The sequence below is a fragment of the Gordonia sp. NPDC127522 genome (genome assembly GCF_042672305.1).
In the GTDB taxonomy this organism is placed as follows: Bacteria; Actinomycetota; Actinomycetes; order Mycobacteriales; family Mycobacteriaceae; genus Gordonia; species Gordonia hongkongensis.
Window position 1 is genome coordinate 1 of record NZ_JBHXVK010000020.1, and the last position, 83,357, is coordinate 83,357.

At 67.8% G+C, this 83,357-nt stretch carries 86 protein-coding genes, 1 tRNA gene and 1 other RNA gene; 50 read left to right on the forward strand and 38 right to left on the reverse strand.

The window, feature by feature from the left end:
* Nucleotides 1-138 precede the first annotated feature (138 nt).
* Nucleotides 139-1,995 (reverse strand): flavin-containing monooxygenase, encoded by a 1,857-nt coding sequence (locus tag ACFVHY_RS21410; RefSeq protein WP_390275330.1) that lies wholly within the window; start codon nucleotides 1,993-1,995, stop codon nucleotides 139-141.
* A 155-nt stretch (nucleotides 1,996-2,150) separates the two neighbouring features.
* On the opposite strand from ACFVHY_RS21410, the gene ACFVHY_RS21415 reads away from it, so the two are divergent.
* Nucleotides 2,151-3,407 (forward strand): GAF domain-containing protein, encoded by a 1,257-nt coding sequence (locus ACFVHY_RS21415; protein WP_390275331.1) that lies wholly within the window; start codon nucleotides 2,151-2,153, stop codon nucleotides 3,405-3,407.
* Nucleotides 3,408-3,418: 11 nt separating this feature from the next.
* Here ACFVHY_RS21415 and ACFVHY_RS21420 read toward each other — a convergent pair whose 3' ends face one another.
* On the reverse strand, nucleotides 3,419-4,105 hold the full coding sequence (locus ACFVHY_RS21420; protein WP_390275332.1) for a response regulator: 687 nt from the start codon (nucleotides 4,103-4,105) through the stop codon (nucleotides 3,419-3,421).
* Nucleotides 4,102-5,274, reverse strand: coding sequence for a sensor histidine kinase (locus ACFVHY_RS21425; RefSeq protein WP_390275333.1), 1,173 nt, complete (start codon nucleotides 5,272-5,274; stop codon nucleotides 4,102-4,104). Before ACFVHY_RS21425 ends, ACFVHY_RS21420 begins: the two co-directional genes overlap by 4 nt.
* A 159-nt stretch (nucleotides 5,275-5,433) precedes the next feature.
* Here ACFVHY_RS21425 and ACFVHY_RS21430 point away from each other — a divergent pair, with 159 nt between their 5' ends.
* From ACFVHY_RS21430 to crcB, 6 genes are all read left to right on the forward strand, one after another.
* Nucleotides 5,434-6,075, forward strand: coding sequence for a universal stress protein (locus tag ACFVHY_RS21430; protein WP_226513761.1), 642 nt, complete (start codon nucleotides 5,434-5,436; stop codon nucleotides 6,073-6,075).
* Nucleotides 6,076-6,101: 26 nt separating this feature from the next.
* Nucleotides 6,102-6,701: an MSMEG_1061 family FMN-dependent PPOX-type flavoprotein gene (locus tag ACFVHY_RS21435; protein WP_211539436.1), complete on the forward strand. Its 600-nt coding sequence runs from the start codon at nucleotides 6,102-6,104 to the stop codon at nucleotides 6,699-6,701.
* A 119-nt stretch (nucleotides 6,702-6,820) separates the two neighbouring features.
* Entirely contained in the window at nucleotides 6,821-8,701 is a 1,881-nt protein-coding gene (locus ACFVHY_RS21440) for a propionyl-CoA synthetase (protein WP_390275335.1), read from the forward strand.
* A gap of 4 nt (nucleotides 8,702-8,705) precedes the next feature.
* Nucleotides 8,706-9,188 carry a DUF6790 family protein gene (locus tag ACFVHY_RS21445; RefSeq protein ID WP_390275336.1) on the forward strand — a complete coding sequence of 161 codons (483 nt, stop codon included), beginning with the start codon at nucleotides 8,706-8,708 and terminating at the stop codon, nucleotides 9,186-9,188.
* A 14-nt stretch (nucleotides 9,189-9,202) separates the two neighbouring features.
* Complete coding sequence (locus ACFVHY_RS21450; RefSeq protein ID WP_390275337.1) at nucleotides 9,203-9,667, forward strand: fluoride efflux transporter FluC; 465 nt, start codon at nucleotides 9,203-9,205, stop codon at nucleotides 9,665-9,667.
* Nucleotides 9,664-10,032 carry a fluoride efflux transporter CrcB gene (gene crcB, locus ACFVHY_RS21455; RefSeq protein ID WP_175404384.1) on the forward strand — a complete coding sequence of 123 codons (369 nt, stop codon included), beginning with the start codon at nucleotides 9,664-9,666 and terminating at the stop codon, nucleotides 10,030-10,032. The genes ACFVHY_RS21450 and crcB overlap by 4 nt, the downstream gene beginning before the upstream one ends.
* A 75-nt stretch (nucleotides 10,033-10,107) precedes the next feature.
* Here crcB and ACFVHY_RS21460 read toward each other — a convergent pair whose 3' ends face one another.
* On the reverse strand, nucleotides 10,108-11,331 hold the full coding sequence (locus ACFVHY_RS21460; protein WP_068971866.1) for an acyl-CoA dehydrogenase family protein: 1,224 nt from the start codon (nucleotides 11,329-11,331) through the stop codon (nucleotides 10,108-10,110).
* Nucleotides 11,332-11,364: 33 nt separating this feature from the next.
* Nucleotides 11,365-12,735, reverse strand: a complete 1,371-nt coding sequence (locus ACFVHY_RS21465; protein WP_390275338.1) for an acyl-CoA dehydrogenase family protein — start codon at nucleotides 12,733-12,735, stop codon at nucleotides 11,365-11,367.
* Nucleotides 12,736-12,914: 179 nt separating this feature from the next.
* Between ACFVHY_RS21465 and ACFVHY_RS21470 the strand changes: the two genes are divergently transcribed.
* The gene (locus tag ACFVHY_RS21470) at nucleotides 12,915-13,373 is read left to right on the forward strand and encodes a DUF2752 domain-containing protein (protein WP_390275339.1); all 459 of its coding nucleotides are present in this window, start codon (nucleotides 12,915-12,917) and stop codon (nucleotides 13,371-13,373) included.
* A 17-nt stretch (nucleotides 13,374-13,390) separates the two neighbouring features.
* Nucleotides 13,391-14,050, forward strand: a complete 660-nt coding sequence (locus ACFVHY_RS21475) for an MBL fold metallo-hydrolase (protein ID WP_390275340.1) — start codon at nucleotides 13,391-13,393, stop codon at nucleotides 14,048-14,050.
* Nucleotides 14,051-14,201: 151 nt separating this feature from the next.
* On the opposite strand, the gene hisN is transcribed toward ACFVHY_RS21475, so the two are convergent.
* On the reverse strand, nucleotides 14,202-15,014 hold the full coding sequence (gene hisN / locus ACFVHY_RS21480; protein ID WP_390275341.1) for a histidinol-phosphatase: 813 nt from the start codon (nucleotides 15,012-15,014) through the stop codon (nucleotides 14,202-14,204).
* Between the two features lie 19 nt (nucleotides 15,015-15,033).
* Here hisN and ACFVHY_RS21485 point away from each other — a divergent pair, with 19 nt between their 5' ends.
* The 7 genes from ACFVHY_RS21485 to smpB all read left to right on the forward strand — a co-directional run bounded on the left by ACFVHY_RS21485 (nucleotide 15,034) and on the right by smpB (nucleotide 20,493).
* Nucleotides 15,034-15,426: a hypothetical protein gene (locus tag ACFVHY_RS21485; RefSeq protein WP_159371254.1), complete on the forward strand. Its 393-nt coding sequence runs from the start codon at nucleotides 15,034-15,036 to the stop codon at nucleotides 15,424-15,426.
* 46 nt (nucleotides 15,427-15,472) lie between these two features.
* Nucleotides 15,473-16,588 carry a peptide chain release factor 2 gene (prfB, locus tag ACFVHY_RS21490; RefSeq protein ID WP_068971868.1) on the forward strand — a complete coding sequence of 372 codons (1,116 nt, stop codon included), beginning with the start codon at nucleotides 15,473-15,475 and terminating at the stop codon, nucleotides 16,586-16,588.
* Nucleotides 16,585-17,541: a mechanosensitive ion channel family protein gene (locus ACFVHY_RS21495; protein ID WP_259937368.1), complete on the forward strand. Its 957-nt coding sequence runs from the start codon at nucleotides 16,585-16,587 to the stop codon at nucleotides 17,539-17,541. Before prfB ends, ACFVHY_RS21495 begins: the two co-directional genes overlap by 4 nt.
* Complete coding sequence (locus tag ACFVHY_RS21500; protein WP_390275342.1) at nucleotides 17,541-18,185, forward strand: hypothetical protein; 645 nt, start codon at nucleotides 17,541-17,543, stop codon at nucleotides 18,183-18,185. The genes ACFVHY_RS21495 and ACFVHY_RS21500 overlap by 1 nt, the downstream gene beginning before the upstream one ends.
* A 91-nt stretch (nucleotides 18,186-18,276) precedes the next feature.
* Complete coding sequence (gene ftsE, locus ACFVHY_RS21505; RefSeq protein WP_058253667.1) at nucleotides 18,277-18,963, forward strand: cell division ATP-binding protein FtsE; 687 nt, start codon at nucleotides 18,277-18,279, stop codon at nucleotides 18,961-18,963.
* Between the two features lie 54 nt (nucleotides 18,964-19,017).
* Nucleotides 19,018-19,926: a permease-like cell division protein FtsX gene (gene ftsX, locus ACFVHY_RS21510; protein WP_390275343.1), complete on the forward strand. Its 909-nt coding sequence runs from the start codon at nucleotides 19,018-19,020 to the stop codon at nucleotides 19,924-19,926.
* A gap of 90 nt (nucleotides 19,927-20,016) precedes the next feature.
* Nucleotides 20,017-20,493: an SsrA-binding protein SmpB gene (gene smpB, locus ACFVHY_RS21515; protein ID WP_058253665.1), complete on the forward strand. Its 477-nt coding sequence runs from the start codon at nucleotides 20,017-20,019 to the stop codon at nucleotides 20,491-20,493.
* A 1-nt stretch (nucleotide 20,494) separates the two neighbouring features.
* Here the strand turns inward: smpB and ACFVHY_RS21520 are convergent, their stop codons facing one another.
* On the reverse strand, nucleotides 20,495-21,022 hold the full coding sequence (locus ACFVHY_RS21520; RefSeq protein ID WP_390275345.1) for a hypothetical protein: 528 nt from the start codon (nucleotides 21,020-21,022) through the stop codon (nucleotides 20,495-20,497).
* 208 nt (nucleotides 21,023-21,230) lie between these two features.
* Between ACFVHY_RS21520 and ssrA the strand changes: the two genes are divergently transcribed.
* Nucleotides 21,231-21,604: a transfer-messenger RNA gene (gene ssrA, locus ACFVHY_RS21525) on the forward strand.
* Between the two features lie 55 nt (nucleotides 21,605-21,659).
* On the opposite strand, the gene ACFVHY_RS21530 is transcribed toward ssrA, so the two are convergent.
* The 7 genes from ACFVHY_RS21530 to ACFVHY_RS21560 all read right to left on the reverse strand — a co-directional run bounded on the left by ACFVHY_RS21530 (nucleotide 21,660) and on the right by ACFVHY_RS21560 (nucleotide 28,189).
* Nucleotides 21,660-22,538 (reverse strand): metal ABC transporter permease, encoded by an 879-nt coding sequence (locus ACFVHY_RS21530; RefSeq protein ID WP_390275347.1) that lies wholly within the window; start codon nucleotides 22,536-22,538, stop codon nucleotides 21,660-21,662.
* The gene (locus tag ACFVHY_RS21535; protein ID WP_390275348.1) at nucleotides 22,535-23,338 is read right to left on the reverse strand and encodes a metal ABC transporter ATP-binding protein; all 804 of its coding nucleotides are present in this window, start codon (nucleotides 23,336-23,338) and stop codon (nucleotides 22,535-22,537) included. The genes ACFVHY_RS21530 and ACFVHY_RS21535 overlap by 4 nt, the downstream gene beginning before the upstream one ends.
* Nucleotides 23,335-24,258, reverse strand: coding sequence for a metal ABC transporter substrate-binding protein (locus ACFVHY_RS21540; protein ID WP_390275350.1), 924 nt, complete (start codon nucleotides 24,256-24,258; stop codon nucleotides 23,335-23,337). Before ACFVHY_RS21540 ends, ACFVHY_RS21535 begins: the two co-directional genes overlap by 4 nt.
* 64 nt (nucleotides 24,259-24,322) lie before the next feature.
* On the reverse strand, nucleotides 24,323-24,964 hold the full coding sequence (locus tag ACFVHY_RS21545) for a class I SAM-dependent DNA methyltransferase (RefSeq protein ID WP_390275351.1): 642 nt from the start codon (nucleotides 24,962-24,964) through the stop codon (nucleotides 24,323-24,325).
* Nucleotides 24,961-26,097: an ABC transporter permease gene (locus ACFVHY_RS21550; RefSeq protein WP_390275353.1), complete on the reverse strand. Its 1,137-nt coding sequence runs from the start codon at nucleotides 26,095-26,097 to the stop codon at nucleotides 24,961-24,963. The genes ACFVHY_RS21545 and ACFVHY_RS21550 overlap by 4 nt, the downstream gene beginning before the upstream one ends.
* On the reverse strand, nucleotides 26,094-26,933 hold the full coding sequence (locus ACFVHY_RS21555) for an ABC transporter ATP-binding protein (protein WP_390275355.1): 840 nt from the start codon (nucleotides 26,931-26,933) through the stop codon (nucleotides 26,094-26,096). Before ACFVHY_RS21555 ends, ACFVHY_RS21550 begins: the two co-directional genes overlap by 4 nt.
* A 20-nt stretch (nucleotides 26,934-26,953) precedes the next feature.
* Entirely contained in the window at nucleotides 26,954-28,189 is a 1,236-nt protein-coding gene (locus tag ACFVHY_RS21560) for a CaiB/BaiF CoA transferase family protein (protein ID WP_390275356.1), read from the reverse strand.
* 188 nt (nucleotides 28,190-28,377) lie between these two features.
* Between ACFVHY_RS21560 and ACFVHY_RS21565 the strand changes: the two genes are divergently transcribed.
* Nucleotides 28,378-30,159 (forward strand): long-chain-acyl-CoA synthetase, encoded by a 1,782-nt coding sequence (locus ACFVHY_RS21565; RefSeq protein ID WP_288811784.1) that lies wholly within the window; start codon nucleotides 28,378-28,380, stop codon nucleotides 30,157-30,159.
* A 2-nt stretch (nucleotides 30,160-30,161) separates the two neighbouring features.
* On the opposite strand, the gene ACFVHY_RS21570 is transcribed toward ACFVHY_RS21565, so the two are convergent.
* Nucleotides 30,162-30,920: a serine aminopeptidase domain-containing protein gene (locus ACFVHY_RS21570; protein ID WP_091344483.1), complete on the reverse strand. Its 759-nt coding sequence runs from the start codon at nucleotides 30,918-30,920 to the stop codon at nucleotides 30,162-30,164.
* On the opposite strand from ACFVHY_RS21570, the gene pgm reads away from it, so the two are divergent.
* From pgm to ACFVHY_RS21590, 4 genes are all read left to right on the forward strand, one after another.
* The gene (gene pgm, locus ACFVHY_RS21575) at nucleotides 30,919-32,562 is read left to right on the forward strand and encodes a phosphoglucomutase (alpha-D-glucose-1,6-bisphosphate-dependent) (protein ID WP_390275358.1); all 1,644 of its coding nucleotides are present in this window, start codon (nucleotides 30,919-30,921) and stop codon (nucleotides 32,560-32,562) included. The genes ACFVHY_RS21570 and pgm overlap by 2 nt on opposite strands.
* A gap of 92 nt (nucleotides 32,563-32,654) precedes the next feature.
* On the forward strand, nucleotides 32,655-33,407 hold the full coding sequence (locus tag ACFVHY_RS21580) for a DsbA family protein (RefSeq protein WP_065631552.1): 753 nt from the start codon (nucleotides 32,655-32,657) through the stop codon (nucleotides 33,405-33,407).
* Between the two features lie 113 nt (nucleotides 33,408-33,520).
* Nucleotides 33,521-33,593 (forward strand) — tRNA-Ala (locus ACFVHY_RS21585).
* Nucleotides 33,594-33,783: 190 nt separating this feature from the next.
* Nucleotides 33,784-34,902: a class II histone deacetylase gene (locus tag ACFVHY_RS21590; RefSeq protein ID WP_390275360.1), complete on the forward strand. Its 1,119-nt coding sequence runs from the start codon at nucleotides 33,784-33,786 to the stop codon at nucleotides 34,900-34,902.
* Here the strand turns inward: ACFVHY_RS21590 and ACFVHY_RS21595 are convergent.
* From ACFVHY_RS21595 to ACFVHY_RS21615, 5 genes are all read right to left on the reverse strand, one after another.
* Entirely contained in the window at nucleotides 34,895-35,926 is a 1,032-nt protein-coding gene (locus ACFVHY_RS21595) for a LuxR C-terminal-related transcriptional regulator (protein ID WP_390275362.1), read from the reverse strand. The genes ACFVHY_RS21590 and ACFVHY_RS21595 overlap by 8 nt on opposite strands.
* Before the next feature lie 121 nt (nucleotides 35,927-36,047).
* Nucleotides 36,048-36,347 (reverse strand): YciI family protein, encoded by a 300-nt coding sequence (locus ACFVHY_RS21600; RefSeq protein WP_390275363.1) that lies wholly within the window; start codon nucleotides 36,345-36,347, stop codon nucleotides 36,048-36,050.
* 17 nt (nucleotides 36,348-36,364) lie between these two features.
* A complete protein-coding gene (locus ACFVHY_RS21605) occupies nucleotides 36,365-36,898 on the reverse strand; it encodes an SRPBCC domain-containing protein (protein WP_390275365.1) in 534 nt (177 codons plus the stop codon).
* On the reverse strand, nucleotides 36,888-37,241 hold the full coding sequence (locus ACFVHY_RS21610; RefSeq protein WP_390275367.1) for an ArsR/SmtB family transcription factor: 354 nt from the start codon (nucleotides 37,239-37,241) through the stop codon (nucleotides 36,888-36,890). The genes ACFVHY_RS21605 and ACFVHY_RS21610 overlap by 11 nt, the downstream gene beginning before the upstream one ends.
* The gene (locus tag ACFVHY_RS21615) at nucleotides 37,238-37,594 is read right to left on the reverse strand and encodes a VOC family protein (protein WP_390275369.1); all 357 of its coding nucleotides are present in this window, start codon (nucleotides 37,592-37,594) and stop codon (nucleotides 37,238-37,240) included. Before ACFVHY_RS21615 ends, ACFVHY_RS21610 begins: the two co-directional genes overlap by 4 nt.
* Nucleotides 37,595-37,738: 144 nt before the next feature.
* Here ACFVHY_RS21615 and ACFVHY_RS21620 point away from each other — a divergent pair, with 144 nt between their 5' ends.
* Both ACFVHY_RS21620 and ACFVHY_RS21625 read left to right on the forward strand, forming a co-directional pair.
* Entirely contained in the window at nucleotides 37,739-39,457 is a 1,719-nt protein-coding gene (locus ACFVHY_RS21620) for a CocE/NonD family hydrolase (RefSeq protein ID WP_390275371.1), read from the forward strand.
* A 22-nt stretch (nucleotides 39,458-39,479) separates the two neighbouring features.
* Nucleotides 39,480-40,172 carry an alpha/beta fold hydrolase gene (locus tag ACFVHY_RS21625; RefSeq protein WP_390275372.1) on the forward strand — a complete coding sequence of 231 codons (693 nt, stop codon included), beginning with the start codon at nucleotides 39,480-39,482 and terminating at the stop codon, nucleotides 40,170-40,172.
* Between the two features lie 27 nt (nucleotides 40,173-40,199).
* Here the strand turns inward: ACFVHY_RS21625 and ACFVHY_RS21630 are convergent, their stop codons facing one another.
* From ACFVHY_RS21630 to ACFVHY_RS21645, 4 genes are all read right to left on the reverse strand, one after another.
* A complete protein-coding gene (locus ACFVHY_RS21630) occupies nucleotides 40,200-41,153 on the reverse strand; it encodes a hypothetical protein (protein WP_390275373.1) in 954 nt (317 codons plus the stop codon).
* Nucleotides 41,154-41,263: 110 nt separating this feature from the next.
* Nucleotides 41,264-41,641 carry a VOC family protein gene (locus ACFVHY_RS21635; RefSeq protein ID WP_078113702.1) on the reverse strand — a complete coding sequence of 126 codons (378 nt, stop codon included), beginning with the start codon at nucleotides 41,639-41,641 and terminating at the stop codon, nucleotides 41,264-41,266.
* 272 nt (nucleotides 41,642-41,913) lie between these two features.
* Nucleotides 41,914-42,348 carry a DUF1801 domain-containing protein gene (locus ACFVHY_RS21640; protein ID WP_390275374.1) on the reverse strand — a complete coding sequence of 145 codons (435 nt, stop codon included), beginning with the start codon at nucleotides 42,346-42,348 and terminating at the stop codon, nucleotides 41,914-41,916.
* A 111-nt stretch (nucleotides 42,349-42,459) separates the two neighbouring features.
* Nucleotides 42,460-43,659: an NAD(P)/FAD-dependent oxidoreductase gene (locus ACFVHY_RS21645; RefSeq protein WP_390275376.1), complete on the reverse strand. Its 1,200-nt coding sequence runs from the start codon at nucleotides 43,657-43,659 to the stop codon at nucleotides 42,460-42,462.
* Between the two features lie 115 nt (nucleotides 43,660-43,774).
* On the opposite strand from ACFVHY_RS21645, the gene ACFVHY_RS21650 reads away from it, so the two are divergent.
* The gene (locus ACFVHY_RS21650) at nucleotides 43,775-45,436 is read left to right on the forward strand and encodes an ABC-F family ATP-binding cassette domain-containing protein (protein ID WP_390275377.1); all 1,662 of its coding nucleotides are present in this window, start codon (nucleotides 43,775-43,777) and stop codon (nucleotides 45,434-45,436) included.
* Between the two features lie 6 nt (nucleotides 45,437-45,442).
* Here ACFVHY_RS21650 and ACFVHY_RS21655 read toward each other — a convergent pair whose 3' ends face one another.
* Complete coding sequence (locus ACFVHY_RS21655) at nucleotides 45,443-46,813, reverse strand: LLM class flavin-dependent oxidoreductase (protein ID WP_159371228.1); 1,371 nt, start codon at nucleotides 46,811-46,813, stop codon at nucleotides 45,443-45,445.
* A 174-nt stretch (nucleotides 46,814-46,987) separates the two neighbouring features.
* Between ACFVHY_RS21655 and ACFVHY_RS21660 the strand changes: the two genes are divergently transcribed.
* Both ACFVHY_RS21660 and ACFVHY_RS21665 read left to right on the forward strand, forming a co-directional pair.
* Nucleotides 46,988-47,359 (forward strand): helix-turn-helix transcriptional regulator, encoded by a 372-nt coding sequence (locus ACFVHY_RS21660; protein ID WP_058252459.1) that lies wholly within the window; start codon nucleotides 46,988-46,990, stop codon nucleotides 47,357-47,359.
* Nucleotides 47,360-47,362: 3 nt separating this feature from the next.
* Nucleotides 47,363-47,848 (forward strand): SRPBCC domain-containing protein, encoded by a 486-nt coding sequence (locus tag ACFVHY_RS21665; RefSeq protein WP_058252460.1) that lies wholly within the window; start codon nucleotides 47,363-47,365, stop codon nucleotides 47,846-47,848.
* 3 nt (nucleotides 47,849-47,851) lie between these two features.
* Here ACFVHY_RS21665 and ygiD read toward each other — a convergent pair whose 3' ends face one another.
* A complete protein-coding gene (gene ygiD / locus ACFVHY_RS21670) occupies nucleotides 47,852-48,727 on the reverse strand; it encodes a 4,5-DOPA dioxygenase extradiol (protein WP_390275379.1) in 876 nt (291 codons plus the stop codon).
* Between the two features lie 96 nt (nucleotides 48,728-48,823).
* Between ygiD and ACFVHY_RS21675 the strand changes: the two genes are divergently transcribed.
* From ACFVHY_RS21675 to ACFVHY_RS21700, 6 genes are all read left to right on the forward strand, one after another.
* A complete protein-coding gene (locus ACFVHY_RS21675) occupies nucleotides 48,824-50,059 on the forward strand; it encodes a serine hydrolase domain-containing protein (RefSeq protein ID WP_390275380.1) in 1,236 nt (411 codons plus the stop codon).
* A 68-nt stretch (nucleotides 50,060-50,127) separates the two neighbouring features.
* The gene (locus ACFVHY_RS21680; protein WP_390275381.1) at nucleotides 50,128-50,727 is read left to right on the forward strand and encodes a DUF1707 domain-containing protein; all 600 of its coding nucleotides are present in this window, start codon (nucleotides 50,128-50,130) and stop codon (nucleotides 50,725-50,727) included.
* Between the two features lie 127 nt (nucleotides 50,728-50,854).
* Nucleotides 50,855-51,700 carry an ABC transporter permease gene (locus tag ACFVHY_RS21685; RefSeq protein WP_390275383.1) on the forward strand — a complete coding sequence of 282 codons (846 nt, stop codon included), beginning with the start codon at nucleotides 50,855-50,857 and terminating at the stop codon, nucleotides 51,698-51,700.
* Nucleotides 51,701-51,740: 40 nt separating this feature from the next.
* The gene (locus ACFVHY_RS21690) at nucleotides 51,741-52,529 is read left to right on the forward strand and encodes an ABC transporter ATP-binding protein (RefSeq protein WP_390275384.1); all 789 of its coding nucleotides are present in this window, start codon (nucleotides 51,741-51,743) and stop codon (nucleotides 52,527-52,529) included.
* A 32-nt stretch (nucleotides 52,530-52,561) separates the two neighbouring features.
* Nucleotides 52,562-53,635 (forward strand): ABC transporter substrate-binding protein, encoded by a 1,074-nt coding sequence (locus ACFVHY_RS21695; protein WP_390275385.1) that lies wholly within the window; start codon nucleotides 52,562-52,564, stop codon nucleotides 53,633-53,635.
* 24 nt (nucleotides 53,636-53,659) lie between these two features.
* A complete protein-coding gene (locus ACFVHY_RS21700) occupies nucleotides 53,660-54,754 on the forward strand; it encodes an LLM class flavin-dependent oxidoreductase (RefSeq protein WP_390275386.1) in 1,095 nt (364 codons plus the stop codon).
* A gap of 37 nt (nucleotides 54,755-54,791) precedes the next feature.
* On the opposite strand, the gene ACFVHY_RS21705 is transcribed toward ACFVHY_RS21700, so the two are convergent.
* The 3 genes from ACFVHY_RS21705 to ACFVHY_RS21715 form a co-directional block, all read right to left on the reverse strand.
* The gene (locus ACFVHY_RS21705) at nucleotides 54,792-55,838 is read right to left on the reverse strand and encodes a PHP domain-containing protein (RefSeq protein WP_390275387.1); all 1,047 of its coding nucleotides are present in this window, start codon (nucleotides 55,836-55,838) and stop codon (nucleotides 54,792-54,794) included.
* A gap of 91 nt (nucleotides 55,839-55,929) precedes the next feature.
* On the reverse strand, nucleotides 55,930-56,274 hold the full coding sequence (locus ACFVHY_RS21710; RefSeq protein ID WP_058252466.1) for an Lsr2 family protein: 345 nt from the start codon (nucleotides 56,272-56,274) through the stop codon (nucleotides 55,930-55,932).
* A gap of 265 nt (nucleotides 56,275-56,539) precedes the next feature.
* Nucleotides 56,540-57,361, reverse strand: a complete 822-nt coding sequence (locus tag ACFVHY_RS21715) for a hypothetical protein (protein ID WP_390275388.1) — start codon at nucleotides 57,359-57,361, stop codon at nucleotides 56,540-56,542.
* 1 nt (nucleotide 57,362) lies between these two features.
* Here ACFVHY_RS21715 and ACFVHY_RS21720 point away from each other — a divergent pair, with 1 nt between their 5' ends.
* From ACFVHY_RS21720 to ACFVHY_RS21745, 6 genes are all read left to right on the forward strand, one after another.
* The gene (locus tag ACFVHY_RS21720; RefSeq protein WP_390275389.1) at nucleotides 57,363-58,220 is read left to right on the forward strand and encodes a rhodanese-related sulfurtransferase; all 858 of its coding nucleotides are present in this window, start codon (nucleotides 57,363-57,365) and stop codon (nucleotides 58,218-58,220) included.
* A complete protein-coding gene (locus ACFVHY_RS21725) occupies nucleotides 58,220-59,278 on the forward strand; it encodes a CobW family GTP-binding protein (protein ID WP_390275390.1) in 1,059 nt (352 codons plus the stop codon). The genes ACFVHY_RS21720 and ACFVHY_RS21725 overlap by 1 nt, the downstream gene beginning before the upstream one ends.
* A gap of 197 nt (nucleotides 59,279-59,475) precedes the next feature.
* Nucleotides 59,476-60,498: an N-acetylmuramoyl-L-alanine amidase gene (locus ACFVHY_RS21730; protein WP_390275422.1), complete on the forward strand. Its 1,023-nt coding sequence runs from the start codon at nucleotides 59,476-59,478 to the stop codon at nucleotides 60,496-60,498.
* A gap of 83 nt (nucleotides 60,499-60,581) precedes the next feature.
* Nucleotides 60,582-61,505: an SDR family oxidoreductase gene (locus tag ACFVHY_RS21735; RefSeq protein WP_068971852.1), complete on the forward strand. Its 924-nt coding sequence runs from the start codon at nucleotides 60,582-60,584 to the stop codon at nucleotides 61,503-61,505.
* Nucleotides 61,502-62,299 (forward strand): fructosamine kinase family protein, encoded by a 798-nt coding sequence (locus tag ACFVHY_RS21740; protein ID WP_390275393.1) that lies wholly within the window; start codon nucleotides 61,502-61,504, stop codon nucleotides 62,297-62,299. The genes ACFVHY_RS21735 and ACFVHY_RS21740 overlap by 4 nt, the downstream gene beginning before the upstream one ends.
* Before the next feature lie 20 nt (nucleotides 62,300-62,319).
* The gene (locus tag ACFVHY_RS21745; protein WP_390275394.1) at nucleotides 62,320-62,904 is read left to right on the forward strand and encodes a nucleosidase; all 585 of its coding nucleotides are present in this window, start codon (nucleotides 62,320-62,322) and stop codon (nucleotides 62,902-62,904) included.
* A gap of 3 nt (nucleotides 62,905-62,907) precedes the next feature.
* Here ACFVHY_RS21745 and ACFVHY_RS21750 read toward each other — a convergent pair whose 3' ends face one another.
* The 4 genes from ACFVHY_RS21750 to ACFVHY_RS21765 form a co-directional block, all read right to left on the reverse strand.
* Nucleotides 62,908-63,813: a DUF6542 domain-containing protein gene (locus ACFVHY_RS21750; protein WP_390275396.1), complete on the reverse strand. Its 906-nt coding sequence runs from the start codon at nucleotides 63,811-63,813 to the stop codon at nucleotides 62,908-62,910.
* 4 nt (nucleotides 63,814-63,817) lie between these two features.
* Nucleotides 63,818-65,071: a DNA recombination protein RmuC gene (locus tag ACFVHY_RS21755; RefSeq protein WP_390275398.1), complete on the reverse strand. Its 1,254-nt coding sequence runs from the start codon at nucleotides 65,069-65,071 to the stop codon at nucleotides 63,818-63,820.
* A gap of 57 nt (nucleotides 65,072-65,128) precedes the next feature.
* Nucleotides 65,129-65,755, reverse strand: a complete 627-nt coding sequence (locus ACFVHY_RS21760) for a methylated-DNA--[protein]-cysteine S-methyltransferase (protein ID WP_390275400.1) — start codon at nucleotides 65,753-65,755, stop codon at nucleotides 65,129-65,131.
* An 84-nt stretch (nucleotides 65,756-65,839) separates the two neighbouring features.
* Nucleotides 65,840-67,393, reverse strand: coding sequence for a DNA-3-methyladenine glycosylase 2 family protein (locus tag ACFVHY_RS21765; RefSeq protein WP_390275402.1), 1,554 nt, complete (start codon nucleotides 67,391-67,393; stop codon nucleotides 65,840-65,842).
* 118 nt (nucleotides 67,394-67,511) lie between these two features.
* On the opposite strand from ACFVHY_RS21765, the gene ACFVHY_RS21770 reads away from it, so the two are divergent.
* The 5 genes from ACFVHY_RS21770 to ACFVHY_RS21790 all read left to right on the forward strand — a co-directional run bounded on the left by ACFVHY_RS21770 (nucleotide 67,512) and on the right by ACFVHY_RS21790 (nucleotide 71,447).
* Entirely contained in the window at nucleotides 67,512-67,850 is a 339-nt protein-coding gene (locus tag ACFVHY_RS21770) for a hypothetical protein (protein WP_338855506.1), read from the forward strand.
* 84 nt (nucleotides 67,851-67,934) lie between these two features.
* Nucleotides 67,935-69,233 carry an AI-2E family transporter gene (locus ACFVHY_RS21775; RefSeq protein ID WP_390275404.1) on the forward strand — a complete coding sequence of 433 codons (1,299 nt, stop codon included), beginning with the start codon at nucleotides 67,935-67,937 and terminating at the stop codon, nucleotides 69,231-69,233.
* A 57-nt stretch (nucleotides 69,234-69,290) separates the two neighbouring features.
* Nucleotides 69,291-70,370: a redox-regulated ATPase YchF gene (gene ychF / locus ACFVHY_RS21780; protein ID WP_065631064.1), complete on the forward strand. Its 1,080-nt coding sequence runs from the start codon at nucleotides 69,291-69,293 to the stop codon at nucleotides 70,368-70,370.
* A 7-nt stretch (nucleotides 70,371-70,377) separates the two neighbouring features.
* A complete protein-coding gene (locus ACFVHY_RS21785) occupies nucleotides 70,378-70,869 on the forward strand; it encodes a peptide-methionine (S)-S-oxide reductase (protein ID WP_390275406.1) in 492 nt (163 codons plus the stop codon).
* A 140-nt stretch (nucleotides 70,870-71,009) separates the two neighbouring features.
* Nucleotides 71,010-71,447, forward strand: a complete 438-nt coding sequence (locus ACFVHY_RS21790; RefSeq protein WP_078113685.1) for a VOC family protein — start codon at nucleotides 71,010-71,012, stop codon at nucleotides 71,445-71,447.
* 16 nt (nucleotides 71,448-71,463) lie between these two features.
* Here ACFVHY_RS21790 and ACFVHY_RS21795 read toward each other — a convergent pair whose 3' ends face one another.
* Complete coding sequence (locus ACFVHY_RS21795) at nucleotides 71,464-72,822, reverse strand: S1C family serine protease (protein WP_390275408.1); 1,359 nt, start codon at nucleotides 72,820-72,822, stop codon at nucleotides 71,464-71,466.
* Nucleotides 72,823-72,956: 134 nt separating this feature from the next.
* On the opposite strand from ACFVHY_RS21795, the gene ACFVHY_RS21800 reads away from it, so the two are divergent.
* The 4 genes from ACFVHY_RS21800 to ACFVHY_RS21815 all read left to right on the forward strand — a co-directional run bounded on the left by ACFVHY_RS21800 (nucleotide 72,957) and on the right by ACFVHY_RS21815 (nucleotide 76,576).
* Entirely contained in the window at nucleotides 72,957-73,598 is a 642-nt protein-coding gene (locus ACFVHY_RS21800; RefSeq protein ID WP_390275410.1) for a GNAT family N-acetyltransferase, read from the forward strand.
* Between the two features lie 23 nt (nucleotides 73,599-73,621).
* Nucleotides 73,622-74,170 carry a putative immunity protein gene (locus tag ACFVHY_RS21805; protein WP_390275412.1) on the forward strand — a complete coding sequence of 183 codons (549 nt, stop codon included), beginning with the start codon at nucleotides 73,622-73,624 and terminating at the stop codon, nucleotides 74,168-74,170.
* Nucleotides 74,171-74,550: 380 nt separating this feature from the next.
* Nucleotides 74,551-75,537 carry an arabinofuranosidase gene (locus tag ACFVHY_RS21810; protein ID WP_390275414.1) on the forward strand — a complete coding sequence of 329 codons (987 nt, stop codon included), beginning with the start codon at nucleotides 74,551-74,553 and terminating at the stop codon, nucleotides 75,535-75,537.
* A gap of 157 nt (nucleotides 75,538-75,694) precedes the next feature.
* Entirely contained in the window at nucleotides 75,695-76,576 is an 882-nt protein-coding gene (locus ACFVHY_RS21815; RefSeq protein ID WP_390275415.1) for a sulfurtransferase, read from the forward strand.
* A 516-nt stretch (nucleotides 76,577-77,092) separates the two neighbouring features.
* Here the strand turns inward: ACFVHY_RS21815 and ACFVHY_RS21820 are convergent.
* From ACFVHY_RS21820 to ACFVHY_RS21830, 3 genes are all read right to left on the reverse strand, one after another.
* On the reverse strand, nucleotides 77,093-78,178 hold the full coding sequence (locus tag ACFVHY_RS21820; protein WP_390275423.1) for an IS110 family transposase: 1,086 nt from the start codon (nucleotides 78,176-78,178) through the stop codon (nucleotides 77,093-77,095).
* Nucleotides 78,179-78,534: 356 nt separating this feature from the next.
* Complete coding sequence (locus ACFVHY_RS21825; RefSeq protein WP_390275417.1) at nucleotides 78,535-79,506, reverse strand: isopenicillin N synthase family dioxygenase; 972 nt, start codon at nucleotides 79,504-79,506, stop codon at nucleotides 78,535-78,537.
* Nucleotides 79,503-80,003 (reverse strand): nucleoside deaminase, encoded by a 501-nt coding sequence (locus tag ACFVHY_RS21830; RefSeq protein ID WP_065631058.1) that lies wholly within the window; start codon nucleotides 80,001-80,003, stop codon nucleotides 79,503-79,505. Before ACFVHY_RS21830 ends, ACFVHY_RS21825 begins: the two co-directional genes overlap by 4 nt.
* An 88-nt stretch (nucleotides 80,004-80,091) precedes the next feature.
* Here ACFVHY_RS21830 and ACFVHY_RS21835 point away from each other — a divergent pair, with 88 nt between their 5' ends.
* Nucleotides 80,092-81,684: a PucR family transcriptional regulator gene (locus tag ACFVHY_RS21835; protein WP_390275418.1), complete on the forward strand. Its 1,593-nt coding sequence runs from the start codon at nucleotides 80,092-80,094 to the stop codon at nucleotides 81,682-81,684.
* On the opposite strand, the gene cynS is transcribed toward ACFVHY_RS21835, so the two are convergent.
* Nucleotides 81,672-82,124 (reverse strand): cyanase, encoded by a 453-nt coding sequence (gene cynS, locus ACFVHY_RS21840; protein WP_390275419.1) that lies wholly within the window; start codon nucleotides 82,122-82,124, stop codon nucleotides 81,672-81,674. The genes ACFVHY_RS21835 and cynS overlap by 13 nt on opposite strands.
* A 253-nt stretch (nucleotides 82,125-82,377) precedes the next feature.
* Here cynS and ACFVHY_RS21845 point away from each other — a divergent pair, with 253 nt between their 5' ends.
* Nucleotides 82,378-83,247 (forward strand): formate/nitrite transporter family protein, encoded by an 870-nt coding sequence (locus ACFVHY_RS21845; RefSeq protein ID WP_390275421.1) that lies wholly within the window; start codon nucleotides 82,378-82,380, stop codon nucleotides 83,245-83,247.
* Nucleotides 83,248-83,357: the final 110 nt, after the last annotated feature.

Sequence of the window (83,357 nt, forward strand, 5' to 3'; positions counted from 1 at the left end):
CATTCCGAACCCGGAAGCTAAGCCCTCCAGCGCCAATGGTACTGCACCCTAATCAGTGTGGGAGAGTAGGACACCGCCGAACACAATTTCAGAAATGCCCCGCAACCTTCGTGGTTGCGGGGCATTTCTTTTTGGCGATCAGCTCAGGTGGTGGACGTCTGCCAAGCCGTATACGGGCGTGGGGATTCCTTCATATCGCGCCTTGAGCTGTAGGGCGAGATAGAGCGAATAGTGTCGCGACTGGTGCAGATTTCCGCCGTGGAACCACAGGCCCGGTTGCTGGGTGGGCTTCCACATGTTCCGCTGTTCGCCCTCCCAGGGGCCCGGGTCCTTGGTCGTCTCGGAGCCGAGTCCCCACACCTTTCCGACACGGTCGGCGACCTCCTGCCCCATGAGGTCGGCGGCCCAGCCGTTCATCGATCCGTACCCCGTTGCGTAGACGACCACGTCGGCGTCGATCTCCGTCCCGTCGGCGAGCACCACCGAAGTCTCGGTGAGGTGGTCCAGTTGACCGTGGACCAGCTTGATCGTTCCGTCGGCGATGAGTTCGCTGGCGCCCACGTCGATGTAGTAGCCGGACCCGCGGCGTAGGTACTTCATGAAGAGTCCGGAGTCGTCGTCGCCGAAGTCGAGCTCGAAGCCGGCCGCCTCGAGGCGTTCGTAGAAGTCCTTGTCCTGCTCGCGGATCTGGTCGTACACGGGTACCTGGAACTGGTGCATGATCCGGTAGGGCAATGAGGCGAAGGTGAGATCGGCCTTCTTGGTCGTCATCCCGGAGGCGACCGCCTCCTCGCTGTAGAGGGAACCGAGGGCGATCGACCGCAGCGAGTCGGATTTCACGATGTGGGTCGAGGAGCGCTGCACCATCGTTGCGTCGACGCCGTTGTCGACCAGCGCCTTGCAGATGTCATGCGCGGAGTTGTTGGAGCCGATGACGACGACCTTCTTGCCGAGGTAGCCGTCCGGTCCGGGGTGTGCGCTCGAGTGGTGTTGCTCCCCGGCGAACACCTCCTGCCCGGGGACGGAAGGGACGGCAGGTTTGCCGGACATTCCCGTCGCGAGGACCAGCTGCGTCGGTTGGAGCGTGAGGCGCTCACCGTCCCGGTCGACCTCAACCGTCCACCGTGACTCGGCCTCGTCGTACTCGGCGGACAGACACGTCGTCTTGCTCCAGTACGGGACCTCCATGACCTTGGTGTAGAACTCGAGCCAGTCTCCGATCTTGTCCTTGGGTGCGAAGACCGGCCAGTTGTCGGGGAACGGCAGGTACGGGAGATGGTCGTACCAGACCGGGTCGTGCAGGCACAGCGACTTGTAGCGTTTGCGCCACTGGTCCCCGGGACGGTCATGGCGATCGACGACGACCGACGGAACGCCGAGCTGGCGGAGTCGTGCGCCGAGCGCGATACCGCCCTGCCCACCGCCGATCACGAGCACATACGGTTGCGCCGACCGTCCGAGTGACGATTCCTCGTCGGCCTTCTTCTCCGCCCAGGAACGGGTGTCGGGGTCGGAACCGTGCACCGCCCCGAGCGGTCGATCAGGGCCGGCCGACTCCTCGTGTCCCTTCAGTTCCTGCATCGTCGTCAGCAGCGTCCAGGCCTTGTCCTCCCCGGCATCGCGCCCGCCACCGTCGTCGTCGCGACGGATGCGCAGGTGTCCCTCACACCGTCCGACGGCGGTCTCGAACGCGATGAACGCCGAGACGACACCGTCCCCGTCGTCGGTTGCCGGTTCAGTGGCGGTGAAGTTCGACGGGCGGGTGTCCGCGAGACGTGCGGTCAGCATGTCGGCGATCTGCTCGTGACCTTCGACGGTCTTGATGTTCCACGTGAATGCGGTCAGGTCGCGCCAGAAGCTGTCGGTCAGAAACGCGTTCGTCGCGCGGGTGATGTCGTGTGCGGCGAGTGCGGATTCGAACTCACGCAGCCAGGCGTCGATCCGCTCCTGCGGGGTGCGGCCGAGATGGACGACCGGTTCCAATGTCTGAGTCATGATGCCTCCTCGAAATGTGCCCCGCGAACGTGATGTGGAACACAGCGGGTTGTGGACAGCAGACGCCCCGGCGCCGGGTGGCGGCAAGGGTTGCAGGGGGTTGCGAGGGGCGGGGTACGTTGTCGTCGTCTGTGACGTGACGCACAATCGAAGAGATGAACGCTTACGAGTCGGCCTCCGAGCTGGAGCCCGCGGTGCACGCCGGCGACGATCCGCGCGAGTTCGCGTCCGTTCTCAGCGCGGTTCACGACGCGGCGATGTCGGGCGGGCGCATGCCGGCGCGTCCGCGCAGCGTCATCGACGACTCGTGGCAACGACTCCGACGTGCCGGTCTGGACCCGGACGTGGACTGCGCCGGGGAACGGACGCTTCAGCTCGAGGAGCTCGAGGAACGCCGCCGACGCTCCGGCCTGGTGGAGGTCGTGGACGAGCTGGCACGTGGCCTCGAGTCGCTGATCGCCGATGGCGACAACATCCTGGTCGTCTCGGATGCCGACGGACACGTGCTGTGGCGGAGCGGGTCGTCGAAGGTGCTCACGCGCGCGGACACCCTCGGGTTCGTCGAAGGCGCCGACTGGGCCGAGGGCTCGGTGGGGACCAACGCGATCGGTACGGCGTTGATGTCCGGTCGTTCGGTGCAGGTGTTCTCGGCTGAACACTTCGTGCGGAGTCATCACTCGTGGACGTGCACCGGCGCGCCGATCAAGGACCCGCGGACCGGTGAGATGTTGGGGGTGGTCGATGTGAGTGGTCCGGCCGCCACCATCCATCCGACCACCTTGGCGCTGGTGCATGCGGTCGCCCGGCTGGCCGAATCACAACTACGCGAGAGCCACCACCGACGGCTCGATTCGCTGCGGGCGGTGGCCGCGCCGATCCTCGCCCGCATGCCCGGCCCAGCGCTGGCGGTCGACACCGACGGGTGGGTCGCCGCCGTGGACACCGTGTCCCCGCGAGCGCGACTGATCCTGCCACCGCGGCTCAGCCCCGGCCGCATCTTCGTGAATGCGTTGGGGGAGTGCGACGTCGAGGCGCTACCCGGCGGGTGGCTGGTGCGCGTCGCGGAGACGTCGGACGCATCGACCACACGGGTGATCGTGCGGGTACCGCCGGGCGCACCGGGTCTGCGAAACGTCGAGGTCACCGTCGAAGGCGCGAGCGGTGCCTGGACCCATCGCTGTTCGCCCCGGCACGGCGAGATCCTCACCCTCCTGGCGCGACGGCCCGGCGGCGTCACCGCGGCCCAGATGTCGATGCATCTGTTCGGCGTCGACGACCGGACGGTCACCGTGCGGGCCGAGATGTCCCGGCTGCGCAAGCACTTCGGTGGTCTGCTCGTGGCGGGCCCGTACCGGTTCGTCGACGGGGTCGACGTCGAGGTGCTCGCCCCTGAGGCCACCGTGCACGACTGATCTACACGGGCTCAGTCGTACTCGGCGACCACGAGCCCACGGTCGAAGGCGTACACGATCGCCGCCGCCCGGTCGCGGAGGTCGAGCTTGGTGAAGATGTGATTGATGTGGCTCTTCACGGTCACCTGCGAGATGCCGAGGGCCGCACCGATTTCCGTGTTGGTGCGGCCCCGGGCGATCAGGCGGAGGACATCGGTCTCGCGGTCGGTGAGCCCGGGCACGGTGCTCACCTGCTCGCGCCCCGACCGTCGGAACCCGTGGAGAACGCGTTCGGTCACCGCCGGGTCGAGGAACGCACCGTCGCGGACCACCGCGCGCACCGCCCAGATCAGCGCCTCGGCCGGCGAATCCTTGAGGATGAATCCGGCCGCTCCGGCGCGCAGGGCACGGGACAACAGGGCGTCGTCGTCGAAGGTGGTCAGGATCAGCACCGGGGGCGGCTCCCGCAGGGTGCGGACCATCGTGGTGGCGGTGATGCCGTCGACGTCGCGCATCCGCAGATCCATCAGGACGATGTCGGGCCGGTGCTCGGCGATCCCCGCGAGGACTCCGGAACCGTCCGCGCATTCACCCACGATGTCGAAGCCGTCGCGCAGGCGCAGGATGCGACGCAGGCCCGTACGGATGAGCTCCTGGTCGTCGACGAGGAGAACCCGGATCGGGTCGGCCGCGGGATCGGTGGGTGCGGTCGTCGTCATGCGGGCACCCCCGCGGTGATCGGTCGCGACGGCAGGCTCGCGTGAACCGACCAGGTGCCTGCCCGATGTGCTGTCTGGAGAGTGCCGCCGAGCAGTGCCGCGCGCTGGGTCATTCCCTCGATACCGGTGCCGTCGCATTCTCGTGGCCGATCCTCGGTCGCCGGGTTCTCGACCGTGAGAGCCACCGTATCGGCCACCGACACCGAGACCGAGGCCTGCTTGGCCACCGAGTGTTTGACGACGTTGGCCAGGGACTCCTGGGTGATCCGATACAGCGCCGCACCGACCGGACGTGGCAGCTCGGTGAGGTCGCCGACGAGGCTGAAGTCGATGTCGACGCCGGCCTTGCGGTAGTCCTCGACGAGCCGGACGAGGTCTCCGGCGCCCGGTGACGGGGCCGTCGTTCCCGTCGGCTCGGTCGTCCCCAATACGTGGACGATGGTGCGGATCTCGGTCATCGCCTGTCGGCCTTGGCGTTCGGCGTCGGAGAGTGCCTCCAGTGCCTCCTCGATGTCACGATCCTGTTCGAGCACGCGACGGGCGCCGGTGACGTTGAGCATGGTGATCGACAGGGAATGCGCGATGACATCGTGGATCTCGCGGGCGATCCGCTGTCGTTCGTCGCTCGCGGCGCGGTCGGCACGCTCGGCGAGCACCCGGGCCCGATTGTCGGCCAAACGCTTCTGGATCAGCATCATGTAGCCGATCAGCCAACCGCACGCGACGCCGAGCGCGTAGATGGCCGGTGACTCGAGACCGCCGACGGCGCCGAACCACACGATGACGGCGAAGCAGGCCGCCGTCACGATCAGTCCGCCGAGAAGGGGATACATCGCGGCGGCGATCGCCGCCACCAGGACGAGTTGGAGTGGGGCGGCGTCGGTGGGCGTCGGGACCATGAGGAAGCAGACCGTACTGATGATCACCGCAGAGCACGGGTACGAGGTCGGCGGCAGGGTCAGGTCGAGCACCAGCGAGAGCACGGCGAGGACGAGAGCCGCGATCACCCACCCGATCTGATCGAACGGAAAACGTTGTGCCGTCGACACCAGCGTGACCACGACGCTCGACGACAGGATCACCGCGGGGTACAGCGGTGGGTAGTCGCCGCCCGCCCGTTCGATCCGCCGGCGCAGCCCCGCGCCCATCTCCACTGTGAAGCCCGTCACCGTTCCAGGATAGTTCCGCAGAACTGCCGAACGTCCGCCTCACGGTGGATTCCGCCGTCCACCCTGGGGTGGAGAACCGGTCAACCCGCGGGATGGCGACTCGGGACGATGGCCTCCATAACGTTGTGAGCAGCGAAATCGCCGACCGAGGAGGACATCATGAGCACGCTGCGGACGCGACCCCGGCGCTGGGAGCGCCTCGAGACCCGACCAATGCCGACAGATCCCGGCCTGGCCCCGCCGATCGACGCGCGCGGCGTACCGGTGAAGAGCCACGCGGGGTTCGGCCGTCCGGTCGTCGTCGGAGTCGACGGGAGTGACGCCTCGCTGCGTGCGGTGAAGGTCGCCGTTCGACTGCTCGGCGATTCCGGCGACCTGATCCTGATCTGCGCCACGCGGCGTCGTCGGAAAGAAGCGAGCACCACGCTCCACGACGTCCTCAAGGACGAGTCCTACCTGCTCTCCGGTCAGGCGGGAGTCGACGAGACCCTGCGGACCGCCGCCGAACTCGCGAGGTGGCATGGTGCACGGACGGTGTCGACCATGAGCGAGGTCGGCGACCCGACGACGGTCCTGCACCGGGCGGCCGGACGGGTGGGGGCCGGTGCCGTCGTCATCGGTACCGGTGGGACACGACCGGGCTGGACCGCCCGACGTCTCGCCGGACGACTCGACGCCGACGTCACCCTGATCGTCACCGACGGGTCGGTCCATCTGCGCCGACGGGCGGCGCGGCTCGACGATGTCCGCGACACCACCTGGACCTTCCCGTGGCCGGCGCCCGCACCGCGACCCGCGTAGCAACGACCGCGTGACACGATGTGCAGATGCACATCACCGACGAGTCGAGGCTGCGGGAGATCGTCGGCCATCCGATGGAGATCATCCGCGACAAGGCGCGAAACTCACTCGCCGACGTCGACCGGGAATGGCTCGCGGAGTCGCCGATGGTGTTCCTGGCGACCGCCGACGAACTCGGACGGATCGACGTGTCGCCCAAGGGCGACCCGGCCGGCAAGGTCGTCCACGTCATCGACGACCGGCACATCGCGATACCCGAGCGGCCGGGCAACCGTCGTGTCGACGGCTACGTGAACATACTCCGGAACCCCAATGCGGGCACCATCTTCGTCGTACCCGGTCGCGGGGACACGCTGCGGATCAACGGCCGCGCCCGCATCGTCGACGACGCCGACTACTTCGACGACCTCACGGTCAGCGGTAAGCGACCGATCCTCGCGGTGGAGATCACCGTCGACGAGGTGTTCTACCACTGTCCCAAGGCGTTTCTCCGGTCCGATCTGTGGAAGCCGGACTCATGGCGACCCGACGCGCTGCCCTCGGTCGCGGAGATCACCCGGCGCGTGATGCCCGAAGCGGGCAACGAACGGTTCACCGAGGACAGCTTCCGTCCGTACCTCTACTGACCCGCCGACGGTGCGGGCGCGGGATCGAACACGGTGTCCCCGGTCACCCCGATACCCTCGAAGGGCGATGCGGCACCGACGACACCGGTGCCCTCACCGACGACGTCGAAGGGATGGCCATGGGCCGGTACATCGAAGCGTTCACACGGGCAGCCGACGATCGGGAGGCGTTCTGGCTCGACGCCGCCACCGGCGTCGAATGGATCACCCCACCCACCTCCGCACTCGACGACTCGGCCGCCCCGCTCTACCGCTGGTTCCCGGACGCGACGCTGAACACCTGCGCCAACGCCCTTGATCGCCATGTGTCGGCGGGACACGGCGACCGGACCGCGTTGATCTGGGATTCGGCGATGGTGGGCGAGGTCCGTCGGTACTCCTACGCCGAACTGCTCGACGAGGTCTCGCGATTCGCCGGTGTCCTCTCCGAGCAGGGGATCGGTTACGGCGATCGCGTGGTGATCTACATGCCGATGATCCCCGAGGCGGCCGTCGCGATGCTGGCGTGCGCGCGGATCGGCGCGGTGCACTCGGTGGTGTTCGGTGGGTTCGCCGCCCGTGAGCTCGCGACCCGTATCGACGACGCCGAGCCGGTCGCCGTCCTCACCGCCTCGGGCGGTCTGGAACCGGGCCGGGTCGTCGAGTATCTGCCGATGGTGGCCAAGGCCATCGAGTTGTCGGCCACGCCGCCGCGTGTCGTCATCGTCAAGGACCGTCCCGAGATCGGTGGTGCCGCAGCAGATCACGAGGGATGGCTCGACTGGGACGACGCGCTCGCCGGGGCCGATCCGGTCGAGCCGGTTCCGGTGAAGGCCACCGATCCGCTGTACATCCTCTACACCTCGGGGACCACCGGAAAGCCCAAGGGCGTCGTCCGCGACAACGGCGGACATGCGGTGGCCCTGACATGGTCGATGGCGAACATCTACGACATCGCCGCCGGCGACGTGTGGTGGACCGCCTCGGATGTCGGGTGGGTCGTCGGACACTCCTACATCGTGTACGGGCCCCTGCTCGTCGGAGCGACATCGGTGATGTACGAGGGCAAGCCGGTCGGTACCCCGGACGCGGGCGCGTTCTGGCGTGTCATCGGCGAGCACGGGGTGAAGGCGTTGTTCACCGCACCCACCGCGATCCGCGCCATCCGCAAGGCGGACCCGGACGCCACCGAACTGAGCAAGTACGACGTGTCCTCGGTCGAGACGTTGTTCGCGGCGGGCGAGCGACTCGACCCGGACACGTTCACGTGGGCCTCGGAGGTGCTCGGTGTCCCGGTCGTGGACCACTGGTGGCAGACCGAGACCGGTTGGGCCATCGCGGCGAATCTCCGTGGGCTGGAACCGATGCCGATCAAGGCGGGCTCGCCGACGGTCGCCGTTCCCGGCTACCGCGTGGGCGTCGTCGACGCCGAGGGCAATTCGCTGGGCCCGGGCGAGGAGGGCAACATCGTCATCGGTCTGCCGCTGCCGCCCGGAACCCTCGCCGGGTTGTGGCGCGACGAGGAGCGGTACCGCAAGTCGTATCTGTCGGCGTTCGACGGCTTCTACCTGACCGGCGACTCCGGTTACGTCGATGCCGACGGTTACGTGTTCGTTCTCGGCAGGTCCGACGACGTGATCAACGTTGCCGGACACCGGCTCTCGACGGGCAGTATCGAGGCGGTGGTGGCGTCGCACCCGGCGGTGGCCGAGTGCGCGGTCATCGGCATCCACGACGAACTGAAGGGCCAGCGTCCCAGCGGGTACGTGGTGCTCAAGTCCGGCGTCGACATCGACGCCGAGACACTGCGCACCGAACTCGTGGCCATGGTGCGCGACGAGATCGGGGCCGTCGCGACGTTCCGCGACGTGACGGTGGTGCCGGCGCTGCCGAAGACACGGTCGGGCAAGATCCTCCGAAAGACCATGCGGCAGATCGCCGACCACGAGGAGTACACCGTGCCCTCCACCATCGAGGACCCCGATGTCCTGACCGCGCTGGCCGCACAACTCGAGGGCTGAGTCGATGCTCGATGGTGTGCTTCGCACCGCGATCCGGCTGGTGCCGTTCGTCGGGCTGGTCGGCACGATCATCACCACGATCGTCGACGTGTCGACCCCGGGTGGTGACCTGGGCCGGGATCTGCTCGAGAACTCCGTGTTGTGGATGATCGGTGTACAGGGATGGATGACCGGGTGCGGCCACATGTTCTTCGGCGAGCCGATCGCCGAGTCGATCGGGTGGCCCCCGAAGACGCCGTGGCAATGGGAGGTCGGGCTCGCCAGCCTGGCGACGGGTGTCTTGGGCGTGATCGCATCGGGTTTCGGTGACGAGTTCACCCTCGCCACCATCATCGCGTTCTCGGTGTTCTACCTGGGCGCCGCGGTCGGGCACGTACGGGAGATGGTGACCCGGCGTAATTTCAAGGCGGGCAACGCCGGTCCCATCTTCTTCTTCGACGTGCTGGTACCGATCTACCTGATCGTGTTGTACGCGTCGGTCACGTAGCGGAGACTTGGCGCGTGCACCGAGACGAGCACCGCGAACTCCCGGTCGATCCGGACGAACGCCCTGTGCACCTGCGTGTGCAGGCCGTCGCCTGGGTGTTCGCCGGCGGGATTCTCGGCACCGGGCTCCGGCTGTGGGCCGAGAACTCGTTCCCGGCCGTCGAAGGGCGGTGGCCCTGGGCCACTTTCGGGGTGAACGTCGCCGGCGCGTTCGTGCTGGGAGCGTTGCTCGAGTTGCTGATGCGTTCGGGACCCGACGACGGATGGCGCCAGCGCATCCGTCTCTTCGGCGGCACCGGCATCTGTGGGGCGCTGACCACCTATAGCACCTTCGCGCTGGAGATCACCGAACTGACACGGGCTTCGGCGGTCGTGACCGCAATCATGTATGCGGTGCTGAGCGTGGTGCTGGGGGTTCTCGCGGCGGGTTGCGGGATCGGAGTCGCATCGACGATCGCCGGGCGGAGGGAACGGTCGTGATCGCGTTCGCCGTGATGGTGGCGGGAGCGCTCGGTGCCGTCACCCGGTTCGTCGTCGACGGAGCTATTCGACACCGATGGCCGTCGACGACACCCTGGGGCACCTTCGCGATCAACGTCAGCGGGTCGGCACTGCTGGGTGTGCTCGCCGGTCTCGTCGTCTTCCACGGGGCGCCGCACGACTGGCAGCTGGTCCTCGGGACCGGATTCTGCGGTGGCTACACGACTTTCAGCACGGCTGCGTTCGAGACGGTGCGGCTGGGGCAGCAGGAGGACAGGTGGCGGTCCGCCGCGTACGCCGTCGGAACGCTCGTCGCGTCGGTGTTCGCGTGTGCGGCCGCCGTGTGGGTGGTGTGGCTCGTCTGATCGCCGGCCCACGAACGACTCGGCCCCGCGACGGGAGCTCCGTCGCGGGGCCGAGATGCTCTCTGCCTCAGATGATCACTTGAGTTCGGCGCTGCTCTTGTTCAGCACCCGCCGGGCGATGATCAGATTCTGGATCTGCTGCGTCCCCTCGAAGATGTCGAGGATCTTGGAGTCGCGCGCCCACTTCTCCACCAGCAAGCGCTCCGAGTAGCCGAGGGTGCCGGTGAGTTCGACGACCTTGTTGGTGACGTCGGTGGCGGTGCGGCCCGCCTTCGCCTTGGACATCGACGCCTCGGTCGAGTTCGGCTGCTTGTTGTCGGCCATCCAGGCGGCCCGCATGGTGTGCAGGTACGCGGCCTCGAAATCAGCCTCCATGCGCAGGAATTCGGCAGCGGCGGCGTGCTGGTCGGCGGCAGGCCGATCGTAGTCGACCTCGATGCCGGCCTCGTCGAGAATCGCGCGCAGTTCCTCGAGCGCGGCACGCGTCACGCCGACGGCCATACCGGCCACCAGCGGACGGGTGTTGTCGAAGGTCTGCATGACCCCGCCGAAGCCCTTCTTGGTGTCGACCTCGGGTGAGCCGAGCAGGTTCTCCTTCGGAATCCGGCAGTTCTCGAAGCGGATCGCCGCGGTGTCGGAGACCTTGATGCCCAGCTTGTGCTCGAGGCGTTCGACGGTGACACCCGGATGGGTACGCGGCACCACGAAGCTCTTGATGGCGGCGCGGCCGGCGCTCTTGTCGACGGTCGCCCAGACGACGATGTGGGTGGCGCGGGATCCCGCTGTCACGTAGATCTTCTCGCCGTTGATGACGTATTCGTCGCCGTCGAGGGTGGCGGTGGTCGAGACGGCGGCCGAGTCGGAGCCGAAGCCGGGCTCGGTGATGGCCATGGCCGCCCACACCTTGCCGAAGCGCTCGAGCTGCTCGTCGGTCGCGACGGCGGCGATCGCCGAGTTCCCCAGTCCCTGATAGGGAATCGAGAGCATGAGGCCGACATCGCCCCAGGAGGTCTCCATCACGTTGACGACGGACTGCATGTTGCCGCCGTTGACCACGGCGCCCTCGGCCTTGGGCTTGTCTTTCTTCTGTTGGCTACGTCCGCCGTCGGCGCCCGCACCGGCCTGTCCGGTCTCGGACAGACCGTCGTACAGGCTGGCGAGGGTGTCGAGCTCGACGGGGTAGTCGTGCTCGCGCAGGTCGTACTTGCGCGAGATGGGCCGGAAGATCTCCGCGGCGGCCTGATGGGCCTGGTCGACGGTGACGCGCAGCTTCTTCGGGAGTTCGAGATTGATGCTCATGAGAGGTTCTTTCGCTACGTTCGCAAAACGCGGTCAGAGGACGACGATGCCTTCGCCGATGCCGGCACCGCGGAGATCGCGGTACCAGCGCTCGACGGGGTGTTCCTTGGTGAAGCCGTGGCCGCCGAGCAGCTGGACGCCGTCGAGGCCGATCTGCAGCCCCTTGTCGATGGTCAGCTTGCGCGCCAGTGCGGCTTCGCGGGGAAAGGACAGACCCTGCTCGGCGCGCGCGGCACCGCGCAGCGTGACGAGGCGGATCGAGTCGACCTCGGTCGCCATCGTGGCGACCATGAAGGCCACCGCCTGACGGTTGGAGATCGGCTCGCCGAACGCCTCGCGCTCGTTGACGTAGGGGATCACGTAGTCGAGGACGGCGCGTGCGGTGCCCGCGGCCAGCGCCGACCAGCCCAGCCGGGACAGGCGAACGACGTCGCGGTACGCCGACGTCGCGGCGTCGGCCTCGCCGCCGATGATGGCGGTCGCCGGGACGGCGACGTCCTGCAGCAGCAGACGACCCATGCCCGCGGCGCGCACGCCCATGCCCGGGTCGGCCTCGACGATCAGACCCTTCGTGTCGGATTCGACGATGAAGAGGGCCGGCTTGCCGTCGAGCTGGGCGCCGACGATGAACAGTTCCGACGAGCCGGCGGCCGGGACGAAGGACTTGACACCATTGAGACGGAACCCGCTCGGCACGCGAGTTGCCTTGGTGCTCAACGAGAAGGCGTCGAACAGCGGACGCGGCTCGGCGATGACGACCGCGGACTGGGGCACGTTCTCCCCGGCGAAGTCGGGCAGGTAGGTGCGCTGCTGCTCGTCGGTACCGAAGTTGGTCAGGGTGGTGGCCACGCCACTCGGCGCGAGGAGCGGAAGCGCCAGGCCCATGTCGCCGTAGGCCATCGCCTCGGCGACGAGCGCGTTGGTGACGACCCCGCGTTCGGAGGCGGCGCCCTCGAACTCCTCGGGGACGTTGATCATGGTGATGCCGAGCTCGGCAGACCGCTTGACCAGGTCTTCGGGGGCCGCCGCGGCGGCGTCGGCGTCGTGTGCGGCCGGACGCAGGAGCTCGGTGGCGAACTCCTTCACCGTCTCGGCGATCATCTGCTGTTCGTCGTCGGGGGTGAGGTTGAAGTAGTCCTTGGGCGTGCTGGTGAGACGCTTGGCCTGGCCGGAGCCGCCGCCCTGAGCGGCCTTGAACGCGCGGTTCGCCGCCCCGAGGGTCTGGAAACCGGTCTTGGTGCCCTGGTAGGCGATGCGGTTGATGGGTTCGCGGATCTTGTACTTCTCGGCGAACTCGGAACCCGTCACCGTGGTCAGGACGCGCATCGCGGTGCCGATGAAGTTGCGCGGGTGCGGGTTGCGGCCGACTGCGGAGGTGTCGCGCGGTTCGGTGTGGGTTGTCATGATCACCAGCCGTTTCTTTCCAGTCGCCCCGGTGGGGGTCTGTGCGTGGATCCACGTGTGGGTGGAGGGTCGATGCGACCTATCTTACTCGGTAGTAAGTCCATACCTTACTTCGGAGTAAGAAGTTTGTCACGCACTTGCCCGACACCACCGTTCCGCACACCCGCTACGCTGGCCGCATGACCCTCGATCACCGCCGCGAACAGGGCTTATCAGGCACTCAGGTGGTGGGCGCGACGACCGTCGCGGTGGTCGGTGCCGCCGCGCTCGGCGCCGCGTGTGTGTTCAGTCCGGGTGGTGTGGAGAGCGGACCGCCGCTGTGTCCGTTCGCGGTGATGACCGGCCTTCCGTGTCCCGGCTGCGGACTCACCCGGAGCTGGGTTGCGTTCATGCACGGCGACGTCGGGTCCGCGTTCACGTTCAATGCCTTCGGTCCGGTGTTCCTGGTGCTGACCGCGGTGACCGTCGTCGCGGCGACGGTCACCCTGGTGCGCCGTCGCGGGGCGCCGCTCGCCGGTTGGCGCGACCGTGTGCTCGGACCCGTCGGCGCCGTCCTGCTGGGGGTGTGGCTGACCTACGGTTTCGTGCGAATCCTCGACGCCGCGTTCGGGTGGGGGTTCTTCCCGGTCGTCGTGTGAACGGGCACAGTGGAGTCATGCAGATCACCCACTTCGGCCATTCCTGTCTGCTCGTCGAGATCGACGGGACCAAGGTGCTCTTCGACCCGGGAAACTTCTCGCACGGGTTCGTCGGCATCGACGATCTCGACGCGATCCTGATCACCCACCAGCATCCCGACCACTGCGACGTCGCGAAGCTGCCCGACCTCGTCGCCGCGAACCCCGACGCGATCCTCTACGCCGATCCCCAGACGACCAAGCAGCTCAACGACGACGACGTGGCCGGCGCGTGGACGGCCGCCCGCAGCGGCGACCAGATCGAGATCGGTTCGCTCACCGCGCGTTTCACCGGCGGCCGGCATGCCGTCATCCATCCCGAGATCCCGGTCATCGACAACGTCGCCTATGTCCTCGGGACCGCCGACCAGCCGGGGCAGTTCATGCATCCGGGGGACTCGTTCTACATTCCGTTCGAGCATGTCGATGTCCTCGCGCTGCCGTCGGCCGCGCCGTGGATGAAACTCAGCGAATCGGTCGACTACCTCCGGGCGATGGCGCCGCGCGTCGCCGTCCCCATCCATCAGGCGGTCCTGTCCGATGCCGGCAGCGGCATCCACTACGGGCGACTCGCGGACATGAAGGACGACGCGACCGAGTTCACGGTGCTGGAGAAGGAAAGCGCCACGCAGGTGTGAGTGGCCGGGAGGTGGCTTCGACTCGGTTCGTCGCTGCGCTCCTCACCGGCTCAACCAGCGAGGGGGGCTTGCGAGCGGGCTCCCTCCGGTCCCTGAGGAGCGAGCTTGCGAGCGGGCTCCCTCCGGTCCCTGAGGAGCGAGCTTGCGAGCGTCACGAAGGGTCGACGCGCAGCGCCCTCAGCACCTCGTCGTGCAGCAGTCCGTTGCTGGCGATCGCACTGCCGCCGGCGGGTCCGGGCGTGCCGTCGAGGGCGGTGAAGCGTCCGCCTGCCTCGCGGACCAGGATGTCGAGCGGCGCCAGGTCCCACAGCGAGACCTCGGGTTCGGCGGTCACGTCGACCGCACCTTCGGCGACGAGGCAGTAGTTGAAGAAGTCGCCGTAGCCGCGCACGCGCCACACCCGGTCGGTGAGGTCGATGAATTTCTCGCGGATGCCGCGATCGGCCCAGCCGGACAGGCTCGAGAACGCGAGGCTGGCCGACCCGAGGTCGGCCACTCCCGACACCGACAGGCGTCGGACATCCTCGTCGTCGAAGCGAACGTGTGCACCGAGACCTGTTGCCGCCCACCAGCGTCGGCGAAGTGCCGGTGCCGAGACAACCCCGACCGTGGGCACGCCGTCGATGAGGAGTGCGATCAGCGTGGCCCATACCGGGACGCCGCGGACGAAGTTCTTGGTCCCGTCGATGGGATCGACGACCCACTGCCGCCCGGAGAGCACGGCGTCGCCGCCGAACTCCTCACCGAGCACGGTGTCGGCGGGGCGGCGGGCCGAAAGGCGTTCGCGGATCAGGGTTTCGCACGCCAGGTCGGCATCGGACACCGGTGTGAGATCCGGCTTGTCGTCCACCTTCAGGTCCACGGCGCCGAAGCGGTCCATGGTGAGCGCGTCGGCGGAGTCGGCGAGGGACAGCGCGAGCTCGAGGTCATCGCTGAACGTCGTCGGACCGGGAGGGACGGACATGCCCGGTAGGGTAGCTGTCATGTTGCTGACCGTGACGTTCACCCTGTTGATCGCGGCTCTCGTGGTGGTGCTGGTGGTGCAGTGGCAGCGCGGCCGCAACCCGCAGCCGATGTCGGCGGCCAAGGCCTCCCAGTTCGTACAGGGCACGTTCACGGTCGTCGGGGTCTCCGACCGCGACGACGAGCCGACCAAGAGCGCGGCCGACAAGGACGGAAACCGGTTCTGCACCATCTCCGGGACGATCGTCGGTCCCGAGACCAGTCCGACCGAGGTGTACGGGACGCTCGTGCTGGGCGCGGGCGACCCCTGGCCCCAGGTCGGCGACGATCTGCCGGTCCTCTACAAACCGCAGAAGGCCGCGACGTCGTGGCGGTTCGGGGTGATGCCCGAAGCCGGTCCCGGCCCTCTGTAGATCCGCCGGGCGCTGACGCGCCCGACTGTCGGTACTCTGGATAACCGTGCATCCCGACGTGACCGCAGACCTCGACTCCCTCGACGCCACCTTGACCACCGTGGAGAAGGTGCTCGATCTCGAGGAGCTGCGTCGTCGCATCGACGAGCTAGAGATGCAGGCCTCGGACCCGGACCTCTGGAACGACCAGGACCATGCCCAGAAGGTGACCAGCGAGCTCTCGCACGCCCAGTCGGAGTTCCGCAAGGTCTCCGAGTTGCGGCAGCGCCTCGAGGATCTACCCGTGCTCTACGAGCTCGCCGAGGCCGAAGAGGGTGACGACAAGACGGCTGCGCTGGCCGACGCCGATGCCGAACGTGAGAGCCTGCGGACCGACATCGAGGCGATGGAGGTCAAGACGATGCTCGCCGGCGAGTACGACTCGCGCGACGCCGTCGTCAACATTCGCTCCGGCGCGGGCGGCGTCGACGCGGCGGACTGGGCGCAGATGCTGATGCGCATGTACATCCGATGGGCCGAGCAGAAGGGCTACGGCGTCGAGGTCTACGACACCTCCTACGCCGAAGAAGCGGGCCTCAAGAGCGCGACCTTCGCGGTGAAGGCCCCGTACATGTACGGCACGCTGTCGGTCGAGCAGGGCACCCACCGGCTCGTGCGTATCAGCCCGTTCGACAACCAGAGCCGACGCCAGACGTCGTTCGCCGAGGTCGAGGTGCTGCCGGTGGTGGAGACCACCGACCACATCGACGTCGACGAGAACGACATCAAGGTCGACGTCTACCGCTCGTCGGGCCCCGGCGGGCAGTCGGTCAACACGACCGACTCCGCGGTCCGGCTGACCCACATCCCCACCGGCATCGTCGTGACCTGTCAGAACGAGAAGAGTCAGCTGCAGAACAAGGCGTCGGCCATGCGCGTGCTGCAGGCCAAGCTGCTCGACCGCAAGCGGCAGGAGGAGCGCGCCGAACTCGACGCCCTGAAGGGTGACGGTGGTTCGAGCTGGGGCAACCAGATGCGCTCCTACGTGCTGCACCCGTATCAGATGGTGAAGGACCTGCGGACCGGCGTCGAGGACAACAATCCGACGTCGGTGCTCGACGGGGAGCTGGACAAGTTCATCGAGGCCGGGATCCGCTGGCGGATGGCGACCGCCGAAGCGTGATCGCCTCACCCGCCGACCTCGTGCTGGCCGCTGAGCCGAGCCCGACCGAACTGCTCCTCGGTCGGGTCTACGTCTGGCTGGTCACCAGCGGCCTGGAGATCGTGATCTGGATTCTGGGCGCGGTCCTGCTGGCCCGCCTGATCCGCTGGTTCGCCGACAAATACGCCTCGCGCGTGGATTCGCGGTTCTCGACCAGCGATCTCATCGTGCAGACCGAAGACGCCAAGCATCGTCGGGCGCTGGTCGATGTCGTCGCCTGGACGCTGATCGTGGTGATCGCGATCATCGTCATCATCCACACGCTGTCGGTGTTCGGAATCCCGTTGAGCGGGTTGACCGGTCCGACCGCCGTGATCGGTGCCGCCCTCGGCTTCGGCGCGCAGCGCATCGTGCAGGACATCCTCGCCGGGTTCTTCGTGGTCGCCGAGAAGCAGTACGGCTACGGCGACGTGGTCAACCTGACCGTCACGGGCAATGCGCCGGCGGAGGGGACCGTGGAGGACGTGACCCTGCGGGTGACCAAGCTGCGTACCGCGGAAGGTGAGGTCATCACCGTCCCGAACGGTCAGATCGTCAAGGCGACCAACCTGTCCAAGGACTGGGCGCGAGCCGTCGTCGACGTGCCGGTGCCGTCCGAGGCCGACATCGGGCTCGTCAACGACACACTCGACCGGGTTGGCCGGGAGTTCTACGCGCTGCCGCGATGGCACGACCTGCTGCTCGACGCGCCGTCGTCGCTCGGGGTCATCAGCCTCGAGCTCGACGCGATCACCGTGCGCATGGTGACCCGGACGCTGCCGGGCAAGCAGTTCGAGGTCGGCCGTGCGCTGCGCGTCCACATCATCCGGGCGTTGGCGCGGGAGGGGATCAACGTGCCCGCCCGCGAGGTCCGTTCCGCGGGCGGACCACCCGCCACGCACGCCGACCAGGGCAATCGGGACGGGGGAGACTGATGGCGGACTCGAACATCCCCGGCCGGAACACGCCCGGCCGCGACGGGCCCGGTGGGAACCACGCCGGTCGGCCCATCCCCGGCGCCGACGACCCGACCCAGATCATTCCGACGCAGGGGATTCCCGCGCAGGGGCCTCCCACGCAGGGGACTCCCACACAGAGCGAACCCATTCAGGGCGATCCCACCCAGAGCATCCCCCCGCAGGACCCGCCACCACAGGAGTCGCCGGACCGCTCCGACGACAGGCGGCGGCGGTTCGACTGGGGGCACGTGGCGCGGACCCGGATCCGGACCAGCACCGCGATTCTCGTCGCCGTGTTCCTGGCGTGCTGCGTGCTCTACGGGTACACCTCGCAGCGCTACGGCGTCGTCGCACCGGCACCAGCTCGGCCCGCCCCGACGACATCGCAGACGGTGGAGCCGACGTACGAGGCGCCGCCGTCCACGTCGTCGACGACCACCACCACCGAATCGTCGACCACCGAGCCCGCCGGTGGCGTCGACGGAACCGAGGGCTCGTCGACGGACGGGACACAGACGCAGACCCCGAGCACCAGCCGCGACACCATCCCGGGACTGCCGGGCCTCCCGTTCCCGAATTTCGGCGGACAGACGCCGACCACCACGGTCCCGACACGCTGACCCGGCGGGGAACTCGCTGGTCACGCGGGTGGCCGAGCTGGGGCGTCGTGCCTGAACGCACTCTCAGGAGTCGTCGTTACACTGGCACATCGTGATCAAGCTGGAGAACGTCACGATGCAGTACAAGGCGTCCAGTCGACCCGCTCTGCGAGATCTGAGCTTCGAGGTCGACAAGGGGGAGTTCGCGTTCCTGATCGGTCCGTCGGGATCGGGTAAGTCGACGTTCTTCCGTCTGCTCCTCAAGGAGGACCGCCCGACGAGCGGCGAGGTGTACCTCGGGGAGTTCCACGTCAACCGACTGAAGGCGCGCAGCGTGCCGAAGCTGCGGCAGTCGATCGGGTGTGTGTTCCAGGACTTCCGTCTGCTCCAGAAGAAGACGGTGGCCGAGAACGTCGCGTTCGCGCTCGAGGTGATCGGCCGGCCTCGCTCCACCATCCAGCGTGTGGTGCCGGAGGTGCTCGAGTACGTCGGCCTCGAAGGCAAGCACGATCGCATGCCGAACGAGTTGTCCGGCGGCGAGATGCAGCGCGTGGCCATCGCCCGCGCCATCGTGAACCGTCCGCTGGTGCTCCTGGCCGACGAGCCCACCGGCAACCTCGATCCCGAGACCAGCGAGGAGATCGTCGACGTCCTCGACCGGGTCAACCGCCGCGGCACCACGGTGGTGATGGCCACCCACGACCGGCACATCGTCGACGCGATGCGACGACGGGTTCTCGAGTTCGACAGCGGCCAACTCGTCCGCAACGACCCGCAGGGCGTGTACGGAATCGGCTGACGCGCAGCCCGACCCGACACACTTCCCCGAGACCCAAGGACTGTCTGAGCAGACATGCGAGCGAATTTCATCATCAGCGAGGTTCTCCACGGACTCCGCCGCAACGCGACCATGACCATCGCGATGATCATCACCACCGCGATCACGCTGGGAATGTTCGGCGGTGGGCTCCTGGTGATCCAGATGGCGGACAAGAGTCAGCAGATCTTCCTCGACCGGGTGGAGATGGAGTTCTATCTCAATCCCGAGGTGACCGAACGCGATCCGCAGTGCGAGTCCGACCCGTGCGCCCAGCTTCGCCGCGGGCTCGAGAACGAACCCGGCGTCACCTCGGTGACCTACCTCGACAAGGACGAGGCCTTCAAACGCGCGAAGGAGATCTTCGCGAACAACCCCGATCTCGCCGAGAACATCGTCGAGGGCACGCTGCCGGCCTCGCTGCGCGTGCGGGTGGCCGATCCCGGCCAGTTCGACGCGGTGCTCACCAAGTACGCGACGCGGAAAGACCTGGGGGTGGACGCCTTCAAGGACGACCGTAAGCTCGTGCAGCGGATCTTCAGCGTCCTCGACGGCGTCCGCAACGCGACCTTCGCCATCGCCTCGGTCCTGGCGATCGCCGCCATCCTGTTGATCATCAACACGGTTCAGGTCGCGGCGTTCACCAGACGGACCGAGGTGTCGATCATGCGCCTCGTCGGCGCGACCCGCTGGTACACCCAGTTACCGTTCCTGCTCGAGGCGGTGGTGTCGGCCTTCGTCGGCTCGATGCTGGCCATCGGCGGTCTGTTGCTGGCCAAGAAGTTCTTCTTCGACAACGCGTTACGCGAGCTGTACGGGGTCAGCTTCTTCGCCCGGATCGAGCTGACCGACGTGCTGTTCGTCGCACCGTGGCTGGTGCTCGGCGGAATTGTGTTGGCGGGTGCGACCGCGTATGTCACGCTTCGTGTCTATGTCCGGGAATGATCGGTCCGTCCGGGCGGTTCGGATTGCCGGCGATCAGCTACCGGTCGGTCACCAATACGACAATCGACCACACTACGAGGAGGTGAGTGCATGCCGAAGGAAAAGGGACGCAATGTGATCGCGTCCAACCGCAAGGCGCGGCACAACTACGCCATCCTCGACGTCTACGAGGCCGGCGTCGTCCTGGTCGGCACCGAGGTGAAAAGCCTGCGGGCGGGCAAGGCCTCGCTGGTCGACGCGTTCGCGACGATCGACGACGGCGAGGTGTGGCTTCATGCCCTGCACATCGCCGAGTACGGCAACGGCTCCTGGACCAACCACTCGGTCCGCCGCAAGCGCAAACTGCTGATGCACCGACGCGAGATCGACAACCTCGTCGGCAAGATCCGCGACGGCAACCTCACGCTGGTGCCGCTGTCGATGTACTTCAACGACGGCAAGGTGAAGGTCGAGCTCGCGCTGGCCCGCGGCAAGCAGGCGCACGACAAGCGCCAGGACATCGCCAAGCGCACCGCCCAGCGTGAGGTCGAACGTGAGGTCGGCCGCCGCGTGAAGGGCATGGGCTGACTCACGCGCCGGTGTCGGCCTGACCCTGTTGCTCAGTCGGCGTTCCCGGCGACGTGTTCGGCCCGTTTTGGTCGTCGGGCTCGGAGCCGCTCTCACCGTCCTGGTTCTGTCGGCCCGGCAGGCCGCCCATCCCGGGCCCACCCATCTGCGGTCCACCCATCTGGGTACCGCCGCCCATTCCGGGCCCGTTGCCGCCCTGCTGCCAGACGGCGGCCGGCGACGGCCGCTCGGGCGTCGTGTTGTCCCCGGTGATGTAGCCGGCGCCGAAGCCGAGTGCGCCCGCGACGATGGCCAGCCCGGCTGCACCGGCGATCAGGGCCGACCGGGCCGGTGCTGTATTCGGGGCCACCGGGTGCGGTTCGGCGACCGGGCCGTGGGCGGCGGCAGAGCCGCTTGAGTCGATGGACGGGTGGGGGGCCGTTGCCAGCGTCGACTCCGGGCTGATCGGCGTGGTCGCGGCGTCGTCAGATGTCTTGGGTGCCGGGGACGCGCGGTCGGGTTCGTGCTCGCCCAGGGGCTGGGACGTCATGTCGGTCTCACTCTCGTCGGTCGGCCGAGTCCGTCCTCGGCTCACGAGGTCTCCACGATCCCGGCGCTGTCTTGGTCGACGCTGTCGGTCAGCTGTGAATGTGCTGGTGGCCGCGGCAAACGAGAATCGACCGGTAATGGGAATGAACTCCGGGTGACGAGTTGTTAGACTGAAGTGCTCGCTGACTTCGGTCGGCGGCAACCTACTCGGGGCTGATCGGTTTCGACTTCGTGCGTCGAGATAGGGGAAGCGTGTCGGTGCAGGCTGGAGACCACCGTGAGCGTCGCAGCAACCAATTAAGCGCCGATTCCAATCAGCGCGACTACGCCCTCGCTGCCTGAGTAGCGCCGGCTAGTCTGTCGGCCCGGGTTATGCTCCCAGACCCGGTTGCCGGCATCATCCATGGGAGCTCACCGTCCTCGCCGGTCGCGGGTGAGGACGGAACATCAAACAGCGACTGGGATCGTCATCTCGGCTTGTTCGCGTGACCGGGAGATCCGAGTAGAGACATAGCGGACTGCACACGGAGAAGCCCTAACAACACGACGGAGGACCCGGGTTCAATTCCCGGCAGCTCCACGAGAAGGCGCCCCACCGGATTCGGTGGGGCGCCTTTTGTTTCGCGCCGGCCGGTTCGCTAACCGGTACCCAGCGCGTCGAGCGTCGCGCTCTCGCGATGTTTGCGTCGCTTGGTGACGACCCCGTGGGTCGGGCTGAACAGGTAAACACCGAAGAACGCGATGCCCTGGACGAGGACGACCATCCCGCCGGGGGAGGTGTCCTGGTAGTAGGAGACGTAGAGGCCGATGACTCCGCAGATCGCCGAGATGGCGGGCGCGATGACCAGCATCCGGCCGAAGCGATCGGTGAGCAGTCGGGCCGTCGCGCCGGGGATGATGAGCATCGCGACCACGAGCACGATGCCGACCACCTGCAGCGCGGTCACCGCGGTGAGGGCGAGCAGCGCGAGAAGGGCCGCGCCGAGCAGTTTCGGGCTGAGTCCGATCGCGAAAGCGTGCGTGCGGTCGAAGGCGTAGAGGGTGAAATCGCGTCTCTTGAGCAGCAGCAAGGTCGCCACGATCGCACCCAGGATCGCGATCTGCACGAGATCCGACGTCGAGACACCCAGGAGGTTGCCGAAGATGATGTGGTTCAGGTCGGTCTGGCTCGGCGTCACCGAGATCAGCACCAGGCCGAAGGCGAAAAGGGTGGTGAAGACGATGCCGATGGCGGCGTCCTCCTTGACCCGCCCGCCGTCGCGGACAGCGCCGATCAATGCCACCGCCAGGAAGCCGAAGATCACCGCGCCGATGGCGAACGGCACGCCGACGATGTAGGCGAGGACCACGCCGGGCAGCACCGCGTGCGAGACCGCGTCTCCCATCAACGACCAGCCGATCAGCACGAGCCAGCACGACAACAGCGCACACACGACCGAGGCGATCAGCGTCGCCCACAGGGCACGCGTCATGAACGCGTAGGCGAACGGGTCGAGAAGGATGTCGACGATGTTCACGAGACCTCCTCGTGGCGATCGGTGGCGAGGTCGGATTCGTTGCGGTCGACTACCGGCCGGGCGAGTGGATCGAGACCGAAGGCGCGAACGAGGTTGTCGGTGTTGATCACCTCGGCCGGCGCGCCCTGCGCGATCACGCGGCGCATCAGCAGGATCGCCTCGTCGGCCAGCTCGGGCAGCACCTGCAGGTCGTGCGTGGACACCAAGATCGTCGTCCCGGCACCGGCGAGTTCGCGTAGCAGTGCGGTGATGGTCCCCTCGGTGCGTTTGTCGACGCCGGCGAACGGTTCGTCGAGCAGCAGGATCTCGGCTTCCTGCGCGATGCCGCGGGCCACGAAGGCCCGCTTGCGCTGCCCGCCGGACAACTGGCCGATCTGGCGGTCGGCGAAGTCGGTGAGCTCGACGCGTGCGAGGGCTTCGTCGACGGCGTCGTGGTCGGCCCGCTTGGGGCGGCGCGTGAATCCGAGATGGCCGTAGCGACCCGTCATCACGACGTCACGGACCGAGACCGGGAAGCTCCAGTCGATGTCCTCGGACTGCGGCACGTAACCGAGCGCGCCGGCCCGACGCGCCGCGGTGGGCGTCCGGCCGCCCAATCGGACCTTGCCGGTGGTCGGCGTGACCGACCCGACGATCGTCTTGAACAGTGTCGACTTGCCCGATCCGTTCATGCCGACGAGGCCGCACACCTGGCCGGCAGGTACTCGTACCGACGCGTGGTCGAGGGCGAGGATGTCGCCGTACCGCACGGTCACGTCCGTCACCTCGATGGCGGAACCGGTTGTCGCTGAGGCGTTCACGTGTTGCTCCCGGTCAGGCCCGACACGATGGTCGCGACGTCGTGGCGGATGAGGTCGAGATAGGTGGGTACGGGGCCGTCGGCCTCGGAGAGCGAGTCGACGTACAGGGTGCCGCCGAACCGGGCGTCGGTCGCGTTGACGACCTGTCGCATCGGGGCGTCGGAGACCGTGGACTCGCAGAACACGCCGGGTACACGGTTCGCCCGGACGAAGTCGATCGTCTCGGCGACCTGCTGCGGCGTCGCCTGCTGCTCGGCGTTGACCGGCCAGATGTAGCGCTCGGTGAGTCCGGCGTCGCGGGCGAGATACGAGAAGGCACCTTCGCAGGTGACGAGGGCCCGCTCGTTGGCGGGTAGTCCGGCCAGCGATGAGGTGAGATCGGTCTGTACCTGCTGGAGCTGCCGCTTGTATGCGGCCGCGTTCGATTCGAAGGTGGCGGCACCGTCGGGATCGAGCTCGGTGAACGCGCGCACCATGTTGTCGACGTAGATCTGCACATTCACCGGACTCATCCACGCATGCGGATTCGGCTTGCCCGCATAGGCATCCGACGCGATGTCGATCGGTTCGACACCCTCGCTGACGACGACGTGCCGGACATCGAGGCCGTCGACGAACTGCGCGAACCAGGCTTCGAGGTTGAGGCCGTTGTCGAGGACCAGTGACGCGGTCGCGGCGCGACGGATGTCGCCGGGAGTCGGCTCGTAGCCGTGGATCTCGGCACCCGGCTTGGTGATCGACTCCACCTGCAGGCGGTCGCCGGCGACCTCCGAGGCGATGTCGGCGAGCACGGTGAACGTGGTGAGCACGACCTTCTCGTCGGGCAGCCGACTCGACAGTGTGCATCCCGCGAGGATCGTGCACACGGCAGCCACCAGTGCCCCGACGGTGACGAACCGGCGACGCACGAGCTTGGGCATGCCGACACTATAGTTTCGGTTCGCCGAACTTTCTAGTTCGGAGCTACGTGCCCCCGGAGCGGCGTCATCGGCGTATTGCGAGGAGATGGAACTCGGCGAATCGATGGGTGTGGTCGGCACGCTTGACGGTGCGCCACTCCTCGTCGAAACCGGCGTCGGCCAGGACCGCCGCCATCCGATCCGGGTGCCAACGCCAGGCGGGCGCCACCCGATGATCGAATTCGACGATCTCGTCCACGTCGGTGGTCTGTCCCGCGATCAGCACGACGCCGCCGCAGCTCATCCGAGCGGCCCAGCCGTCGAGAATGCCGGGAACGGATGCGGGTGCCACATGGATCAGGCTGAAGCGCGCCACGATTGCAGCGACGTCGATGTCGTCGAGCTCCGTCGAGGTCAAATGTGCGTCGTCGAGAACGAAGCGAGGGCCGGCATGCGACGATCTCGCGATCCGCAGCATCTCGGCGCTCGGATCGACGCCGATGACACCGAGACCGGCGGAGGCCAATGCCGCCGTCACACCGCCCGGTCCGCAACCCACGTCCAGCACGGTCCCGGGGATCTCGCTCCCGCGAACGTGGTCGACGAAGGACTCGATCACGCGGCGCTGCAGCGCGTTCGAGAACGGCGAGGGGAATGTCTCGGCGTACAGGTCGGCGAGGGCGTCGTAACCGGGCTGGTACCCGGCAGAGTCGTCGCCGGCACTCATGCGATCCGGACTCCACGCGGCAGCTTGCCCGCAGGGATCCGCAGACGACGTGCCGCGGCAACGTATCCGAGTCCGCCGAGCGCCAGATAGATCCCCAGGCCGACGTACCACGAGTGGCCCATCTCGGACGTCTCATGTGCTGCTTCACGGGCGCGATGGCCGGTGGGGTCGCTCCCGTCGCTGTAACCGTAGGAGATGTCGGCACATGTCCGCGGGCCGATGTACGGACCCGCCCGGACTGCCGACAGAGTCCGTGCGATCTCCTGGGCTGCCGTGCTGTCGGAGGTCCTCATCGGGTTCTGCGGCGGCGAGGAGACGGCGTCGGCCACGATGAAGAACGGGTTCGGTGCGAGGAGCCACCAGATGCGTTCGTGGTGGTAAAATTCCTCCCCTCGCGTGACCTCGCGACACGTCCACGTGGGCGTCGGGCTCGATGGATCGGTCACCGTCGTGTCGGTGCGGACCACCGAATGCGTCTGCGCGACGGTCGGATACAGCAGGCCGAACACCACCGGCAGGCCGAGCAGGAGGAAGAAGACGGCGGCTTGCGTCAGCACCGCGGACCCTGCCGGTCGCGCCGTCACCGCGGAGAACCCGAGTCCGATCCCCGCGTAGCACGCGAAGACGAGCGCAAGGACGACCGCGCCGACCACCCCGCGCCAGATCGGTTGCGGCGCTTCGACCAAGCCCCAGATCACATACGGTGCGGCGACGGCGACCAAGGCCATCCCCGCCACCCAACTGCCGATGAGCTTGCCGAGTGCGAGTTGCCAATTGCTGATCGCGGTGTCCTGCACCACGGCCAGGGTCGCGTCCTTGCGGTCACCGTTGATCGTGGTCGCTGCCAGGGTCGGGGCCACGATGATCCCCAGTAGCAACAGGAATCCGATCAGGAGCCCGTACAGATTCGACGCCCACCCGGCGTAGGTGCCGCCGAATGCTCCGACGGCCAGGTACATCGATCCGAAGACGGCGAGGGAGGTCACGACGAAGGCGACGACGAGCGTGGCCTTCCATCTTGTCGTCCGTAGCCGTTGGCGGAGTTCGAGTTCGACGATGACCCCGACCATCCGCCACCACGACGAGAATCCGGCCCGCGGCGAGACATCTGCTTCGTGCGTCTTGGTGGTCATCGGCGCTCCGGGTCGAGTGCGAGGTAGGCATCTTCGATGCCGGAGGACACGGGAGCGAATTCGCTGACCGCCGCACCGGAGGACACCACCTGCGCGAGGTGCCGCGCGGCAGCGGACTCGTCGTCGAAGCGAACTTCCCGCGCCTGCCCGGGCGGCTGGCCGACGAGCCGGATCCGCCACACCCCGCCGGCCGCACCCTGCGGTGTGCGGGTCCGGCCCTCGGTCATCAGCACGACGTCGTCGACCATCTCTTCCAGTTCGGAGAGGATGTGCGAGGACACCAGGATGGCGCACCCGTCGTCGGCGAGGCGGCGCAAGTGGCCGCGCAACTCCATCCGTGACCGCGGGTCCATTCCGGATGCCGGCTCGTCGAGCAGCAGAATCCGGGGCCGATGCACCAGGGCTCGGGCGAAGCCGAGGCGCTGTTTCTGGCCGCGCGACAACTCGTGCGCCGGCCGGGTCGCGAAGTCGGTCAGATGGACCGCCTCGAGCAGTTGAGCGGCGCGTTGCCGGGCCTGGGTGGTGGGCATTCCGTAGAGCTTGGCGAACGTCGTCAGGATCTCGTGCGCCGTGAGGCTCTCCCAGGTGCCGAAGATGTCCGGCATCCACCCCGTCAGTGGACGCATGTCCGCCGGCTTCACCGGCGCGTCGTCGACCAGGATCGCGCCGGTGTCGGGGGCGAGTAGGCCCGCGAGAAGCAGGAGCAGGGTGGTCTTGCCCGCCCCGTTGGGGCCGACGAGCCCGGTGATCCTGCCGGATCTGAGTTCGAGGCTCGCATCGGCGACGGCGGTGTGCCGGCCGAAGGTGCGCGAGAGCCCGGTCGCGACCAGTGACATGGCTCGACCGTAGCCGAGTGTCAGATGACCCCGGCCGTCCGCAACGCCGCGATCTCGTCTTCGGGCAGCCCGAGCAATCCGCCGTAGACGGCCTCGTTGTCGCAACCGGGGGCGGGGGGACCGGCGTTGCGGATGCCACCTGGGGTGTCGCTGAACTGTGGCACGACGCCGGGACCGAGGACGGTGCGCTGCGCGCGTTCGTCGTAGTGTTCGGCGATCATCCCCCGTGCCTGTAGATGCGGGTCGGCGACCACCTCGGCGACCGAGTTCACCGGTCCGACAACGACTCCCGCGGCACCGAGTACTTCGGTCAGCTTCTCCGGTGTGTACTGCCGCGACCATTCGCCGATCAATTCGTCGAGCTCGTCCTGGTTGCGTCCGCGCGCGGCGTGATCGACGAAGCGGTCGTCGGTCGCGAGCTCGGGTTGTCCCATCGCCGCGCACAGCCGGGCGAACACCGAATCCTGGTTGGCGGCGATGATGACGTGCGTGCCCGCACTGGTCGGGTAGAGGTTCGACGGTGCGATGCCGTCGAGCCGAGTGCCCGACGGGCCGCGGACGACGCCACCTGCGTCGTAGTCCGCGATGGCCGATTCCTGCACGGCGACACACGATTCGATGAGGGAGGTGTCGACGACCTGCCCCTCGCCGGTCACCGAACGCCGGTACAGTGCCGCGAGGGCGCCCTGCGCGGCGAACATGCCGGCCAGGGTGTCGCCGAGTGACAGCGCCAGCCGGGGCGGGAGCTGTCCGGGGTAGCCGTTGAGATACCGCAGACCGCTGGCAGCCTCGGCGACGGAGGCGTACCCGGCTCGTGTCGAATCCGGGCCGGTCTGGCCGTAGCCCGAGACGCGCACCACGACGATGCCCGGGTTGCGTGCGGACAGAATGTCCGGGCCGATACCGAGCCGCTCGAGCGTCCCGGGACGGAAGTTCTCGACGATGATGTCGGCCCGTTCGACGAGATCGAGGAACAGCTCGCGCCCTCGGTCCGCCCGCAGATCGAGGGTCACCGCCTTCTTGTTGCGGCCGTGCACCGTCCAATAGAAGCGGTGACCGTCGACCTCCGCCTGTCCCCAGGTGCGGATCGGATCGGGCTTGCCGGGCGGTTCGATCTTGATAACGTCCGCGCCCATGTCACCCAACAGCCGTGCCGCGTGTGGTCCGGCGATGAGCGTGCCCAGTTCGAGGACGGTGACGCCGTCGAGCGGGCCGGTGGGACGGTCGCTCGTCGATCGCGGCGAGGTGTCGGTCATCCAGACAGTGTGGCCGGTGACCCGGCGCGAGCCAAGGGTCGACCCCGGGTGGCCGGCGGATCGCGGTGCGGTCTGGCCCGCTGGCTCGACGCACTCGGAACGCTTGAAACAAAACACCCCCAACGTGTCAATGGGGACGAGCTGTCGCTAGGGTGTGTGTCGTCGAACACACCGAAGGGCTGGGGAACATGGTTGATCACGCGTCGGGCACGGGACTGCTGCCGGACATCCGGCTGGCCGACATGGTGTCGGGAGTCGCGTCGTTGCGTCGTGACGCCGGCACGATTCTGCGGACCCTACCAGCGATGCTGCCCACACCGCCGACCACGAAGATGTCCATCGGCAAGCGGTTCCAGCAGAGTGCGCAGAAGTACCCCGACCGGGACTTCCTCCGGTTCGAGGGTGCGTCGATCACCTACCGCGAGGCCAATGCTCGGGCCAACCGGCTCGCGGATTTCCTCACCCGCGAGGGCGTCGGGCGCGGTGACGTGGTCGCGGTGCTCTCGCGTAATCACCCCGATGTCGTCATCGCGATGTTCGCGATCGTCAAGATCGGGGCGATCTGCGGAATGCTCAACTTCAACCAGCGTGGCGCGGTGCTGGAACACAGTCTCGGACTCATCGAGCCGAAAGTGGTTCTCTATCAGCACGATCTGCTGGAGGCGCTGGAATCGGTGCCGGCCGGATGCCGGCCGGAGAAGGAGTTCACCTTCGCCGAACTCGCCACACTGACCGCGCGCTGCTCACCGCTCGACCGGCCGGTCACCGACTCGATCGAGGTCGGGTCGACCGCGATCTACATCTTCACCTCGGGCACAACGGGTTACCCGAAGGCGAGCAAGATGAGTCATTACCGCTGGCTGGTGGCGATGAACGGCATCGGCGGGCTGGGAATCCGTCTGCGCGGCGACGACGTCATGTACACGGCGTTGCCCTTCTACCACAACAACGCTCTCACGATCTCGGTCTCGTCGGTCCTCGCGTCGGGCGCCTGCCTGGCCATCGGCAAGCAGTTCTCGGCGTCGAAGTTCATCGACGAGATCATCGAGAACAACGCCACCGCGTTCGCCTACATCGGTGAGCTGTGCCGCTATCTGCTCGCGCAGCCGCCGAAGCCGACCGATCGCGCGCACCGCCTCCGGCTGGCCGTCGGCAACGGTCTGCGCCCGGACATCTGGGATGCCTTCACCGAGCGGTTCGGTATCGACCGCGTCGTCGAGTTGTATGCGGCGAGCGAGGCGAACATCGGTTTCATCAACGTCTTCGGCTTGTCCAAGACGGCCGGGTTCTCGCCGTTGCCGTACACGATCGTCGAATACGACGAGGAGACCGGCGAGCCGCTGCGCGGTCCCGACGGGCGGGTGCGGCCGGTCGGGAAGGGTGGTACCGGATTGCTTCTCGCGCAGATCAATTCACGGGTACCGTTCGACGGTTACACCGACCCGGCCGCGACCGAACGAAAGATCGTCCGCGACGCGAAGCGCAAGGGCGACAGGTGGTTCAACAGCGGCGACGTCGTCCGCGATCAGGGCTTCTCGCACATCGGCTTCGTCGACCGCATCGGTGACACCTTCCGCTGGAAGGGTGAGAACGTGGCCACCACCGAGGTCGAGGCGGTGCTCGACGCGCACCCCGCCGTCGAGGAGGCGGTCGTGTTCGGTGTGCCCGTTCCGGGGGTCGACGGCAAGGCCGGCATGGCGGCGGTGAGCCTGCGAGACGGCGAGACCTTCGACGCCGACGGTCTCGCCCGGCACGTTCGCGACGGTCTGCCCGCGTACGCCGTGCCATTGTTCGTCCGGATCGTCGAGGCGCTGGAACACACCTCGACGTTCAAGAACATGCGCACCGAACTCCGCAAACAGGCTTACGGGCAGACCGGCGACGATCCGCTCTACGTGCTCGTCGGGGAGAAATACGTCGAGTTCTATCCGGAGTTCGTCGAGGAGTTGGCCGGCCGGCCGACGCGCTGAGGTCAGGCGCCGCGCAGCGCGGACAGGCGCTCGCCGACGAAGTCGAGCGCGCTGCGCTGCCAGAGCCCGATGTGATCGAGCATGGCGTGACCGCCGCCGGGGACCGGGATGAACTCGGCGTCGACGCCCAGCGCCGAGAGCTCGGCGATGCCCTTGCGGGTCCGCTTCGCGAGCGTGCGGGTGTCGGCGTCGCCGTGCACCGCGACGACCCGCGCGCCGGGCTGGATGTGTCGCCAGTCGGCGAACTGCCACCACGGCGCCAGGCCGAGGACGCCGATGACCCGGCGGTCGGCGGCGAGATGGGCGGCCACGCGTCCGCCCATCGAGTGTCCGATCGCGACCACCGGCACGCCCGGGTGCCGTCGGCAGATCTCGTCGAGTGCCGCACGGGCGGGGAGCAGAGGTGAGTTGTCGTCGCCGTTCCAGCCGTACACGCGGTAGCCGACCTGGTGGACGCGCACCGACCGGCCGAATCGCAGTCGCAGCGACCAGGTGAACGGGTACATGCGCAGGGCGGACGGCTGCCAGGGGCTGAACGGTTTGTGGCTGTTGTCCGTGCCGCCCGGCAGGACGAGCACGAGCAGGCCGGGGGATCGGCGTCCGGGGGACAGCAGTCCCGACAATCCGGCGATCAGCATGTGTGCAGGCCCCTTCGATGCGACGTCGACGATCGTCTCACCGTAGCGATTCGGTCTCCGGGTCCGGACGGATCGGTTCGTCGACCGGGCGAACGGCGTGTGGAGTGGCACAATCGCGGTCATGGCACATCCTCGCGCTGGTACCTTGGCCCTGCCCGAAGACCTCGTCGACGTGGACGCCCTGGTGCGTGCCTATTACGACAACACACCCGACCCGTCGGACCCGTTGCAGCAGGTCGTGTTCGGGACGTCGGGGCATCGCGGATCGAGCTTCGACAACGCGTTCAACGAGGCCCACATCCTCGCGACGACGCAGGCGATCGTCGACTACCGCCGCTCGGCCGGGATCTCCGGTCCGCTGTTCATCGGGTTCGACACCCACGCTCTCTCGGTCCCCGCCTGGCGCACCGCACTCGAAGTGCTCGCGGCCAACGAGATCACCGTCTACACCGCCGAGAGCGACTCGTTCACACCCACGCCGGCGGTCAGCCGCGCCATCCTCATGTTCAACCAGGACAACCCGGGGGTGCTGTCCGACGGCATCGTCGTGACGCCGTCACACAATCCGCCGCGGGACGGCGGATTCAAGTACAACCCGCCGACCGGCGGTCCCGCGGACACCTCGATCACCTCGGTCGTCGCGGCGCGGGCGAACGAACTGCTCGAGCAGAGGCTCGACGGTGTCGCGCGCATCCCGTTCGAACGCGCGCGCGGCAGCGAGTTCGTGCACGACTACTCGTTCCTCCTCAACTACATCGACGGACTCGGCGATGTGGTCGACATGCGGGCGATCCGCGACGCCGGCATCCACATCGGCGCCGACCCGCTCGGCGGCGCGTCCGTCGGCTACTGGGCGCTGCTGGGCCTGCGATACAACCTCGAGCACCTGACGGTCGTGAATCCGACGGTGGACCCGACGTTCTCGTTCATGACGCTCGACACCGACGGCAAGATCCGGATGGACTGTTCGTCGGCCAACGCGATGGCCTCGCTCATCTCCTCCCGTGATTCCTACGACATCGCGACCGGCAACGACGCCGACTCGGACCGGCACGGCATCGTCACGCCCGACGCCGGTCTGATGAACCCCAACCACTACCTGGCCGTCGCGATCGACTACCTGTTCACGCACCGGCCGCAGTGGTCGGAGTCGGCGGCGGTCGGCAAGACGCTCGTGTCGTCGTCGCTGATCGACCGGGTGGTGGCCGGGATCGGACGACCGCTGCTCGAGGTTCCCGTCGGCTTCAAGTGGTTTGTCGACGGCCTGCTGAACGGTCGCGTCGCCTTCGGTGGTGAGGAGAGCGCCGGGGCGTCGTTCCTGACCTTCGACGGCAGCCCGTGGTCGACCGACAAGGACGGCATCATCATGGCGCTGCTGGCGTCGGAGATCCTCGCGGTGACGGGCAAGTCGCCGTCGCAGCGCTACGCCGAACTCGCCGAGGAGTACGGGACGACGGCGTACGCGCGGATCGACGCGCCGGCCAGCCGGGAGCAGAAGGCGGTGCTGTCGAAGTTGTCACCGGAGCAGGTGACGGCCACGGAACTGGCGGGCGAACCCATCTCGGCGATCATGACGACCGCACCGGGCAACGGCGCACCGATCGGCGGCCTGAAGGTCACGACGGAGAACGCCTGGTTCGCGGCTCGCCCCTCGGGGACCGAGGACGTCTACAAGATCTACGCCGAATCCTTCAAGGGCGCAGACCATCTCGCGCAGGTGCAGAGCGAGGCGCAGCAGGTCGTCGACGCGGCGCTGGGGGCTTGAGCGAGTAGCGGGCCGGCGGTGGCGGTCACCGCCCCGTTCCGGCCGGACGTTCCCTCAGACAATTTTCAGCGCGACGCCGTTATTGTCGGAATGTGAGCAAGAAGCGCAAGCCGGGAGCATCGGTGCCCCGCACCACCAACTCGAAGTATCAGCCGAGCGCGCCGTCGAACACGATGACCTACGTGCTCGGCGGCATCGCGGTCCTGGTGATCGCGGGCCTCGTGATCGGCGGGATCTGGTGGAGCGGACGCGATCAGGGTGACACCGATCAAGCCGCGCTGGCGTCGAGTTCGACGATGATCGTCGGTCCCGAGACCGCTCCGCTCATCGACGTCTTCGAAGACCCGATGTGTCCGGTGTGCAAGGTGTTCGAGCAGCAGTCCGGACCGGCCATCACCAAGGCCGTCACCGAGGGCAAACTCCGCGTGCGCTACCACACACTGCACTTCCTGAACTCGCGGTCGGCGACCGGTGACTACAGCTCGCGGGCTGCCGGTGCGCTGACCTGCGTGGCCGACGAGCAGAACACCGATCTGTTCCTGCGGTTCCACAGCGCGCTGTTCGCCGCCCAGCCGCCCGAGGACGGCACCGGCAACATCACCAGCCCCGAGCTCGCGCGTCTCGCCACCGAGCAGGGCGCGACGCCGGCCACCGCCACGTGCATCACCGACAACGCGAAGGTCGCCCAGGCCGAGGAGAACGCGCAGAAGTCGACCGACGAACTGTCGAAGGCGACCGGCGGCCAGGTCGGCACCCCGACCGTGCTGCATGACGGCGAGCCCGTCAACGGCGTCCTCGAGGGCACCGGTTGGCTCGACAGCATCTTGGGTGGCGGCAACTCCTGAGTCGCGGACGCCGACTCGACACCATTCGGGTCGGCGTCCTGGCGATTTGGCTGGTATCGCCGAGATGGTGTAACTTCGCCAGTGCCCTTGAACAGGGCGGAACAACAAAATACGGGGCTATGGCGCAGCTGGTAGCGCACCACACTGGCAGTGTGGGGGTCAGGGGTTCGAGTCCCCTTAGCTCCACCGAACGAAGCCCGTTCCGACGTCTGTCGGGACGGGCTTTTCTCATGAATCCACGACGCCAGACCGGTTGTCGACAGTGCCGCCGCCGATCTCGGCTCATCCGCTCTCGGTATTTGTACCGATGACAGCTGTCACCGCTCCGCCGATGCTGTGTCCACCGACACACGGGTTCGGACGGAAGGAACAAATCGTGGCAACGACCACCGGATACATCTGGAACACGCTCTACGGCTGGGCAGACACAGGCAGCGGCGGCATCTTCCCGCCCAGCGTCGACGCACTGACGCAGCCGATCGCCCATCATGTCGCACACCCCGACACCAAGCGACGGCTTCACGAGCTGATCAGTGCCTCCGGATTGATCGACTCGCTGCGGCAACTCGAGCCGGGGCCCGCGACCCGCGAGGACATCCTCCGCGTCCACGACGACGCTCACTTTGAGCGCATCGTGAGCGAGAGCGCCCTCCCCAAGGGCGGCGACGCCGGCGACGGGGTGTCGCCGTTCGGCAACGGGGGCCATCACATCGCGCTGCTCGCGGCCGGTGGTGCGATCGAAGCTGTTCGTGCGGTCGTCGACGGCACGTTGAGAAACGCGTACGCACTCATCAATCCGCCGGGACACCACGCCGAGCGCGCCACCGGCCGCGGGTTCTGCATCTTCAACAACGGCGCGATCGCGGCGGCCCATGCGCTGGAGACGCTCGGGCTGCAACGGGTGGCGATCGTGGACTGGGATGTCCACCACGGGAACGGCGCCCAGGACATCTTCCGGGAGTCCTCGAAGGTGCTGAACATCTCGGTACACCAGGACCGCTGTTTCCCATCCGACTCGGGATTCCGGGATGAGCGGGGTTCCGGCGACGGGTTCGGTTACACCCTCAACGTCCCGCTGCCGCCCGGTGGGGGCAGCGGCGCATACGAGTACGCCTTCGACGCCGTGGTGCTGCCCGCGTTGCGCGCATACCGGCCCGAACTGATCATCGTGGCGAGCGGATTCGACGCATCGATGATGGACCCGCTGGCGCGGATGATGCTGCGCGCCGACGGATTCCGCTCGCTGGCCCGCAAGATCATCGACGTGGCCGATGAGGTGGCCGACGGGAAACTCGTCTGTCTTCAAGAGGGCGGTTACAGCCCGTATTACGTTCCCTTCTGCGGGCTGGCAGTGGTTGAGGAGCTCGCCGGCGTCTCGACCGGTACAGCCGATGCTTTCGCGCCGATCCTGGGTCCCATGGGCGGCGATGACCTGCTCGCCCACGAGCGCGAGGCGGTCGACGCCGCGAAAGAGCTGCTCGCGGATATCACCTAGGGAACGAGTCCCGGTAGATCCGCGCCAGTTCGGCGACGGGGGCTGTCGCGGGACCGGGGATGACCGTGGCGGTCGCTGTCGCCCTGGCGGCCGCCTCGGTTCGTCGGTCCACCCCGAGCTTGCGTCGGATGTTCACCATGTGCGTGTGCACCGTCCGCGGACTGAGATCCAAGCCTGCGGCGATCGCGGCGTCGGTGCGTCCCACCACCAGTCCGCTGAGCACCCGCACCTCCTGTCGACTCAGATCCCACACCTGTTCGGCGGTCACCGGCCGGGCGGTCACCCTGAGGTCGCCGAAGTCGCCCAGGCGCGAGAGCGTCACCCGGTACCGAGTTCCCTGATGCCACCACAGGTGTCGGAGTTCATCGACCCCGCAGGCGGCGAAGTCGTCCACCACATGTTCGAAAGCGGCTTCGGCGACGAACGGAACGTCTATCGGACCCGCCGACCGGGTCCGAGCGCCCCGGCGCAGGTAGACGGTGGACGGGGACGGTGCGTCCGAGTCCGTCGGATCGGCCGATGGTGCTCGCTGAATGTTCTCCGACCCCTGGTCCGGTCGCAGGACCAGCGCCAGCAAGCCCGACAGGTCGCGGGCCAGCGCGCGCTGCGGCGCCGCGAATGCGTCGGGGCGTCGGGCGGAGAAATGTGCGAGACCCACGTAATCGCCACCGTCGAACAACTCGACCGTCATCCCGTCGGCGAAACCCTCGGCCCGCAGGTACTGCTCGAACAGCACGGTACGGGTGAACTCTTCGCGGACCCTTCCGCCGACGTCGCTGATCGAGAGAGGCAGGCCGTCTGCGGGATTGAGGCGGTTGGTGAAGCCGACCTCGTAATCACGAGGGAACAGGTGCTGCAAGGCCCAGGCCGAGCCTGCGGAGTACCCGACCCGGGACACGATCCGAGACCGTGCGCCCGCCGGCTGGTGGATGAGAAGCGCGGCGTCGAAGTGCACATGGCCTTGGAGCAGCCGCACTGCCCGCGTCAACTGCCCCCGCGTCAGATCGGTTGTCGGGTTGCCCATTTCGCCAGTGTAATGACGTGGCGCAGGTGCCGCGGGAAGTCGGTGACATCAGGTCGGCGCGCTTCCCGGCAAGGTACCGAGGGGGCTGTGGTCGACAGTGCTGCTGCGACGCTCTCGCCGGTCAGTCGCGTCCGATACCGACGGGCATGGGGAGTATCTCGACGCGGGCGAGACCCGAGGTGACGGCCGGGTCGGCAGCACTGATCGCCCGGACCTCGTCCTCGGAGTCGGCGCGCACCACGCCCAGGCCCCAGTTCCCGGACGGGTCGACGACGGGACCGAAGACCACCGCGGTGCCGTCGGCGAGCAGCCCCGACCAGTACGCGCCGTGCCGGCCCATGATGGCGGCCTCGTCGTCGGACATGTCGCCGGGACCGAAGGTGGGACGCGGCGGGACGAGTTTGTACACGAAGTGGGTCATGTTCTGACGCTCTCTCTTCAGGGGTGGGTCGATTCGATGACGTCGACGCAGGCCGCCAGGGCGGCGGCCCAGCCGCCGGAATACGCGCCGGAGCTGTAACCGCCTGGCGCGGCGCAGTCTTCGCGAAGCTGTTCCTCGCTCAGATGCTCCCAGCCGCGGTGTTCCACGGACACCCGCGTGAGAGCCGGACCGAGTGAGGTGAAGGCCAGCTCGACCTCGGTCGGCTCGGGAGTGTTCAGCCACGACATGACGAACCGACTCGGGGGTTCCCACACCGCCAATCGACCCCATTCGGCGGTCGTGCCGTCGTCCCAGGTCTCATAGACCCGGCCGCCGCTGAACTCGTCGATGGTCACCGTCCGTGCCCGGTCCCCGCCGATCGACATCGGCTGCAGCGGCCACCAGACCCCGATGGTCCGGACAAAGGTGGTGAAGACGTGGTCGAGATCGCTACGGACGGTGGTGGATTGACGTATCGGCGGCCGTCGGAGCGGGAGAACGGCACCGCCATCGCGACTTCCAGCGTCGGCGACCTTGCGTTCACCCGGCACGGTTCACCTCGGCGGCGTCGGTCAGTCCGCGTTCGGCCTCGACCAGTTGCCGCGCGACGTCGAGAGATGATGCCCACATGTCGTCGAGCAGGTCGCGTAGTCGGTCGATGCCCTCGGGTCGGGCGCGGTAGATGCGTCGGGTCCCCTCGCGGCGCTCGGCCAGCAACCCGGCGTCTTTCAGCACGGTGATGTGCTGGGAGATCGCGGTGCGGCTGACGTCGAACCGGGCGGCGATGTCGCCCGCGGACAGCTCCTCGCCGGACACGAGTTCGAGGATGGCGCGGCGGCGGGGCTCCGCCATCGCGCGCAGGGCCTCGTCGACGCCTGGGGACTTGTCGGTCACGCCCAGAGTCCGATCGAGTTGCCGTCGGGGTCGGCGAACATGGCGAATCTGCCGTACCCATCCGGGAGGTCCGTGGGCGGTACGAGTTCCTTGCCGCCGAGTGCCTCGGCCCGGTCGAGGGACGCCTGCAGATCGTCGACGCGCATGTAGACACTCACCCCGCCGGTCCCGCCGGGTTCGGACACGGCGCCGATGCCGCCGGAGACGGCGCCGTCACCTGCGCCGGTGTCGACGAGCGAGTATTCCGGGCCGGAACTGTCGTCGATGGTCCAGCCGAACAGATCGCGATAGAACGCGGTGAGACGGGTGGGGTCATGCGAGGTGATCTCGAAGAATGCGACTGGTGCTCCCATGAGGACTCCTTGTGCCGGTATATGTCGGTAATTGCTAACGTTAGCGATCGCTGACGGAACACGCAAGGGTGTGGAGAGCCATGACCGGTCTCGGCCTGTGCCCTAGAGTCCAGCCATGGGTGTCGCACTGTCGTCGGAGGTCGTATGAGCGATTCGGTGAGCCACGACCGGCCGTGGCGGCGCCCGGGTGCTCTCCGCTACGGCCTGCGGCGGGTGCGGAACGCCGTACGTCCGCCGGTGACCATCTACCCGGCACCCGACGACATGATCAAGGACGCCGACGTCCCGGTGGTGATGCGCGACGGGGTCACCCTGCGGGTCAACGTGTATCGGCCGGCGGGGGATGGTCCGTTTCCGGTCCTGCTCTCGGCGCACCCCTACGGCAAGGACGCGCTGCCGGTCCGGACGCGGTTCGGGTGGAAGATCAACTTCCAGTACCGGATCATGAATCAACCTGCGCCGTATCGCTTTTCGAGTGAGACGAGCTGGGAGGCGCCCGACCCTGCGGTCTGGACCTCGCGCGGCTACGTCGTCATCAACGCCGACCTGCGCGGCGCGGGGACCTCGGAAGGAACCGGATCGCTGCTCTCCGACGCCGAGGCCCTCGATGTCCACGACCTGATCGAGTGGGCCGGCCGGCAGTCCTGGTCGACCGGCGCGGTCGGCATGCTGGGCGTGTCGTATCTCGCACTCTCGCAGTACAAGGCGGCAGCACTTCACCCGCCCCACCTCGCGGCGATCTGTCCGTGGGAGGGGTTCACCGACCTCTACCGCGACTTCATGAAGCCTGGCGGAGTCGACGAGAGAGGGTTCTCCCGCATCTGGGCTCTCGTCACCCGGAAGGCTGCCCGGTTGTCGGAGGACATCGGTGCCGAACGCCGCCGCCACCCCCTGCGAGATGACTGGTGGCAGAGCAAGACACCGGATCTTGCGGCCATCGAGGTGCCGATGATGGTGTGCGCCAGTTTCTCCGACAGCAATCTGCACAGCGCGGGTTCGATGCGTGCGTTCGAGCGGGCCGGGTCGGCTCACAAGTACCTGTACACCCACCGCGGACCGAAGTGGGCGACGTTCTACAGCGACGTTGCGGTGGCGGCGCAGCACGCGTTCTTCGAGCGACACCTGCGCGGGGACACGACCAGGATCCTGCCACGGGTCCGCCTCGAAGTCCGGGGGTCGCGGACCGAGGTCACCGATGTACGCGAGGAACATGAGTGGCCGCCGGCCGCGGCCACGTGGACCGAACTGCGAGTGGCCGACGGTGACCGTCTGACCCGGGACACCGGGGGAGGCGTGGCGAGTGGTTCGTCGGTTCTCGACCTGCGCGGGGCCGGGCTGGCCTACGACCTTGCCATCGATTCTCATCTCGAACTCTCCGGACCGATGAGTGCTCGACTATGGGTCAGCCTGCCGCGCGGTGGGGATGCGACGTTGTTCGTGGCAGTGGAGAAATGGGCCGGAACGCGGTGGGTCCCGTTCGAGGGTTCGTACGGATACGGCCGGGACCGCATCGTGACGGGTAGGCAGAAGCTCTCCCTGCGAGCACTGGACCGCGATGCATCGTCGGTGGCCCGGCCGGTGCACAGCTTCGACCGCGTTCAGTTGCTGGAGCCCGGCCAGATCGTGGAGATCGAGGTCGGACTCGGTTCGTCGGCAACATCTTTCATGCCCGGCGATCGCCTGCGGCTGGTGCTCGCGGGACGGAACATCGACCGGGGCAACCCGTTGACCGGACATTTCCCCGCCCGCTATCAGACCGGTCCCCGCGGAACGTGTCGGATTCATCGGGGCGGAGATCATCCCTCGATGCTGACGGTGCCGCTGATCGAGGCGACGAATCCGGCGGCCGGTCTGAATCCGTGACGACAGCTGAGGAGAGTGCGTGGTGACGACCGAACCCCCGACCTGGCTGCTACTGCCGGGAACCCCGCTGTCGCCGGCGGTATGGGACGGCGTGCGTGCCGAGCTGTCCGAGTACGGACACGTGATCACGCCTGCTATCAGCCCGCCGCCGGGTTATGCGGATGACGACCTACCCGCGCGGCTCGCGGCCGGGGTCGCGGAATCGGTTGCGTCCGAGGCGCCCTGGCATGTGGTGGGACATTCCTTCGGCGGACAGGTGGCCCTGGAACTCGCGATCCGGCACCCCGAGCTCGCCTCCCGCTTGACGCTGCTGTGCACCCGAGACACGCCCTTCCCGACATTCGACGCTGCGGCAGCCGCCGTCGAGGCCGGCACCGTCGATGTCGACGGCACACTCGGACGCTGGTTCAGCGCAGACGAATTGCGCAACGATGGACCGGTCGTCCGCTACGCTCGCGAAGCCGTGGCCGCCGCGGACCACGCGTCCTGGGCGTCGGCGCTGCGCGCGATCGCCCACTTCGACTGTTCGCAACGCACCGCGTCGATCTCGTGCCCGGTGACCGTGGTCGCGGCCGAACACGACACGGTGTCCGACGTCGCCTCGATGGAAGCCATGCATCAGCGGATACCGGGATCGGACTTCATCGTCCGCGCCGGGGCCTGGCATATGAGCATCTTCGACGACCCGGCCGCTGTTGCGCGGATGCTCATCTGACGACCGACGGGCGCCGACCTTCGGGCCTCAGGTCGCGTCGGCGATGATCTGCCGCTGGGCCGTGAACATCTCGGCCAGATTGTTGCTGACCGTGGTGTCCATCGCGGGCGGTGCGTCGTCAACCGTGTTGTGCGTGACCGTGAACGACACGCCCCGCTCCTCGCCGACCACGATGATTCCCGCGAGGTGGAGCTCAAGCGCGCGGACCTCGTACTCGCCGGTCATCCGGACCGCTTTGTACTCGCTGTCGATCGGCAGCTCGACCTTCTCGAGTGTGAGGGCGACCGGGATGTCGCCTTCGTCGAGTGTCAGCGTGAAAGAGGAGCACGCGGAGACGATCTCGTCGAAGTCGTCGTAACCGTTGTCGGCCGGTTTGGTCACGTCGGCACTGTAGTTGTCGAGGCCGAAGAGTATCTCGCTGGAGGACGAGGTCTCGGTGAGCTCGCGCTCGGCCCGTTCGTTGGCGGTCTGTTGAGACTTCACCAGCGTCGCACACTTCTCGTTGTCCACGGTGCTGCCGCCGTCGTCGTCGCCGGTACTGCCCGTCTCCGTGCTGAATTCGCCCGTGATGTCCGGGAACTGGTCTTCGGGCAGCACCAGTTGGAGGGCCGAGGCGGTCGGGATCGACGGTTCGTCGTCGCCACCACCGCGCAGGGTCAACGCCAGCACCACCGCCACCACGACGATCAGTACGAGGACCAGTCCGCCGCCGCCGATGAACCACCACTTCTTGCTCCCGCTCTTGGCCGGCGGGGGCGGTTGCTGACCGAACGGCTGGCCATACGGCTGTTGGCCGTACGGCTGCCCGCCGTAGGGCTGCTGGCCGTACGGCTGCCCACCGTACGGACCCGGGTTCGGCGGCTGGCCGGGAGCCGGCTGCGGCCCGCCGGGTTGGTGACCGCCAGAAGGCGGCCAGCCGGGTTGCTGCGGCCCCTGTGGACCCATGGCGGTCGGCTGGTTGGGGTCGTAGGGACTGCCCACGGTCGGCTCCTCCTGGTCGGTGACCTCGGGAGATTACCGCGCTTCAATGGGGGGCATCGCCGGGTTTCATGCGACCGAATGAGCGACGTCCGGCGGACGGGTCCCGACGTTCACAGGAGCGCGGGCGGTGGGTATTTCGGTTCGTACAGCGTGATCTCCCCGGCGCCGGGGACCTTGACCCGGACAGTCACGCCCCAGCCCTCATCGGTCGGGGTGCCCGCGAACTCGGCGCCCCGGCCGGCGAGTTCGCGCATGGTGGAGTCGAGATCGTCGCACATGAACGACACGTCGAACTTCTGATCGGTGCGCCCGGCGCTTCCCTCGTGCTCCCAGGCATTCGGGTGCGCTCCGAGTTCGCTGGGACCGGTCTGGAAGATCAGCCAACCGCCGCCCGTGTCGACGTGTGGGAAGCGCAACACGTCGCGGAAGAATGCGCGGGCGGCGTCCGGGTCGTCGCAGTAGATCAGTGTGTGCACCGCGGTGATCATGGCGCCCAGGGTAGTCGGGCCGCGGAGCCGAACCGGCGTTGTTCGCAGAAGCCGGAACCGGCCCCCAGCGCAGAATTTCCGTCCCCGTGAGCCGGCGCGAAGGGCAATATGCCCTTCAAACCTGCTGAGGGGGACGCAAATTCGTTGTAAAAGACGATCCCTCGCCGGTTACTGACCCTTCGTGGCTCGTCGCTTGCGCTCCTCGCACCTCAGGGAGCAGGGCTGGGACCTGCGGTTTTACAGTTCTTTCGGATTAGGGTGCAAGGGGAAGGTCAGCTCACCGCCTTCGCGACCAGCGTCGCAATGGTCTTCTCGGCCTCGGTGTCCAGAGTCCTGACCGCGAACGACGTCGGCCAGAATCCGCCGTCGTCGAGGCTGGCGTTCTGGGTGAACCCGAAGGTGGAGTATCGCTCCTTGTCGTCGTGCCCGCTGCGGAAGAAACACACGACCTTGCCCTTCAGCGCGTAGGCCGGTTGTCCGTACCAGAGCTTCGGCGCGAGGTCCGGCGCGGTCGTGGTGACGATCGCGTGGATGCGTTCGGCCAGCGCGCGATCGGCCGGGTCCATGCTCTCGAGCTTCGCGAGCAGATCCAGTTCCTCGGCCGCCTTCTTGTTCCCCCGCCCGCGGGACTTCTCCTTCTCGAGTTCAGCGGCGCGCTCCTTCATCGCGGCCCGTTCCTGATCGGAGAATCCTCCAGAGCTGCCCATTCGCGTTCCCTTCGTGGTCGATGGCCTCGGGGCCGAGGCAGCTCTCACGGTAGTGCGCGGCGGGTCAAGGGGCTTCTCGATTCCGAACCGGTCAGAGGTCTCGACGCGGACTCACACCCGCCCTCGTAGGATCGCGTTCCAGTACAGGCGCGGGAGGGCATATCGGTCGAAGGCCCACGCACTCCGTCGCGGTTTGAGCGGGTCGATGACCGACGGCAACGACGACGTGACGGTCCCGTCGCGGTCGAACTCGGCGGCGATCAGATGATGTGCGTCCGTCGCGATCGGAGCGACGGTGTACCCGTCGTAGGCGGTGAGCTCCTCACCGGCCCGCGCGGCCGCGATGTTGTCTGCGAGCACCGAGATCTGCCGGCGCAGCCCGCCGCCCGACGGGTCGGTCGCGATCGCGGCGCCGTCACCGGCTCCCCAGATGGACGGATGGGTGCGGTGACGCAGCGTGCGGGGGTCGATGTCGACGAGCCCGCGGTCGCGGGCGCCGGCCAGCCCCGAGTCGGTCACCAGGTCGGCGCCTCGGAAGGGCGGGACGAGGTGCAGCATGTCGTAGTACACGTCCTGGGTGTCCGAGCCGGTGACCACGGTGACCCGGCGATCGACCGGATGTAGTCGTACGGAACTGTCGAGCAGCACGCGGACGCCGAGTTCGTCGAGGCACTCCGAGAGGCGTGCGTCGAGGGCCTCGACGCCGAGCAGATGGGGCCGGTCGACGGTCAAGGTGATGTCGAGCGACTCGAGGATGCCTCGACGCCGCCAGTGGGCGGCGGCCAGGAAGAGTGGTTTGAGTGTGGTCCCGGTGCAGCTGACCGGCGGACGCGGGACGGTGAACACCGCCCGTCCACCCCGTGGCATCGAGGTGACGAGATCCCAGGTCTGTTCGGCCCGGTCGAGATAATTGCTGGCCACCGCCGGTTCGGCGATCGCGAGTTCGATCCCCGGCATCGCGTCGTGATCCGGTACGAGTCCGACCGCCAGGATGAGGTCCCGATAGCCGACGTCGGCGCCCGACGCGCAGCGGATCGTCCGCTTTCCCGCGTCGACGACGACGGCGGTGTCGCGCAACCACGTCACCCCGTCCGGCGTCACCGATCGCTGCGTGCGCTCGGCGTCCTGCAGTGTCGCCTGACCTCCGCCGACGTAGGAGAGCAGGGGGCGGTAGGTGTGGACGGCCTGCGGTTCGATCACCGCGACATCGGTGACGCCCAGGCGCAGTAGTCGCGCCGCCGCGCTGAGGCCGGCGTTTCCGCCGCCGACGATGACGACGTCGAAGTGTCGGGTCTCGCGAGATGAGGTCATGCGGGTCAATACCCGGCCGGGCGGTCGGGAAAACCGGGGGAGCCGGCTGTGCCGGGTGCCGGGGCCGCCTCGGCCGGGTCCTCGTGGTCCGGGCGCTGGGTGCGACCATGGACCGATGACCGCCACGCTCGTCGCCAAGGACGTCGCCGGGGGATATGCCCACCGCGTCCTCTTCGACCACCTCGATCTCACGGTGGCACCCGGCGACGTGATCGGCGTGGTCGGTGCCAACGGCGCCGGGAAGACCACGCTGCTGCGGGTACTCGCCGGTGATCTCGCGCCCCTGGAGGGGACGGTGACCCGTGCACCGTCCGACGCTTTCGTCGGATGGTTGCCGCAGGAGCACGAACGGGTTCCCGGTGAGGTGGTGCGTGCGTACGTCGCCCGCCGGACGGGGTGCGCGGCGGCGACGGCGGCGATGGACGCGGCGGCGGACGCGTTGGCCGACCCCGACGCCGCGGCGCCGGGAGATCCGGCCGAGACGTATGCGGCCGCGCTCGACCACTGGTTGGCCACCGGGGCGGCCGATCTCGACGAGCGGTTGCCCGCGGTCCTCGCCGACCTCGGGCTCGGCGACGGCGTCATCGACCCGGACGCCACCCTGATGGCGGATCTGTCTGGCGGCCAGGCCGCCCGGGTCGGGCTCGCCGCGCTGCTGTGCTCGCGGTTCGACATCGTGCTCCTCGACGAACCGACCAACGACCTCGATCTCGACGGTCTCGCGCGCCTGGAGGAGGTCGTGGCCGGCATGCGGGGCGGCGTCGTCCTGGTCAGTCACGATCGAGAGTTCCTCGCGCGCAGCGTCACCCGGGTGCTCGAACTCGACCTCGCGCAGCACACCAACACCGTGTACGGCGGCGGCTACGAGAGCTACCTCGAGGAGCGTGCCGTCGCCCGCCGTCACCGTCGCGAGGAGTACGAGGAGTTCGCGGCCAAGAAGGCCGACCTCGTCGCACGCGCTCGGACCCAGCGTGAGTGGTCGAGTCAGGGTGTCCGCAGTGCCATCCGGAAAGCGCCGGACAACGACAAGATTCGACGTCGCGCCGCCACCGAGTCCAGTGAGAAGCAGGCGCAGAAGGTCCGGCAGATGGAGAGCCGGATCGCTCGGCTCGACGAGGTCGCCGAACCGCGCAAGGAATGGGTTCTCGAGTTCACCATCGGGTCCGCGCCGCGCTCCAGCTCGGTGGTCGCCACCCTCAATGAAGCGGTTGTGCGACAGGGGGATTTCGTGCTGGGCCCGTTGTCGTTACAGGTGAACGCCGGCGAACGCATCGGCATCACGGGCCACAACGGTGCCGGCAAGACGACGCTGCTGCGGCTACTGCTCGGTCGCGTCGAACCCGACGAGGGGACCGCGCGACTCGGTGCCAACGTCGCGATCGGCGAGATCGACCAGGCGCGTGGCCTGTTCACCGGTCCCCGGCCGCTGGCCGAACGGTTCGAAGCGCTGGTCCCCGAATACTCCACCGCGGACGTGCGGACGTTGCTCGCCAAGTTCGGCCTGCGGGCCGATCACGTGGACCGGCCGGTCGGAGAGCTGTCGCCCGGCGAACGCACGCGGGCCGGACTCGCCCTGCTGCAGGCGCGGGGCACCAATGTCCTCGTCCTCGACGAGCCGACCAACCACCTCGACCTGCCGGCCATCGAGCAACTCGAGTCCGCCCTCGATTCCTACGACGGCGCAGTGCTTCTCGTGACCCACGATCGGCGCATGCTGCAGAACGTGCGCGTCGACCGGCACTGGGACGTCGACGGCGGCCGGGTCGGCGAGCGCTGAGTTCTCTCAGCCCGCGAGCCGGGTGTCGACCCCACGCACGTCCGCGGGCAGATCCTCCTCGGCGCTCCCGAGCCCGAGGTGCTCGCGCAGGGTCGTGCCCTCGTACTCCGTGCGGAACAGGCCGCGGCGCTGCAGCTCCGGCACCACGTAGTCCACGAAATCGTTGAAGGTGCCCGGGGTCTGAGCACTCGACACGATGAACCCGTCGGCCTCACCGCCGGTGAAGGACTCCTCGATCTGATCCGCGACATCGGCGGCCGTGCCGACGAACTGCGGCAGCAGGACTCCCTGGGCGTAGAGCTTGCCGATGTCGCGGAGGGTGAGACTGTCCCGCTCGGAGAGGCGTCGGGCGACGTCGAACAGCCCCTGTGTGCCACTCACCTGGACGTCTTCGACGGGAGCGTCGAGATCGTAGGCGGAGAAGTCGTGGTCGGTGTGAACCGACAGCGTGATCAGGCCGGAGATCGGATCGGCGAGTTCGTTGTGGAACGCCTGCTTCTCCCGGGCGATCGACTCGGTCTCGCCGATGAACGGGATGAACGACGGGAAGATGTTGACGTGGTCGGGATTTCGGCCGAAGTTCACCGCCCGCGACTTCACGTCGTCGTAGTAGGCCCGGCGTCCCTCCGGGGTCGGGTCGATCTCGAAGATCGCCTCCGCCCACCGCGCGGCGAAGTCCTTGCCGGTGTTCGACGACCCCGCCTGGATGAGTACCGGGCGATGCTGCGGTGAGCGGGGCTGGTTCAGCGGACCCCGCGTGCGGTAGTGCGTGCCCTCGTGGTCGACGGTGTGGATCTTCGACGGATCCGCCCAGACGCCGGACTCCTTGTCGGCGGTGACGGCGTCGGCATCCCAGCTCGACCACAGCTTGATCGCCGTGCTGACGAACTCCTCGGCGCGCACGTACCGCTCGTCGTGTCCGACGTGGTCGTCGAAGCCGAAATTCTGCGCCTCGGCCTGCGACAGCGACGTCACGATGTTCCACGCGATCCGTCCACGGGTGAGGTGGTCGAGGGAACCGAAGACGCGCGCGAGTTCGTAGGGGTGAAAGTAGGTGGTGGACTTGGTGACCGCGATACCGAGCCGGGTGGTGACGGCGGCGATGCTCGCCGCGACCAGGCTCGGATCGATCGTCGCCGCGGCCTGGGTGCCGCGCCGGAAGGGTTCGGACTGGTCGCCGCCGAACCGGACCGGTGCGGCGAGCAGGTCGGCGAAGAAGGCGAAGTCGAACTTGCCGCGTTCGAGGATGCGGCCGACCCGGTGGTAGTGGTCTGGCCCGAAGTAGTCGGTCTCCGAGCCGGGATGACGCCATGCGGCGTGCGAATGGGTGACGGGGGAGGCGATCAAGAAACCACCGAGGTGGAGCTGACGGGTCACGAATGGGGTCCTTCGGGTTCGGGATCGCGGAGTCGGTCCGATGGCGGCGACGCGACGCGCGCGGCGAGACGGTCGGGACCAGTCAAGGCGCAGGGGCCGTCGGCGGCCAGGGTTGAGCCCGTCGTGATCGCAACAGACTCTTGACATACAACCGATTGGTTGTATGTTTGAGGCGTGGCCGAGAACGCAGGCGAACCGACAGACGAGGACCGGGCCGACGCCCTGTTCCACGCGCTGTCGGACCGCACCCGTCGTGACATCCTGCGACGCGTGCTCGCCGGCGAACACTCGGTCTCGGTGCTCGCCGCGAAATACGACATGAGCTTCGCGGCGGTACAGAAGCACGTCGCCGTCCTGGAGAAGGCCGGTCTGCTCACCAAGCGTCGTTCCGGACGCGAGCAGCTGGCCAGCGGCGATGTCGCGGCAGTGCGTTCGGTGGCCTCGATGCTCACCGAGCTCGAAGCGGTGTGGCGTGGTCGTATCGCCCGCATCGACGATCTACTCACGCTCGAATCACCCTCACCCACAATCACACCGGAGGAATGAACAATGCCTGTCATCGATGTGACACCCGACCTGGACGCCCGGACGATCACCATCAACGCCGAGTTCGCGGCGCCGATCGAACGGGTGTGGCAGATCTACGCGGATCCGCGTCAGCTCGAGAAGATCTGGGGCCCGCCCACCTATCCGGCGACCGTCGTCGACCACGACCTGCGCCCGGGCGGCAAGGTCACGTACTACATGACCAGTCCCGAGGGCGAGAAGTTCGGCGGCTACTGGAAAGTCGAATCGGTGGACGAGCCCACCGGCTTCACCTTCCTCGACGGCTTTGCCGACGGGGACCTCAACCCGATCACCGACATGCCCGAATCCCGCAACTCCTACGCATTCACCGAGACGGACGGTAAGACCGTCGCCACCTTCATCAGCACCTACGACTCGGCCGAGGCGTTGCAGAAGGTGCTCGACATGGGGGTCGTCGAAGGTGCGTCGTCGGCGATCAACCAGATCGACGAGTTCCTCGCGGCCTGAGGGTCACAGGTTCGAGTTGAGTGTCGGAAACCCCTCGGGCAGTTCGGCAGCCGGGCCACCGGCGCCGGACCCCGTGGGCTCGACCTCCAGCCCGTGCGTGTAGGCGGCCATCGAGATCGACCCGGCGGCATGGCCGTCCACGAGCAGATCCAGCGGGGCGTCTCCGGCGAGTCCGGCGATGTACAGCATCGGTAGATAGTGGTCCGGGGTCGGCACGGACTTGTCGAAGTCGGGATGTCCGTCCAGACTCAGCACACTCGACGGCTTGTCCAGCAACACCTCTCGGGCCGCGTCGTCGAACCGGTGGGCCCAGTCGAATCCGCTGTCGGGCTTCGCGAAGTCGACCGCGCGTAGGTTGTGCACGATGTTGCCGCTGCCGATGATCAGCACACCCTGGTCGCGGAGCGGGGCGAGCCGGCGGCCCAGCTCGTAGTGGTGCTCGTAGTCCTTGAAAGCGTTGAGCGACAACTGGAGTACGGGTACGGACGCATCCGGGAACGTGTGCACCAGCACCGACCACGTCCCGTGGTCGATACCCCAGCTGTCGATGTCGTGACCGCACCACGTGGGTTTGACGACATCGGAGACCATGTCGGCGACATCAGGGTCGCCCGGGGCGGGGTACTCCACGTCGAAGAGGTCCTGCGGGAAACCGTAGAAGTCGTGGATCGTCCGTGGCCGTGGCATCGCCGTCACGGCGGTGGCATTGGTGTACCAGTGCGCCGAGATCACCAGGATCGCTCGCGGTTTCGGCACCGAGTTCCCCAAGGCGGCCCAGGCCTCGGTGTACTTGTTGCGCTCGAGGGCGTTCATCGGGTTGCCGTGACCGATGAACGCGACCGGCATCGTCCCCGAGCTCGTCGCGTCTACCGCTGACATCGTCGCCTCCTCCGGCCGATTGCAGACGGAGTCGACGCTACTCCGGAATCGCCGAAGTCGCCGACAGGGGTTCGGCGCCCGTGGAACAATTCGACAATGCATAAGCGCTGGTCAATGCTGATTGCCACGGTCCTCGCGATCGCTCTGGCGGCGTGCGGCACCGGGGGCGGTTCCGAACCCGCGTCCTCGTCGGCGTCGTCGTCGAACCCGCAGCAGGCGGCGCAGATCGAGCAGATCGTCGAAGGTCTGATGGAGTCCCAACACCTCAAGTCGGTGATCGTGCGTGTCACCGACGACGGCCAGGAGGTGACCACCAAGGCGTTCGGCGAGTCGCAGACCGGTGTACCCGCCACCGCGGACATGCACTTCCGCAACGGGTCGGTCGCCATCGCCTACGTCGCGGCGGTGTTGTTGCAACTCGTCGACGAGAAGGCGGTCGCCCTCGACGACATCATCGCGACATGGGTGCCCCAGATCCCCAACAGCGACCGGGTCACCCTCCGGCAACTGGCGACGATGACGTCGGGGTATCAGGACTATGTGCTCGGCAACGACGCGTTCGAGATCGAGGAGCTGACGAACCCGTTCAAGGCGTGGACGACCGACGAGATGTTGTCCTACGCGGTGAACAAACCGCTGCTCTACGCGCCGGGGACGAACTGGAACTACGCGCACACCAACTACGTGATCCTCGGCCTCGTGCTGGAGAAGATCACCGGTGAATCGGTCGCGGATCTACTCCGGCAGCGGATCTCCGAGCCGCTCGACCTCGACAACACGGTGTCGGATCTGACGGCGGTGATCCCGGAACCCGCCCTGCATGCCTACTCGTCGGAGCGCCGCGGGATTCTGAACCTTCCACCGACGACGCCGTTCTACGAGGAGACGACCGGCTGGAACCCGTCGTGGAGCATCACCCACGGTGCGATTCAGACGTCGAACATCTACGACGTCGAGGCGACGGCCCGGAAACTCTTCGCGGGGGAGACGCTGTCGGCCGAGGGCTACGACACCATGGTCTCCACCCGGCTCCGCGGCGTGGCGCGTCCGCTGGCCGGTTGCTCGACGTGCCGGCAGATGAACGAGGAGTACACCTACGGCATGGGAGTCGTGCTGACCGGCGGCTGGATCGTGCAGAACCCGTTGTTCAACGGCTACGCGGCGGTCGTCGGGTATCTCCCGTCAGAGAAGATCGCCATCGCGGTGGCGGTGACCTACGACGCCGAGGCGTTCGGTCCGGACGGCTCGTACGCCAACGGCGGCAATCCGATCTTCGCGCAGATCGGCGCCCTGATGGCCCCCGACTCCGCGCCACCGATCCCGCGGAACTGACGCCGCCGCGAGCCCCGGCCGTCGTGCTGGGAAAACCCACCCAGCGCGGGTGCCATAAGGTGGCAGGTATGGTCGACCGCCTCCCCGACGACGATCTACGGGTCGGAAACCCGGAACGCGAGCGGGCCGTGACTCTTCTCAATGATGCCTTCTCGTCCGGATATCTGGAGATCGCGGAGTTCGAGGACCGGTCCGGTCTGGTGTACGCCGCCAAGACCCGCGCGGACCTGCGAGCCGTCCTGGAACACCTGCCGAACGCCGGTCGCCTGTTCAACGAGCCGGGCCAGGCCGTTGCCGCGACCCCGGCCGTCGCCGTCCCTTCGACCGGGCCCGTGCACCTCGCGGCCGAGTGGGAGACGGTTCGCCGCAAGGGCACGTGGCATGTTCCGCCGTCGACGCTGGTCACCGGCAGCATGGGCACCGTCGACATGGACTTCACCCATGCGACGTTCCCCGGCCCGTCGACGATCCTGCAGCTGCAGGTCTCCATCACCACGGTGAAGCTCCGGATCGGCCCCGATCAGGAGATAAGGTACGGCGACCTGCAACTCTCCGGATGGTCCAAGGTGAAGGACAAGGCCGGCGCACCGACGCGTCCGGGCGGACCGGTGATCGAGCTGACGGGTTCGGCGTCGGGGATGACCGGCATCGTCATCAAACGGAGCTGACGCACCGAACGGTATCGACCGGGGCTGACCGCTCGCCGTTACGCGAACGCTGGGCGGGTGGCCTACTTGTGCTCACGCTGAACTCAACGGTGTCGCGAGTGTTTCCCGATTCGTAACGTTGCCGCACGTGGCCGACCGAACACTCAGTATCAGCGCGCCCGGCGATCCGCGGGCGGTGGACCCGGGGTCGTCCGACTCCCCATCGGCCAAGGCGGGCCGGTCGTCCCGGCTGCACACCATCCTGCGCGCGCTGTCACCCATCGCCGTTCTCATGCTCTGGCAGGTGGGCAGCGCACTGGGGATCATCCCGCAGGACAAGCTGCCCGCACCGTCGCTGATCGCCGAGGCCGGGTGGGAGGTCCTGAACAACGGACAACTCCTCGACGCCATCGCGGCGTCGGCGCAGCGGGTCGCGATCGGACTGACGATCGGCGTCGCGGTCGGGATCGGTCTGGGCTTGCTGGTCGGCCTGAGCAAGTTCGCCGACTCGGCCATCGACCCGAACATGCAGGCTATACGCGCACTTCCGCTCTTCGGTCTGATCCCGTTGTTCATCCTGTGGTTCGGCATCGGCGAGATGCCCAAGGTGCTGCTCGTGTCCCTCGGCGCGCTGTTCCCCCTCTACCTGAACACCTCCGCCGCGATTCGCCAGATCGACGGCCGCCTGGTGGAAACCGCTCGCGTGCTGGGCTTCTCACGGCTGACCACCATCCGCGATCTCATCATCCCGGGTGCCATGCCGCAGATCCTGGTCGGTCTGCGCCAGGCCCTGGCGATCGCATGGCTCAGCCTCATCGTCGCCGAGCAGATCGCGGCCACGTCCGGGCTGGGATACCTGATCAACAACGCGCGCGACTTCCTGCGCACCGACATCATCTTCTTCGGCCTGATCGTCTACGCCGCACTGGGTTTGATCACCGACGCCATCGTGCGTGCGCTGGAGCGCTACACGACCCGATACCAGAACCGGTGACGCCCCCAACCCGCACATCCCGAGTCCAGGAGGCCCTACCATGACCGCCATCGCCACCCGCGATCTCGAGGTCCCGTCCGCCGACGACCTGGTCGACCCCGCCGAGTACGCCGCGGAAGTCGAGAACGCGAGCCTGAGCTACGGGGACAATCTCGTGTTGCGGGACGTGACCCTGCGGGTCGGGGCGCACGAGATCGTCGCGCTCATCGGACGCAGCGGCAGCGGCAAGTCGACGCTGCTTCGCCTGCTGGCGGGCCTGTCGCAGACCGAGTCGGGCAGCGTCCGGACCGCCGGTCACCCGGCGGTGTCCTTCCAGGAACCGCGACTCTTCCCCTGGCGCACCATCTTACAGAACGTCGCCTTCGGCCTCGTGCGCGAGAAGGTCGGCAAGTCACAGGCCCGCGAACGCGCGCGCCGCACCCTCGACGAGGTCGGCCTGAGCGACAAGACGGGTGCGTGGCCCGCGCAACTCTCGGGTGGTCAGGCGCAACGGGTCTCGCTCGCCCGTGCGCTCGTGGCCCGTCCGCAACTGCTGCTGCTCGACGAGCCGTTCGGCGCACTCGACGCCCTCACTCGGCGCACGATGCACGAACTGCTCATCTCGCTGTGGCGCGACAACGGGTTCGGTGCACTCCTCGTCACCCACGACGTCGACGAGGCGTTGCGGCTGGCCGACCGCGTCGTCGTCCTGGCCGGTGGCGAGATCGTCGAAGACCTCACCGTGCCCCGTCCACGTCAGACCGGCGACGCCGATGACCCCGACTCCGAGATCCCGCGCCTGCGAGCCGAATTGCTGACCGCACTCGGCGTCGCCGATCCGGCGCGCTGACCCTCCCGTTCCCTGACCGAAAGCCGATCTCGATGACACACCACCATCTTTCCGTGCGCGCATCCCGGGCCCGACGGCGCCGCGTGCTCGCCGCCGTGCTGGCCACCGCCGCCCTGACCCTGGGCCTCGCGGGCTGTGTGCAGCGGGAGGACACCGCCGAATCGATCGCGAACGAGACGGTCGACGTCGCCTCACTGCAGGACCTGACCCTCCGAGTCGGAGACCAGAAGGGCGGCACCGAAGCCCTACTGCGCGCCTCGGGCGAACTCGAGAAGCTCCCGTTCACCATCGAATTCTCCACCTTCACCTCCGGCCCGCCGCAGATCGAGGCCGCCACCGCAGGCAAGATCGACTTCGCGGTCACCGGGAACACGCCGCCCATCTTCGGCGCCGCCGCGAACGCGAAGGTCAAGATCGTCACCGGGTACGCGAACAACGCCAGCGGCGACGCGATCCTGATCCCGGGAACGTCGACACTGGCCTCGGTCGCCGACCTCAAGGGCAAGAAGGTCGCCGTGGCGAAGGGCAGCTCGGCCCACGGACATCTGCTGCTGCAACTGAACAAGGTGAATCTGACCCTGGGGCCCGGCAAGGACGTCGAGCCGGTCTTCCTGCAGCCCGCGGATGCGTTGTCGGCGTTCACCTCCGGGAACGTCGACGCATGGGCGATCTGGGACCCGTACACCGCGATCGTCCAGCTCGAGAACAACCCGAAGACGCTCGTCACGGCCGAAGGCGTATCGAACGGTTACGGTTTCGGGATCGCGGGCGACGAGGCGCTTGCCGACCCGCGTCGCAACACCGCGGTACGGGAACTGGCCCTCGGGATCGCGCGGGCCGCCAACTGGGCCAAGGCCAACCCGGAAGAGTGGGCCGAGCAGTACTCCGCCGAGGTCGGAATCGACCCGCGGGCCGGCGCGATCGCCCAGGGCCGCAGCCTTCGACCCGCGATCGCACTCGACGACAGCGTCGTGGCGTCGGAGCAGGAGCTCGCCGATGCCTTCGCCGACTCCGGGCAACTCCAGGGGCAGGTCGACCTCGCGAAGTTCGTCGACAACCGCTACGACGAGGCCCTGGCACCGCTGTTCGGCACGCCCCAGTCCTAGTGGTGCGAGAAAGGGAACACGCCCATGAGCCATTTCCACTGGTTTCTGCCGACCGCCGGTGACAGCCGCGGGATCGTCGGAGCCTCACATGCATCGGCGACGAAACGGCACCCTCCGGGTTACCGTGCGCCAGACCTGCCGTACCTGATCGATGTCGCACGCACCGCCGATCGGCTCGGCTACGAGAGTGTCCTGACCCCGACCGGAACCTGGTGTGAGGACGCGTGGCTGACCACGGCCGCCGCGATCACCCACACCGAGCAGTTGACCTTCCTCGTCGCATTCCGCCCCGGGCTGATCTCGCCGACCCTGGCCGCACAGCAGGCGGCGACGCTCCAGCGATTCTCGGGTGGACGGATCGCGGTCAACATCGTGACCGGCGGTGACGAGGTCGAGCAACGCCGGTTCGGTGACTGGGTCGACCACGACCGCCGTTACGCGCGCACCGACGAGTTCGTGCAGATCGTCGACCGGCTCTGGTCCGGTGAGACCGTCGACTTCGACGGAGAGTTCTACCGGATCGCCGGGGCGTTCCTCGCGGATCCGCCGACCGATCCACCGCGGATCTACTTCGGCGGGTCGTCGGACCCGGCACTGACCGTTGCGGCCTCGCGTGCCCAGGTCTACCTCACGTGGGGCGAGCCGCCGGCGGTGGCCGGAGAGAAGATCGCGGAGGTGGCGCGACGCGCCGAGACGGTCGGCCGGTCGCTCGAATACGGTGTGCGGCTGCATGTCATCGCCCGCGAGACCTCCGAGGAGGCGTGGCGGGTCGCCGCCACACTGCTGCAGGGGATCTCCGACGACGAGATCGAGACCGCGTTCGCCCTGCACTCGGTCTCGGACTCGACCGGTCAGCGTCGGATGGCCGAACTCCACGGCGGACGTCGCGATGCGCTCGAGATCCATCCCGGCTTGTGGGCGGGGGTCGGGCTCATCCGTGGGGGAGCCGGCACCGCGCTCGTCGGCAGCTACGACGAGGTCGCGGCGCTGATCGGCGAGTACGAATCCGAGGGCTTCTCCCACTTCATCCTGTCGGGCTATCCGCACATCGAGGAAGCGCACTGGTTCGCCGAAGGTGTGCTGCCGGTGATCCGGGACCGGGTCGAGGCCCTGAGCTGACAGCATGTTCTGGGCTGCTCGGGCCCAGCGGGACAGCTCAGCGGGCGAGCCACTCCGACAACCGGTCCGACGACCATGTCGTGACGATCCGGTCGGGGTCGATGCCGTGGTCGACGGCCCGCCGCGCGCCGAGGATCTTGAAGTCGAGTTGCCCGGGTGCGTGGGCGTCGGAGTCGATCGCGAACAGGCAGCCCGCGTCGTCGGCGATCTCGATCAGTTCGTCGGGCGGGTCGACCCGCTCCGGACGGGAGTTGATCTCCACGATGGTGTCGTGGGCCGCGCAGGCGGCGAACACGGCCTCGGCGTCGAAGGTCGAGGGTGGTCGGTGGCCCCGGCCGCTCAGCACTCGCCGGCCGGTGCAGTGGCCGAGGACGTGCACCCGTGGGTCGGAGACCGCGGCGATGAGCCGGTCGGTCATGGCGTCGTGCGCCATGCGCAGATTGGAGTGCACGGATGCGGTCACGACGTCGAGTCGGGCGATCATCTCGTCGGTCTGATCGAGCGTTCCGTCGTCGAGGATGTCGATCTCGATTCCACGGAAGAGACGAAAGTGGCTGCTGTGACCGGTGTTCCAGTTGTCGATCGCCTCGATCTGGGCGGCGAGCCGTTCCGGGCTCAGTCCGTTCGCGACCGTGAGGCGCGGCGAGTGGTCGGTGATCGCGAGCCAGTCGTGGCCGGAGGCCTCCGCAGCCGCGGCCATCTCGTCGATGGGCGCCCCGCCGTCGCTCCAGTCGGTGTGGGCGTGCAGGTCGCCGACAACGGCCTCGACGAGGCCCTCGGCGCCGTCGGGGGCGAGGGGTGGATCTTCGGCCTGCAAACGTGCGAGGTACCCCGGTAGCTCACCGTCGGCGGCCTCGGCGATGACCGCCGCGGTGGTCTTGCCGATTCCCTTGATCGCGGTGAGAGTGCCGGCGTCAGCCCGCGCGTGTAGCTCGGACGGGTCGAGTCCGGCGGCCGCCTGCCCGGCGCGGCGGAAGGCCTCCACGCGGTACGTGCTCTCCCGACGACGCTCGAGCAGCCACGAGATGCGCTCGAGTGCGCGAATCGGGTCCACCGGAGCCGACAGCGGGGTCAGGGGCCTCATCGGCGAACAGCCCTTTCAACGCCTGTTGCCCGGCCCGCGAAAGGCGGCCGGGCAACAGGTCTCATGTGTGATGACGGTCAGGTCTGACCGATCAGTGTGCGGCTTCGAAGGCCTCGATGATGCTCTGTGGGATGCGACCGCGATCACTCAGTTCGTAACCTTCGCGGATGGCCCACTCACGAATCGCCTTGGTGGTCTCCTTGTTGCGTCCGCCCCCGGTCGCAGTCGACGCCGTTGCGGTGCGCTTGGTCACGCGACCGGTCTGGCGGGAGATGTCGAGGTACTTCGACAGCGAATCGCGGAATTGCTGCGCGTGCTTCGACGAAGTGTCGAACTCGTAGTTCTTTCCATCGAGTGACCACCGGACGGTTTCGTACTGATCCAGCACCTTACCGTCGAGATCGTCGATGACCTGAACGATTTCCTTTTTCGCCATGAATTGCTTGTCCCCTCGAATTGTGTCATCCGACCAAGACGGACGTGCAAGGCCCGAAAACCTGCGTCCCCCCGTTTTGATCTATTCCAACTGTGCACAGCTTAGACTCAAACCATGAGTACTTGCTGAGAACCCCCGCCTAGACCATAAATCATTGAATAGCGTTAGGGAAGTCGAGACACGTCCGTTTGTTGACAAGTCGGATCCATGCTGGTCTCGACGGCGGGTTACGCGCAGTGGCGGACCGGTTCGAAGTAGGTGTGGTCTAGCTCGTGGGCACAGCCACGGTCGTCCGCCGGGACGATTCGTCCGATTCCTCGGGCGACACGCTCACCAACGCTTCGGGCGCCCGATCTGCTGCATAGATGGTTTGGTAACCGTTCGGGGTGATTGCGAATCCTGATTGAGAACGCGATTCGAGACAGAACATACCGACGGTCTCAACGAGACAAGAAAATCGTGATATCGAAATTGTGCGACCGAAGTCGACAATTGAACTGCGATACAGAACGGGATATCGATTGGCGCACGCACCGCGCTGCGGTCCATCCGGTCCCAGGACGGCGTAATCCCGGGCCCAGTCGCAGGCGCCCGAGTCGGACGACGGGCGTTCCGCCGAGGAATCGTCGTCCGCATCCTCATCGATCCGACAGGCGAGGGCCGACGAACCGTTGGTACCGGTCGAGCAATTCACCGCCCGATCCGGCGTCGAGAAATGGAAACCGGACGAGTCCTGCAGCGGCGAATCCTCCGTCACCGAGCCCTGGTGGAAACGCGAGTTGTCGACGCGTGGTGCCATTGCGACGACTCGCCCGATTGTCCAGTCGGGCAGATTCCGCGCCGAGTCCTCGCCGGTGGTCGATGTCGTCGACGAGGACTCGATTTCGGTCACCGTCGACAACTCGTCGGTGGGCGGAATGACGATTCGGGACGGGCCGGAGTCCGACGGCAGGGAGCATCCGGCGAGTGCGACCGAAACGGTCAGAGTCCCGATTGCCGCGGTTGCGCAGATCACGCGTAGGAATCGGCGGTCGCGGGACCGTGATGTGGATTCGGGGCGGGGTCGCCGATTTCCGTACCCTTGCACTGTGCCGACCCCCAAGATCGTCCTGTTCTACGTCTTCGTTCCGCTGCCCGATCCCGAGGCCATCCGGTTGTGGCAGCTGGCGGTGTGCGAGTCGCTCGGGGTCCGGGGCAGGATCATCGTGTCACGCCAAGGGATCAACAGCACCGTCGGTGGCGACATCGCCGCGGTCAAACGCTACGTCAGGACGACCCGCGCGTACCCCGGGTTCGCGGGGGCGGACATCAAATGGTCCGACGGCACGGGCCGGGACTTCCCGCGGTTGAGCGTGCGCGTCCGGCCCGAGATCGTGACCTTCGGGGTTCCGGACGAGATCGAGGTCGACGAGAACGGGGTCGTCGGCACCGGAACACGGCTGAGTCCGGAGCAGGTGCACGAGCTCGTGGACGCCCGCGGCGACGACGTGGTCTTCTTCGACGGGCGCAACGAGATCGAGGCAGAGGTCGGGCGATTCGCCGGCGCGGTCACGACCAAGGCGCGCACCACCCGGGACTTCGTGCCGTTGATCGAGAGCGGCGCGTTCGATCACCTCAAGGACCGGCCGATCGTCACGTACTGCACGGGCGGCGTGCGCTGCGAGGTCCTCAGCACGGTGATGCGGAACCGCGGGTTCGCCGAGGTCTACCAACTCGACGGCGGCATCGTGCGTTACGGCGAGCGGTACGGCGACGACGGGCTCTGGCAGGGTTCGCTCTACGTCTTCGACGACCGCATGGGCGTGGAGTTCTCCGACCACGCGGAGGTGCTCGGCCGCTGCGTCGAATGCCGTCGTCCGACGAGCAATGTCGCCAATCACCCCGATCGAGACGGCCGCGACCTCGCCGTGATCTGTGCGGACTGTCTGGAACCCGACCGCCGGTGATGAGCGCTGCGAAGACCCCCGATCGCCGCGGTCCGGTTCCGGTCGTCGTGGTGGCCGGGTATCTGGGTTCGGGAAAGACGACACTGCTCAATCATCTGTTGCGGTCTGCCGGGCGCACCGGCACCCGGCTGGGCGTGCTGGTCAACGACTTCGGCAAGGTGAACATCGATGCGCTGCTCGTCTCGGCGCAGGCGGACGGCACGGTGAGCCTCGGGAACGGGTGCATGTGCTGCACCGTCGACGCCGACGGCCTCGCGGACGCGCTCACCTCGCTGGTTCGTCCGAGCGCGGGGATCGACGCCATCGTGATCGAGGCGAGCGGGATCGCCGAACCCAAAGCGCTCATCCGGATGGTGACGTCGGTGGCGGACGCACGACTCCGCTACGGCGGACTGGTCTACGTGGTCGACGCCGCGCATGTCGAGGAGGTGCGCGGTACGCATCCGGAGCTGGACTCGCACGTCGCGATCGCCGACCTCGTGCTCGTCAACAAGGTCGACCTGATCCCGGATGAGTCCCGGCGCGTCGTCGAAGAGCTTGTCGCACAACTCAATGCGACCGCACCGCGGGTGGCGACCCGGAATGCCGCGATCGATCCGGCGCTGCTGTTCGATGTCGTTCAGCGCGACGTCGCGCAGGCTCGGTCCGGCCAGATGGCCTTCGACGAGTTGCTGCTCGACGACGCGGGTCACGCTGACCACGAGCATCTGCACGCTGAATACGAGTCGGTGTCGTTCTCCAGCGACCGGCCGATGGATCCGCGGCGCCTGGCGCGATTTCTCGAACGTCCGCCCAGTGGCTGTTTCCGGATCAAAGGAATCGTCCACTTCGACGTACCGAGGCATCGGCAGCGGTTCGTCGTGCACGGAGTCGGCGGCTTCGTGCGCGTGATGCGCGAATCCTGGGAAGCGCGGCGTCCGGCCACCGAACTCGTCGCGATCGGGCGCGGTCTCGACGAGGCGGCCGTGCGCGCCGAACTGGAGGCCGCCGTCGCCCGACCGGAGGACGCTGCGGACGAGAACGGCATCCTCGGAATCCTGCGGCACCTGGCGGACTGACCCGCGACACGCTCGACACGCCGATCGGAGAGGTCACAGCTCCCTAACGAAATGCCGTTGTCCCAGGACGACCATTTCGGAATCCCGCATTCGTTTGTTTCACTGTTATGTCTGTGACCAGTGTGACCAGTGGTACTCAACGGGAGGGAGTGAGGCAAGTGACCAGCGCCTCGGCGCGTCGCGGCCTCGACAGCGCAATGTTCCGAAAGACGACAGCCCAACGCCTTGCCACGATCGGCTTCGCCATGGTGGCCGCCACGTCGATGGCGGTCGCCTCGAATGTGGTCGCCGCGCCCGCCGAAGCGGCCCCCGCCCGCGGGACGGCACTGGCGGGGAAGACGATCTTCCTCGACCCCGGTCACCAGGCCTCGGCCGCCGGTCACGACCTCAGGGCACAGGTGCCGGACGGGCGCGGTGGCAAGAAGGACTGCCAGACCAGCGGCGCGACCGGTGTGAACGGCGCCAAGGAGCACACGGTCAACTGGCAGATCGGGCAACTCGTGAAGGCCGGCCTCGAGAGCCAGGGGGCTCGTGTGGTCCTGAGCCGGCCGGACGACACCGGCTGGGGCGGTTGTGTGGACGAACGCGCCGCCGCGGCCAGTCGCTCCGGAGCCGCGGTCGCGGTCAGCCTGCACGCCGACTCGACGGCGCGGGGAGCCGACGAGTCCAAGAAGGGCTTCCACATGATCGTGCCGTCGCTGCCGGTCCCGGATGCCACCGTCGACCGCGTGCAGTCCGGCGAGGGACGCAAGGCCTCGACCACCATGCGCGACGCCTTCGTCAAGGCCGGGTTCCCCTCGGCGAACTACGCCGGCGTCCGCGACGGGATCCAGACCCGTCCGGACATCGCCGCGGTGAACCTGACCAAGGTCCCGGCGGTGTTCATCGAGATGGGCAACCTCGCCAACCCCGGTGAGGCCAAGGCGCTCGCCGGCCGGGACGGTCAGGTCAAGTACGCCATGGCGATCACCGACGGCATCCTGAACTACGTCAACGGGAACGCCGCCACCGGAGCGGGCCCGGCGCCGTCGGTGCCGACGGACGACGCCAGCGGACTGTCCTCGGTCATCCCCTTCGTCGAGCATCTCCTCGCCACCGAGGACCCCGAAGCCGTGGCGCGGCTGCTGATGACCCAGGGCCAGGACGTGTCCGCACAAGTGCTCAAGGCGATGCTGACCATCGTCTACGCGCTCTTCGACGGGAAACTGCCGATCGGCTGACGTCGCCGGCGCGCGGCCCGATCCGGCGTGGGCGATCCGTCGATCGGCTGAGGTCCGCCGCGGCGGACGGCTAACCTCGCGTCATGGGTCTCAGAGAGCTGCTGTTCATGGACACCCCGGTGCCGTCGCTGCGTGGCCGCAAGGTCCTCATCACCGGCGCGGCGAGCGGAATCGGCAGGGCCACCGCCCAGGCCGCCGCCGCCCGGGGCGCCGAACTGGTGCTCACCGACCTGCACGCGGATCAGCTCGACGAGGTCGTCGCGGCCATCACCGCGGCCGACGGAACGGTCCTCTACCACGTGGCCGGGGACGTCTCGGACTTCGACTGGGTGGCCGGGTTCGCCCGCCAGGTCGACGCCGAGGTCGGCGTCATGGACGTGGTGATGAACATCGCCGGGATCTCGGCGTGGGGAACGGTGGAGAATCTCGAACACCGGCACTGGCGGAAGCTGGTCGACGTCAACCTGATGGGGCCGATTCACATCATCGAAAGCTTTGTGCCGCAGATGATCCGACGGGGGCGCGGCGGACACATCGTGAACGTGTCGTCGGCCGCCGGCCTACTGGCGCTGCCGTGGCACGCCGCATACAGCGCCAGCAAGTTCGGGCTGCGGGGCGTGTCGGAGGTCCTTCGATTCGATCTGCGGCGTCACGGGATCGGGGTGTCCCTGGTATGCCCCGGCGGGGTGGACACGCCGCTGGTCGACTCCGTGGAGATCGTCGGCATCGACCGCGAGAACCCGCGGGTCAAGGCCGCCATCAACGGATTTCACAAGGTCGCGGTGTCGCCCGACGTGGCGGCGGCGGCGATCCTGACCGGGATTCGAAAGAACCGCTTCATGGTCTACACCTCGTTCGACATCCGGTTCGGGTACTGGTGGGCGCGAAAGTTCGCACTGCCGTATGAGATCGCGATGCGAGTCGCCAACGATCGTTTCGACCGGCTCGCGCGAGTGAGTGCGAAGAGTCTCGAGGCGACGGCGACCGACGAGCATTCCTCCCGGTGAGTCCCGCCTTCACCAAGACGCTGCGCGAGAGCGGCCCGCGGGGCGGTCATCCCGACTTCTTCGCGGCCGAAGCCGCCGGGTTGCGCTGGCTGTCGGCGTCGGGAGCGCCTGTCGTACGGGTGATCTCGGTGAGCGAAGACGCCATCGAACTCGAACGCCTCGAACGCGATCGGCCATCGCCCGAAGTGGCACGGGAGTTCGGGGCCGCGCTCGCTCGGATGCACGACGCGGGCGCCCCGCAGTTCGGTTCCCCGCCTGCCGATGCGGACGGAACACCGTTCTCCGGTCAGCTGTTCATCGGTCGCCGAGAGCTGAGCTCGGTCGAATACCGGTCGTGGGGTGAGTTCTATGTCCGGGAACGGGTGGAACCGTATCTGGCCCCGGCGCGCGCGGCCGGGAACCTCACGACCGAGGACGAGGACGCGGTCCGCGACGCATGTGTCCTGATCGCGGACGGCGTGTTCGACGACGACGAGGGGCCGGCACGCATCCACGGCGATCTCTGGAACGGGAATGTGATGTGGACTCCGCGGGGCGTCGTGATGATCGACCCGGCCGCGCACGGCGGTCATCGGGAGACCGATCTGGCGATGCTTGCACTGTTCGGGTGCCCGCACCTCGATGCGGTCCTCGACGGCTATCGAGACGCGCACCCGCTCGTCCCCGGCTGGCAGGACCGCGTCGACGTCCACCAACTGCATCCGCTCGCCGTGCACGCGGCCGGCCACGGACCCGGATACGGCTCGTCGCTGGGCCGCGCGGCGCGAGCGTCCGCCGCGCTCGCCCGCGGCTGACACACGCCATAATCGTCGGCGTGACTCACAACGCGCTGCCCAGATCCGGTGTCCTCGTCGTCTCGGCGACGCGGGCCGAGGCCAGACATGTGCCGCCCGGGATGCGCGTGCTCGTGACGGGCATCGGCAAGGTGCGCGCGACGATGGCGCTGAGCCGGGAACTCGCCGGCGGGGCGCCGGTCTCCGAGGTCATCAACATCGGTACCGCGGGGGCCCTGCGCGACGGTGTGAGCGGCGACGCCGAGTTGGGTCTGTTCCTCCCGTCGGCCGTGCTCGAACACGACATCAGCAGCACCGAATTACGGGCGATGGGTTACGAGATGACCGACCGCTGGGAGCTACCCGGCGGCGACGGAACGGTGCTGGCGTCCGGGGACACCTTCGTCGCGGATCCGGTTCGTCGGCGCGAACTCGCCCAGCATGCCCACCTCGTCGACATGGAGGGATGCGCGGTCGCCCACGTGAGTGCCGAGTTCGGCGTGCCCTGCCGCCTGATCAAGGCGGTCACCGACAACGCGGACGAGGGTGCGATGGAGTGGCCCGCGCTCGTCGACGCCGCAGCGCGTCGGCTGGGGCGTTGGCTGGAACGCAACGTCGCGAGCTGAGGCTCAGGACCGCGTGTCGGCGACTCCGGCCGGGGGGATGTCGGTTGCCGACTCATATGTCGGGATGTCCGGGCGGCGCGGCGCGGGCGCGGCGTCCGACGGCGTGAGGTCGGGGGCCGCGAGGTCGGCGACCGTCGGTCGCGGCGCGCCCGTTGCGGTACGCGAACCCTTCGTCGCCGAGCGGGACGTCGCGGACGGCCGGTCCGGAGCGCCGGTCGAGCGCGGTTTCGGCCGCGATCCCGGCGCGGCCTTGGTCGAGGAGGGCGAGGACTGCGCTGCCGATCGGTTCTTCTCGGGAGACGCCGACGGGACCTCGGTGGCGGCTCCGGACGAGCCTGCTCCCTTGGCGCGACGATGCGTTGCCGCGCGGCCCGATGGCCGGTCGGTGTCGCCGCTCCCGGTCGCGGACCTGCTCGTGGGCGTCCGGCCCGCCTTGTCGCGGCTCGCGGCCCGGCGTTTCGGCGGCTCGGCGGCCTCGCGGGTCAGGAACCACCGGGCGAGCACGATCCCCAGGGTCACGAGGAACGTCGTCAACATCCAGGGGAAGTCCGCCGCGATGGGGAGCAGGACATTGAAGACGAGGCTCTTCAGTCCCGACGACGCCTGCTCGGAATTGAGGCCGTACAGGGTGACGATGCTGACGAAGAAGGCGATGAGCGGGGGCTGCGCGGCGGCGGTGAACAGGGCACGACGACGCACCGCCAGCGCGGCGATCACACATCCGACGAGGTAACAGAACTTGTAGATCGAGCCCAGCGAATCGTTGCTGCCGGCGTCGATGGCCGCACCGAGGCCCGTGATCCCGGTGGCCAGGAGAACGGCGCCCCACCACGGCACACCGCGGACCGCGGGCAGGACCGACTGCTGGTCCACTGGTACCGCGGTTTGGAGACGTTGCGGGGAAGGCACATGGTCACGGTACCGGGTCCTCGACAGAAATCGTTTCACCCCCGGACCGGGGCGTCGATGCCGCCTCCGGCGCCGTCCCAGGCCGGGCGGTCGGCCCCGCCGGGCGGCAGGTGTCGTGGATCACCGGTGGTCGTGGGGCGTCCGGGACATCGCCCAGGGCGTCGAGCTCGGCCAACCGGCGTGCGGTGACGCCGAGGCGACTGTCCACCGAACCGATCGTCGAGTTGTAGGCGTCGACCGTGCGCTGCAGCGACGTGCCGAGGTTGCCGAGGTGAGTGAGCACCCCGGCGAGCCGCTGATGAAGCTGCAGACCGAGATCGTGGATGACCGCGGCGTCGCGAGCCATCGCATCGTGACGCCATCCCAGTGCGACGGTCCGTAGCAATGCGATGAGGGTGGTCGGGGTGGCGATGACGACGTTGCGTGCGAAGCCGAACTCGAGGAGGTCGGGGTCGGTGCGGGCGGCGGCTTCCAGGACGACGTCGCCGGGCACGAACAGCACCACCATCTCCGGGGTGTTGTCGAAGGCGGACCAGTAGGACTTCGCGGACAGTCGTGCGATGTGCGCGCGCAGGGCGCGAGCGTGTTCGCGGATGAGTTTGTCGCGAACCGACGTCTCGGTGGCCTCGGCCGCCCGCAGGTAGGCGTCGAGGGGCACCTTGGCGTCCACGACGATGTCGCGGCCGCCGGCGAGGTGGACGACGAGGTCCGGCCGCAGCGTGGTGGCACCCCGGCCGTTTCCCGAACCGTTCGTATCGGAGGGGTCGGTGACCGACACCTGGGTGCTGAAGTCGCAATGCTTGGTCATGCCGGCGAGCTCGACCACGCGCTCGAGCTGGACCTCACCCCACCGGCCGCGGGCGTGCGGGCTGTGCAACGCGTTGGCGAGCTGGCGGGTCTGGTCGTTGAGCGCGATCGATGCCGAGTGGATCCCGCGCACCTGCTCGGTCAGTCCGGCGTACGCGCCGATCCGGTTGTTCTCGACCCGGCGCAGTTCGTCGGCGAGCTGCGCGAGGTTGGCGCGCAACGGCTCGACGATGTGCGCAACCGAACTGCCGATCGCCGACGACTGCCGGCGCGCCGCGTCCTCGGTGGCCCACGACAACGAGGACGCGACATCGTCGCGCGCGGCGCGCAGCATCTCCACCTCGGCGCGAGCCGCCGCCACGGTCGCGGCACTGCGAGCGGCGTGCGCCCACCAGCCCAGGGCGATCCCCAGGGCGAGGCCGACGACGAGCGAGAGGGCGGCAGCAGTCATGTCGTCGATGGTGTCGGACACCCCCGACAAGTTCGGCCGGACCGCGGGCGACGGGCACTATCGGTCGTCGGAACCGCTCCGTTCGTCCGGGCCGCTCAGCGCGCCGGCCTCGAAGTCGAGCAGCCACTGCTTGGTGGGCAGGCCGTAGCGGAATCCGCCGAGGCTTCCGTCGCTGCGCTTCACCCGGTGGCAGGGCACGAACAGGGCAGCCGCGTTGCGCGCGCAGGCGGCTGCCGCGGCCCGGACCGCCGCCGGCTGACCGGCCAGCTCGGCGAAGCGGGTGTAGGTGACGGGGTTCCCGGCCTCGACCAGGCGCAGAGCGTCCCAGGCCGGACCGAGGAAGGTCCCGCCGGAGCGCTGGACGACCGGAATCCGCGACGGCGCGGCGAGATCGCCGTCGTAGTACGCCGACACGGCGTCGGTGATGGTGCCGAGCGCGGCCGATGGCTGGACCGATTCCGGGCGTAGCGCGCGGTGGACGAGCGCCGTCAGGTAGGCGGGATCGTCGGTCCACCCCGACGCCAGGACCCGGTGGTCGGGATCGGCGACGACGGTGAACGCCCCGCTGGGAGTGGTGACGGTGGCGTAGCCGCCGACTGTCATTGTGCGGCCGATGGTTTGGGCGCTCCCCGGTTCAGGGGTGTCGGGCCCGGAGGCGGCGGTGGTGGTGGTCGGTGCGGACATTGTCGCTCCTTGCGGATCGCTGGGGATGTGATCGGAAGAGAGATCGCTATGAGATGCGGGTCATCGGAGTCTGCTCACTGCTCGTCACACGGCCTGTCCGGCGGCGTCGAGTCGGTGTCGCCACAGGTGCATGGTCGCGTACGAGCGCCACGGCGCCCAGTGCCGCGTGTCCCGCAGATCGATCCCGAGGTCGGCGGCTGCCCGGACGACCACGAGGTCGTTCGTGAGCAGGACGTCGGGATCGCCGGTGACTCGCATCGTGACGATGTCGGCGGTCCAGGGGCCGATGCCGGGCAACTCGAGAAGCTGGGCACGAAGATCAGACGCATCGACCCCCACATGCGGTTCCACCCGACCTTCGGCGAGTGCCGCCGCGACGCCGATCACGGCATCGATCCGCCGCCGCGGGCCGCGGAGGACCTCGTGTCCACGGGCGGCGATGACACCCGGCGTCGGGAAGGACTTCGACGCCGGACCGTCAACTGTCGTCGCCGTCTCGGACGGGGTGGCGAAGGCGTCGCCGACCGGTTCGCCGAGGGCCTCGACGAGCCGGTTCACCTGGTTGCGCGCGGCGGCGAGACTCACCTGCTGACCGAGCATGGTCCGGATGATCGTCTCGGCCGGGTCGAGGCTGCCGGGCGCACGGAGGCCCGGCGCCCGGCGCAGCAGCCGCTGCATCGTGGCGTCGGCGGCCAGTGCGTCCTCGGCCGCGGTGATGTCGGCGTCGAGGTCGAGCAGACGCCGGATCCGGTTGACCGCGACCCCCACGTCACGCATGTCCAGTCCGTGAAGGGCGACGACGGCGTGGTCGTCCTGCGGCTCCACCTCCGCCGACGCCGTTCGGTGGGGTAGGGCGAGGACCCGGCGGTAACGCCAGCCGTGCGGACTGTCCGGGGCGTCGACGACGGATTCGACCCCGGCCACGGCGTGCGCGTCCAGGAACCAGCGCATCCATGGCCAGCGATACGGCGCGCGGAACGGCAGGCGCAGGGTGACGCTTCCCGGGGCGGAATCGGTGCCGATCGCATCCTTTCTGCGGCTGTGCAGGCGTCGAAGCTCGGTGGGGGTGAGCCCGAAAACCGCGCGGACGGTGTCGTTGAACTGGCGCACGCTGGCGAATCCGGCGGCGAACGCGACGTCGGTCATCGGCATCGTCGTGCACTGGATGAGCACGCGGGCGTTGGTGGCGCGATGTGCTCGGGCGAGCGCGAGCGGCCCGGCTCCGAGATGCCGGGTCAGCACGCGGGTGAGGTGCCGGGGTGAATACCTCAGACGCGCCGCGAGTCCGTCGACCCCTTCGCGCTCGACGACGCCGTCGGCGATGAGCCGCATCGCGCGAGCCGACATGTCGGCGTTGATGTTCCACAGCGGGGACCCCGGAACGGCGTCGGGCGCGCAGCGTCGACAAGCACGGAAACCCTGCTGCTGGGCGGCCGCCGCGGTGAGGACGAACGCCACGTTGGCGGGCCGGGGGGTCTGTGCCGGACACGACGGACGGCAGTAGATGCCGGTGGTGCGGACCGTCACGAAGAACTGACCGTCGAAGCGGGCGTCGCGGGCCTGCACTGCGCGATAACACCGGTCGAAGTCCGGCGCGAAACCCCCGGTGTCGGGTTCTGTTGCGGTGCCTGTGCTCACCCGTCCACTGTGTCATCCGTCGACGTCCCGGTCTGGCGGGAATCGGACATCGCGACGGCATCCCACTGAGCCGACGAAAAGTGTGATCTGGGTTACATGTCTGTGGCAGCATGGCGCCATGACCACCCGGTTCGATGGCCGCCGCAGAAGTCGGCACGACGACCAGTCCCTGTCCGGACTCCCCGCGTGGGGGCTGGAGATGATGATGGGCCTCTACGGCCCGGAGACGATCAGGCGTGCCTGCGCCGAGGAAACCGAGCTCGGCATCACGGCGCGGGCCGAGCGGGTCGCCCCGGCCGCCGGATGCGCTCCGTCGTCGGCCGAGCCCCCGCCGCAATCGGACGCCGGGCCCGCCGGGCGCGACGACACCCCGGTCGTCTTCAACCAGGTCGACGCCGAACTCGAGGCCATCAACTCGCTGGTTCGTTACCTCGGACGGAAGTTCCGCCGCCGCTGATCATGTCGTCGGACGGACCGCATGTTCGTACGACCGTCGCCGCGTCGATGTCGCATTGTCATGCCGATGTGTGAGGATCCTCGGGTGACCGACAGCTCGGACGATCAGCGCGCGGACGACTCGTCCGCCGACGCAAGACCAGATACCACCAAGGTCGGTGCCGACGCCGTCCTCGGCGGCGATGCGGTGCTCGGCGGCGGTGAGAAGACGTATCCGACCCGGCTCCAGGTGATGATGACCGGCCTGCGGTCGTGCGCGACGGTCGGCGCGCAGATCGTGTTGGTGGCCGCCGCGCTGTGGGTGCTGTTCTGGTTGCTCGGCAAGTTCTGGGTGATCCTGTTGCCGGTCCTCCTGGCCATCATCGCGTGCACGATCCTGTGGCCGCCGGTGCGGTGGATGCGCAACAAGGGCGTGCCGGCCGCCGCGGCGTCGTTCCTGATGATGCTCATCGGACTGGGTGTGTTCGCCGGTGTGATCGGGCTGATCGTCCCGTCGGTCGTCGACCAGGCGCCCGAACTGGCGAGCCGTGCGACCGATGGTGTGGAGCGTCTGCAGGACTGGGTGCAGGGTCCGCCGCTGAACGTCGACGACCAGCAGCTCGACAACATGGTCAGCACCATCACCGACCGACTGCAGTCGAGCGCGTCGACCATCGCGGCCGGTGTGTTCAGCGGCGTCGGAACGGCGACGTCGCTGCTGATCACGATGTTCACCTCGCTCGTGCTCGTGTTCTTCTTCCTCAAGGACGGTCCGAAGTTCGTGCCGTGGCTCGACCGCACCGTCGGCAAGCCCTCGGGCAGACACCTCGGCGAGGTGCTGACCCGCATGTGGAACAGCCTCGGCGGCTTCATCCGCACACAGGCGATCGTGAGTTTCGTCGACGCCGCGCTGATCGGTCTCGGTCTGTTCATCCTGGGCGTCCCGTTGGCGTCTGTGCTGGTGGTCATCACCTTCCTCGGCGGATTCATCCCGATCGTGGGTGCCTTTGTCGCCGGCGCGCTCGCGGTGTTGATCGCACTCGTGTCCAACGGTCTGACCACGGCCCTGATCGTGCTGGGCATCATCCTCGCGGTGCAGCAACTCGAGGGGAACGTGCTCCAGCCGTGGTTGCAGTCGAAGTCGATGGATCTGCACGCGGTGATCGTGCTGCTGTCGGTGACCTTGGGCGGCACGTTGTTCGGTATCACCGGCGCGTTCCTCGCGGTTCCCGCCGTGGCCTCGCTCGCCGTGGTGCTCCGCTACCTGAACGAGCAGATCGCCGAGCGGGCCGGCGAGTCGTTGCCACCCGCGAACACACCGGTGACGACCCAGGTCGGTGTTCCGAACGATGACCCGCCGAAGGATCCCCCGAACCCGGTGAAGGGGTTGCTCGACCGGGACTGACTCCTCGGACCGACGCCCCGCCGGGCGTCGCGCTGCCTGCCGATAGACTGGGCGCCCGTGAGTCTCACCCTGGGAATCGTCGGTCTGCCCAACGTCGGTAAGTCGACCCTGTTCAATGCCCTGACCCGTAACGACGTCCTCGCGGCGAACTACCCGTTCGCGACGATCGAGCCGAACGTCGGCGTGGTCGAACTGCCGGACAGCCGTCTCGGCCGCCTCGCGGAGATCTTCGGCAGCGAGCGGATCCTGCCCGCCACGGTGTCCTTCGTCGACATCGCCGGCATCGTGAAGGGTGCGTCGGAAGGTGAGGGCATGGGCAACCAGTTCCTCGCCAACATCCGCGAAGCCGACGCCATCTGCCAGGTGGTCCGGGTCTTCGACGACGGTGACGTCGTCCACGTCGACGGTCGCGTCGATCCCTTCGCCGACATCGAGGTCATCGAGACCGAGCTGATCCTGGCCGACATGCAGACGCTCGAGAAGGCCATCCCGCGTCTGGAGAAGGACGCGCGCAAGAACAAGGACCTGGCCGAGACCCTCGCTGCCGCCAAGAAGGCGCAGGAGATCCTCGACACCGGCAAAACACTGTTCTCGCAGAAGGATTCGTTCGACCTGGCGTCGGTGCGCGAGCTGCACCTGATGACCGCGAAGCCGTTCCTCTACGTCTTCAACTCCGACGAGGGTGTGCTCACCGACGACGCCCGTAAGGCGGAGCTGCGCGCCGCCGTCGCACCCGCCGACGCGGTGTTCCTCGACGCCAAGGTCGAGAGCGAACTCCTCGAACTCGACGAGGAGGACGCCCAGGAGCTGCTCGACTCCATCGGGCAGGACGAGCCGGGTCTGACCTCGTTGGCGCGCGCGGGTTTTCACACCTTGGGCCTGCAGACCTACCTCACGGCCGGCCCCAAGGAATCCCGCGCCTGGACCATCCACCAGGGCGACACCGCGCCCAAAGCGGCGGGGGTCATCCACACCGACTTCGAGAAGGGCTTCATCAAGGCCGAGATCGTCTCCTTCGACGACCTCGACGCCGCGGGCTCGATGGCCGCGGCCAAATCCGCCGGCAAGGTGCGCATGGAGGGCAAGGACTACGTCATGAAAGACGGTGACGTCGTCGAGTTCCGGTTCAACGTCTAGACAAGCGATGACGTCCGTGCCGCCGAACGAGGAGATCTACCTCGCGGGCGGTTGCCTGTGGGGTGTGCAGGCATTCGTCGCGACGCTGCCGGGGGTGACCTTCACCGAGGCCGGCCGGGCCAACGGCGCGAGCCATACCCTCGACGGTGAGTACGACGGCTACGCCGAATGCGTGCGGACTCGGTTCGATCCGGCTGTCGTGAGCGTCGACCAGTTGGTCTCGCACCTCTTCGAGATCATCGATCCATACAGCGTGAACCGACAGGGGCCCGACGTCGGCGAGAAGTACCGCACCGGTGTGTATTCCGACCGGCCGGAGCACCTCGAACATGCGCGAGCCTTCATCGGTGCGCGGGCCGACGCGGATCGCATCGCCGTCGAGGTGCTTCCGCTGACCAACTATGTGCGAAGCGCCGACGAGCACCAGGATCGGCTCGCACGGTATTCGGAGAGCGCGTGCCACCTTCCGCAGGAGCTGCTGACCAAGTACCGCGGCTGACGGTTCAGCAATGGGTATCCCTCAGCGATACCTGCTGCTGAACCCTCCGCGCCGAGTGCCCGACCATCCCCGGCCGGCCGGCCGTGCACGGTCTCGCGACACGCTCATGGCCGTCGCCCATCGTTGCTAGCGTGACCTCCATGTCCATCACACTCGAGAACGTCGCCATCGCCGTGCGTGACCTCGACGCCGCGATCGCCTTCTTCACCGACCTCGGTCTCGACGTCATCGGCCGGGACACGGTCCGCGGGGAGTGGGCCGACACGGCGGTCGGGCTCGACGGCAACCACGTGAAGATGGCGATGCTGCAGACCCCCGACGGTCACGGGCGGCTCGAACTCTTCGAGTACATCCATCCCGAGGCCATCGAGACGCCACCCACGCAGCCCAACGACATCGGGATGCACCGGGTGGCGTTCTCGGTCGACGACATCGACGAGGCCCTCGAGGTGGCGGCACGGCACGGGTGTCATCCCGTGCGCGGCGTCGCCACCTACGAGGACGTGTACAAACTGACCTACGTGCGCGGGCCGAGCGACATCCTCGTCATGCTCGCCCAACGACTCTCGCCGGGCTGATCCGGCGCAGCTCGGGTCACGGGTTCTGGCCGAAGGGGTTGCCGCCGAACGGCAACGGGGAACCGCCCGATCCGCCGCCGGATTCCGGCACCGTCGTCTCCTGCTCGTCGACGGCACTGCCCAGCTTCACCTGGACCGTCCGGGCACCCGAACCGGAACCGGTGGTCACCGGCACGGTCTCACCCGGCTCGTGGGTGAGGATCTGCGCCATGAGGTCGGCGTAGTCGGAGACGGTGGTGTCCCCGATCTTGGTGATGACGTCGCCCTGCCGGATACCCGCATCTGCCGCGGGCCCGCCACGCTGCACCGACGAGACGGTCGCGCCCTCGGTCCGGTCGCCGGCCGACAGTGAACCCGACACTCCCATCACGGGTTTGGTGGCCTGACCGTCCTGCAACAGTTGATTGGCGATGCGCTTGGCGGTGTTGATCGGGATCGCGAAACCCAACCCGAAGGACTGCGGTCCACCGGACGCGGCCTGGCCGGTGTCCACCGCCGAATTGACCGCGATCACCTGCCCCTGCAGATTCACCAGTGGCCCACCGGAATTGCCCGGGTTGATGGGGGTGTCGGTCTGCAGACCGTTGTACACGGTGAGCGACGAACCACTGGAGTCGCCGGCGGTCACCGTACGCGACAGCGCGCTGACGATGCCGGACGTCACCGTGTTGGTCAGGCTGTCCGGGCTGCCGACGGCGACCACTTGCTGGCCGACCTTCAGCGCATCCGAATCACCGAGTGCCGCCGGGGTCAGTCCCGACGCACCCTCGAGCTTGATGACCGCGAGATCGTACGACGGGGCGTTCCCGGTGACGGTGGCGTTGTGCTGATGCCCGTCGCCGGTGGTGACGACAATCGTGCTGCCGGAGCCGGCCCCGGCGACGACGTGGTGGTTCGTCAGGACGTAACCGTCGGGGGAGAGGACGATACCGCTGCCCACTGCCGTGCCGTTCGCGGTCTGGACCTTGATGTCGGCCGTCGACTTCGACGCCACGCTCGCGGCATACGTCACCGAACCGGGTTGCGCGTCGGCGGCATTGGCCGCGGCGGCCGGTTGCGAGTTGAGGATCGGTACCGACGCGGCGTCGTGCCCGAGCAGCGAACTGCCTCCCATGCCGACGGCGCCGCCGAGCAGTCCCGCGAGGAGCGCGGTGACGATGATCGGCTTCGTAACGCCGGCACGCTGCCGCGCGACCGGAGGAGGCGGCGGGGGTGAGACGAATGGCGGCGGGGTGGCCTGCGGGTTCATCGCCCAGGGCCCGGGCGGCGGCACCGGTCCGCGCGGCGGCGCAAAGGGTTCGGTGATCGGGTCGTGGTCGTCGTCGGGCATGGGGGTCTGGGGCGTGTTCACGGCACCACGATGCCTGCGCCTCATGTGAACAGGGCTACGGAAATCCTGCGGATTTGCTGACAAGCTCGACGCGGACTCTCAGGTGTCTCTGACCTGTGTACTGCGGATTTCCCGCGCCACGAGATATCAGTGTCGACCGAATGTGGTTCCGCGGTAATGTGACCCGCCGACCACCCGCATCCGACTCAACCCTCGAGGACAGTGACATTTCCATCGACCACGCGATCATCGCGGATCTCGACGATGCCGCCGGCACTCTCGCCGCCGCTTTCGACGCCTATCCCTGGACTCGATGGTCCATTCCCGAGGACGGCTATCGGGAACGGTTGCACCGACTACAACGGATGTATCTGGGATACGCCTTCGACCACGGTGTCGTGCTGGTCACCACGGACCGGTGCGGCGTGATCGCCCTGCTGCCCCCGGATGTGCCGGAGCCGGATGGACAGTTTCAGGCCGAAGCGGCCGCCCTGCACGGCGATCGGCTGGCCGCGGTCGCCCGGGCCGAGACCCCTGCGCACCCGGCAGGCGCATGGAACATGGCGACACTCGGAGTCCACCCGGACCGCCAGGGCAAGGGGTTGGGAAGCGCGCTGGTCCGCGCCGGACTCGCCGCGGTCGACGACAGGACTCCTCCTCCGGGTGTGTGCGTCGCGCTCGAGACCTCCGACGATCGCAATGTGATGATCTACGAACGTCGCGGGTTCGTCGTCACCGCAACGACTCCGGTCGACACGGGCCTCGTCGTCCATTCGATGCTCCGCGATCCGGATGGCGGCGGGTTGTCGGCGACCGTGTGAGGACACTGCTAGCGTTTCGGCCGATGGCAGACTTCGAGTTGACCGATGACGACTTGCGGGTCGTCGTGCGTTGTGCGACCGAGTGGGCCGAAGAAGTGCTGCCGGTCTTCGAGCGAACGCGGCCCGACGACCCGCGTCCCCGCGCGGCCATCGAGGCGGCCCGGGAATTCGCCGCCGGCGCACGCAGATCGACGCGCCAGCGGACGGCCGCCTTTGCGGCGCATCGTGCCGCGAAGGACGCGCCGTCGGAGACTGCCCGACTGGCCGCCCAAGCCGCAGGCGACTCGGCGGCGGCGGCATATCTGCATCCGATCGCGAAAGCGCACCAGGTCGGTCACATCCTGCGGGCCGCGGTGAACCGGGCGTACATCGCCGAACTGGAGAGCGGTGGAGATCCGGCGGTGGGGAGCGAGATGATCGCGGCCGTGTGCGACCGGACACCACCCGAGCTCATCGATGTGCTGTGTCGGTACCCGGAAACCGGGTGCCGGGGCATCACGGGCGGCCCGCCTGATGGCCGAACTCGACAGCCGACTGCGGGCGTCGGGCAGACGGACGACTGGGACGCCTGACTGAGACGAATGGCCGCTCGGTCACGTCAAATCCCCTGTGCAGGAACGGTTTTAGTTGATCATTCGCCTGACAAACGACATGTCGCATGACATGGTGTTGCCTGGCCGATGCGCGCAGTCGGGCTCGTCGGCCATCCAGTTGGCACATGTCGAAAGGTCTCCAGTGTCCTCGTCTGAACTCGGTCTCACCATGTTGTTCGCCTTCATCGGTCCGCTCCTGGCGCTCTATGCCAACGGCAGCTAGGGATACGGCGATTCGTCGAACCCGGTGATCGTCGCCGGCCGCACGGATTCGCGCTGTCGATCCGTGCGGCCGGAACCTGACGACCTTCCGGGTGAAAGTTGCACATCGTGCGCCGTTCGTCGTCGATACTGCATCGGTGACACCTTCCAGACGAACCGTGCTCTCCGCAGCCATCGTGGTGTTGCTCGCGGTGGCCGGACTTCTCGTCCCGACGCCGGCGAACAGTGCCGCCGCGCCCTCGGGCTGGCGGTACACGATGGTCGCGTTCAGCAACGCGAGTGCGCGCGACATGGACGTGTACGAGTCCTCCGACGGCCTCGAGTACACCCTGGTGCGCAGGTCCGCGTACCGGCCGCCGACGGGGTACGTCCGCGATGCGAGCATCTTCCGGCACACCGACGGCTGGTATTACGTGACGTACACGACCGCAGACGCGGCCAGCATCGGGTTCGCGCGCAGCCGCGACCGCGTCAACTGGAACTTCCTGTACAACTGGCCGGTGCCGCTGTGCTGTGCGTTCCTGCCGGGGACCGGTGACGGCAAGGGATTCGGCTCGTCGAGCGGATCAGGTTCGTCCGGCTCGTCCGGGTCAGCGGGTTCGAGTGACGGTCCGTCGTTGTCGCCGTTCACGACCAAGGCCTGGGCGCCAGAATGGTTCGTGGAGGGTGGCCGGGTCAACGTGATCCTGTCGATGTCGACCGGTGGTGGTTTCGTCCCGTACGTGATGACGGCGCTCGATCCCGGGCTGCGGATGTGGAGTCCGCCCGTGCCGCTGTTGAGCATCGGCGCCGACCACATCGACACCACGGTCATCAAGGTCGGGCCGACCTATCATGCATTCACCAAGAACGAGACGCGAAAGTTCATCGAGCACGCGGTCTCGGGCTCGCTGTTCGGGCCCTACCGGTTCGTGCCGCCGGGCAACTGGGGTCGTCTCGTCGAGGGTCCCGCCGTCGTCCAGCTACCGAACGGCGCCTGGCGGATGTACCTCGACGCCTACCGGAACGGCCGATACCTCTACTCCGACAGCACCGATGGGATGCGCACCTGGTCGCCGGTGAAACAGATCCCGGGCATCTCCGGGACGGTCCGCCACGTGGGCGTGATGCGCGAGCGCGCCTGACGGCGACGGGTCCGCACGCTGCCGCGACACGACGCACCGGGTCGCGTACGTGCGTCAACCGTCGTGCTCGGTGAGATTCGGCACGGTGCCGAGAAGCCGACGGGCACCTAGTCTCGGTGACGTCGGGGGTGTTTTGCCCGTTTCTCGAGAGGTTCCGATGAGTACTTCTGTCCTGCCCGCGCTGGTCGACGTCGCCTGGTTGCGGGAGCGGCTCGACGACCCCACCGTGGTCATCGTCGACGCGACCACCCATCTCCCGATTCCGAAAGAGGGGCCATATGTCCCCGAATCGGGAGCGGAGTGCTTTCGCGCGGAACACATCCCGGGTGCGGTGTTCGCCGATCTGCTGACCGACTTCGCCGACGCCGACAGCCCCGAACCGTGGACGGTCCCGTCATCCGAGCAGTTCGCCACGGCCGCATCGGCGTTGGGGATCGGAGACGGGGCGACCGTCGTGGTGTACGACCAGCTCGAGGGGTTCTGGGCAACGCGCTTCTGGTGGCACCTGCGACTCGAGGGTTTCGACGCCGTGACCGTGCTCGACGGCGGCCTGCCGGCCTGGAAGGCGGCCGGCGCCCCGGTGACCGATGCCGAGTCGACCGTCACCCCGCGTACTTTTCACGGGACGCGTCGTCCCGAACTGTTGCGCTCGACCACGGAGGTCGCTGCCGCGCTTGATGATCCGTCGACGCTGCTGGTCAACGTCCTCGACGAGGAGACTTATCGCGGTGAGACCACCACGTACGCCCGTCAGGGCCACATCCCGGGATCGGTGAATCTCCCGGTGTTCTCGATCCGCGACGCCGAGACCGGCGACCTCCGCCCGGTCGAGGAGCTACGCCGGGAATTCGAAGCGGCCGGGTTGCTGGCCGACGACACCAAGGTCGTGACGTACTGCGGAGGCGGCATCGCGGCCACCGGGATCGCGCACGCGCTCGCACTCGTCGGACGCGACGACGTCGCGGTCTACGACGGTTCGATGACCGCGTGGGCCAACGACCCGTCGCTCCCGCTGGTCACCGGACCGGAACCGCGTTGACGACGCCGGGCCGCTCCAGCGGTCTGGCGCTACGCGTGAATTCGCGTCCCCCTCAGCAGGATCGAAGGGCACATTGCCCTTCGACCCTGCTCACGGGGACGAGCTTTTCCGGGCCGGCCGGCCGCTCCCCAGGGTGCGAGTAAAGCGAGCCTCGAAGGCTAATGGCTACAGGAACATTCCCACCAGACCCTTCGAGGCTCGTCGCTGATATGTAGTGCTGCTCTGTCAAGTCCCATGGCGAAATTGCCTCCTTCTCAGGGGCTGTTGTGGGGTTGGCCACCCGCCGCGGTGTGTGGTGGTCGTTACTCGCGACGGTGTTGTCGGACTGATATACGCGGGTTGGTTACCGCTCAACGGTGTTCGACAGGAGATGAAAACGCTGGCCGACGGGTCTATGTAAACGTGCGTACCGTGCACCCAAAAGTGCTGGCGCACATAGCGACGCCGTGGATTCGTTCCCTGTTCACCACAGCGGGAGTCCCGCGACGGGTGGCCAAGATTGTGTGTCAGTGCTGGTTAGTCGTCGAGCACCGCCAGCGACCAGCACCAGCCGGCGAGCTCACGAGCGATCGCGGTGTTGGCCACGCAGGGATGTTTGCTGCGGCGGTCGAATTGTTGCCAGCGCTTGTGTAGCCGACGATTGCCGGCATGGCCACGGGCGCGGGCAGCCGGTGTAGCAGCCTCCCACCGGCGGCGCATGGTCTGTCCGGGTGTGGCGTAGGGGCGTCGGTGTTGCCAGGCCGCCTCGACCAGTAGCCGCCGCACGTGGGCGTTACCGGCCTTGGTGATCGATCCCTGACTGCGGGTCCCGCCGGTCGAGTATTCCGAGGGCACCAACCCGGCGTAGGAGCCGATTGTGGCGCCACTAAACCGTGACCAGTCGCCGATCTCGACCGCCAAAGCGAACGCGGTCAGCGTCGACACGCCCCGCAGACACGACAGCCGGGTGACCACCGCCCGCCACGGATCGGTGGCCGCGGTCTGTTCGATCAGCTCATCGAGGCGGTCACGGCGGGCGGTCACGCTCAACACCGCGTCCAGGTCGTTGTCGAAGGCGGCTTGCAGCAGCGGCAGCTCGAAACGTTGACGCTGCAGCCACCGCTGATGAACACCGGTCCAGGGTTTCCCGCCGGAGTAGACGATGCCCTGTCGCAGAAGCAGTTTGGACAATCGATGCCGAGCGCGCATCAGGTCGCTGCGGGCGTCCTCGCGGGCGCGGACCAGATCCCGTGCGGCTTCGGTGCCCACCTCAGGAACATTGACCGCCACCACTTCGCCCAGGCGCAGCAACTTCGCCAAGTGTGCGGCGTCTCGGGCATCGGTCTTGACGCGGTCCCCGGCTGGCCGTTGCAGCTTCGAGGGCGCGGCAACCACACACTCCATCCCGGCCGCCGTGATCGCCCGCGCCAATCCGAAGCCGGTCGGACCGGCCTCATAGGCCACCCGCACCGGCGGGGCCAGGCCTTGTAGCCAGCTGACGATGGTCGCCGCATCAGGGACCAAGGTCTCCCGAATCACCTGCCCGGTGTCTTCATCGATGGCATGAGCGACCACCGAGCGTGCGTGAACATCCAATCCGACACTTGTACCCTGAACAATCACCGGAGGCCTCCTGATCTGCAATGTGGTGCTACCGCCGAGTGTGAACTCAGCAGCAGCAACCCACGATGTGTTTGCAGCTTGAGGCCTTCGGCCCCAAGGCCCTCATACCGTCTATCGCTCCTCGCACGTCAGGGAGCGGGGGGCGCGCACCTAGCACCTCAGTATCTGCGGCCTGGCGCCCGTCGTGAACCACGAAAGCACTCTGCTCCCTGAGGAGCGAGCCTGCGAGCGTCACGAAGGGTTACGCAACCCTCGGTCGCCGGACCCTTCGTGACGCGACCTCCGCAAGCTCCGGGCGCTCCTCAGGGAGCGGAGGGGGTTCGCGCTTTTCCGCCTCGGGAGTGGAGGGGCGGGTCTCAGCCGACGGTGATCGCGTCGAGGCGCTGCCGGATGAAGTCTCCGGACACCACCGGTTCGAGTCCGGCGCGGCGGCCCGCGGGTGGGGCGACGGGGGAGACGAGGGCGTCGTGATCGAGTTCGTAGAAGAAGATCAGCGAGACGAGGTCTTCGGCGGGCGCGTCGGGTTGCGGTGGCAGGACGCGGTGCCGGCCCGCGGGCCAGCGCCCGGCCGACCAGTACTCGAGGATGTCCCCGATGTTGACGGTCAGGGCGTCGGGGTTCCACGGTGCGTCGGCCCACCCCGATTGCTCGCTGTAGACCTGCAATCCGCCGGCGCCGGGTTCGCGGTCGAGGATGGTGACGGTGCCGAAGTCGGTGTGCGGTCCGATGCGGAACTGGCCGGGTTCGGGGGTTCCGACGTCGTGCAGCGGCGGGTAGTGGTTGATGTTGGACGACCACGTCGGCTTCGACGCGAGGTCGCGGAACGGATTGTCCGAGCCGACGAGGCCGAGTGCGGCGGCCATCAGCGCCAGCAGGTTGTCGGACAGCCGTCGCATCTGAGACGTCCACGCGGTGAACAGTTCTCGGAGTTCGGGCGTTTCCGTCGGCCACACGTCGGGGGCGAACCAGTACCCGTCGATTTCGGGTATGCCCACCGGCGTCTGCGCACCGGAGGTGAACGATTCCTTCAGGTCCGGCGGGGTCTCGGTGCCCTCGGCGAAACCGTTGGCCTCCTTGCCGGGACCGATCCAACCGCGGCCGCCGACACCGGCGGAGTACCGGCTCTTGACGTCGGCCGGGAGGGCGAAGAACCGACGGGCCGCCGCGCGAAGGGAGCTCGGCAACTCGGGATCGAGTCCGTGCCCGGTGACGAGCAGGAACCCGGCCTGCTGCAGGGATTCATCGACGGCGGCGCAGACCCGTTGCGCGGCAGCATCTCCGGACTGCCACTCCCGAAGGTCGACGGTGAGTACCGGGCTGTCGGTCATGACATCTCCACGTTCTCGTCGGCCGGGGCGACCCCGATGTCCTCGTTCCACACCGCGGGATTGGCCGCGATGTACGACGACATCATCTCCGCGCACCGCTCGTCGTCGAGCACGATGACCTCGACGCCGTGCTCACGCAACCAGTCCTCTCCGCCGTAGAACGAGGTGTGTTCGCCGATGACGACTGTGCCGATGCCGAATTGGCGGATGAGGCCGGAGCAGTACCAGCACGGCGACAGGGTCGTCACCATGATCGTCGGCCCGTAATCCCGTTGCCGCCCCGCGGCGCGGAAGGCATCCGTCTCGCCGTGGGCCGACGGATCGTCGGCCTGCACGCGCCGATTGTGGCCCGCGCCGAGCAGTGTGCCGTCGGCCGCGAAGAGGGCCGCACCGATCGGGATGCCGCCCTCGTCGAGGCTCGTCCGTGCCTCCCGGTAGGCGACGTCGAGCATCCCGGACACGTCGAGACCGGCATGGCCGGGCAGCGAGATCGTCATGCTTCGAGAGTGCCGGGTGGCTCCGACGGTGACAACTGACAGATCGTCGTACTGCGGTCGAGGCCGCCGGTGCATATTGTCTTCGTCCATGACGCTCGATCGACCCCCGACGGATACCGCCACCCCGACGCTTCGGGAGATCCTCGACGACCACTTGGCGGTAGCCGAGCCGCGGGTCCTGAGCGGCCACGAACGTCTCGACGCACCGGTGCGGTGGGTGCATTCGAGCGAGATCTACGAGATCGGGCCGCTGCTCACCGGCGGCGAGTTGCTGCTCACGACGGGGCTCGGTCTGCGCGGACTCGATGCCGGCACCCGCAAGCACTATGTGCAGGACCTGTCGCAGCGAGGGGTCGCGGCGGTCGCGATCGAAGTGGGTCGGACGTTCGAGGCGGTGCCCGAGGAGATGGTGCGGGCGGGATCGGCCGTCCGGCTGCCGATCATCGAACTCCGGGCGGTGGTTCCCTTCATCGACGTGTGCCGAGCGGTCAACACCGCAATCGCCGCCCGCGAGGTCGACGAGTTACGAGTCCGCTCGACTCTCGTGGAGTCACTCCACGACGACCTGGCGGCCGGTGCCGGGGTCGCGCCGATGCTCGGTCATGTGGCGGAAACCCTGCATGCGCCTGTCGTTCTCGTGTCCACATCCGGGGCGCTGCTGTCCGCGCACGGCGTCGACGACGACTCGGCGGCGTGGCGGGTCGTCGACCGGGCCGTGTCGGAGGCCACGGTCCACAGCAAGGGACGTCCGATCGCCCGGCTGATCGTGGGCGAGCGCACCGACGCCGGCCCGATCCCGTTCGCGCAGAGTCTGTTGCGTGCGGCCGCCGGTCCGGTGGCGGTCGGCCTGACCCGGACCGGAGTCCGGGGTTCGGCCCTGGCCGCGCGGCTCGTCGAAGACCTGGTCGACGGCAGACCGATGCGACCCGCGGACCTGCGGGCACGCCTGGCCGCCGCGGGGGTGTCCGTGGGGGCGCCCATCGTGGTGGTGCCCCTCGCGGCGGAGGCCCCGGACCCCCGGATGGCCGATGCCGCGGTCGCCGGCGCCGAGCTGGATTCGGTGGCACGCAGCATCGTCGACGCCACGGTCTACGCACTGGCCGCGGTGCCGGCCGGGGGAGGAGAGGGCGCCACCGACCCGGTCGACCGGGTGGCGTCCTCGTTGACACGGCAGGGCAACCGAATCGGACGCACCACGGTCGTTGTCGGAAACCCCTGTGTCATCGACGATGTCGGGCCCGGCGCCGATGTGGCGTCCGCCCTCTCCGCCTCACTGCGCCGATGCGGGCGACAACTCGGGCTCGCGGCGTCTACCGCTGCGAGCCTCGAGGCGGGACGACGGGTGTTCACCTCGCGCGAACTCCTCGTCGACGAGGCGATCGGTGCGCTGGATCCCGCTCTTCGGACGGAGCTGCGGTCCCTGGTGGAACCACTCGTCGCGGCCGATGGACGCTCCTCGTCGGACCTCGTCCGGACCCTGGCGGTGCACCTGGCGCACGGCTGCAGTGCGACGCGGTCGGCCGCGGCGCTCCACATCGGCAGGCAGAGCCTCTATCAGCGGCTCGAACGGATCCGGACGGTCCTCGGTTTCGACCCCACCGACCCGGCCGTCTACGCATCGACGATGCTGGCCTTGCGTTCGGTGACCCGCGAGGTTCACCAGGTGGCTCACCAGTTGTAGTCGAGGAATTTCCCGTCGAAGGTCACGACCACGCGGTCGCCGTTCGGGTCGGGCCGGCGTCGGATGTCGATGTTGAAGTTGATGGCGCTCATGATGCCGTCGCCGAACTCCTCGTGGATGAGTGCCTTCAGCGCGGGCCCGTAGACGTCGAGCGCCTCGTAGAAGCGGTAGATGGTGGGATCGCTCGTCGCCGCCTCGTCGGGTGTACGCGTCGGCTGTTGCCGCAGACTCTCGGCGACGCCCTCGCCGAGGCCGAGCAGTTCCACCACGGCGGTGGCCTTCGCGGCCGGGACCGGATGTTTGCCCAGCAGCGCAGCGACGGTCCAGACCAACGGGGCGTCGATCTTCTCGGCGATCGTCGCCCAGGTGAGTCCCTGGCGTACCCGTGCGGCGTTGATCAGTTCTGCGGCATCGGTTTTCGGCATGATCGGAGTGGTCATCGTGATCTCCATCGATAGTGTCGGACCATATCCACAGTGCCCATCGGCCGGCGCGGTGCCAAGTCGAGGCAGCGACATCCGGCAGTGTTCACACGATCGACATCATGACCCGGCGCCGGTGGCGGCGCCGACTTCACACCGCGACGAGTCCGGAGTGAGGGCGGTGTAACAGGGGGACTCGTCGATGACACCGAACGGACATGTGACCTCGGTTCCATGGGGCGCAACAACTGAGGAGTTCGAGGAGACCCACATGTCCTATGTGAAACCGTCCGAATTCGCGGTGAAGATGGTCGACGCCGGCGAGTCCAAGGCGTTCATGTCCACCCGCGACACCCTGATCAGGGCGTTCATGGCCGGCGCGATCCTGGCTCTGGCCGCGGCGTTCGCGGTGACGGTCACCGTGCGGACCGGTGAGCCGCTGCTGGGGGCGCTGCTGTTCCCGGTCGGCTTCATCCTGCTGTACCTGATGGGCTTCGACCTGCTGACCGGTGTGTTCACGCTGGTTCCGCTGGCGTTGCTCGACAAGCGCCGAGGCGTCACCGTTCGATCGATGCTGCGCAACTGGGGTCTGGTCTTCGTCGGGAACTTCCTCGGCGCCATCCTGGTCGCGATCATGATGGCGGTCATCCTGACCTACGGATTCAGCGTCGCGCCCGACGAGGTGGGACAGCAGCTGGGCGAGATCGGGCACAGCCGCACCGTGGGGTACGCCGAGCACGGGGCGGCCGGCATGCTGACGCTGTTCCTCCGCGGGGTGCTGTGCAACTGGATGGTGTCCACCGGTGTCGTCGCCGCGATGATGTCGACATCGTTGCCCGGCAAGGTGATCGGGATGTGGATGCCGATCATGCTGTTCTTCTACATGGGCTTCGAGCACTCGATCGTCAACATGTTCCTCTTCCCCTCGGGGCTGATGCTCGGCGGTGACTTCTCGATCGCCGACTACCTCGTCTGGAACGAGATCCCCACGGTGATCGGCAATCTCGTCGGCGGACTCACCTTCGTCGGTCTGACGCTGTATCTCACTCACGTGCGGACCGCTCCGGATCGTCGACCCCCCGCCCACGACGCGACGACCGAGGTCGACGTGGCCGCGCCGGTCCGTACGACGACCGCCTAGCCCGACGCCGACCCGTATGACGTCGTGCCCGCAATGCCGGGACCACCGCAAAACGGTGGTTTGTCTTTTAAACAAAACACAGCCCCCCCGACCAAGCCGCAAAGCGGTTG

Excerpts from the sequence above, each read along its gene's own strand:
- ACFVHY_RS21735 (WP_068971852.1), top strand. The coding sequence starts at position 60,582 with ATGGGTCTCAGAGAGCTGCTGTTCATGGACACCCCGGTGCCGTCGCTG.
- ACFVHY_RS21465 (WP_390275338.1), bottom strand. The coding sequence starts at position 12,735 with ATGACAACCCACACCGAACCGCGCGACACCTCCGCAGTCGGCCGCAAC.
- ACFVHY_RS21420 (WP_390275332.1), bottom strand. The coding sequence starts at position 4,105 with ATGACGACGACCGCACCCACCGATCCCGCGGCCGACCCGATCCGGGTT.
- ACFVHY_RS21520 (WP_390275345.1), bottom strand. The coding sequence starts at position 21,022 with ATGACGTCCCAGCCCCTGGGCGAGCACGAACCCGACCGCGCGTCCCCG.
- ACFVHY_RS21665 (WP_058252460.1), top strand. The coding sequence starts at position 47,363 with ATGCCTGTCATCGATGTGACACCCGACCTGGACGCCCGGACGATCACC.
- ACFVHY_RS21440 (WP_390275335.1), top strand. The coding sequence starts at position 6,821 with ATGGGCCGGTACATCGAAGCGTTCACACGGGCAGCCGACGATCGGGAG.
- ACFVHY_RS21700 (WP_390275386.1), top strand. The coding sequence starts at position 53,660 with ATGAGCCATTTCCACTGGTTTCTGCCGACCGCCGGTGACAGCCGCGGG.
- ACFVHY_RS21435 (WP_211539436.1), top strand. The coding sequence starts at position 6,102 with ATGCACATCACCGACGAGTCGAGGCTGCGGGAGATCGTCGGCCATCCG.
- ACFVHY_RS21815 (WP_390275415.1), top strand. The coding sequence starts at position 75,695 with ATGAGTACTTCTGTCCTGCCCGCGCTGGTCGACGTCGCCTGGTTGCGG.
- ACFVHY_RS21595 (WP_390275362.1), bottom strand. The coding sequence starts at position 35,926 with ATGGGCAACCCGACAACCGATCTGACGCGGGGGCAGTTGACGCGGGCA.
- ACFVHY_RS21675 (WP_390275380.1), top strand. The coding sequence starts at position 48,824 with ATGCATAAGCGCTGGTCAATGCTGATTGCCACGGTCCTCGCGATCGCT.
- ACFVHY_RS21430 (WP_226513761.1), top strand. The coding sequence starts at position 5,434 with ATGAGCACGCTGCGGACGCGACCCCGGCGCTGGGAGCGCCTCGAGACC.
- ACFVHY_RS21470 (WP_390275339.1), top strand. The coding sequence starts at position 12,915 with ATGACCCTCGATCACCGCCGCGAACAGGGCTTATCAGGCACTCAGGTG.
- ACFVHY_RS21620 (WP_390275371.1), top strand. The coding sequence starts at position 37,739 with ATGAGCGATTCGGTGAGCCACGACCGGCCGTGGCGGCGCCCGGGTGCT.
- ACFVHY_RS21545 (WP_390275351.1), bottom strand. The coding sequence starts at position 24,964 with ATGAGTGCCGGCGACGACTCTGCCGGGTACCAGCCCGGTTACGACGCC.
- ACFVHY_RS21640 (WP_390275374.1), bottom strand. The coding sequence starts at position 42,348 with ATGGGCAGCTCTGGAGGATTCTCCGATCAGGAACGGGCCGCGATGAAG.
- ACFVHY_RS21705 (WP_390275387.1), bottom strand. The coding sequence starts at position 55,838 with ATGAGGCCCCTGACCCCGCTGTCGGCTCCGGTGGACCCGATTCGCGCA.
- ACFVHY_RS21550 (WP_390275353.1), bottom strand. The coding sequence starts at position 26,097 with ATGACCACCAAGACGCACGAAGCAGATGTCTCGCCGCGGGCCGGATTC.
- ACFVHY_RS21565 (WP_288811784.1), top strand. The coding sequence starts at position 28,378 with ATGGTTGATCACGCGTCGGGCACGGGACTGCTGCCGGACATCCGGCTG.
- ACFVHY_RS21475 (WP_390275340.1), top strand. The coding sequence starts at position 13,391 with ATGCAGATCACCCACTTCGGCCATTCCTGTCTGCTCGTCGAGATCGAC.
- ACFVHY_RS21770 (WP_338855506.1), top strand. The coding sequence starts at position 67,512 with ATGACCACCCGGTTCGATGGCCGCCGCAGAAGTCGGCACGACGACCAG.
- ACFVHY_RS21825 (WP_390275417.1), bottom strand. The coding sequence starts at position 79,506 with ATGACCGACAGCCCGGTACTCACCGTCGACCTTCGGGAGTGGCAGTCC.
- ACFVHY_RS21725 (WP_390275390.1), top strand. The coding sequence starts at position 58,220 with ATGAGCGCTGCGAAGACCCCCGATCGCCGCGGTCCGGTTCCGGTCGTC.
- ACFVHY_RS21830 (WP_065631058.1), bottom strand. The coding sequence starts at position 80,003 with ATGACGATCTCGCTGCCCGGCCATGCCGGTCTCGACGTGTCCGGGATG.
- ACFVHY_RS21755 (WP_390275398.1), bottom strand. The coding sequence starts at position 65,071 with ATGACTGCTGCCGCCCTCTCGCTCGTCGTCGGCCTCGCCCTGGGGATC.
- ACFVHY_RS21760 (WP_390275400.1), bottom strand. The coding sequence starts at position 65,755 with ATGTCCGCACCGACCACCACCACCGCCGCCTCCGGGCCCGACACCCCT.
- ACFVHY_RS21795 (WP_390275408.1), bottom strand. The coding sequence starts at position 72,822 with ATGAGGCGCAGGCATCGTGGTGCCGTGAACACGCCCCAGACCCCCATG.
- ACFVHY_RS21785 (WP_390275406.1), top strand. The coding sequence starts at position 70,378 with ATGACGTCCGTGCCGCCGAACGAGGAGATCTACCTCGCGGGCGGTTGC.
- pgm (WP_390275358.1), top strand. The coding sequence starts at position 30,919 with ATGGCACATCCTCGCGCTGGTACCTTGGCCCTGCCCGAAGACCTCGTC.
- ACFVHY_RS21555 (WP_390275355.1), bottom strand. The coding sequence starts at position 26,933 with ATGTCACTGGTCGCGACCGGGCTCTCGCGCACCTTCGGCCGGCACACC.
- ACFVHY_RS21695 (WP_390275385.1), top strand. The coding sequence starts at position 52,562 with ATGACACACCACCATCTTTCCGTGCGCGCATCCCGGGCCCGACGGCGC.
- ACFVHY_RS21500 (WP_390275342.1), top strand. The coding sequence starts at position 17,541 with ATGGCGGACTCGAACATCCCCGGCCGGAACACGCCCGGCCGCGACGGG.
- hisN (WP_390275341.1), bottom strand. The coding sequence starts at position 15,014 with ATGTCCGTCCCTCCCGGTCCGACGACGTTCAGCGATGACCTCGAGCTC.
- ACFVHY_RS21445 (WP_390275336.1), top strand. The coding sequence starts at position 8,706 with ATGCTCGATGGTGTGCTTCGCACCGCGATCCGGCTGGTGCCGTTCGTC.
- ACFVHY_RS21835 (WP_390275418.1), top strand. The coding sequence starts at position 80,092 with ATGACGCTCGATCGACCCCCGACGGATACCGCCACCCCGACGCTTCGG.
- ACFVHY_RS21690 (WP_390275384.1), top strand. The coding sequence starts at position 51,741 with ATGACCGCCATCGCCACCCGCGATCTCGAGGTCCCGTCCGCCGACGAC.
- ACFVHY_RS21635 (WP_078113702.1), bottom strand. The coding sequence starts at position 41,641 with ATGATCACCGCGGTGCACACACTGATCTACTGCGACGACCCGGACGCC.
- ACFVHY_RS21615 (WP_390275369.1), bottom strand. The coding sequence starts at position 37,594 with ATGGGAGCACCAGTCGCATTCTTCGAGATCACCTCGCATGACCCCACC.
- ACFVHY_RS21570 (WP_091344483.1), bottom strand. The coding sequence starts at position 30,920 with ATGACCGCGATTGTGCCACTCCACACGCCGTTCGCCCGGTCGACGAAC.
- ACFVHY_RS21710 (WP_058252466.1), bottom strand. The coding sequence starts at position 56,274 with ATGGCGAAAAAGGAAATCGTTCAGGTCATCGACGATCTCGACGGTAAG.
- ygiD (WP_390275379.1), bottom strand. The coding sequence starts at position 48,727 with ATGTCAGCGGTAGACGCGACGAGCTCGGGGACGATGCCGGTCGCGTTC.
- ACFVHY_RS21410 (WP_390275330.1), bottom strand. The coding sequence starts at position 1,995 with ATGACTCAGACATTGGAACCGGTCGTCCATCTCGGCCGCACCCCGCAG.
- ACFVHY_RS21485 (WP_159371254.1), top strand. The coding sequence starts at position 15,034 with ATGTTGCTGACCGTGACGTTCACCCTGTTGATCGCGGCTCTCGTGGTG.
- cynS (WP_390275419.1), bottom strand. The coding sequence starts at position 82,124 with ATGACCACTCCGATCATGCCGAAAACCGATGCCGCAGAACTGATCAAC.
- ftsX (WP_390275343.1), top strand. The coding sequence starts at position 19,018 with ATGCGAGCGAATTTCATCATCAGCGAGGTTCTCCACGGACTCCGCCGC.
- ACFVHY_RS21805 (WP_390275412.1), top strand. The coding sequence starts at position 73,622 with ATGGCAGACTTCGAGTTGACCGATGACGACTTGCGGGTCGTCGTGCGT.
- ACFVHY_RS21645 (WP_390275376.1), bottom strand. The coding sequence starts at position 43,659 with ATGACCTCATCTCGCGAGACCCGACACTTCGACGTCGTCATCGTCGGC.
- ACFVHY_RS21415 (WP_390275331.1), top strand. The coding sequence starts at position 2,151 with ATGAACGCTTACGAGTCGGCCTCCGAGCTGGAGCCCGCGGTGCACGCC.
- ACFVHY_RS21650 (WP_390275377.1), top strand. The coding sequence starts at position 43,775 with ATGACCGCCACGCTCGTCGCCAAGGACGTCGCCGGGGGATATGCCCAC.
- ACFVHY_RS21845 (WP_390275421.1), top strand. The coding sequence starts at position 82,378 with ATGTCCTATGTGAAACCGTCCGAATTCGCGGTGAAGATGGTCGACGCC.
- ACFVHY_RS21600 (WP_390275363.1), bottom strand. The coding sequence starts at position 36,347 with ATGACCCACTTCGTGTACAAACTCGTCCCGCCGCGTCCCACCTTCGGT.
- ACFVHY_RS21540 (WP_390275350.1), bottom strand. The coding sequence starts at position 24,258 with ATGCCCAAGCTCGTGCGTCGCCGGTTCGTCACCGTCGGGGCACTGGTG.
- ACFVHY_RS21790 (WP_078113685.1), top strand. The coding sequence starts at position 71,010 with ATGTCCATCACACTCGAGAACGTCGCCATCGCCGTGCGTGACCTCGAC.
- ACFVHY_RS21730 (WP_390275422.1), top strand. The coding sequence starts at position 59,476 with ATGTTCCGAAAGACGACAGCCCAACGCCTTGCCACGATCGGCTTCGCC.
- ACFVHY_RS21680 (WP_390275381.1), top strand. The coding sequence starts at position 50,128 with ATGGTCGACCGCCTCCCCGACGACGATCTACGGGTCGGAAACCCGGAA.
- ACFVHY_RS21460 (WP_068971866.1), bottom strand. The coding sequence starts at position 11,331 with ATGAGCATCAATCTCGAACTCCCGAAGAAGCTGCGCGTCACCGTCGAC.
- smpB (WP_058253665.1), top strand. The coding sequence starts at position 20,017 with ATGCCGAAGGAAAAGGGACGCAATGTGATCGCGTCCAACCGCAAGGCG.
- ACFVHY_RS21560 (WP_390275356.1), bottom strand. The coding sequence starts at position 28,189 with ATGACCGACACCTCGCCGCGATCGACGAGCGACCGTCCCACCGGCCCG.